This window comes from Haloferax mediterranei ATCC 33500, assembly GCF_000306765.2.
Taxonomy (GTDB): Archaea; Halobacteriota; Halobacteria; order Halobacteriales; family Haloferacaceae; genus Haloferax; species Haloferax mediterranei.
Window position 1 is genome coordinate 2752398 of the sequence record NC_017941.2, and the last position, 115343, is coordinate 2867740.

The 115343-nt window shown below is 60.7% G+C and carries 101 protein-coding genes, 3 tRNA genes, 3 rRNA genes, 1 other RNA gene and 1 pseudogene (1 of these 109 only partly in view); 56 read left to right on the forward strand and 53 right to left on the reverse strand.

Annotated elements, in window-relative coordinates; genetic code table 11:
* The first annotated feature begins 34 nt into the window (after positions 1–34).
* Positions 35–346 carry a hypothetical protein gene (locus tag HFX_RS13950; RefSeq protein ID WP_004059247.1) on the forward strand — a complete coding sequence of 104 codons (312 nt, stop codon included), beginning with the start codon at positions 35–37 and terminating at the stop codon, positions 344–346.
* A 75-nt stretch (positions 347–421) separates the two neighbouring features.
* On the opposite strand, the gene HFX_RS13955 is transcribed toward HFX_RS13950, so the two are convergent.
* The 4 genes from HFX_RS13955 to rnpB all read right to left on the reverse strand — a co-directional run bounded on the left by HFX_RS13955 (position 422) and on the right by rnpB (position 3953).
* A complete protein-coding gene (locus HFX_RS13955; RefSeq protein ID WP_004059246.1) occupies positions 422–1654 on the reverse strand; it encodes a digeranylgeranylglycerophospholipid reductase in 1233 nt (410 codons plus the stop codon).
* Positions 1655–1918: 264 nt separating this feature from the next.
* Positions 1919–2230 carry a hypothetical protein gene (locus HFX_RS13960; protein WP_004059245.1) on the reverse strand — a complete coding sequence of 104 codons (312 nt, stop codon included), beginning with the start codon at positions 2228–2230 and terminating at the stop codon, positions 1919–1921.
* A gap of 64 nt (positions 2231–2294) precedes the next feature.
* A complete protein-coding gene (locus HFX_RS13965) occupies positions 2295–3410 on the reverse strand; it encodes a hypothetical protein (RefSeq protein WP_004059244.1) in 1116 nt (371 codons plus the stop codon).
* A gap of 112 nt (positions 3411–3522) precedes the next feature.
* Positions 3523–3953, reverse strand: an RNA gene (gene rnpB, locus HFX_RS14885) — RNase P RNA component.
* 150 nt (positions 3954–4103) lie between these two features.
* Between rnpB and HFX_RS13970 the strand changes: the two genes are divergently transcribed.
* The gene (locus HFX_RS13970; protein WP_004059243.1) at positions 4104–4706 is read left to right on the forward strand and encodes a TIGR00296 family protein; all 603 of its coding nucleotides are present in this window, start codon (positions 4104–4106) and stop codon (positions 4704–4706) included.
* Between the two features lie 210 nt (positions 4707–4916).
* Here HFX_RS13970 and HFX_RS13975 read toward each other — a convergent pair whose 3' ends face one another.
* The 4 genes from HFX_RS13975 to HFX_RS13990 form a co-directional block, all read right to left on the reverse strand.
* Complete coding sequence (locus HFX_RS13975) at positions 4917–6068, reverse strand: nicotinate phosphoribosyltransferase (protein ID WP_004059242.1); 1152 nt, start codon at positions 6066–6068, stop codon at positions 4917–4919.
* A gap of 91 nt (positions 6069–6159) precedes the next feature.
* Positions 6160–6477 (reverse strand): hypothetical protein, encoded by a 318-nt coding sequence (locus HFX_RS13980; protein ID WP_004059241.1) that lies wholly within the window; start codon positions 6475–6477, stop codon positions 6160–6162.
* A gap of 36 nt (positions 6478–6513) precedes the next feature.
* A complete protein-coding gene (locus HFX_RS13985) occupies positions 6514–7908 on the reverse strand; it encodes an Hvo_1808 family surface protein (RefSeq protein WP_004059240.1) in 1395 nt (464 codons plus the stop codon).
* A 51-nt stretch (positions 7909–7959) separates the two neighbouring features.
* On the reverse strand, positions 7960–9417 hold the full coding sequence (locus tag HFX_RS13990; protein ID WP_004059239.1) for an Hvo_1808 family surface protein: 1458 nt from the start codon (positions 9415–9417) through the stop codon (positions 7960–7962).
* 130 nt (positions 9418–9547) lie between these two features.
* On the opposite strand from HFX_RS13990, the gene HFX_RS13995 reads away from it, so the two are divergent.
* Entirely contained in the window at positions 9548–10120 is a 573-nt protein-coding gene (locus tag HFX_RS13995) for a cysteine hydrolase family protein (protein ID WP_004059238.1), read from the forward strand.
* Positions 10121–10150: 30 nt separating this feature from the next.
* Here the strand turns inward: HFX_RS13995 and HFX_RS14000 are convergent, their stop codons facing one another.
* Positions 10151–10636, reverse strand: a complete 486-nt coding sequence (locus HFX_RS14000; RefSeq protein ID WP_179955347.1) for a PaaI family thioesterase — start codon at positions 10634–10636, stop codon at positions 10151–10153.
* 115 nt (positions 10637–10751) lie between these two features.
* Here HFX_RS14000 and HFX_RS14005 point away from each other — a divergent pair, with 115 nt between their 5' ends.
* Both HFX_RS14005 and HFX_RS14010 read left to right on the forward strand, forming a co-directional pair.
* Positions 10752–13340 (forward strand): sensor histidine kinase, encoded by a 2589-nt coding sequence (locus HFX_RS14005; RefSeq protein WP_004059236.1) that lies wholly within the window; start codon positions 10752–10754, stop codon positions 13338–13340.
* A 60-nt stretch (positions 13341–13400) separates the two neighbouring features.
* Positions 13401–14528: a hypothetical protein gene (locus HFX_RS14010; protein ID WP_004059235.1), complete on the forward strand. Its 1128-nt coding sequence runs from the start codon at positions 13401–13403 to the stop codon at positions 14526–14528.
* Positions 14529–14704: 176 nt separating this feature from the next.
* Here HFX_RS14010 and HFX_RS14015 read toward each other — a convergent pair whose 3' ends face one another.
* Together HFX_RS14015 and HFX_RS14020 are read right to left on the reverse strand one after the other, a co-directional pair.
* Positions 14705–15391, reverse strand: a complete 687-nt coding sequence (locus HFX_RS14015; protein ID WP_004059234.1) for a helix-turn-helix domain-containing protein — start codon at positions 15389–15391, stop codon at positions 14705–14707.
* Between the two features lie 233 nt (positions 15392–15624).
* A complete protein-coding gene (locus HFX_RS14020) occupies positions 15625–16533 on the reverse strand; it encodes a hypothetical protein (RefSeq protein ID WP_014732380.1) in 909 nt (302 codons plus the stop codon).
* Between the two features lie 54 nt (positions 16534–16587).
* Between HFX_RS14020 and HFX_RS14025 the strand changes: the two genes are divergently transcribed.
* The 3 genes from HFX_RS14025 to HFX_RS14035 all read left to right on the forward strand — a co-directional run bounded on the left by HFX_RS14025 (position 16588) and on the right by HFX_RS14035 (position 19214).
* Positions 16588–17274, forward strand: coding sequence for a lipoate--protein ligase family protein (locus HFX_RS14025; protein ID WP_004059233.1), 687 nt, complete (start codon positions 16588–16590; stop codon positions 17272–17274).
* Positions 17275–17346: 72 nt separating this feature from the next.
* Complete coding sequence (locus tag HFX_RS14030) at positions 17347–18636, forward strand: dihydroorotase (RefSeq protein ID WP_004059232.1); 1290 nt, start codon at positions 17347–17349, stop codon at positions 18634–18636.
* A gap of 56 nt (positions 18637–18692) precedes the next feature.
* The gene (locus HFX_RS14035) at positions 18693–19214 is read left to right on the forward strand and encodes a DUF7529 family protein (protein WP_004059231.1); all 522 of its coding nucleotides are present in this window, start codon (positions 18693–18695) and stop codon (positions 19212–19214) included.
* 29 nt (positions 19215–19243) lie between these two features.
* Here HFX_RS14035 and HFX_RS14040 read toward each other — a convergent pair whose 3' ends face one another.
* Complete coding sequence (locus tag HFX_RS14040) at positions 19244–20113, reverse strand: DUF5806 family protein (protein ID WP_004059229.1); 870 nt, start codon at positions 20111–20113, stop codon at positions 19244–19246.
* Between the two features lie 122 nt (positions 20114–20235).
* Between HFX_RS14040 and HFX_RS14045 the strand changes: the two genes are divergently transcribed.
* Both HFX_RS14045 and HFX_RS14050 read left to right on the forward strand, forming a co-directional pair.
* Entirely contained in the window at positions 20236–20604 is a 369-nt protein-coding gene (locus HFX_RS14045) for a universal stress protein (protein WP_004059226.1), read from the forward strand.
* Positions 20601–21149 carry a GNAT family N-acetyltransferase gene (locus HFX_RS14050; protein ID WP_004059224.1) on the forward strand — a complete coding sequence of 183 codons (549 nt, stop codon included), beginning with the start codon at positions 20601–20603 and terminating at the stop codon, positions 21147–21149. Before HFX_RS14045 ends, HFX_RS14050 begins: the two co-directional genes overlap by 4 nt.
* An 8-nt stretch (positions 21150–21157) precedes the next feature.
* Here the strand turns inward: HFX_RS14050 and HFX_RS14055 are convergent, their stop codons facing one another.
* Positions 21158–21613 (reverse strand): universal stress protein, encoded by a 456-nt coding sequence (locus HFX_RS14055; RefSeq protein WP_004059223.1) that lies wholly within the window; start codon positions 21611–21613, stop codon positions 21158–21160.
* Between the two features lie 101 nt (positions 21614–21714).
* On the opposite strand from HFX_RS14055, the gene HFX_RS14060 reads away from it, so the two are divergent.
* Together HFX_RS14060 and HFX_RS14065 are read left to right on the forward strand one after the other, a co-directional pair.
* On the forward strand, positions 21715–22176 hold the full coding sequence (locus HFX_RS14060) for a universal stress protein (RefSeq protein WP_179955348.1): 462 nt from the start codon (positions 21715–21717) through the stop codon (positions 22174–22176).
* Between the two features lie 61 nt (positions 22177–22237).
* The gene (locus HFX_RS14065) at positions 22238–23506 is read left to right on the forward strand and encodes a DHH family phosphoesterase (RefSeq protein WP_004059221.1); all 1269 of its coding nucleotides are present in this window, start codon (positions 22238–22240) and stop codon (positions 23504–23506) included.
* A gap of 27 nt (positions 23507–23533) precedes the next feature.
* On the opposite strand, the gene HFX_RS14070 is transcribed toward HFX_RS14065, so the two are convergent.
* The 3 genes from HFX_RS14070 to HFX_RS14080 all read right to left on the reverse strand — a co-directional run bounded on the left by HFX_RS14070 (position 23534) and on the right by HFX_RS14080 (position 24901).
* The gene (locus tag HFX_RS14070; protein ID WP_004059220.1) at positions 23534–23959 is read right to left on the reverse strand and encodes a DUF5807 family protein; all 426 of its coding nucleotides are present in this window, start codon (positions 23957–23959) and stop codon (positions 23534–23536) included.
* Between the two features lie 78 nt (positions 23960–24037).
* Positions 24038–24475 (reverse strand): DUF7112 family protein, encoded by a 438-nt coding sequence (locus HFX_RS14075; protein WP_004059219.1) that lies wholly within the window; start codon positions 24473–24475, stop codon positions 24038–24040.
* 24 nt (positions 24476–24499) lie between these two features.
* Positions 24500–24901, reverse strand: coding sequence for a 30S ribosomal protein S6e (locus tag HFX_RS14080; RefSeq protein ID WP_004059217.1), 402 nt, complete (start codon positions 24899–24901; stop codon positions 24500–24502).
* 154 nt (positions 24902–25055) lie between these two features.
* Here HFX_RS14080 and HFX_RS14085 point away from each other — a divergent pair, with 154 nt between their 5' ends.
* Complete coding sequence (locus tag HFX_RS14085) at positions 25056–25406, forward strand: rubrerythrin-like domain-containing protein (protein WP_004059215.1); 351 nt, start codon at positions 25056–25058, stop codon at positions 25404–25406.
* A gap of 1 nt (position 25407) precedes the next feature.
* On the opposite strand, the gene HFX_RS14090 is transcribed toward HFX_RS14085, so the two are convergent.
* Complete coding sequence (locus tag HFX_RS14090) at positions 25408–25977, reverse strand: high-potential iron-sulfur protein (protein WP_004059213.1); 570 nt, start codon at positions 25975–25977, stop codon at positions 25408–25410.
* A 115-nt stretch (positions 25978–26092) separates the two neighbouring features.
* Positions 26093–27193 (reverse strand): aminopeptidase, encoded by a 1101-nt coding sequence (locus HFX_RS14095; protein ID WP_004059211.1) that lies wholly within the window; start codon positions 27191–27193, stop codon positions 26093–26095.
* A gap of 119 nt (positions 27194–27312) precedes the next feature.
* Between HFX_RS14095 and gnd the strand changes: the two genes are divergently transcribed.
* From gnd to HFX_RS14125, 6 genes are all read left to right on the forward strand, one after another.
* Positions 27313–28212 (forward strand): phosphogluconate dehydrogenase (NAD(+)-dependent, decarboxylating), encoded by a 900-nt coding sequence (gene gnd, locus HFX_RS14100; protein ID WP_004059209.1) that lies wholly within the window; start codon positions 27313–27315, stop codon positions 28210–28212.
* Positions 28213–28393: 181 nt separating this feature from the next.
* The gene (locus tag HFX_RS14105; protein WP_004059207.1) at positions 28394–28978 is read left to right on the forward strand and encodes a 2Fe-2S iron-sulfur cluster-binding protein; all 585 of its coding nucleotides are present in this window, start codon (positions 28394–28396) and stop codon (positions 28976–28978) included.
* 209 nt (positions 28979–29187) lie between these two features.
* Positions 29188–30654, forward strand: a complete 1467-nt coding sequence (locus HFX_RS14110) for an MATE family efflux transporter (protein ID WP_320051492.1) — start codon at positions 29188–29190, stop codon at positions 30652–30654.
* 61 nt (positions 30655–30715) lie between these two features.
* Positions 30716–30788, forward strand: a tRNA-Arg gene (locus HFX_RS14115).
* A gap of 391 nt (positions 30789–31179) precedes the next feature.
* Complete coding sequence (locus tag HFX_RS14120) at positions 31180–31794, forward strand: DUF7437 domain-containing protein (protein ID WP_004059203.1); 615 nt, start codon at positions 31180–31182, stop codon at positions 31792–31794.
* Complete coding sequence (locus tag HFX_RS14125; protein WP_004059202.1) at positions 31784–32305, forward strand: hypothetical protein; 522 nt, start codon at positions 31784–31786, stop codon at positions 32303–32305. The genes HFX_RS14120 and HFX_RS14125 overlap by 11 nt, the downstream gene beginning before the upstream one ends.
* Before the next feature lie 238 nt (positions 32306–32543).
* Here the strand turns inward: HFX_RS14125 and HFX_RS14130 are convergent, their stop codons facing one another.
* Positions 32544–33878: a hypothetical protein gene (locus tag HFX_RS14130; RefSeq protein ID WP_004059201.1), complete on the reverse strand. Its 1335-nt coding sequence runs from the start codon at positions 33876–33878 to the stop codon at positions 32544–32546.
* Between the two features lie 49 nt (positions 33879–33927).
* On the reverse strand, positions 33928–35067 hold the full coding sequence (locus HFX_RS14135) for a Fic family protein (RefSeq protein ID WP_004059198.1): 1140 nt from the start codon (positions 35065–35067) through the stop codon (positions 33928–33930).
* Between the two features lie 531 nt (positions 35068–35598).
* Here HFX_RS14135 and HFX_RS14140 point away from each other — a divergent pair.
* The 3 genes from HFX_RS14140 (at position 35599) to HFX_RS14150 (ending at position 37591) form a co-directional block, all read left to right on the forward strand.
* Entirely contained in the window at positions 35599–36288 is a 690-nt protein-coding gene (locus HFX_RS14140) for a nucleotidyltransferase domain-containing protein (RefSeq protein ID WP_004059196.1), read from the forward strand.
* Positions 36281–36766, forward strand: coding sequence for a hypothetical protein (locus tag HFX_RS14145; RefSeq protein WP_049917476.1), 486 nt, complete (start codon positions 36281–36283; stop codon positions 36764–36766). Before HFX_RS14140 ends, HFX_RS14145 begins: the two co-directional genes overlap by 8 nt.
* A gap of 372 nt (positions 36767–37138) precedes the next feature.
* Positions 37139–37591 (forward strand): hypothetical protein, encoded by a 453-nt coding sequence (locus tag HFX_RS14150; RefSeq protein ID WP_137685651.1) that lies wholly within the window; start codon positions 37139–37141, stop codon positions 37589–37591.
* A 451-nt stretch (positions 37592–38042) separates the two neighbouring features.
* Here the strand turns inward: HFX_RS14150 and katG are convergent, their stop codons facing one another.
* Positions 38043–40187, reverse strand: a complete 2145-nt coding sequence (gene katG / locus HFX_RS14155) for a catalase/peroxidase HPI (RefSeq protein ID WP_004059193.1) — start codon at positions 40185–40187, stop codon at positions 38043–38045.
* 550 nt (positions 40188–40737) lie between these two features.
* On the opposite strand from katG, the gene HFX_RS14165 reads away from it, so the two are divergent.
* From HFX_RS14165 to HFX_RS14215, 11 genes are all read left to right on the forward strand, one after another.
* Positions 40738–41436 (forward strand): DUF4013 domain-containing protein, encoded by a 699-nt coding sequence (locus HFX_RS14165; protein WP_179955349.1) that lies wholly within the window; start codon positions 40738–40740, stop codon positions 41434–41436.
* A gap of 154 nt (positions 41437–41590) precedes the next feature.
* Positions 41591–41830, forward strand: coding sequence for a hypothetical protein (locus HFX_RS14170; RefSeq protein WP_004059190.1), 240 nt, complete (start codon positions 41591–41593; stop codon positions 41828–41830).
* A gap of 194 nt (positions 41831–42024) precedes the next feature.
* Positions 42025–42678 carry a helix-turn-helix domain-containing protein gene (locus tag HFX_RS14175; RefSeq protein WP_004059187.1) on the forward strand — a complete coding sequence of 218 codons (654 nt, stop codon included), beginning with the start codon at positions 42025–42027 and terminating at the stop codon, positions 42676–42678.
* 130 nt (positions 42679–42808) lie between these two features.
* Positions 42809–44755 (forward strand): ABC transporter substrate-binding protein, encoded by a 1947-nt coding sequence (locus HFX_RS14180; RefSeq protein WP_004059185.1) that lies wholly within the window; start codon positions 42809–42811, stop codon positions 44753–44755.
* Positions 44756–44769: 14 nt separating this feature from the next.
* Entirely contained in the window at positions 44770–45987 is a 1218-nt protein-coding gene (locus HFX_RS14185) for a CaiB/BaiF CoA transferase family protein (RefSeq protein WP_004059183.1), read from the forward strand.
* The gene (locus tag HFX_RS14190; protein ID WP_004059181.1) at positions 45980–46837 is read left to right on the forward strand and encodes an HpcH/HpaI aldolase/citrate lyase family protein; all 858 of its coding nucleotides are present in this window, start codon (positions 45980–45982) and stop codon (positions 46835–46837) included. Before HFX_RS14185 ends, HFX_RS14190 begins: the two co-directional genes overlap by 8 nt.
* On the forward strand, positions 46834–47829 hold the full coding sequence (locus HFX_RS14195; protein ID WP_004059179.1) for an ABC transporter permease: 996 nt from the start codon (positions 46834–46836) through the stop codon (positions 47827–47829). Before HFX_RS14190 ends, HFX_RS14195 begins: the two co-directional genes overlap by 4 nt.
* An 11-nt stretch (positions 47830–47840) precedes the next feature.
* Positions 47841–48746 carry an ABC transporter permease gene (locus tag HFX_RS14200; RefSeq protein WP_394295039.1) on the forward strand — a complete coding sequence of 302 codons (906 nt, stop codon included), beginning with the start codon at positions 47841–47843 and terminating at the stop codon, positions 48744–48746.
* Positions 48743–50824 (forward strand): dipeptide ABC transporter ATP-binding protein, encoded by a 2082-nt coding sequence (locus HFX_RS14205; RefSeq protein WP_004059175.1) that lies wholly within the window; start codon positions 48743–48745, stop codon positions 50822–50824. The genes HFX_RS14200 and HFX_RS14205 overlap by 4 nt, the downstream gene beginning before the upstream one ends.
* A 4-nt stretch (positions 50825–50828) precedes the next feature.
* Positions 50829–52193 (forward strand): hemolysin family protein, encoded by a 1365-nt coding sequence (locus HFX_RS14210; protein ID WP_014732374.1) that lies wholly within the window; start codon positions 50829–50831, stop codon positions 52191–52193.
* A 32-nt stretch (positions 52194–52225) separates the two neighbouring features.
* Positions 52226–52672 (forward strand): universal stress protein, encoded by a 447-nt coding sequence (locus HFX_RS14215; protein ID WP_004059171.1) that lies wholly within the window; start codon positions 52226–52228, stop codon positions 52670–52672.
* A 212-nt stretch (positions 52673–52884) separates the two neighbouring features.
* Here HFX_RS14215 and HFX_RS14220 read toward each other — a convergent pair whose 3' ends face one another.
* A complete protein-coding gene (locus tag HFX_RS14220; RefSeq protein ID WP_004059169.1) occupies positions 52885–53559 on the reverse strand; it encodes a hypothetical protein in 675 nt (224 codons plus the stop codon).
* A 205-nt stretch (positions 53560–53764) separates the two neighbouring features.
* On the opposite strand from HFX_RS14220, the gene HFX_RS14225 reads away from it, so the two are divergent.
* From HFX_RS14225 to HFX_RS14240, 4 genes are all read left to right on the forward strand, one after another.
* Positions 53765–54538, forward strand: a complete 774-nt coding sequence (locus tag HFX_RS14225) for a CPBP family intramembrane glutamic endopeptidase (protein ID WP_004059167.1) — start codon at positions 53765–53767, stop codon at positions 54536–54538.
* 175 nt (positions 54539–54713) lie between these two features.
* Entirely contained in the window at positions 54714–56138 is a 1425-nt protein-coding gene (locus HFX_RS14230) for a YjiH family protein (RefSeq protein ID WP_004059165.1), read from the forward strand.
* A 187-nt stretch (positions 56139–56325) separates the two neighbouring features.
* Complete coding sequence (locus HFX_RS14235; RefSeq protein WP_004059156.1) at positions 56326–57576, forward strand: ABC transporter substrate-binding protein; 1251 nt, start codon at positions 56326–56328, stop codon at positions 57574–57576.
* A 65-nt stretch (positions 57577–57641) separates the two neighbouring features.
* Positions 57642–58562 (forward strand): DUF7551 domain-containing protein, encoded by a 921-nt coding sequence (locus HFX_RS14240; RefSeq protein ID WP_004059154.1) that lies wholly within the window; start codon positions 57642–57644, stop codon positions 58560–58562.
* A 36-nt stretch (positions 58563–58598) separates the two neighbouring features.
* On the opposite strand, the gene HFX_RS14245 is transcribed toward HFX_RS14240, so the two are convergent.
* Positions 58599–59600, reverse strand: coding sequence for a lysylphosphatidylglycerol synthase transmembrane domain-containing protein (locus HFX_RS14245; RefSeq protein WP_004059152.1), 1002 nt, complete (start codon positions 59598–59600; stop codon positions 58599–58601).
* Positions 59601–59734: 134 nt separating this feature from the next.
* On the opposite strand from HFX_RS14245, the gene fer reads away from it, so the two are divergent.
* The 3 genes from fer (at position 59735) to HFX_RS14260 (ending at position 61275) form a co-directional block, all read left to right on the forward strand.
* Positions 59735–60454 carry a ferredoxin Fer gene (fer, locus tag HFX_RS14250; protein WP_004059150.1) on the forward strand — a complete coding sequence of 240 codons (720 nt, stop codon included), beginning with the start codon at positions 59735–59737 and terminating at the stop codon, positions 60452–60454.
* Between the two features lie 89 nt (positions 60455–60543).
* A complete protein-coding gene (locus HFX_RS14255) occupies positions 60544–60693 on the forward strand; it encodes a hypothetical protein (protein WP_004059148.1) in 150 nt (49 codons plus the stop codon).
* Positions 60694–60801: 108 nt separating this feature from the next.
* Entirely contained in the window at positions 60802–61275 is a 474-nt protein-coding gene (locus HFX_RS14260) for an FKBP-type peptidyl-prolyl cis-trans isomerase (protein WP_049917475.1), read from the forward strand.
* A gap of 30 nt (positions 61276–61305) precedes the next feature.
* Here the strand turns inward: HFX_RS14260 and HFX_RS14265 are convergent, their stop codons facing one another.
* The 4 genes from HFX_RS14265 to HFX_RS19745 form a co-directional block, all read right to left on the reverse strand.
* On the reverse strand, positions 61306–62130 hold the full coding sequence (locus tag HFX_RS14265) for an ABC transporter ATP-binding protein (protein WP_238547490.1): 825 nt from the start codon (positions 62128–62130) through the stop codon (positions 61306–61308).
* A gap of 59 nt (positions 62131–62189) precedes the next feature.
* A complete protein-coding gene (locus tag HFX_RS14270; protein ID WP_004059134.1) occupies positions 62190–63242 on the reverse strand; it encodes a FecCD family ABC transporter permease in 1053 nt (350 codons plus the stop codon).
* Positions 63243–63310: 68 nt separating this feature from the next.
* Positions 63311–64288, reverse strand: coding sequence for an NAD(P)/FAD-dependent oxidoreductase (locus HFX_RS14275; protein WP_004059132.1), 978 nt, complete (start codon positions 64286–64288; stop codon positions 63311–63313).
* On the reverse strand, positions 64289–64429 hold the full coding sequence (locus HFX_RS19745) for a hypothetical protein (RefSeq protein WP_155844692.1): 141 nt from the start codon (positions 64427–64429) through the stop codon (positions 64289–64291).
* A gap of 175 nt (positions 64430–64604) precedes the next feature.
* Here HFX_RS19745 and HFX_RS14280 point away from each other — a divergent pair, with 175 nt between their 5' ends.
* A complete protein-coding gene (locus HFX_RS14280) occupies positions 64605–65216 on the forward strand; it encodes a GNAT family N-acetyltransferase (RefSeq protein WP_004059131.1) in 612 nt (203 codons plus the stop codon).
* Between the two features lie 45 nt (positions 65217–65261).
* Here the strand turns inward: HFX_RS14280 and HFX_RS14285 are convergent, their stop codons facing one another.
* The 8 genes from HFX_RS14285 to HFX_RS14320 all read right to left on the reverse strand — a co-directional run bounded on the left by HFX_RS14285 (position 65262) and on the right by HFX_RS14320 (position 73620).
* Entirely contained in the window at positions 65262–65621 is a 360-nt protein-coding gene (locus HFX_RS14285; protein WP_049917474.1) for a hypothetical protein, read from the reverse strand.
* A gap of 342 nt (positions 65622–65963) precedes the next feature.
* The gene (locus HFX_RS14290) at positions 65964–66875 is read right to left on the reverse strand and encodes an alpha/beta hydrolase (RefSeq protein ID WP_049917469.1); all 912 of its coding nucleotides are present in this window, start codon (positions 66873–66875) and stop codon (positions 65964–65966) included.
* A 95-nt stretch (positions 66876–66970) separates the two neighbouring features.
* The gene (locus tag HFX_RS14295; protein WP_004059125.1) at positions 66971–68602 is read right to left on the reverse strand and encodes a long-chain-fatty-acid--CoA ligase; all 1632 of its coding nucleotides are present in this window, start codon (positions 68600–68602) and stop codon (positions 66971–66973) included.
* Between the two features lie 146 nt (positions 68603–68748).
* Complete coding sequence (locus tag HFX_RS14300) at positions 68749–69474, reverse strand: ABC transporter ATP-binding protein (protein WP_004059123.1); 726 nt, start codon at positions 69472–69474, stop codon at positions 68749–68751.
* Complete coding sequence (locus HFX_RS14305; RefSeq protein ID WP_004059120.1) at positions 69471–70220, reverse strand: ABC transporter ATP-binding protein; 750 nt, start codon at positions 70218–70220, stop codon at positions 69471–69473. Before HFX_RS14305 ends, HFX_RS14300 begins: the two co-directional genes overlap by 4 nt.
* Position 70221: 1 nt before the next feature.
* Positions 70222–71385 (reverse strand): branched-chain amino acid ABC transporter permease, encoded by a 1164-nt coding sequence (locus HFX_RS14310; protein WP_231512859.1) that lies wholly within the window; start codon positions 71383–71385, stop codon positions 70222–70224.
* On the reverse strand, positions 71382–72320 hold the full coding sequence (locus HFX_RS14315; protein WP_004059118.1) for a branched-chain amino acid ABC transporter permease: 939 nt from the start codon (positions 72318–72320) through the stop codon (positions 71382–71384). The genes HFX_RS14310 and HFX_RS14315 overlap by 4 nt, the downstream gene beginning before the upstream one ends.
* 19 nt (positions 72321–72339) lie before the next feature.
* Positions 72340–73620: an ABC transporter substrate-binding protein gene (locus tag HFX_RS14320; RefSeq protein ID WP_004059117.1), complete on the reverse strand. Its 1281-nt coding sequence runs from the start codon at positions 73618–73620 to the stop codon at positions 72340–72342.
* Positions 73621–73832: 212 nt separating this feature from the next.
* Between HFX_RS14320 and HFX_RS14325 the strand changes: the two genes are divergently transcribed.
* Positions 73833–74543 (forward strand): helix-turn-helix domain-containing protein, encoded by a 711-nt coding sequence (locus tag HFX_RS14325; RefSeq protein ID WP_004059116.1) that lies wholly within the window; start codon positions 73833–73835, stop codon positions 74541–74543.
* Positions 74544–74947: 404 nt separating this feature from the next.
* On the opposite strand, the gene HFX_RS14330 is transcribed toward HFX_RS14325, so the two are convergent.
* The gene (locus tag HFX_RS14330) at positions 74948–75145 is read right to left on the reverse strand and encodes a heavy-metal-associated domain-containing protein (RefSeq protein WP_004059115.1); all 198 of its coding nucleotides are present in this window, start codon (positions 75143–75145) and stop codon (positions 74948–74950) included.
* Between the two features lie 131 nt (positions 75146–75276).
* Between HFX_RS14330 and HFX_RS14335 the strand changes: the two genes are divergently transcribed.
* The 3 genes from HFX_RS14335 (at position 75277) to HFX_RS14345 (ending at position 79051) form a co-directional block, all read left to right on the forward strand.
* Positions 75277–75882, forward strand: a complete 606-nt coding sequence (locus tag HFX_RS14335; RefSeq protein WP_004059113.1) for an AsnC family transcriptional regulator — start codon at positions 75277–75279, stop codon at positions 75880–75882.
* 132 nt (positions 75883–76014) lie between these two features.
* Positions 76015–78606, forward strand: a complete 2592-nt coding sequence (locus tag HFX_RS14340) for a heavy metal translocating P-type ATPase (protein WP_004059111.1) — start codon at positions 76015–76017, stop codon at positions 78604–78606.
* A 223-nt stretch (positions 78607–78829) separates the two neighbouring features.
* Positions 78830–79051 (forward strand): hypothetical protein, encoded by a 222-nt coding sequence (locus tag HFX_RS14345; protein ID WP_049917473.1) that lies wholly within the window; start codon positions 78830–78832, stop codon positions 79049–79051.
* A gap of 13 nt (positions 79052–79064) precedes the next feature.
* On the opposite strand, the gene HFX_RS14350 is transcribed toward HFX_RS14345, so the two are convergent.
* Positions 79065–79922 carry a hypothetical protein gene (locus HFX_RS14350; RefSeq protein ID WP_004059107.1) on the reverse strand — a complete coding sequence of 286 codons (858 nt, stop codon included), beginning with the start codon at positions 79920–79922 and terminating at the stop codon, positions 79065–79067.
* 215 nt (positions 79923–80137) lie between these two features.
* Here HFX_RS14350 and HFX_RS14355 point away from each other — a divergent pair, with 215 nt between their 5' ends.
* Positions 80138–83767, forward strand: a complete 3630-nt coding sequence (locus tag HFX_RS14355; RefSeq protein WP_004059105.1) for a tetratricopeptide repeat protein — start codon at positions 80138–80140, stop codon at positions 83765–83767.
* Between the two features lie 190 nt (positions 83768–83957).
* On the opposite strand, the gene HFX_RS14360 is transcribed toward HFX_RS14355, so the two are convergent.
* The 6 genes from HFX_RS14360 to HFX_RS14385 form a co-directional block, all read right to left on the reverse strand.
* Positions 83958–84033: transfer RNA gene (locus HFX_RS14360), tRNA-Cys, on the reverse strand.
* Between the two features lie 182 nt (positions 84034–84215).
* A 5S ribosomal RNA gene (gene rrf, locus HFX_RS14365) occupies positions 84216–84337 on the reverse strand.
* Positions 84338–84454: 117 nt separating this feature from the next.
* A 23S ribosomal RNA gene (locus HFX_RS14370) occupies positions 84455–87368 on the reverse strand.
* Between the two features lie 216 nt (positions 87369–87584).
* Positions 87585–87656, reverse strand: a tRNA-Ala gene (locus HFX_RS14375).
* Between the two features lie 97 nt (positions 87657–87753).
* Positions 87754–89226 (reverse strand): 16S ribosomal RNA (locus HFX_RS14380).
* Together the 16S, 23S and 5S rRNA genes with 2 tRNA genes alongside form the textbook arrangement of a ribosomal RNA operon.
* A gap of 726 nt (positions 89227–89952) precedes the next feature.
* On the reverse strand, positions 89953–90267 hold the full coding sequence (locus tag HFX_RS14385) for a non-histone chromosomal MC1 family protein (protein WP_004059058.1): 315 nt from the start codon (positions 90265–90267) through the stop codon (positions 89953–89955).
* 235 nt (positions 90268–90502) lie between these two features.
* On the opposite strand from HFX_RS14385, the gene HFX_RS14390 reads away from it, so the two are divergent.
* From HFX_RS14390 to HFX_RS14400, 3 genes and pseudogenes are all read left to right on the forward strand, one after another.
* Positions 90503–90700 carry a hypothetical protein gene (locus HFX_RS14390; RefSeq protein WP_004059056.1) on the forward strand — a complete coding sequence of 66 codons (198 nt, stop codon included), beginning with the start codon at positions 90503–90505 and terminating at the stop codon, positions 90698–90700.
* A gap of 62 nt (positions 90701–90762) precedes the next feature.
* A complete protein-coding gene (locus tag HFX_RS14395) occupies positions 90763–91818 on the forward strand; it encodes a quinone-dependent dihydroorotate dehydrogenase (protein WP_004059052.1) in 1056 nt (351 codons plus the stop codon).
* Between the two features lie 170 nt (positions 91819–91988).
* Positions 91989–92198: pseudogene (locus tag HFX_RS14400) on the forward strand (hypothetical protein); the annotation flags it as partial.
* 47 nt (positions 92199–92245) lie between these two features.
* Here HFX_RS14400 and HFX_RS14405 read toward each other — a convergent pair.
* The 4 genes from HFX_RS14405 to pheS all read right to left on the reverse strand — a co-directional run bounded on the left by HFX_RS14405 (position 92246) and on the right by pheS (position 99691).
* Positions 92246–94858, reverse strand: a complete 2613-nt coding sequence (locus HFX_RS14405) for a valine--tRNA ligase (RefSeq protein WP_004059047.1) — start codon at positions 94856–94858, stop codon at positions 92246–92248.
* A 149-nt stretch (positions 94859–95007) separates the two neighbouring features.
* Positions 95008–96213 (reverse strand): trans-sulfuration enzyme family protein, encoded by a 1206-nt coding sequence (locus tag HFX_RS14410; protein WP_004059045.1) that lies wholly within the window; start codon positions 96211–96213, stop codon positions 95008–95010.
* A gap of 266 nt (positions 96214–96479) precedes the next feature.
* Positions 96480–98192 (reverse strand): phenylalanine--tRNA ligase subunit beta, encoded by a 1713-nt coding sequence (gene pheT / locus HFX_RS14415; protein ID WP_004059043.1) that lies wholly within the window; start codon positions 98190–98192, stop codon positions 96480–96482.
* Entirely contained in the window at positions 98192–99691 is a 1500-nt protein-coding gene (gene pheS / locus HFX_RS14420; RefSeq protein ID WP_004059041.1) for a phenylalanine--tRNA ligase subunit alpha, read from the reverse strand. Before pheS ends, pheT begins: the two co-directional genes overlap by 1 nt.
* Positions 99692–100152: 461 nt before the next feature.
* Between pheS and HFX_RS14425 the strand changes: the two genes are divergently transcribed.
* Positions 100153–100419, forward strand: coding sequence for a hypothetical protein (locus HFX_RS14425; protein WP_004059039.1), 267 nt, complete (start codon positions 100153–100155; stop codon positions 100417–100419).
* Positions 100420–100432: 13 nt separating this feature from the next.
* Here HFX_RS14425 and HFX_RS14430 read toward each other — a convergent pair whose 3' ends face one another.
* On the reverse strand, positions 100433–101614 hold the full coding sequence (locus tag HFX_RS14430) for an NAD(P)/FAD-dependent oxidoreductase (RefSeq protein WP_004059037.1): 1182 nt from the start codon (positions 101612–101614) through the stop codon (positions 100433–100435).
* A gap of 93 nt (positions 101615–101707) precedes the next feature.
* On the opposite strand from HFX_RS14430, the gene HFX_RS14435 reads away from it, so the two are divergent.
* A complete protein-coding gene (locus HFX_RS14435) occupies positions 101708–102715 on the forward strand; it encodes an ornithine cyclodeaminase family protein (RefSeq protein WP_004059035.1) in 1008 nt (335 codons plus the stop codon).
* Positions 102716–102747: 32 nt separating this feature from the next.
* Here the strand turns inward: HFX_RS14435 and HFX_RS14440 are convergent, their stop codons facing one another.
* From HFX_RS14440 to HFX_RS14450, 3 genes are all read right to left on the reverse strand, one after another.
* Positions 102748–104337, reverse strand: a complete 1590-nt coding sequence (locus HFX_RS14440; protein ID WP_004059033.1) for a tryptophan--tRNA ligase — start codon at positions 104335–104337, stop codon at positions 102748–102750.
* The gene (gene endA / locus HFX_RS14445) at positions 104334–105353 is read right to left on the reverse strand and encodes a tRNA-intron lyase (RefSeq protein ID WP_004059031.1); all 1020 of its coding nucleotides are present in this window, start codon (positions 105351–105353) and stop codon (positions 104334–104336) included. Before endA ends, HFX_RS14440 begins: the two co-directional genes overlap by 4 nt.
* 110 nt (positions 105354–105463) lie before the next feature.
* Positions 105464–106195: an Sjogren's syndrome/scleroderma autoantigen 1 family protein gene (locus HFX_RS14450; RefSeq protein ID WP_004059028.1), complete on the reverse strand. Its 732-nt coding sequence runs from the start codon at positions 106193–106195 to the stop codon at positions 105464–105466.
* 102 nt (positions 106196–106297) lie between these two features.
* Between HFX_RS14450 and HFX_RS14455 the strand changes: the two genes are divergently transcribed.
* Positions 106298–106948, forward strand: coding sequence for an HAD family hydrolase (locus tag HFX_RS14455; protein ID WP_004059026.1), 651 nt, complete (start codon positions 106298–106300; stop codon positions 106946–106948).
* Between the two features lie 36 nt (positions 106949–106984).
* On the opposite strand, the gene HFX_RS14460 is transcribed toward HFX_RS14455, so the two are convergent.
* A complete protein-coding gene (locus HFX_RS14460; protein WP_014732581.1) occupies positions 106985–107551 on the reverse strand; it encodes a putative phosphothreonine lyase domain-containing protein in 567 nt (188 codons plus the stop codon).
* A 154-nt stretch (positions 107552–107705) separates the two neighbouring features.
* A complete protein-coding gene (locus HFX_RS14465; protein WP_004059021.1) occupies positions 107706–110045 on the reverse strand; it encodes a DEAD/DEAH box helicase in 2340 nt (779 codons plus the stop codon).
* Between the two features lie 601 nt (positions 110046–110646).
* Between HFX_RS14465 and lipA the strand changes: the two genes are divergently transcribed.
* The 4 genes from lipA to HFX_RS14485 form a co-directional block, all read left to right on the forward strand.
* Complete coding sequence (gene lipA, locus HFX_RS14470) at positions 110647–111549, forward strand: lipoyl synthase (RefSeq protein ID WP_014732583.1); 903 nt, start codon at positions 110647–110649, stop codon at positions 111547–111549.
* Between the two features lie 356 nt (positions 111550–111905).
* The gene (gene pdhA, locus HFX_RS14475) at positions 111906–113012 is read left to right on the forward strand and encodes a pyruvate dehydrogenase (acetyl-transferring) E1 component subunit alpha (RefSeq protein ID WP_004059015.1); all 1107 of its coding nucleotides are present in this window, start codon (positions 111906–111908) and stop codon (positions 113010–113012) included.
* A complete protein-coding gene (locus HFX_RS14480) occupies positions 113009–113992 on the forward strand; it encodes an alpha-ketoacid dehydrogenase subunit beta (protein WP_004059013.1) in 984 nt (327 codons plus the stop codon). The genes pdhA and HFX_RS14480 overlap by 4 nt, the downstream gene beginning before the upstream one ends.
* A 4-nt stretch (positions 113993–113996) precedes the next feature.
* Positions 113997–115343, forward strand: the 5' portion of a protein-coding gene (locus HFX_RS14485) for a dihydrolipoamide acetyltransferase family protein (protein ID WP_004059011.1). The gene runs 156 nt beyond the window's last position; only the first 1347 of its 1503 coding nucleotides appear in the window; its start codon is at positions 113997–113999; its stop codon lies off the right edge, out of view.

The following is a 115343-nucleotide window of genomic DNA, read 5'->3' on the forward strand; positions in this document are numbered from 1 at the left end:
GACGTTTTTCCCCGCGGATGCCCTCGCGTAACGTATGCCGGATGCGACCCTCGACCAACTCGTCTCGACGCTCCACGAGTACCTCGCCGCGACAGCGACTCGTCCCGTCCGCGAAGATGTAAGCAGATGGCTCGGGGAAGCGGAGGCGGTCACGGCCGACCTCGCCATCGGCCCGCTCCCGGACGACGACGTAGTCCGAACTCGTCTTGGTCACGTCGAACACCTCCTCTCCAACGTGGATTCGACCGAAGACGACGAGGCGGATACGCACGTCGCTGCAGCACGCGAAACACTGGTGGAGGCACTCGCAACGCTCGACGAACGGGCGACAGAAGGCGGTCGCTGAACAGTCGACGGACGTTTCGGGTGGGACGGTTGCGGACGGCAACCGAGAACGAGTGAGCGACCGAATACAGACGGTTTAGTTCGAGAACCAGTCTTTCGCCGTCGAGGCGAGGATAGAGAGGTCTTCGAACTTCAGCATCTGGAACATCGCGAGGGGGTTCCCGTCGTTCACGGCGTTCAACCGCTTCTGGGGAACCCGGTGGAGGTCCTCTAACAGCGTATCGTAGCGCTCGTTGGACGCGCGATAGAGCATCTCCGTCATGAACAACCGGTTTTTGCCCTTGGGCGCGACGCGCTCGTGCCAGAGTTGGTCGTAGATAGCGAGTTCGGACGCGGAGGTGTCGCGCTCGCTGTGGGTGAGAACCCGGTCTGCGGTCGCGGCGGCCACGCGGCCGGAGCGCATGCACTTGTCGATGCCCTCGCCCCAAAGTGGGTCCACGGTCGGGACCGTGTCACCGATGGCCATGAAGTTGTCCGTGCTCATCCGTTTGGGAAGTTGGACGTGTGCGGAACCGCGGTGCTGTTTGCCCTCGATGCGCGATGCGTTCTCGAATCGGGGGTCAGTGTCAACCCAGTACTGGAGGTAATCGTCGACGGTGTACCCTGATTGGGCGTTCTGTCGATGTGCCTCGTTTTGGAGGTAACAGACGCCGACTTTCGCAGTGTCTTCGCCGGTGTGGAAAATCCACGAGTAACCGCCCGGGGCGATGTTGTGGTCGAGACGGAGCATCATCGTGTCCGTGAGGTCGGCGTACCCCGCGGGGTCCAAGTCGAGGCCTTCGAACTCGTACTCGATACCGATGGCCTGTTTTTCCCGTTCGAGGACACAAACGTCGAGTGCCTTCGCAAGCGGGGCGCTCGGGCCGGTGGCGTCGATGATGATGTCGCCGTAAACCTCCTCGTCGCCGTTGTAGCGGACGCCGACGATTTCGCCGTCTTCCATCACGGGTTTGGAGACGCGAGCGTCAAAACGGTACTCCGCACCGTCGGCCCGGGATTCGTCGACCAGCCAGTTCTTGAAGTCGGCGAACTCGAGGACGGCACCGGGTTGGTGTCGCTCGAAGTGGTGGTTCGGAGACTCCAAGACGACATCGTCGGTGAAGTTCATCACGACTTCGTCCGGAATATTGAACGAAGCCATCGTCGACGGGAACGTCCCGGCGGTCGATTTGTTACTCCGAGAGGGGAACTCTTCTTCGGATTCGGTTTCGAGGACGCAAACGTCGTAGCCGCGAGCCGCGAGGTCTCGTGCTGCTTGACCACCTGCGGGGCCCGCACCAGCGATAATCACGTCGTATGTGTCAGTCATTGTAAATTAGGCATCACCGGTAGGTTTGTTCGTACACGCGTTACCCATCCTTTCTGAAACGAGCGTGTAATCTGCTTTGGTTTTGAACGGTCAAGAATCCCAGTCTACTCAACGAAATTAGTTTTCTCAAGAGCGACTAAATCCCGGGGAACGAGGCAAGCAAAGCCACTGATAGGTAGTAGGAGGCCGAACGCAGCGAAGAGAGACAGGAACGAAGGGATACCGAGGATTGTACGGGTCTGGGACTTCGGAATCCGCCGAGTGCTACGGTTCCGGGATACGCCGGACCTGAAACTCGCGGTAGCCACCGTAGGCGGCTTCGAGTGCGCCGAGCCACCAGTTCCAGCGCGTCGCAGGGCTCCCTTCGGGAGCGTCACGCATGTTTCGGATGATTTCGTCTCCGGAGAGCGGCGCGCCGCGGTCCCGCTCGGCTTGTTCCGAGTCGACGAGGTCGCGGGCTTGACGTGCAACGACCTGCCGCTCGGCGTCCGTACCACCGAACTCGGCAAGAGCGTCCCGAAACGACTCCTCATCGAACGAAGTATGAGAATTGTCGTTCCTGTCAGTGGGAATCACACGCTACCTACGAGGCCCGCCACAAAGAAGACTCGGCTGGGGGGTCACCCGCGACGAAAACACATTACGCCCACCACTCGCTCCGTTGCTCGCTGTACGTCGCATTTTGGAACGGGTCGGGCTTGTCCTCGTCGTCCTCGGCACCCAGATAGTGGGCCGTCCAGTAGCCAACGTGCCATCCTACAGCGTCGGTGTCGAGGTCGACGAGGACGACACGGAGCGTGTCGTACGTTTCTAGCGCTTTGTCTCCGTCGGGGTCGTACCCACTGGCGGCGGCACAGGAAGTCGCACCCGCGACACACGACGAGGTTTCGGTGAAAGAGATTTTGACATCCGCCGACTCGGGGTCGTCCACGTAGGTGAACGTGAGGTTATCGGGCATGCCGGGTGCGCCGTCAGCGTAGTAGTCGAAGGCGTGACGGACCTGGTCGCGGGCCGCGTTCGGGTCGGCCGCACCAGTGTCGTTCACGTAGACAGTGAAGTTCGGGTCGTCCCACGGGAACGCCTTCTCGGTGGCGTTAGTCCGCGGAAGCGTGTGAAGAATCCCCGTCGCATTCATGAGTTCGGCCGGTTCGTCACCGTGGGTGAGACCGAGTGTGTGCCCCAGTTCGTGTTCGATGATTTCGACTGTCGAGTCGTCGCCGAACCCGGTTCGGATGTAGGCAGTCGTCGGCCGGTCGATTTGACGTTCGTCCGTGATGTAGGGTGCACAGCCGACGGCGTCGACCTGCCCGCTACACTCCGGGATGTCGTCCGAAAAGCGGACGACGAGGTCCGGATTCCGCGCGTCCGCGTCGACCTCGTAGTCGATTTCGGAGCCGAGATAGCGCGCGTCGTTCGCCTCCCAGAACGTCGTCGCCTCGTTCACCATCGAGGTGTAGTTACGGCCGTCGTTGGGAGCTTCCACGGCGATAACAACCGGCTCGGACCCCCACGGGCCGAATCCCGATGCAGGCGTGGCTGTCGCAGTTGATTCGGGCGTTGGCTCTAGGGTCGAGGTCAGTCCCGCCTTTGGTGTCGTGGGCGTAGTCTCAGGCGTCACATTGTCGGGCGGAGTTTCAGTCACTGGTGTCGTGGGGCTCGAAGTCGTGACTGTCCCCCCGTCTTCGTTCGGGGTCACAGGCGCGGTGCACCCGGCGAGGACGACGAGGAAGACGACGAAAATCGGGAAGCCACGCATACCAAAGCAGGTGCGACGTATCGGTAAGAAAGTTTGTCCCGGTCGACAGCAGTCGGGAAGCTGACGTGAGAGCACGGCGAGACACGGTGCAGCGGCTCACGAGTGTGAAAGTGGCTGAGAGGAGTAAGCCCCCTTCTGTTCGTCCCAGCATTCGGCTTAGCGTCCGCGTCCTTCCCGGGGAACCCCGGGGGCACGACGGGCGAACCCGACGCGCCGTCCGAACTACCTTCGCGGCGCGGACTTGCACCGGTGAGGATTCGCCGTTCCATCCGTTCTCGACCGTCGGAAATGGCGATGCCATCTCGCGGCTCACGGGTGACCGTTCACCAACCGCGGTCACGATGTGACCGCGCTTCCCTCTGCGGGTTAACTCCCTCCCCTTACGGGTCGGTTCGCGCGCATCATCGGTCGGGTCGAGTGGTCTCGTTTCTGTTCCAGCGCCAGCCGTCTCCGACTCCGGGCTTGCGCCCGGTCACCTGTTCAGACGGTGGGGGGACTTTCCTCATGCCCGCAATCGGGCACGGGAACTGGGCTCTCTCTGCCGACGTACTCTAGTTCCGTCCGTCGGATAAGCGGTTCGATTAACCCAGTACTGAACTGATTTAGTAACCCGTTATATGGCGTTTTATTCACATAACAGCGGTGTAACACTCGAGGGAAGCGTTGAAGTCACCGTGGGCCTTGAATGGTAGTATGTCCGAGGCGCAGACCGTACACCTCACCTACGAGGATGGGGCGCGGGCGGTCGAACTAGCGCGGGAATCCGTCGAATCGTACGTTCTTCACGGGCAGAGAGAACAACCGGGCAGTATGCGGGACGCATTCTACGCACGAACCGGGGCGTTCGTGCGCATCAAGTCGACACGTGGGCGCGGTCGGCTTCGTGGATGTGCAGGGGCATACCGTGGCAAAGACCAACTTGGTCATGCCATCGTCGACGCGGCCATCAAGGCCGCATCCGGCGACTCGTGTCAAACCGAAATCGAAGCACCTGAACTGCCGAACCTGAATATCTCTGTTTGTATTGTCAACGAATACACCCTGACGAACGACCCCCTTTCTGACATCGAACTCGGAAAACACGGGGTCGCTATCGACGCCGACGGGTGCCATGGCTGGATGTACCCCACGCTTCCAATCGAACTCGGTTGGTCGAAAGAACAGTTCCTCACGAACGCTTGCCGAAAGGCCGGCCTGTCGCCGTTGGCGTGGCAGGACGACGACACCATGATTACGCTCTTTGAGGGGCAAGTCTTCCGCGAGCGCGAAGACGGTGGGAGCGTCGAGGCGCTGTAACTGGGGGTAGGGAAGAACACACTCCTTCCACGCTTACCGTCGCATCAGAGAGACATCGCTCTGCAGTTTGTATCAGGGGGACGTCGCTCTGCAATCTGCATCAGAGAGACGTCGCTCTGCAATCTGCATCAGAGAGACGTCGCTATTGCAGACTCCCAAACGAACCCGTCGCACACTGCAAAACTGACTGTCGCAGTCGGTTTCGGACCTCTATTCGTCGCCGAAACCGACGCGCTCGGCATCTTCGCGTGCTCTCGTCGCCGCCGCGTCGAGGTCGAAGTCGCGGACGAGTTCGCCGTCACGAATCAGCGGTTTGAGCAGTGACTCTGCGTCGGTCGGGGCGGGCGTCCCACGGAGACCGATGTGGTGTCCACCGTCGTCGGTGCGGTAGACTTCCTTCACGCCCGAGAGTTTGCCCCGCTTTGCTGCCGGTTCGCCGTCGACTTCGACGATATCGAGCGCAAAGTCGACCGGGTTGGCGTTCGAGATGTAGCCGCCGACGCCGAATCCTTCGACTACGTCGCGGAGGTTCCGGAGTTCTGTCGGACCGAGACCGCCGCTGACGAAGATGCCGACATCCTCGTAGCCGCGCGCGTCCAGTTCCCACCGAACCTCGCGGACGATGTGCCGGAAGTCTCCACGACGCGACGAGGTGGTGTCGAGTCGGACGCTGTCGAGGCGGTCCCCGAGCGTTTCGACCGCTCTGAGCACTTCCTCGACCTCGTCGCCGTAGGTGTCACAGAGCGCGACGCGAGGCACGCCCTCCGGGACTGACTCGTCGAATGCCTGGAACGCCTCGGCCTGGTTTCCGCGGCCGAACGCGATAAGAAGCGCGTGCGGCATCGTCCCCGACGCCTCCTTACCGAGAATGTCCCCGGCGGCGACGTGCGAGAATCCGTCGAGACCCGCGACGAGTGCGCTCCGTTCGACCATCGCAGCAATCGAAGGGTGGACGTGGCGCGCGCCGAACGAGAAGACCGTCGAGTCGGGAGCGGCCATTCGTGCTTCGAGCGACGCCGTGGCACAGCCAGAAGCGTGCGAGAGAAAGCCGAGTAGCGAGGTTTCGAGACGGGCGAATTCGAGGTAATCACCCTCGATTCGCATCACGGGACCGCCGTCGAACAGGAGGCCCTCGTGCATCGCGTCGACGTCGACGTCGTATCCGGAGAGGAGCACTGCGGCGTCTTTCACCCCGGCGAACACCTCGTAGTCCCCGTCGGGGAACTGGTCCGCCGTTACCTCGGCGACGACGCGAGGGTTCTTCCCCGCGTGCTGAAGGGTGTCCGCAGTCCGCTCGAAGTAGGCGTCGGTCGCGACGCCCTCGCGGATAGCCTCGGGACCGACGATGTCGAACTCGCTCATTGCCCGAGGTTCCGCGCGCCCGATGAAAAAGGTGTATAATCGTTCGCTAACGTCGAAGAAAGATGTTCTTCAACTCGAAGAGACGACCCGGTCAGCAAACGAGGACTCCCGTTGAATAAGTGGTATTGTCTTTTTCGACGTACCCAGTTCCAACACTCCACGGGCGGCCGTCGAATCCGACAGCTGACTCGGAAAGCGCGTCGTCGAACAGTGCTCGCTCCTCGGGAGAAAGCGAGTCGTACTGGACGACTTCAGCGTCCTCGGAGACATTGTCCACCGGTCTGACCTCCAAGGACTGGTTACAACTGTTCGACCACGGAACCAGCGTCCCAGTAGCAAAGAGAAAGGCAGCGACGGACAGAACGAGCAAGAGGGCGACGATAGCGAACAGCCCGATGCGGCGAGACATACACAGAAATGTCAGCCACAAGCTAAGTGCGTTCTCCTACTCCCGCGCGTGTACTTCGTCTAATTCCTCAACCGTCGGCGCGTTCACGATGGTGACCGTATCACCCTGCCGTGTCACCCGATAAGCGTCGGCGAACGTCCCGTCTTCGATGACGTAGGTGTTTTCGGCGACTTGTTTTGCGCCGAGTCGGAGTTTAAGCGTCCGCGTCAGATACGCCGACTCGAACTGTCGAGCGTCTGTGTTCGTGTCCCAGACCGTCTTCCAGACGTACCCGCGGGCGTGGGGGTTTGCGTCGGCTTCGGCGTCCGAAGCCGGTCTGTACGGAACGACGAGGTCACCGGCCCAGCCTGCGGCGGGACCAGCGGTGTAGTTGTATGTCGAGTACGCTCCGGGGTCGTCTCGGAGCTTCTCGCGGTCGATGGCGGCGTGTTTCCAGAAGGTCGTGAAGATAGATGCTTCGCCAACCGTGTCACCGACTGGGTCGTGGTCGTAACGCGTCCACGCGGCCGACGACCGGTCTTCGATAGTCACCTCGACCGGCCGCTCGTCCGGGTAGGTGCTCGGGTGAAGCACCTGTTCTGTCGAGACCGGACGGTTCTCGTAGGCGGCGTTCACTGCTTCCCAGCCGCCGCGTTCGTGGAGGTCGGAGACGAACGTTGGTCCCTCGCTGTAGGGCGTGTAGATAGTGAGGAAAACCGGGTAGTCGAACGACCCACTTCCGGCCCCGCTCCCGTCCGGACGGGGAACGCACTCCCAGTCGGCCGCACAGCGTTCTTCGTACAGGCTGTCGACGTAGCGAGCGTCACCCTCGACGAGTCCGTTATTGGCGAGTTGTTTGTCCTGCGTGGGTGGTGCTGCGTCGAGTCCGAAGTGCTGGTCTTGCAGTGCGTGAAGGAGTTCGTGGGCGAGCGTCCGACGATTGATGGTCGGATTGCCGTCGTTGCTTATGAGGACGATTTGGTCCTCTTGGGGCGCATAGTAACCGAGAACCGAACCGCCGTAGAGTTCGTCGAACACCTGTTGGATAGTCCGGTTCTCACCGACTAACAGGAGTGCCTCCCACACCTGGTCGTTCCAGTCGGCGTGGACCAGATTCGACTGGTTTCGAGACTCGTTTCGGTACTCGGCGCGCGAGATGACTTCGACCGGAACCGGTTCGGTGAATTCCAATTCCCGAATGACTTCCACGCGAGCCATCGTCCGAGCGACGAACGCCTCGCGCTCGGTCGCATTCAGGCCGTCAGATTGGTCCACAGCGATGGACTCGTTGTGCCAGTAGCCACCCTCCCAGCCGAGCCTGTCACTCGGCGGGTCTGCGGGCCACGCCCCGCTGTCGGCCGTGTCTTCGGGCGGATTCACTACGGGGGCGCTACACCCGGCAACCACGAGGAGAAGTGCAGAGAGAAGCGCGGCGAGTGGCAGACGGTTCATACAGAGACACACGAGCGGGATGTGAAAAAGCGTCTCGGAGAGCGTGGCCGCCTATGACGTGAGACTCGGCCGAATCTCGTCCACGTCCTCGGGCGTCGGCCCGTTGACGATGACGACGCGGTCACCCGTTCGGACGACCCGGAAAGCGTCGTTGAACTTGCCCTCCTCGATGACGTAGATACCGCTTGCCTGCTTCTTGGCACCGTTGGCGTCGAGGATGTTCAGGTACGCGTCTTGGAACTCGCGGGCGTCGCCCTCGGAATCCCACTCAGTCACCCAGACGTAGCCGTACTCGGTTTCCGAACCGGCTTCGTTGCGGTATGGGAACAGGCGGTCGTTCGCCCATCCGTTCGACGGGCCAGCATCGTAGTTGTAGGTGTCGTACGTCGAATCGGTGTTCGCGACGGACCGGACAGGGACAGTCCGCGCTCCATTCATCCGAGCCTGATACCAGAACATCGAGTAGATAGACACCTCGCCAACGGTGTCAGAGCCGTCGACGCCCTGATTGGGGAAGGTCGACCAGCCGTCTGTCCCCTCGTCTTCGAACGCGATTGGCCGAGGCGTCTCGTCGGTCATGTGAATGACCTGTTCGGTGGAGACCGGCGGGTTTCTGAGCGCGTCGTTGACCGCCTCCCAGCCACCCTGCTGGTACAGGTTGTTCACGTAGACCGGCCCGTCGGAGTACGGCTGGAAGATGGTCAGGAGGATGCCGAAGTTCGGTCCGCCGCCGCTTCCGGACCCACCAGACCCGCCCGCGGAGGGCGTGACGACACAGTCCCACGCGCCGGAGCGACACTGCTCGGCGTACCGGAGTTCGACGAGTTTCGCGTCGCCTTCGACCACGCCGTCGGTAGCGAGGTCACCGTCTTGTGTCTGACCACGGTAGCGCGGGTCTGCAAGGTCGAAATGCTGGTCCTGAAGTGCGTGGTGAAGTTCGTGAATCAGCGTCGCATTATCGATTGTGGGTGCGCCGGTCGAATCGGTGACAATCTTGATTTCGTCGTCTGACGGCGAGTAGAAGCCGAGAACAGAGCTTCCGGTCGTTCGGGAGATAGCGTTTGTACTCCCTTCGGATTCACCAGTGATGAAAAGCGCTTCCCACACCTGGTCGTTCCAGCGGGTGTACGTGGAAGCGGACGGCCCCGACCGGTTAGCGTTGCCGCGCTGGTACTCGTCACGCGAGATAACGTCCACGGGGACAGCCTCTTTGAATTCGAGGTGTCGCAACTGTTCGACCCGGGCCATCCCGCGGGCGACGTAGGCTTCGAGTTCGGAATCGTTCAGACCGTCGGACTGGTCGACTGCGATGGGTTCGTCGTACCAGTAGCCGTTTTCCCACCCGAGTACGTCGCTGTCGGGATCGGTGAATCCATCTCTATTCGGGTCGGGCGTCACGGGCGGTGCCGTGTCACTGTCGCCCGCTCCGGGAATCGCCGTTGGAGCGGCGCACCCGGCCAGAAGCAGAAGAACAGCAACAAAAACGGCACGGAGACCAGACGTTCGCATACGGTACCCTTAGACTCCGGGGTGAAGTACCTTGTCCGGTTCGGTTGTCGAAACCGCTGTCTAATTCGACCGTCGAAACTGGCAGGTGGCGCGCCGACTGCTTTTGGTCGTCCCGACGCAATCATCAGCTATGCCATTCGATTCGACACAGACTGCGGTCGTCGTCGTAGATATGCAAAACGGCTTTTGCCACCCCGAAGGCAGCCTCTTCGCACCGGGGAGTGAAGCCGCCATCGACCCCGTTTCGGACCTCGTCTCGACGGCCCGCGACGCGGGCGCACACATCGTTTACACGCGAGACGTTCACCCGTCGGAACAGTTCGACGACACCCACTACTACGACGAGTTTCAGCGGTGGGGAGAACACGTCGTGGAGGGGACGTGGGACGCCGAGTTACTCGACGACCTCGATGTCCGCGAAGAAGACCTCGTCGTCGAGAAGCACACCTACGATGCGTTCTATCAGACGCAACTTGAGGGGTGGCTCAACGCCCACGGCGTCGACGACCTGCTCATCTGCGGGACGCTGGCGAACGTCTGTGTCCTCCACACTGCCGGAAGCGCCGGCCTGCGCGACTACCGTCCGGTGCTCGTCACTGACGCCCTCGGCTACATCGAGGAGGCACACAAAGAGTACGCGGTCGACCACGCCGACTGGTTGTTCGGCGAGACGACGGCCCTCGCCGACGTCGAGTTCGAGTAACGCCACCCCCGGCGACCGGGGTCGATAGAATCACTCGCGGAAGAGTCGGTACGCCCCTTGGCCGGTGGCGACAGCGTCGTCCCAGTCGGTCGACGGGGACTGCCGTCCGGCCACGTCCGAGTCGTCTTCGGGGTCGGTGCTGACGACAGTAATCGTGCTCACGCCGACCGACCCGCCCGCGCGGACGACCTCGGCGACGGCAGTCAAATCACCCGACGCCCGGCGAAGGTAGTTCACGTTGAGGTTGATGGTGGCCACACCGCCCGAAAGCGGGTCGTCGAGCATAGTCCGAAGGGCGATACCGCCCGCCGTGTCGATAAGCGTCGCGGCGATACCGCCGTGGATGGTCGGCGGTGACACTGTGTTGGTGAGCTTTTCGTCGTACGGAATGGTCATCACGAGTCGTCCGCGCTCGATGGCGTCGATGCGGGTGTTAAGCCACGAGAGGTAGCCGTGTTCGTCCTCGATGTGCCGCTGGACGATAGCCGCAGCCTCGGCGGGGAAATCGTCGGTCATACCACGAACGAGTGTGTCAGACAGCATGTAACCGACGGTCCGCGACACAGTCGCCGGGAACTAGCTCGGTGATTTGGGGCGTGAGATATATACTGCACCCGAAAATCATACTGGTATGAGCGATTTCCGCGTCCTCTTCGTCGACGAGGGCACCTCGAACCTCACAGAGGCTATCGAGCGACGCGGATTCACTGTCGAGGTACTCTCGACGTGTGACTCGATTTTCGACACACTGGACGAAAACATCGACGGGATTGTCGTAAACGGCGGCACCGACATCGAACTCGTCTCCCAGATTCGCGACCGTCTCGGCGTCGTTCCGGTCTTCTTCCTCGTCGACGACGAAACGGCTGTCGAGCCGTCGTCGAGCGAAAAAGGAGCTATCAGCGTCGAGCGCCCGGAGTCGTCGGGGGCCGTCAACGCGCTTGCGACCCGTATCGAACGGGCCGTCGAGTTCTCACAGTGGGCGTCGACCGCTCGGGACAGCGACTCGTTGTACCGGACGGTCGTCGAACAGAGTCACGACGCCATCTTCATCGCCCAAGACGGTGGCTTTCGCTTCTGGAATCGGCGGATGACCGAACTCACCGGTCTCAGCGACGACGAACTCGCAGAGATTCCGCTTTTGGACATCATCCACCCGGATGACAGAGACAAAGTCACCGAGATTTCCGAACAACGACGGCAGGGCGGCGACGCGCCCGTGAGTTACGATGTCCGCCTCGTCGACGCCGACGGAGAGATTCACGAGTGTTCGGCAAACGTCAAAGATATCGAGTATCACGGGTCCTACGGCGTGCTCGTCACGATGCGCGATGTGACGGAACGACGTGCCACCGAGGCGCAGTTTCGCGCCCTCGTCGAACTCGCACGCGACATCGTGACGCTCGTCGGGTCTGACGGTCGAATTAAGTACGAAAGTCCGTCTGTCGAGGACGTACTCGGCTTCGACCAAGACGAGTTGGTCGGCGCGCACATCAGCGACTACACCCATCCAGAAGACTGGGAGCGCGTCGAAGAAGCGATGCAAAGGTCGCTCCAGAGTGGCGAAGATAAGAAAGAGCCGATTCGGTACCGACACCAAGATGCGGACGGAAATTGGCGCTGGCTAGAGTCTGTTGGAACCAACCAGACAGACACGTCAGTCGGTGGGTTCGTTATCACTACCCGGGATGTAACCGAACAGCGGACCTACGAAGAGCGGTTACAGCGACACGAGAGTATCGTCGAAAGTATCCGCCAGGGTGCCTACGTGGTTGACCGCGAGGCCATCATCCAGTACGTTAACGAAGCGGCAGTAGCGCGGATATCGATTCCCCGCGAGAAGTTCATCGGACAGCACATCTCGGTTGCACGCGAAGTAGACCTCCTCAACGATGACCAGTACGAGCGGGTCAAGTCGGTCCTCGATGATGTCCTACGCGGCGAGAGCAATGGAGAGCGGTTTGAAATCGAGCTTTCTCGCCCCAACGGTGACTACGTCATCGAGTTCGCCATCTCACCGATTGTCGACGAGGATGGCTCAATTACTGGTGCGGTCGGCATCTCGACCGACATCACGGAGCGAAAACGCTACGAGGAACAACTCAACGCGCTCCACGTCTCGACGCGAGAGCTAACAGCCGCAACCAGCCGAGAGCAGGTTGCCGAGGTCGTCTGCGACGCCGCCAATGGTGTTCTCAACTACAACATCAGCGGGGTGCTGCTGTACGACGAGTCGACAGACACGCTCGTCCCGACGGCGTTCACCGAAGAGGCACAGGAGATGTTCGGCGACATCCCCCCGCTCCCGCGCGGAACAGGCTTCTCGTGGGAGGTCTTCGAGAGCGGAGAACCCCACCTGTACGACGACTTCGAATCGAGTCCGCACCGGTTCAACCCCGTCGCCGAAATCAAAGAGGAGTTGGTCGTTCCGATTCCCGACCACGGCGTGTTCTTCGTGGGGTCGGTCGATGAGGGAACCTTGGCCGACCAGCGCCTCACACTGGCGAAAGTATTGGCGTCGAACACGCGCGCCGCACTGGACCGAGTCGAACGCGAACAACTCCTTCGCCAGCGCGAGCGCGAACTCGCCCGACAAAACGAGCAACTCGAATCGTTCGCGTCGGCCGTCTCGCACGACCTCCAGAACCCGCTCAACGTAGCCATGGGCTATCTCGAACTCGCCCAAGAACAGTTCGACAGCGACGAACTCGCCCGAGTGCAAGTCGCGCACGAACGGATGGAGACCATCATTCAAGACGTGCTGGCGTTGGCACGGAGCGGGCAGACCGTCGACGAGGTGGAGCCGCTACCGCTCAAACGAGTCGTCGCCGAAGCGTGGAACACCGTCGCGACCTCCTCGCCGGAAGCGACGCTCAAAATCGACGGTATCGCCGAGGTGGACGCCCATCACGGTCGGCTCCGACAACTCTTCGAAAACCTCCTGTCGAACGCGATTCGCCACGGTGGCGACGACGTGACAATCCGGGTCGGACCGCTCGAAGCCCGACCGGGGTTCTACGTCGAAGACGACGGTCCCGGAATCCCACCGGACGAGCGTTCTCGTGTCTTCGAGTCGGGCTACACGACGAGTCCGGAGGGAACCGGATTCGGTCTCAGCGTCGTCATAAGCGTCGTCAACGCACACGGATGGGATATCGACGTATCCGAAGGCGACGGCGGCGGAGCGCGATTCGAAATCACGACCGAAACCGGACGCTGACGGTGTCGAACACCGTTGATGGCAGAAACCCCTAATTCCGGGTCGTCCGAACGTCGAGGTATGAACAGCCCAGACAAAGCGACGACGCGAGCAGTCGAGTCGTGTCGCAACGCGCTCCCGCCGACAGTCGACGGCGGGCGCGTGGTGTTCGGGTTCGACGGCTACATCGACCGGGTCAGAGAGTTCGTTTCCGAACGCCAGTCCGCGGAGTCGTACGACCGTGTTCCGACGTTAGACGCCTTCGCGGACCGTGTGAACGCGTCGGTCGAAGCCAACAGTTCGCTCACCTTCGAGTGGATTCAAGCCGGCGTTCGAACCGGCGGACACGTAAGCCACCTCGCCCGCGCCTTCGGGACGATGGGCTTCGACCCAGCCCTCATCGGCTGTTTCGGCGACCCGCCGGAGGACCCGTTCATCGAAGAGTTCGGTGACTTCACGCTAGAAACGCTCGGAGCACCGGGCTACACCGACGCCGTCGAGTTCGACGACGGGAAACTGATGCTTACCGAAGTCGGCGCGCTGACGGCGCTCGATTGGGTCGACATCGAGTCCCGCGTCGGTCTCGACCGGCTCTCGGAACTCGTCGACGGGACCGAACTATTCGGGATGGGGTACTGGTCGGAAATGCCTGCTCTCCCGGACGTGACCCGTGGGGTTCGAGAAGACCTCTGGCCGACGCTCTCGAATCCGCCGGAGACGCTCCTTCTCGACCCCGGAGACCTCCGGAAGCGGGAACCGGACGTGGTCGCCAAGGGAGTCGAACAAGTATCAAAGCTGGACGACTCGGTCGACGTGGTCGTCTCGGCGAATCGGTACGAGACGCGGTATCTCGCCCAACTCGCCGGTGTCGAAGCAGACGACTTCGAACGCGAGACGCGAGCAGCGTTCGACTACCTAGGTGTTACCCGATTCGTCGGCCACGGAATCGAAGCGGCCCACCTCGTCGACGACGACGGTGCTGCACATGTTCGCGTCCCTCGAATTGACGACCCGGAACTCACGACGAGTTCCGGCGACCACTTCAACGCCGGCCTCGCCCTCGCACACGTCCTCGGACTCGGGCGGGCCGAGTCACTGGTTGTCGGAAACGCCGTTGCTGGACATTTCGTTCGAAACGGAACCCCGCCAACGTACGACGAAATTAAGACATTCGTCACGTCGTACATCGATTATTTCAACGAGACATAAATATAGGTTGACCGAACAAGGGTCAGATATATTACTAGACTAGCCTATTGTCCGTTCGTCAGTGGCACCCCACCATGGGCACGATATCGTTATTGGCGAATGCTGGTCGCCTTCGATGCGGTATCGCGGCTGCTTCATGGTCCCCCGTAACCGGCCACGACACCCACTACACACCATTATTTCGGACTTAGCGAGTCATCTTCGAGGTCCTCGACTGCCGAGCCGACGAGGTGGCGAAGCCCTCGACGAAGTCGCTGTGACAGCGCCTGTTCGGAGATTTCGAGATTGGCTGCGATGTCGCTGAGCGTTGTCTCTTTGGGCGTCTCGAAATACCCCCGTGTAAAAGCGAGTTTGAGCGCGGCCAGTTGTTTCTCCGAGAGGTTACTGTTCGGGTAGCGCCGTTCGTCGAGCCGAGACGACTCAACTCGGCGAACGTCGATATCGATATCCCGTTCGAGGCATGTGTCGTGAAATCGAGTGGTCTGCTCGTTCGTCGGGAAATACACGGAGAGCGTCCACCCGTGCTTCGTTCCGACAATCTCCCGGACGATGCCACGACACTCTTGAATCGTCGAGATGAGACCGTCGTCTCGGAGCATCCACTCACAGCGGTACAGTCGCCCCTCGGGACTGTCTGAGACCACTTCGAAGTCCTTGACGCCAGCGTGCGTTTCGAGTAGGTCGGCGACTGCATCGGACCCGGCACCACGAGCGAAGAAGTACGGAACAGGCTCGCCAGAGACGGGAACACAGCCCATGAACGTGATTTCGAGTTCGGAGTCATCGAACGCGGGGCTAAGACACGAATCGTCAAGGGAGTGTCCCAGTTCGACTTCGTACCCGTAGGTGTGGTCATCAGTCATCGTTTCGTGGTTGTGGTAGCTTTGAAAGAAATCAGAGCATCGTCACATAACTGTGTATCACGTCTCACAAACGGTGTAAAACACGAACGAACAGAGGATATTATTTGTGGAGGTGACACCTTTCACCGTAAAGTCATTTAAATACTATCAGTCGTGGCCTGCTGGAGCTTTCGACTAATGTCACCTATATTTTATGTTTGTCAAAAGCTACGAAACGAAATGTCGAGTTATCATCAGAGCCGAATCGGATTGTTGCTCGGTCGAATCGTCACCGTAATCTCGTCCCCAATCTCGAACTCGTGGTTGGGGCAGACGACTTTCGTTCCGAACGCTGTTTGCGAAGCGAAAAGCGACAGCCCCGTAACGCGGTCACCGTTGGCAAACACGTCGAAATCGGTCCACGAAACGTCGCGACCGACGGTCTGTCCGACTTGTGCACCCAGAAGCGACAGCGACGTGTCGTCCGGAGCGGAAGAAAGCGTCCCACCGGCGGCGTAGTGAGCAAGCCCACCATCGAGAACGACGCCTTCGTCGCTGGCGAGGCCGACATACTCGCCGGAATCAACAGCACCCTCCTTTCGAGTCGGACGGTCGAGAACGACGAACGTCTCGCCCACATCGACGACCGTTCCATGGCCATCCCAATCGAGCGGTGAGACGGTTACGTCAGCCGTAAGCGGCAGCGACCCGCGAGCGCGATGGTGGTTCGCCGACGCCGGTCGAAACCCGAGATGGATGTGGTTCGAAACCCACGGGGCGAAAAAGCCGGAGCGGACGAGTCGGCCGAGCGAATCGCCGACCTGTACCTCGTCACCCGCTGCGACGTCGGGGTCGACGTGGAGAATTCGCGCCACAAGACCGGTACGTGGGTCGCTGTCGGAGTCACCGCTCCAGTCCAGACCGGTTGCTTCGGCGTCCACGTCGAGGAGAATGAGATATTCGTCTTCGTGAGCGTAGGGTTTGTCCGGTGCTCGGACAGTTCGCGCCTCGCGGACGACACCTGCAACGGGGGAGCGAGCGACCGGGTCGTCAGCAGCTACGTAGAGGTCGATAGCGCAGCCACTGTCGTGGGCGGGATACGGCGAGTTGTAGAGCGAAAAACGCTCGAAGCGAGAGCAGACCGACCGCGGCAGACGCAACATGGTCGTCGGGACGGGACGGATGTTCTTAGGTACGTCGAGGTATTTCGGATAGCTATGCGCGTCATCCGCGGCCGAGGACCCGACAGGGACGCCGACCGGAGGGTCACCGCGGCCATGCTCCGCGACGCGGGCGAAACGGGCGAACCGGCCTTCCGCGCGTGGACGCCGCACCGACAGATTGCTTTCGGCAGGCGAGACACCCGCGCCGAGCGATACGACGAGGCCGCTGCTGCTGCCGACGCACGCGGGTTCCCTCCCGTCGAGCGCTCCGTCGGCGGGAGAGCAGTCGCCTACACCGGCACGACCGTCGCCTTCGCCCACGCGGTCCCACTCGATGACGCACGAACCGGCCTCGACGAGCGATACGAAGCTGGCACTTCCGCCGTCGTTCGCGCCCTGCGGACCCTCGGCGTCCCCGCCCGACGAGGCGAACCGCCGAAGTCGTACTGTCCCGGCGACCACTCGGTCCAAGCGGGCGGAAAGCTCTGCGGCATCGCCCAGCGTGTCCGGAAGTCGGCCGCGCTCGTCTCGGGCGTCGTCGTCGTCGCCGACCGCGACGAAATCGCCGACATACTCGTCCCAATCTACGACGCGCTCGACGTTCCGTTCGACCCCGACTCGGTCGGGAGCGTCGCAACCGCGGGCGGTCCAGCGAGTTCGGACGACGTGTGTCAGGCACTCGAATCAGTCTTCGTCGGCGACGCGGAGACGCGAGTCGAAGACGCCGACGACGTGGTGTGAACTCGCGGTCGATAGTATTCTCTCACCGACCGAACCGCCGGACTTAGAACCCGGCGTGTCGCACCCTCATCTATGCGAATCGAGAACGCGACGCTGGCCGACGGGCGCGTGGTCGATGTCCGCGTCGAGGACGGCGCTATCGACGCGGTAGGCGACCTCGACCCCGTCGACGGCGAGGAGGTACTCGACGCCGACGAGAATCTGTTGCTGCCGGGCGCTATCGACGTTCACGTCCACTTCCGCGAACCCGGATTCGAACACAAAGAGACGTGGGAAACCGGCTCTCGGAGCGCCGCCGCGGGCGGCGTGACGACCGTCGCCGACCAGCCGAATACGGACCCGACGACGACGACCGGCGACGGATTCGACGCGAAGGCCGACCGGGCCGCAAACTCCTGTATCGATTACGGCATCAACGGCGGCGTCACGCCCGACTGGGACCCCGAAAACCTCTTCGAACGCCCGCTTTTCGCCCTCGGCGAAGTGTTCCTCGCCGATTCGACCGGCGACATGGGTATCGACGCCGACCTCTTCGCTGCGGCCGCCGAGCGCGCCGGCGAGGCTGGCGTTCCCGTAACTGTCCACGCCGAAGACGCCGAGCTCTTTGACGAGTCCGCTATCGAAGGCGACCTCGGCGGTCCCGGCCGCGACGCCGATTCCAACGCGTGGAGCGCCTACCGCCGTGCCGAGGCCGAAGAAGCCGCCGTGGAACGCGCCGTCCGCGTCGGTGGCGAGACAGGCGCACAGATTCACATCGCCCATACGAGCACGCCCGAAGGCGTCGATGCCGCCCGCGACGGTGGCGCGACCTGCGAGGTGACGCCGCACCATCTCTTCTTGTCCCGCGACGACTGCGACGAGCTCGGAACCTACGGTCGGATGAACCCGCCGCTTCGCTCGGAAGCGCGCCGCGAAGCCATGTTCGAGCGCCTTGCCGACGGCCGCATCGACGTGGTTGCGACCGACCACGCGCCGCACACGCGAGAAGAGAAAGACCAGTCGCTCCTCGACGCGCCGAGCGGTGTCCCCGGCGTCGAGACGATGGTGCCGCTACTTCTCGGTGCCGCCGTGGACGGCGACCTGTCGCTAGAGCGCGTCCGCGACGTAGTTGCGACGAACCCCGCGGACATCTTCGACCTGCCGCAGAAGGGCCGCATCGAGGCGGGCGCAGATGCTGACCTCGTGCTCTACGACCTCGACGACGCCCGCGAGATTCGCGGCGACGACCTCCACTCGAAGTGCGGATGGACGCCGTTCGAAGGCTTCACGGGCGTCTTCCCCGAGTGGACGATGCTCCGCGGCGAGTTGGTCTGGGACGGCGACGAGTTCGGCGACGCATCGGGTGAAAACGTCCGCGTCTAGGCGACACTTCACGCAGGCGAACTTTTTCCCGTCTGACCGCCCGAGACACGGCACACATGAGCGAAGAGCAGACGCCGCCGCGAAGTCGTGGGCCAAACGCAGACGAGCAGCACGTACTGACGGGGATGCTTTCGTTCTGGGAGACAGTCATCGAGGACGCCGAGGCGACCGCGGCTGAATACGCCGAAGAAGGCTGGGAGACGCTCGTCCTCCATCCCGGCGACGTGACGGTCCTTCCGCCGTCGAACCTACCGGATGCCACCGACCGCGTCGGTTTCGACGTGCTCGTTCCGGGAAGCGAGTTCGAGGCGCTTTCCGAGTGGGTCGCAGACGCCTCGTTCGATAGATACGATGTCTACCGCGCCCGCGAGGGAGGAACCATGTTCGTCGTCTCGGTCGTACAAGCAGCACAGGCGGAGAACGCGGTCGTCGTACCCCTCTATTACGGACTCGACAAAGTGGACGTGCTGAAAACCCGTGCGAAAGAACAGGGTGCGCTTCGTCTGTACGTCCGGCCCGTCGAGGCCGACCAGCGCGTCGAATTAGTCCAGTCCAATCCGGCTCCGCTGTTCCCGTGACGCGTTGATTACGGCGAAGCAGTCGCGCCTCAGTCGTCGTTCGACAGTTCCTCTTGCCGGAGTTCCGTGCTCGCCTCGCGGACTTCGCGCATGACGCTAGAGATACGTTCTTCGGCTTCGAGTTCCTCTTCGACAGAGAGGTCGACGCCCTCGACTTCGAGAAGGAACTTGGCGATTTCCGTGACCTCGTACATCATCTCGTCGAGTTCTTCGGCCGTGAAGAAGCCCGACATCGCCCCGTAGAGGAACGTCGCCCCCGACTTTCGGACCTTGTCTCGGAAGGCTGAACGGGCCTGATTGACCGCCTGCGGCGTGTACGTGTCGGTCATGAACGGAACGAGTTCGGGAAGGTTCTCGCCGATTTTCGTCATCTCGACGCCCGTCTCGGTGCGGAAGTCGGCACAGAGACGGGCGATAGCCCACTCGCGCGCCGTCACGTAGGTTCGCTCGCGGAGGAAGTCGTTGACGCGGTCGTACTGCGCGCCGTCGACTTTCTTGAATCGGGCGTACTTCTGTACGTCCTCGGGAACGTCGGCGGCGGCAGTTGATGCTGCACCGGTATCCGTCGTCGTCTCGCTATCATCTCCGGCGGCTTCGTCGTCGTCAACCGTCTCGCTATCGTCAGCTGCCTCTTCAACACCGGACTCGCCGGTAGTCGCGGCCCGCGCTGCATCTCCGTCCGGGTCGGCTTCGGGGCTGGATTCGGTGTCGTCACCGGCGTGGTCACGGCCTTCGTCGCTGGTGCGACTGCGGTCCTCGTCACCGGTGCGATTGCGGTCCTCGTCACCGGTGTGGGAGCGTCCCTCGTCGCTGGCGTGGTCGCGGTCGCCACCTCGCTCGTGTTCGTCGGCCTCGGTGTCGGCCGCCCCTGCCTCGAAGTCGTCGGACTCGTCTGTCATACCGCGGGCTACCGCGTCATCGCCGAAAAGGGTTCCGCGACGTGCGGTCCCGCGATGACAGCCCCGCGTTCGGAAGGGGTTCCGGGCAAGGGTTTTCTACCACCACCGCGAGATTGGGAATCATGAAGGTACTGCTCGGAATCGGTGGCAGCGACGATTCCATCCGAGCGCTGGAGAAAACGGTCGAACGGGCGGCCAACGCTGGCGACGACCTCACCGTCGCTATCGTCGACAATCCGGCCGTCGAGCGCTCGCACGAGGATATCGAATCGAAGGTGGAGGAAGTACTCGACGAACGCGGCGTGGATGCGGCCGTTCGGCATCTCGACGGAGACCCCGGAAGCGCACTCGTGGACCTCGCCGAGAACGAAGGGTTCGAACAACTCGTCCTCGGCGGCGGTGAGACGAGTCCGATGGGCAAGATTCAGATTGGGAACATCGCGGAGTTCGTCCTCCTCAACTCCCACGTGACTGTGACCCTAGTACGATGAGCCCTCGAACGTACTCCAACGCCGTCGCCGACCCGTACGAGGCACCACCACTGTCGTTTGCCGACAAGGAAGACCGAATCATCGAGATTCGGGCCTACGACGGCACGGACGAGGAGTTAGAAGCGCTCGTCGAGATGTACGACGCGTTCGACCCCTCGGACCGAGCACAGGGAATCCCGCCGGGACGCGAGGACCGCATCCGCGACTGGTTGGACAACATCCTCGACGACGACTGTCTGAACGTCATCGCGTGGAACGGCGACGAAGTTGCCGGCCACGCGACGCTCGTTCCCGACGGCGACGCCTACGAACTCGCAATCTTCGTCCACCAGACGTACCAGCGCGCCGGTATCGGCACGCGACTCATCAAGGCGCTTCTGGGCCACGGCCGCGAGTCCGACGTCGAAAAGGTGTGGCTCACCGTCGAACGATGGAACCGTGCCGCGGTGGGTCTCTACAAGACTGTCGGGTTCGAGACGAGCGACACCGAGAGCTTCGAGTTAGAGATGACCATCCGTCTCACCGAACCGGGCGAAGACGCGTAACGAGTGACTTAGACCGAGAGAACGGGCTGGCTGGCGTAGAGAAGGACGTACTCGGCGGCCTTCGCGAGCACTTCGCCGGGGTCGCCGGAGACGGGTTCCCGCGGGACGACCACGAAGTCGGCGTCGAGTTCTTCGGCGGTATCGAGGACGACGCTTCCCGGATGTCGGAGTTTGCTCGTCGGCGAGAAGCCGTAGGCGACCGAAGTGGTGATAGAGACATCGGCATCGCGGGCGATATTCGAAACTGTATCAGTGACGACCTTACTGTCCTCGGCGACGGCATCTTGGTCGACGACGCCCTGCTCTATGGCACGGACAACGTCCTCGCCGAGGACGTGGACGGCGTGGACCGCGGCGTCGTATTCCGCCGCGATGGCGGTGGCGTACTCCGCCGCACGCGTCGCCTCCTCGCTTTGGTCAACCGGCACGAGAACGAGGTCAACAGAGAGCGGGCGCGGTGACATGTCCCCACCTCCGTTGGGGGACGACAAAAAAGTCACCCCACCATCCCGGTCTGTGGCCGGCCCAGATTGGTTTTATGACGCCGCACCGTGAACCCGTGGACATGTTCGACACCATCGTCATCGCCACCGACGGTTCGGCAAGCGTTCGCCGGGCGGTCCGCGTCGCCGTCGACCTCGCCGAGCGCTTCGACGCATCGGTTCACGCGCTGTACGTCGTCGACGCCGGAGACGTCGAGACGTCTCCGGAGCGACTCCGCGATGAGATGCGCGAGGCACTCCGCGAGCGCGGGGAGGAAGCAATAGCGGAAGTCCGGGCCGAGACTGACCGCGACGTAACCGTCGCCGTCCGTGAAGGTCGCCCTGCCGGCGAGATTTCGAACTACGCACGCGAGGTCGATGCCGACGTGGTCGCCATGGGAACCCGTGGGCGGCACGGCGAAAACCGCTTTCTCATCGGGAGCGTCGCGGAGCGAGTCGTCCGGACCTGTCCCGTACCGGTGCTGACGGTGCGACAACTCGAAGCGGGAACGACGGACTCACTGCTCGACGAAGAGACAGTCTGAGTCGCAAGGTGGGCAGGACGGAATCGGGAGGAGTTTTCCCCGTCGCGTCCGACTCACCTGTATGGACGACGAGCTTATCGACAGTTCTCAGCTTTCTCTCCCCCGAAAATCCGTTCTCCCGGGTGCCGGATTCTTCTACCCCGACTCGTTCGACGAAGAACGTGCCGAAGAACGCGCGAAAGAAAAACTCGAAGACGCCGCAGTTGCGGTCGTCACCGACACCGACGCCGACGGACTCGGCTGTGTCGCACTCGCTCGCGAGCGATACGACGCCGCCCTCGACGTAGAAGACTTCGAAGAACGAATCGAGGAGCGTCTGAGCGAAGACGAGGAAGCGGAGGACGAAGAAGCAGCCGAAGCCGACGACGAGGAAGAAGAACGCCCGAAATCGTCGGTCGCACTCGTCGGGTCGAGTCCGTATTCACTGGAAGACGACCTCCAGCGCGTTGCCGACTACGCGCCAGAGGGCATCGAAGTGTTCGTCTGTGACCTCTGTCCGGATAAATACGAGTACGTCGAAGAAGAACTCGAAGCCCTCGCCGAGATGGCGGGCGAGATTCACTGGTACGACCACCACCAGTGGAAGCCCGAGGTCGCCGAACAGGTCCGCGAGGCCGGTGTCGACCTCGTCGTCGGCGAATCCGACGAGGAGTGTTCGACCGACGTGACGCTTCGCGAACTCGACTACGACTTCGACGAGCGATTCGTCGAACTCGCAGCAGTCACCCGCGACCACGACCTCTGGCTGAACGAAGACCCGCGAAGTCAGGACCTCGCGGACTACGCCTACTGGACCTCGAAAGAGGAGTACGTCGCCATCGTTGGTGCGTACGGCGCAGACCTCCCGCCGGTCGTCGAGGAGTACATCGCCCACCGCCGCGTCGAAAAGGAGAATCTCATCGAGGCCGCCGTCGACCGGGCGGACACGAAGTCAGTCGGTGACTGGACGGTCGGCATCACCTACGGCCGCTGTTCACAGAACGAAGTCGCGGACGCGCTCCGCGAAGAAGGTGCTGACGCGGCGGTCATCGTCAAGCCCGCCGGAAGCGCGAGCATCCGCGGGTCTGAGGACTTCGAGCGGTGCCACGAAGTCGCCGACCTCGTCAACGGCGGTGGCCACCCGAAGGCCGCAGGGTGCAAGCCCGACATCTACGACGACATGCTCGACTACGCCCACCACTGGACGACGCAGGGAGCGACGACGAAGCGCGTCATTCTCAACGCCTTCGAGCGCGTCGCCGAGATGGCCGAGGCGGAAGCCGCCGAAGACGAAGCCGCCGATAGCGGCCAAGAGACCGACGGCAGCGACGACAGCGAAACGGAAGAATAGCGACGCGCTGCGGAAAATTCCGGTGCGTTATTCGTCGACGACCCAGCGGTCGGAGTACGTCGTCCCGCAGTTACACTTGGCGTAGGCGTGGATAACGTCGCCCTCCTCGTAGATTCCGCCGACGTCTTCGTTTTGTGCCTCGGCGAACGAGAAGATGAATTTCGCCTGGTGATTTTCGTCGGTGGCTGTGTCGGGACAGGTACCACCGCTCAGGTCGGCGGCGATATCGCCGTCGTTCCCCATGGCGGTCTGGGCGAACTCCATGGCATCCATGCCGGTTCCGGCCGCGAAGGCGCGTCGGCCGTCGTCACCGGGGACGACGAGAATGTAGCCGTTTTCGACTTCGACGCCCATGTTCGGGAGTTTACCCTGGCTGTCGAGGTACTCGTGGGTGAGAAAGAGCGCCACGTCGTCGAGGCGCTCGCCTGCGAGATACTCCGTTACCTTGCTCATACCCCGCCTAGGGGTGTCACGCCCTAAAAGCGGCGTGTATCCGCGTCGGGAGCGGCGTGCAAAATCGGCGGCCACCTGCTACTCGTCCGAGAGACCGAACTTTTCCGCGATGCTCGAAAGCGAGTCGTTCGGGCGCTCCGTGATTCGGTAGACGGTTCGGACGCCCGGCACGCGCAGGCCGTACTGATAACCGTCGTCGAGTTCGTCGAGTTCGACAGCGTCGCCGTCGCTGCGGTCGTTCTCGTGGCACCACTCGACGAGTCGGTTCTCGCCGTCGTTGGGAGTGCGCGCGAGTCGTTTGTTGTCGTACGCGCCGCGAATCACGAGGCCCGAGGCGTCGGCGGAGAGACGAGCGTGGTACGCGGTTCCATCGAGATGGAGGCGAACGAAGTCGCCGTCTTCGGCGATGACGTCATCGGGGACGCGCAGACAGGGACGACGAGTGCCGCCGCTGCGCGCGATGTTCGCGCGGAACGTCTGGACCGACGAATGGTCGGAGGGCAGTTGCTCTGGCACGGGAAAGAGAGAAGTGAGACGGCGTTATTCGTCCGCTTCTTCGTCGTCGCCTTCGCCGAAGGCGGCGGCGACGTCGCCCTCACCGGAGGCGACCTTCGCGTTGATCTGGACCGTTTCCTCGGAGATTTCGCGGCCACGGACGGTGACGCGCTTGCGCTCGCCGTCGCGGGCGGGCTTGTAGCCGATTCCGTCCTCGGCGAGGATTTCCTTGAGGTTACCGCCGGGGACGTCGGGGTGCATCGGGCGACCGGCCTTGTCGGAGCCACCCGTCAGTTCGAGCGTGAAGCCGTCGATACCGACAGCGGCGCCGTCGACCTCGTCACCGAGGTCGCGACCGAGGAATCGGTTTGCATCCTGTCCTTCGACGTCGACTTGGTAGGTCTCGCCGGAGTCGGGGTCGGCGACGACGACCATGAATTCTGCCATGCGCGGATGAAAACGGTCGCGGATAAAAAGTACGTCGAAAGCGCGTCTCGGGACCAGACCTGTCGAATCGGGGCGAAGCCGGCGAATTGGAGGCTATTTCGGCACAGTATGTGTTGTGATAAAGGTTAACTTTCGACACAGTATACTTGGAGATATGAGCGAGGACATCGACAAGCGAGAGCCGACAGACCTCGTCGAAGCGGAGTCGAGGGAGTTAGTCGGACCCGAGCCAACCGAGTTAGTCGAACGTCCACCCGAGGAGTTAGTCGGACCCAAGCCGACCGAACTGGTCGAGCGTCCGCCTGCGGAGTTGGTCGAGCGGCGTACTGAAGCATTAGTCGAGCGACGGACGGAGGCGTTAGTAAAGTCTGAACCGACGACGCTGGTCGAACGCTCGTGGTTCGAGTGTATCTCGTGCGGGTACCGCTCCGGGAAAGGAATTCACGAGCAGGTCTGTCCTCGATGCGGCGGGAACCTGAAACACATCGACGTGCCGGAGGGGTAACTCACATCGAATACGCATCTCCACCTTCCTCCTCGGTTTCTTCTCCTCCTTCGCCCGCGGTTTCAGTTTCAGTTTCCGTCTCCGTCTCTGTCTCCGTCGCCGTTTCCTCCTCCGGGATTGGCTCCCAGAGAGAACACCAGTCGTCGGCACCGATGTAGCCTTCGACCCTCGCACAGGCACCGAAGCCATCGCCGTTCTTGTCACGGATGAACTGCGCGCAGTTTCCACAGTTCTGGCCCTCCTGTGCCAGTTCTGCTTCGACGGCGTCGCTCGCCTCTTGGAATTTAACGTCTTCCTTAGGAAATAGTTCGTCGGTAACTCGCTCTTCGTCGGCCTGCGAAAGTGCAGTTCGGTACTCTTCGGGAACCGGTCCGTGCTCGAACTCCTCTTCTGAGACACCTTCCGGAAGCTCTTCTTCGTGCTCTTCTTCCTCTTCTGTCGTCGTGGTCGTCTCTGTTTCCGTCTCCGTCTCTTGTTCCCCATCACCACCAAGACAACCAGCAAAGCCGACTACCGTGCCACTCCCCGCTAGTTGGAGGAATCGTCGTCTCGTCCGGCCGAATCGTGTCATCCCATAGAAGGAGGTGACCGAGACACTTCAGTAAGTGCATAGCTACCAAGGGACAAATGTCAATCGAAAATGAGTGTCTCAAAATGTGGCGGATAACCAAGCGCCCACAGTCGTATCAGTCGTCGAATTCGTCCTCCCAGCGGAACGTCCCGTTTCGTTGGACGACTTCACCGTCGACTTCGATAAACGACTCTTCGCTCATGTCGGTAATCATGTCCACGTGAACGGCGGACTGGTTTCCGTCCTCACCTTCGGGAAGGCAGGACCCGTAGGCGCGGCCCACGGCGAGGTGGATGGTGTCTCCCATCTTCTCATCGAAGAGGATACTGTCGGTAAAGCGGTCGATGCCGCGGTTCATCCCGATACCGAGCTCGCCGAGTCGACGAGCGCCTTCATCGGTGTCGAGGATACCAGCGAGCGCGTCCTCGCCCGCGCCCGCGGAGAAGTCGATGACTTCGCCGTCCTCGAACGTGAGGTGAACGTTTTCGACGCGCTGACCCTCCAGCGTCATCGGCACGTCGAAGTACACCTCGCCCTCGACCGCGTCTTCGACGGGGGCGGTGAACACTTCGCCGGACGGGAGATTGTGCGAGTCGTAGACGACGGACGCGGCGGAGTTGACCGCGGTGCGACCCTCAATAGACATCGTGAGGTCGGTGTCCTCCTTGACGATACGGACTTCCGACCCGGCATCGAGAATTTCCTTCATGTTCGCCATCTCGTCGGCGAGTTCCTCCCAATCGCGGAGAATCGCGTCGTAGACGAAGTCGGCGTACTCTTCGAAGGACATGCCGGCCTGCTGTGCCAGCGCACGGGTTGGGTGAACCGTCGACACCCAGTCGGTGTCCATGCGAGCCTCACGAACCTCGTTCGTGGCGCGGCCGTAGGCCTGTCGCGTCTCGGTGGGAACGTCGGCGGTCGCAGCCGTGTTGCGCGTCCCGCTGAGGAAGAGCACCGAATCGGCGGCCTCGTAGAGGACCAGCTCGTGTTCGGGGAGTTCGAAGTCACCCTCGTGCGCGCGGAGATACGCCCGCTGTACTTCCTCGGAGTTGTAGGTCGTGACGACGTTCGCACCGCGTTCACCGAGTGCTTCCGCGACGGCCACCGCGAGGTCGTGTGCACCTTCTCCGACCGAGACGACGACATCGTCTCCGGCCTCGATTTGTGCGCTCCAATCGACGAGCACCGCGGCGTGTTCGTGAATACGTTCGTCCATACGCGATACTCGTACGGTTCGATAAAAACGTCGGCGTCTGTCGTCGCCGACAGAAACACTGTCCGCGGACAACGCGCCAAACCACAACCACTACCTCCCCCCGCAGACGACTCCGACCCATGCAACTAGGCGTCATCGGCCTCGGCCGGATGGGACGCATCGTAGTCGACCGAGTGCTCGATGCCGGGCACGAGGTCGTCGCGTTCGACCTCTCCGAAGAGGCAGTCGCAGCAGCAGCCGACGCGGGTGCCGAACCCGCAGACAGCGTCGCCGACCTCGCCGACCGACTCGGCGACGACAAGCGAATCTGGCTCATGGTCCCCGCGGGTGACGCGGTGGACGCAACTCTCGACGACCTCGACCCCCACCTCGACGGGGACGACGTTGTCGTCGACGGCGGTAACTCCCACTTCGAGAAGTCGGTCCGTCGCGCCGAGGCGTGTTCCGCTGCGTATCTCGACTGTGGAACCTCGGGCGGTCCCGCCGGGGCCGAACTCGGCTTCTCGCTCATGATTGGCGGCCCGCAGTGGGCGTACGACGAGATGACGCCCGTCTTCGACGCGGTCGCAACCGGTCCCGCCGGTCACGACCGAATGGGCGAGGCAGGCTCCGGCCATTACGTGAAGATGGTTCACAACGGCGTCGAGTACGCGCTGATGCAGGCCTACGGCGAAGGCTTCGAACTGCTCGCCGAGGGTCGCTACGACCTCGACCTCGAAGCGGTCGCCCGTACGTGGAACAACGGCGCGGTCATCCGCTCGTGGCTCCTCGAACTCTGCGAAGAGGCGTTCCGCGAGGAAGGGACCGACCTCGGCGACGTTGACGACCACATCGCCGGTGGCTCGACGGGTACGTGGACGGTTCAGGAAGCACTCGAACAGGAAGTTCCCGTTCCGCTCATCTACCAGTCGCTCGCCGAGCGCTTCGGCTCCCGCGCCGACGACCGGTTCTCGCGACGACTCGCGAACCGACTTCGCTACGGTTTCGGCCGCCACGAAGTCGCCCGGAAAGACGAATAACCGGCGAGTCGCTCACGACGGTGACGTTCGGCAGTTCGAGCCGCTCACCCGGACACAAACGAAAAACACCCCTCGATATTTTGGGAATCTCTCGAACATACCGTCTGCACCGTGAAATCAGCCGCCCGAGGCCGCCGCCATAATCACAATTTCCTTAACCCCTCCCTCCATATCCGCCCTTATGGCAGTCATCAGTCTGGTGGGTGTCGGGGCCGGATTGGTCCTGGTACTCCTCGCCGTCGCCCTGCACTTCTCGAAGGGCACCGGCTGGGAGCCGACCGCCGACATCACGCAGGAGGTCCTCGAGCGCCGTGCGGCGACCGTCGCAGAGACCGACTTCCCCGAGCCGATGAACCGCTCTATCGGTGGCGGTGCCGTCGCTGGCGCAGTCGCCGGTGGCGAAGAAGGTGCCGAACTCGAAGGCGAGGAAGCGGCGGAAGAAGAACAGAGTCCCGCCGACATGCCCGAAGACGAAGTCGAGTACTTCGAAGTCGAATTCGTCAAGCAGGGCGAGACTATCGAACTGGCGAGCAACGAGACGGTGCTCGACCAGGGTGAAGACGCCGGGATGGACCTCCCGTATGCGTGCCGTCAGGGTCAGTGTGTCTCCTGTGCAGGGAAGATTACCGACGGTCCCGCAGACGAGTACGTGACTCACTTCAAACAGGAAACCCTCTCCGGTGAGGAGATGGACAAAGGGTACACCCTGACGTGTGTGGCCTACCCGAAGGCCGATTTCGCCATCGAGACCGGCGAAGCACCGTAACGACGCGAACCCACCATACTTTTCTCGCGACTTCTGCCGAGCCGTGACTCGGGGCGATAACGTGAATGCGGCACGCTATCGTAGCGTTTGCAAGTCAGTGCACACTCGGTCAACCGCTGTCGTGCGATTGGATGTGTCACCAGTTGCAAACGCTACTATAGGACACCTATCGACGCTTTGAAACGCATGCCACGTGTCTCACATGTTCAGTGTCTGTCCCCGAAGGAGGTTCACTAACCGAAGGTGACCTCAAACGTCCGATGTTCGAACTCGCGTGGCCGATTATCGTCACCGAACTCCTCCAGGTGGCGTACAACCTCGCCGACACCGTCTGGCTCGGTCGCCTCTCGACCGACGCAGTGGCCGCGATTAGCCTCGCGTTTCCCCTGATATTTCTCCTCATCTCCGTCGGCGGTGGGTTCACCGTCGCCGGAAGCACTCTCGTTGCGCAGTGCACCGGCGCGAAAAGCGAAGGTTCCGCCGGAACTGTCGCCGGACAAACGCTCACGTTCATCACCATCATCGCCATCGTCGTCGGACTCATCGGCTTCTTTGCCACCGACGCGATGCTCGGCATCCTCCCGAGTTCACCGGCTACCGCTGGGCAGGTCATCCCACTCGCCAGCGCCTACATGCGTGTGTTCTTCCTCGGATTGCCGTTCCTCTTCGGCTTTTTCGTCTTCTCCGCGCTCATGCGCGGCTACGGCAACACCCGCGCCCCGATGGTCGTGATGTTCATTAGCGTCCTCATCAACGTCATTATCGACCCGATTTTCATCTTCGGCTTCGAATCGAACCCGCTTTTCGGCATGCTCGGGCTGGAAGGACTCGAAGCCAGTCTCTTTGCCGCGACCAGCTTTCTTGGCTACGATGTCGCCGGTGCCGCCTACGCAACAGTCCTCTCGCGGGCGGTCGCGACCGTCATCGGCATCTACGTCATTTTCGGGACGAGCGCCGGTCCCGACGTGCAGCTCTCGGACTTCTGGCCGCAGTTTCGGTACATCAAGCAAATCGTCTCCATCGGCGTTCCGAGCGCCGCCGAACAGTCGGCGACCGCTCTCGGGTTTATCACGCTCACCGCGATGGTGGTTACCTTCAAGCCGGAAGTCGTCGCTGCGTTCGGTCTCGGAAACCGCCTTACGTCGCTCGTTTTTCTCCCAGCGCTCGGTCTCGGTCGAGCGACCAACACCATCGTCGGGCAGAACCTCGGCGCGCAAAAACCGGAACGGGCCGAGAGTGCCGTCTGGCTCGCCGCCAAGGTCGGCGCGAGCGTCATGGTCGTTACCGGCGTCCTCGCTTATCTGTTGGCCGAACCCGTCGTCTCGTTCTTCCTCCCGACAGGGACGGAATCGGCCACACAGACCATCGACCTCGGCGTCCAATACGTCCGCATTCGGGCGTTCGAGTTCGGGTTTATCGGTGTCTTGCAGGTCGTCCTCGGGGCTTACCGCGGTGCGGGTAACACGAAGACCGCACTCGGGTTTTCGCTGTTCGCGCTCTGGTTGGGCCGCGTCCCCATCGTCTACCTGCTGTCGTTCCAATTCGGGTTCGCCGAAACGGGTATCTGGCTCGGGATGGCAGTTGGGCAGATTCTCGGCGCGATTGCTGCGACAGCGTGGTTCACACGTGGTACGTGGAAACAGAGTGTAATCAGCGCGGAGCCGAGCGTAACGTAATCGACCGCCATCGGCGCTTCCACAACGGTTTTACGTCGGTATCGTGTACCTCTCTTCGCTGGGGCCCGTAGCTCAGTGGACAGAGTGCTTGGTTCCGGACCAAGATGTCGCGGGTTCAAATCCCGTCGGGTCCGCTTTTGTGACGAACATTCTCGCGAGCACCGCGTAGCGTGTGCTCGGCCCACTGTGAGGAACAAGCGGCCCCCGGGATTTGAACACGAACAGTCGCATGCCCGCACAGCGACCGAAGGGAGCGAGCAGGAACGTCTGTGAATGGGTTCAAATCCCGTCGGGTCCGTTCGCTTCGCTCACTCTCCCGACGACTTCCCACTCGCTTCCGCTCGCGTGAGTCCCGTCGGGTCCGTATAGTTCTGGAACGCTTTAGAACCAAAGAGCGAGCGCTGTAGCTCTCGAATCGCGCATTTCCTCGCCGACAGAGTCCGTCACGTAGCGTGACGAACTCGCACTCCAGAGGACTAGTACCAGCAGCACAAATCTAAAATACATAGATTTCGTACTTTGAGTATGCCCACCCTCTCTGACCGTGGAGACGCCCCACTACTCGACGACGACGCACCACAGTCGTTCGACGATCTCGACGGGCTACTCGCAGCCACGACGTTGCTACAGCACCCACGCCTCGCCCGCGAGTACGTCTACCTCTGCTACTACGGGCCTGCAACCATCCAGGACCTCATCGACGAACTGGACCTCGCTCGTGCAACGGCCTACGACGATGTCGAACGACTCGAACAACTCGGCGTCGTCGACCGCGACGAGAGTACGCGACCACATCATCTCACCGCGGAACCGTTCGCGTTCGTCGATGGCCGCGAAGTCGCAATCACCCCGACGCTGCTCCACGCAGTCGCTCTCACAGAGTTCGACGACGACGCCGAGTACTTCCACAACCGGTACGGCGTTGGACGACTCGTGAGAGCGGTCCGAGCAGCAGCAGAATACTACGCCGGGAAGCTCACCCAACGGGTGGCGGCCAACGAGATGGACGTCAAGCCAGTCGAAGGGATGGCCATCATCTATGCAGTCCAACCCGTCTTGGAGGCTGGCCGAGAACACGACCCATACTTTAGGCAGCTAATCTCACCTGACCCTGACGAACTGGAGTTCGATGGGGAGTAGTGACCTCGACTCGGACGACTTCGTCCTCGCAGATACGAACCTCTTCGTCGCCGTGGGTGGCCCAGAGAATTCGAAGTTCCAGAAACTTCGGAAGTTCGCCGCACGGCATCAGATAACCTTGCAGGTTCCCCAGCGTGTTGTCGAGGAACTGAGCACGATGCACGTCGCTGACCGGGTAGAAACAGCCATCGAGGAAGGGTGGGCTACCAAAATCAACCCACCATCGCCGAACGATTCCGATGCAGTCGCAGCGATGGACTACGTTCGAAGAGAGATTGCCCTAAAGTCCGGGAAGGATGAGCACCAAGTCGAGAAAGCAGATACCGTATTCGCCGGGTTAGCAATCGAGTTTCTTCGAAGCGGTCATCCACGAATCGTCGTTCTCACTGACGACAAGATTGCAGCGGCAGCGATAGAGGGTGCGGTCGAACAGCAGGGGTACGGCGAATCGATTCTCGTGCTTCGTCGTAGTGACATCATGGACGACGGTGGCGACGTCCGAGTGATTTGAGGGCGGAGTGAACCAAATCGCCAGACTGCGCGCCGATTAACACAATTCCGTCACAGCCGATGACGCATTCCCGTCGGGTCCGTTCGCTTCTAATCGACAGACTGTGACGACTTGGGGTGTCCGTATGACGAACTCGCGTAGATTTCGTTCGTCGAGAAGGAACGATACCTATCGAACCGGACCACATCAAGATACTCTACCCCGACTCTTCGAAGACGAACGGGCCTGTGCGCCCGGGTTATTCACCCATCTTCCATTCACAGACCTTGTTCGCACGTTCCGTTACAGGCCATTTCACTCGACAAGCTATCTCGTCAACACTCGTGTTCTTCGGAACGTCGAAGTAGAGGACACCATTCGTCGTTTCTCCGGGGGTGAGCTCACGCGAGCCACGGAAGTATGGCATCTCGACCGGTTCACGCAGTCCACGTGCGAACCCACGGTTCGAATTTGAATCGACAAACCCGTTCCCTTCGACTTCGAACCAGTCCTTGTCAGGTTCTGAGATAGTCGAATCCGTCGGGTTCCACGCGGTTATCTCGAAGACAGCGAACGAACGCCTGTCGATAGAGTGGTTCTCAAAGCCACCTCCGTTTTCGTCGACCCAAACCGTATCACTGACGGTCGGTTTGCTTACCCGAAGTTTGACACCATTCGGTAGCTCGTGAGAGCTTCCAAACTGTGCCTTCGTGGGAACGACGTGAGTCGTTTTCTCGAACGCAGGAGGCACTGCAATCGTCACGTCTTGAACCCCTTTTGCTGGGACCGTTTTTTCGATTGTTACCGTCTCACCAGGCTCGACTGTAGTATCGAGTACGCCGCCCAGTGCATTCGGCTCGGTGCTCCGTACGACAGAGAACCGTTGGTTGAACAATCCAGCACTCCCACCTGTGTTCGTCACCGACACCGAGAACTCTATGGGGTCACCGTTGACGTGTTCTTCCGGGACGTCGAGAGACGTGATTTTCATGTCTGGAAGCGAACTCGGGTCAACCGTTCCATCCCAATACGCTTCCAAAGTCGACGACTGTGAATCGGAGAGCGAAATACGGAAATCCGTCGAGTCAGCCGGGACCTCGAAGAAAACCCAGCCCAGTGCGGTGACGTTAGGATGGGCGTCTTCGACTGTGTCATAAAGTGTCCCACCGAGCGGGAACGACAGCGTTGGTTCCCCACCCGGTTTCCCCTTCGGCTTGAGAGGTTTGTACTGGCTCCCACCGGTGATGAGTGCCAGAGAGTCACGGGAAGGGAGGTCGACGACCGATTTACCTGTATTCGCTGACCGGACGTCAGTTAAGATCAAAGCGTTACCCGGATCTGGGCTAATTGTGGTTCCGTCGACCAACCGCGCTGTTCCGGTGAACCGAGCGGATGCAACCACAATGGTGGCACCATCGGACCGTAAGTACGACTCTCCGACCGGGCGTTGTACTGGTCCACTCGTCTCAGTCGTCGTCTCGGAGGGACGAGATGTGTCCTCCCCAGACGATGCAACGGCCGAATCAGACTTCGTCGTCGTACAACCAGCAGTCGATGCGAGTGCGAGCGAGGTGAGGAACGTTCGGCGGTTCATAAACCGGGATGGTCCCGGTTTATGACTTAAACCTTCGCGCCGAAGCGACCTACTCGAACACGTCGAACACTTCGACCGCCTTGTACTCTTGACCCCACTCAGCCCCGGTGACTTCCTCGATGAGTCCAGCGTCTTCGAGGTTCTCGATGACGTTGTAGGCTGTCCCGCGGGATACGTCGAGTTCCCGGACGATGTCGTTCGCTGTGAAGTACGGAACTTCGAGTAATTTGCGGGCAAACCTGTCTGTGGACGTACTCCCGGCGTAGTCAGTCACGTACTTCGTCTGCAACTCCTTGAGCGCCCACGTACGGTCGTACGACTCGGCGGCCTGCGACCGGAGTGCTTCGAGGAAGAAGTCGATCCACTCCAACCACTCGCCCTGTTCACTCACGGCACGCATCTTCTCGACGTACTCGACCTTGTGCCGGTTGAAGTAAGCACTCGGGTAGATGTACGAGCTCTCGATGTATCCTTGGTCGATCAGGTAGAGAATGATGATGAGTCGGCCGAGACGACCGTTCCCGTCTGAAAACGGGTGAACCGTCTCGAAGAAGTAGTGGATAATCGCGGCGTCGACGAGTGGGTGGTACTCGCCATCCATCGCGACGTACTCGACGAGCGACGACATGAGACGGTCGAGCGACGACGCTGACGGAGGAATGAACGGGTCTTTGGCTGGGTTCGGGCTATTGAGCCGGACCATATGGTCGCGGAACTCCCCGACGACGTCGCCCTCGTTACGGACACCGTCGAGGAGCATCTCGTGGAGATGTTTGAGCAGGTCGAGTGTGAGTTCGCCACCGTCTTCGACGTGCTCGATACCATACAGGAGCGCGTCCTCGTAGTTCAGGGCCTCCCGCAAGTCCTTGCTTTGCGGCTCGGCGCTGTCTTCGTGTTTCGTGTGGAACGCGGCGACATCCTGATAATTGACCTCTGCACCCTCGATTCGAGCAGATTCGACCGCCTCGATTCGGATGAGTGTCGTGTACAGGACGGCAGCAAAATCCACTGTCGAACTGATGCCATCGACGCGACCAATCTGGTATGCTGCGTCGGCGACGAGCTGGTGGGTCTGGTTGGGGATTTCGATTTTCGGCTCCGGAGGAAGCGAATCTGGTGAGTAATACGGACGCGGATGGTAGTCGACGTACTTCCCTGGGGCCTCCTTCGGGAGCTTTTTCCTCCGCATTTCTAAGCAGTACAGGGCACCATCATGTATAACTACTCATATACCAATTGAACAAGATAGAAAGTGAAACGCAGCATATACAGAACAATCCGTGATATTTGGAATAGCAGTCATTGGGACCACAGCTTGTGAATTTGCTATTTAAATTGTTGAACAAGTGTTAGTGTACGAGTCACCCTTGTCTAATAGCAAGGAGACGATTTAACAACGAACCGTCCCAGCCGAGTGAACGTCAAATGCCGACGTTCAGATTTCGAACGAAATGAATCGAAAAAGACAGTCTACTGACCATGTTGAAAATGAGCTATACAGGCCCTCAGTCACCTAAAATCACGACCCCGTTCGACACCCGAACGAAAGCCCGTCGGGCCCGTCGGGCCCGTCGACCTTCTAACCGCATGACTGCGGTGACTTGAGCTATCCGTATGACGAACTGCCGTAGATTTCGTTCGACTACGTATTCGCATTCGCCACCAGAGGGTACAGCAAACGGGCCAACGCTTATTATATCTCGTTTCACAGGGTCAGATAGTGTCCGACGAAGCGAAACAACATATAAAGGTTTGCCTTCCCGTCACCCCCGGTGACGACTCAAAGATATTCAGGCTCCACGCGGCCGACGACGTGCTTCGACTGCTCGTCGACGCTCACCAGTCGGAGTTCACACTGAAAGAACTATCCGAGATAACCGACCGGAGTCGGTCGACAGTTTGGCGGGCAGTCGAGTTCCTTGACGGACTCGGTGTCGTACGGGTACGAGAGACGACACAGCGAAAGTACGTCTCTATCGACCCCGCACACCTCCAGAAAGACGACCCGATACTCGGCATCGAACAGACCGAGTACCACGCTCCAGTTCGTGCGTTTGTAGAGAACGTCGAGACGGCGGTCGAGAACTCGGACGAAGTCGACCAGCTACTCGGTATTCTCGTATTCGGGAGCGTCGCTCGCGGTGAGGCCGACCGGAAGAGCGACGTCGACGTGTTCGTCCTCGTCGACGGCGACCGAACGACCGCCCGCCGCGTGGTCTCGAACGTAGCCGGAGAACTCGGTGAAGAACGATTCGACGGCGACCGGTACACGTTCGAACCGTTCGTCGAGAGCGAGGAGAGTGCGCTCCGAGCAGGCGAAAAGCTACGAGAGATATTCCGAGAGGGAGTCACCGTCTACGGCGGCGACGAGTTCCAACGAATCCGGACGGAGGTGATGAGTGGTGAGTAGCACCCGAATCGAGACGTTGGTCGATGAGGTGCGAGCCGCCTTCGACTATCGGCCCGACGAAATCGAAGAAGGTCTAGAGACGAAAGAGGCGGACGTCCTCCAGCTCCGAAAGTCATGTCGACTACTCGCGGGCGCAGAGACGCTGCTGGAACAAGGGTTCTACACGTTGGTCATCGAGGCGTCGTTCGTCGCCATCGAGCGCGTCGTCGAGTTCAAACTCCTCGAAGGTGGCGTCGAACCGCGAGATCTTCCCGGAACGCACCCCGGCGTGTACACGGAAGCGGCGAGACGTGGAATTCTGTCGGGGCACGTCGCCGACAGCCTCCAAGACCTCTGGCGGAATCATCGTGCCAAGACGTACTATCAAGATGGACTCGCGGCGAGAGAGCGCGCAGAGAAGCTGTACGAACTCGCGTCGGAGACCCACGAGTACGTCATCAATCAGTCGGCGAAGAAACACGAGTGCATCTGCGAATGAAGTCGTGCAGTAGGTGAATGGACTGTTCCAATCTTGAATAGTATCGATTACCCACTAATCGGCAGACAGCGCTCCGATTAAAACAACTCTGTCACGGTACGAAGAACCGTTTAGTTTTACTCGCAGAAACGCCTGATTCCGGGGAAAAGTCCGGGGGACCCGTTCACTTTCACTCCCCGTACGAGCAAGCGTATTATCACACATCGGGTGGTCGCCCAACTAAGAGGTGTTTTGGTTTTCGCTCGGTAAGCTATCTACCCCTCACAGAAGTCATTCAGTCAATAACTTCATATACTTAAAATATCACGGGATGATATGGGACTGATAAATAAGATTCTCACGAAATATTTTGTACGTGGATTAGTACTGTCGGTGATTGGGGCCCTTCTCGCCGTCTTCGGATTAGTGTTCGGATTCCATGTCGGTGATATGGCTCTGGAGATGGTCAGTACAAGCGAAGCAACCATTGAGAGAATCCCCGAATCGACTGTACAGTCCGGGACACGACAACTTATAGGCCTTATGATAGCATCGGTCATCTTTATATTATTGAACTCAGTTCTTAGTCAGATTCCCATCGTGGGTTCATTCACCGGGTTCAATAGCTCAATTTCTGAGGCGCTATTCGAGACCGCGAAGTCAGTAGTACTCGTCGCCATTCCGCTAACAATCGTTTTAATTGTTTCTACAATCACCATTTGTGATCTGATGTATAAGGGTGGAGAAATCTCCCGCAAGATGCGGAATACAACCATATTCAGTACTATGACAATTTTCCCGATGGTGATGTTCTACCAAGTCGGTGTGGAGAGACTTACTATGTGAACTTGGCACTCAGACGAAGCTAACCGGAGAGATACACGGTACATGGAACCTCTGAGGGAGCTCAAGTTCTGTCCCTCTAAGTCAATCGATAGCTATAATCTACCGCTCAGTGCTGAATATGCGCCCTGCATTCAGTACGGCTTCGACAAACTGTCACCGTCTGAGGGTTTCAACAGGGGCCATCCGTTTTTATCCAGGCGTTCCCGAGGATGCGTCAAGCAAATATATCCACCTTCTGTCCGTCCCACACTCGACACAATCGTAATTGTGGATGCCTTCCCACCTACTCGTTCGTTCCCATCGCTTCGACTCTGTTGAAAAGATCAGCGGAAAACGTCACACACCACTACGTTCGGCACCGCTTCACGACTCGTTTACGAGACCGGACTGGAAACCGTGGCCCCACTCAATCGAGCGGTCGCACACGAGCACCAGTCCAGATACGCGCAGCTTATTCGAGGTCGAAGCGGTCGAGGGTCATCACTTTGTGCCACGTCTCTACGAAGTCGTGCACAAATTTCTCCTCGCCGTCAGCAGCTCCGTAGACTTCCGCGACGGTACGAAGTCGGGCGTTCGACCCGAAGATGAGGTCGAACCTGGACCCTTTCCACTGGACTTCGCCCGTCTCACGGTCGCGTAGCTCGAACATGTCCTCGGAGTCCGAGACCGGTTCCCACTCGTAGTCCATGTCGAGCAGGTTCACGAAGAAGTCGTTAGTCAGCGTCTCCGGCTCGTCGGTGAAGACGCCGAGATCGGAGCCCTGGTAGTTCGCGTCCAGCGCCCGCATCCCGCCGACAAGGACCGTCATCTCTTCGACCGTCAGGTTCAGCAGTTCCGCCTTGTCCACCAGCAGTTCTTCGGGCTTCTCGTCGACACCGCTCTCGATGTAGTTCCGGAACCCGTCGGCTTTCGGCTTGAGTGCCTCGAACGACTCGACGTCGGTCTGTTCCTGCGTGGCGTCCGTCCGTCCGGGCTCGAACGGAATTTCCACGTCGTACCCGGCGTCTGCCGCCGCCTTCTCGACGGCCGCGTTACCGCCCAGCACGATCAGGTCGGCGAGCGAGACTCTGGTCTCATCAGACTGCGAACTGTTGAACTCGTCCTGAATACCTTCGAGCGTCTCCAATACCGTCTCAAGCTCTTCCGGCTCGTTCACTTCCCAGCTCCGCTGCGGTTCGAGACGGATGCGCGCGCCGTTTGCGCCGCCGCGCTTGTCGCTGTCGCGGTACGTCGATGCCGACGCCCACGCGGTCTTGACCAGTTGAGAGACGGAGAGGTCCGAACCGAGAATCTCTTCCTTGAGTTCGGCGGCCGCTTCGTCGTCGATGAGGTCGTAGTCTGCGTCCGGCAGGGGGTCCTGCCACAGCATTACTTCGTCCGGGACTTCGGGGCCGAGGAACCGCTCCGGCGGGCCCATGTCGCGGTGAATAAGCTTGTACCAGGCCTTTGCGAAGCACTCCTGGAACTCGTCGGGGTTCTCCTGGAAGCGCTCGAGAACCTCCCGGAAGTCCGGGTCTCGCTTCAGGGCGATGTCCGTCGTTAACATCATCACGTCTTCCTTCTCCGACGGGTCCTCGACACCGGGTGCAGCGTCGTCTAACTCGCCGCCCTGTGTGGTCCACTGCCAGGCACCGCCGGGACCCTGCTCAGGCCACCATTTGTACTCGAGCAAGTTGTCGATGTAACCCATGTCCCACTGAGTCGGTGTGGTGTTCCACGGGCCCTCGATCCCGCTGGTAATCGTGTCGGGACCTTTGCCGGAGCCGTACTCGTTCTCCCAACCGAGACCCTGCAGGTCGATCGGAGCTGCTTCGGGCTCGGGTCCGAGGTTGTCGCCGGAGTCAGCACCGTGGACCTTCCCGAAGGTGTGGCCACCAGCGATGAGGGCGACAGTCTCCTCGTCGTTCATCGCCATTCGGCTGAACGCCTGTCGGATGTTCTTCGCGGAGCCCTCGACGTCCGGCTCGCCGTTCGGACCTTCCGGATTCACGTAGATGAGGCCCATCACGGTGTTGCCGAGCGGTTCCTTGAGGTCGCCCTCCTCGTCGAAGCGGTCGGAGGAAGTCTTCTCCCACTCGTCCTCCGGACCCCAATCGACTGCCTTATCGGGCACGTAGTCGTCTTCGCGGCCGCCGGCGAAGCCGAACGTCTCGAAGCCCATCGACTCCAGCGCGACGTTTCCGGCCAAGACAATCAGGTCACCCCACGAGAGCTTGCGGCCGTACTTCTGCTTGACCGACCAGAGCAGGCGACGAGCCTTGTCGAGGTTCACGTTGTCCGGCCAACTGCTGATCGGTGGGAGGCGCTGTCGACCACCGGCCGCACCGCCGCGGCCGTCAACGGTGCGGTACGTGCCCGCGCTGTGCCACGCCATCCGAATGAAGAGCGGCCCGTAGTGACCGTAGTCGGCCGGCCACCAGTCTTGCGAGGTCGTCATTACCTCTTCGATATCCGCCTTCACGGCTTCGAAGTCGAGTGTTTCGAACTCCTCGGCGTAGTCGAACTCCTCGCCCATCGGATCGGTCTGACGAGCGTTCTGGTCGAGAATCTCCAATTTCAACTGATTCGGCCACCAGTCTTGGTCGGACCAATTCATGCTCGAGTGATTGTCGCTTTTTCCTGATAAAATTGTCTAATCCGAAATGAACACTTCACCGTAGACCAAGCAATCTTTTGAATTCGGGAACTTTTGTCAGTGTAGATTCGCACCCGTCAGCACGACCTCAGAAAACTGTCACCGTCCAAATACTTCAACAGGATTACCTCTCCCTGTTCAATCGTGAGTTTCAGAAGTCGTCTCTGAAACAACCTACCCAGAATCTCTGTTGGAATCTGCGTCACGAGTTTCGTAGCCTTGTGGTTGGTCTCGGTCGATTCTGGGAGGTAATACTGGAAATGAACGGGCCCCAAGTTCGGGATGGTCGTCGTCACGGTGTCATCCGGAATTGAACCTTCGGAAGTGACACACATCACTCTGTACTCAAACCGGTTCATGACGGACAGCCGATGGTGTTAACGCTGTTTTTTGCTATAACACATCAATAGGTAGTTAGAATATGAAAAACATGATAGAATTGTTTTTCAGATAATATTGAATTATAATATACCGAATACTTAACTGGTGTGAAAATAGAAACCAGGGACGTATGCTTGAAGACGGTATTTCTTACCCCTTAGAAGGGGATAACGCGCTTGGTCGTATCGTAATTGGCTCTCTCCTAGTGCTCGGGAGTTTCCTCATCATCCCGATGTTCCTCTTATTCGGCTATCTTGTCCGTGTTCTCGGAGCGACTGCCAGTGGTGACCCAGAGCCACCAGCATTCGACGACTGGGGTGGGATGGCTGTAGACGGCGTGAAAGGCTTTGTCGTCACACTCGTATACGGATTCGTTCCGTTCGCCCTCATCGCAGTCAGTTTCGGAATCGGAATGGGGGGTGCAGGGACCGGTAACGACGCCGCTGCAGGAATTCTCGGCGGTATCGGTGCGCTTGGGATGCTCGTGAGCTTCGTCGCACTGTTCGTCCTCTACTACCTCGTCCCGGCCGCACTCACAAACATGGCTGTCGAAGGGGACTTCGGCGCTGCATTCGACTTCAGCCGTCTCAAAGACATTCTGCTGAGTGTCGATTACCTCGTCGCATGGCTCATTCCATTCCTCATTGCATTCGTCGCTCAGGCCGTGACCAGCCTCCTTGTAACCGTCACGTTCGGGCTCGGATTCATCCTCGTCCCCACGATTCAGTTCTACACGAACGTTGCCGTGTTCTACATGTTCGGACGAGCCTTCGGGAAAGTCACCGGTGTCGGCGCGCCTCAACAGTCGGCTACGACTGGGGTCGCGTAATCAGTTCACCTTCGAAGAATCACTCACAGCGGATTATTTTACGACAAGTCTGAGGTCGGACAGCGTGTTACTGGCGGGTGTGTCTGGAAGGGTGAAAAAGACTCACAATCCTAGACGTACAGGCAGTTATCCGAGTGCAGACCCAACTACGAGTATGAGAGAATATGAGGCGGTCTTCGAGATAGATTCAAAGGGTGATTCGTATGCTGTCCGACGTGTCTTAGAGCAAGTGTACGACACGATTCGAGAAGAGTCACGAAGCGTCCGAGAGGGGTCAGACGATGCAAGTGCGCTTCTCGAAGAGTTCAAAACACTTCGAGATGCAGCGAGGGACCCAGCGGAAGGAAAACTGACGATTACCTACAAACAGTACGACGACGAAGTCGACGACTGAAGTCAAAATACTGAGGGAGTTCTCTGAGAGGGAGTAAGTGGAAGATATAGTGAAGCATCAAATATCTGAATTATACTGTGGCTCGGAGGAAAATGAGGTGAGCGTGAAGCCTATATACGCAAGGTCCAGTTCTCCCAAGCAAGGGGGAAACTGATATTCTTCGTGTAGAATTCAAAACAATTCCGACGGGGGTGATGGAGAAAATCGATGCACGGATAGACGACGTGCGGAGCATCGAGCTTGACAATGCCTTCTACGTGGAAGACGGAACATGGATTGAATCACTTACCGTGTCGTCGGGGACGGATTTCGACCCGGCCACACTTATCGAGGACATTTCGGGAGTTTCGCTCTTCTACACACAGGAAATCCCAACTGGGCCGACAAACCTCACTATCCGCCGGCTTACCATTCTCGCAAACGAGTCGTATCCATTCATACTTGGGCTGGTTCTTCGGAACGAAGCGATTCCGAACCGGATTCTCCTCCAACGCGATACGTTCCAGGTCGTCATTACGGTTCGAAACTGGGACCGGTTCCGTGACCTGGCCGATAATATTCAAGAGACGCTCGGTGCATTCGAACTATTAAGTGTCAACCAAATTGACGAACCGGGAGAACCACTGGATAGTGGACGACTAACCGAAGTTCTGGTGACGAAACTCCCCGAGGAACAACTCGCAATTCTCGAAACGGCCTACAACAGGGGATACTTCGAAGTTCCGCGTGAAGCAAGTGCAACGGATATCGCCGAGGAGTTCGACATCGCCCAATCGACGATGAGCGAACGATTGCGAACTGCGGAACGAAACCTGCTCGAGATTATCTACGGACCACGCGAATCATAATCGGGCGCAACCCGAGCGATTCTCCGAAGTTACGAGCGAAATATATCTGACCCTATATAAAGAATGAAGCCTATCATTCGCCATCGGGGGTATCCTGAATGTATAATGGTTAAATTGGGTATGCTGTAGCATGGCATCAAGCAACCATGACGAACGAACGGATGCAAGCGAGCAGGAGTTCTCCCGACGACGATACCTTGTAGGGGCTGCAAGCGTCGTTGGCGCGGCTACGCTCGCGGGGTGTAGTGGCACTGGGGATGGCTCAGGCGACGATTCAACACCGGGTACCAGTGTCGAAGAACAGGAACCGCAGGTCCCCGAGGGAACGCCGGAGGTCGTCGAAACTCAGTACTGGCACGACTGGGAGACCATCGATGCGGCCAACCCACCGCTCGACTACAGTGCGGCGGCGGCGGCGGGCTTAGACCCTCTCCCCGTCGAGTTTTCCAGCGAAGACGACCCGTGGATGCGCGAGCACGCGCTGATGGTAAAGCGGGCTGCCAACAGTCTGGGCCTCGCTGTCGAACTCAACGACCGCCCACTCAACCAGCTGTACGCCCAAAGTTGGGAGACTCCCGGCCTGGAGGCAATCGTCTCGATGAGCACCCACGGGCCGGACCCCCAGCGGGGCCTCGACCCGAATCCCTTGTTGATGCGGCGTCACAAGGACAGCCTCTCCAACTACGACAATTACTTCCATCCAAAACTCAACGACCTCCTCGACCGACAGCGGAAGGTCACGGGTGACAACGAAAAGCGCCAAGAACTCGTAAGTCAGGCACAACAGCTCTTCGCCGAGGACGTCGGTGGACTCATCACCCTCTTTCCGGACGTCATCACGGCAGTCAATACGAACAAGTGGAGCGGCTACGTCAAGACGCCGGGTAACGGTCCGACGGGGGATTCCTTCCGGTGGACGGAAGTCAACCTCCAGCCCGAAACCGACCAGACGACGTACGTCAAGGGCGTCACGACGTCGATGAACTCACTGAACCTGCCGTGGGCGGCAGGTGGCGCTGAAGAAAAGCGCCTGACGTTCGTCTACGACGGACTCTTCGATGCAACACCCGACTTAGAAGTCGTTCCTGCGCTCGCGACGGATGCGAAGTTCACCGACGACACGACCGTAGAGATGAGCCTCCGCGAGGGCGTCACGTGGCACGACGGAGAGCCGTTTACCGCAGAAGACGTCAAGTTCACTGTCGAACTCTACAAAGAACAGTCCTCGACGAGTCAGGTGCCGTTTTACGAACCCGTCGAAAGCGTCGAGGTACTCGGCGAGCACTCGGTCCGATTCAACCTCTCGACGCCCGACGCGGCGTTCATGACGCAGCGAGTCGTCCGCAGCGTCATCCTCCCCAAACACAAGTGGGAGAACGTCGACAACCCATCTCAGCACAACCCGCAGACGCCGGTTGGGACGGGTCCTTTCAAGGTGGAAAAATGGGAGCAAGGAACGCGATTCGAGGTGTCGCGGAACGACGACCACTGGCTGTTCGACGACGACGTGCGCGGCGAATACCTCGGCGACCAGACTGCGACTGGTCCCGGCATCGAGCGGATTATCTGGATCAACGTCGGCAACGTCGACTCCCTCATCGGCGCGCTTCAACAGGGGAAAGTCGACGCCATCGGAACGACGCTCTCGAACACGCAGGCGAACCGCGCTTCGTCCACGAGCGGTATCGAGAAGTCCGTCACGGAGAACTTCGCGCCGCTCGATACGAAACTGAATTTCTCCTGTCCGCTCATCCGCGACAAGGAGTTCCGCGTTGCCTTCGCCAAAGCAGTCGACGAGGAGAGCTTCGTTGAATCCGTTCTCGAGGGAAGAGCAACAGTTCCGAACGGCGAGAACCCGATTTCGCCGATTACGCAGTGGCACGAACCGGATACGAAGAAGTACGAAAACGACGTCGAGGGAGCGAAAGCCATCCTCCGCAAGGCCGGGTACACCTGGGACTCAAACGACAACATCCGGTTCCCCAACGGGGAAGCATGGGCTGCGTTCGTCGAGCGAGTTCAAAACGGAAATACCCATAAACGCCGGTCTGAGCTCGGTCAGCCAGACTTCTCGTGAGCGACGACAGCACAATGATTCCAGACAAACCCCTAGACGGAATTACCGTCGTCGACGCGGCAAGCCTCTATGCTGGGCCACTGACAGCCATGATGCTCGGTGATTTCGGTGCCGAAGTCATCAAGGTCGAACACCCCGAGTACGGAGACTCGCTCCGCGAGTTCGGTGACTACCCCGAAGAGCTCTCGTGGAAGTGGGTCAACCGGAATAAAAAGAGCGTCCCCCTCGACCTCCACGAAGAGGACGGCCAAGAGATCTTCAAAGATCTCGTCGCGGACGCTGATGTCCTCGTCGAGAACTTCAGGCCGGGAACGCTGGAAGACTGGGGAATCGGGTGGGAGACGCTCTCTGCACTCAACGAGACCCTCGTGATGGTTCGCGTGACCGGATTCGGACAGACGGGCCCGTACAAGGACCGCCCTGGCTTCGGCACGCTCGTCGAGGCGATGAGCGGCTATGCGTACTCGACGGGACAGGCTGACGGTCCACCCACCCTCCCACCGACCGCGATGGCCGATTCCATCTGCGCACTCCACTCCACGTACGCCGCGGTGATGGCGCTCTACTGGCGCGATGTCCACGACGGAAGCGGCCAGTACATCGATTCGTCGATTCTGGAGGCGATGTTCGGGATGCTCGGCGACCACGTCATCGAGTACGGACAGAAAGAAATCGACCACGAGCGGTCGGGCAATCGAAGCAGTCGGACCGCACCGCGGAACACCTACCGGACGAAGGACGACCGCTGGGTCGCCATCTCGGGGAGTTCACAGAGCATCGCCGAGCGTATTCTCCGCATCGTCGGTGGAGAGGAACTGGCAACGGACCCCCGGTTTCGGACGATGAAAGACCGCCTAGAGCACGTCGAAGAACTCGACGCTATCATCGCGGAATGGATGAGTGAACACACTCGCACGGAGGTTATCGAAATCTTCGAGGAGCACGAGGCGGCCATCGGGCCGGTCAACAACATGGCCGATATCTTCCGTGACCAGCACTTCGCCGAGCGCGACGCGGTTATCTATATCGACGGCGAGGACGAGGAATCCATCCCAATGCGGGGTGTCTTCCCGAAACTCTCCGCGACACCCGGGGGAGTGGACCACCCCGGGCCGTCACTCGGGTCACACGCGCTGTCGACAATCACCGAACGAACCGACCGGTCCGAAGCGGACGTGCGGCGACTGGCGGCCGAGGGCGTCACGACACTCGGAGGTGAGACGCGTGACTGACCGCCTCCGCCGGACCTTCCTCTACACTCCAGCCGACGACTCCGGAATGATGGAGAAAGCACTCGGTTTGGACGCTGCTGACGCAGTCATCTTCGACCTCGAAGATGCGGTCCCGGCCGAGGTGCTGCCCCAAGCCCGGACAAACCTTCAGACGGTACTCGGAGAGAGTTCTAGTCGAGGGATAGAGCGGTGCGTCCGTATTAACGGTCTCCAGACGCCGCACTGGGAAGCCGATATTGAGGCCGCCGTAACCGCCGGTGCCGACACAATCGTCCTACCGATGATTGAACAACCCGAGCAGACAGCCCGTGCTGTTACTGCGGCAGCGAACGCCGACGGCGACGTGCCGGAATTCATCGTGACGGTCGAGACGCCCCGAGGGATGTTCGCCGCCGAGAAACTGGCCACACACGCCAGCCAACTCGATGCTGTGACCGGATTTTCGTACGGAATCGGGGATTACGCACGGGCCGTCGGTGCGACCGGCACACCCGCACAACTCCACGAGTACGTCCGAAACGTGGTCGTCAGTGCCGCCGCAGTCGGTGGGCTGGACCCCATCAGCACGGTGTATCAGGACTTCTCAGACGTAGAAGGGCTCCGCGAGCACGCTGCACAGGCACACGAAATCGGATATATCGGACAGAAGGCCATCCACCCTCGACAGCTACCAGTAATCAACGACATGTTCACACCAACAGCCGAGGAAGCCGAGGAAGCAGCGCGCTTCGTCGATGCGTTCGACGCTGCCGACCGCGACTCGATTGTCGTAGACGGTGTCTTCCTCGACACGGCAATCGTCGAACAGTACCGGACAGTCCTCACCCGCCACGAGGAGGTGACAGCATGAGCGACTTCCGGAGATTCCTCCTCAAACGGCTGGCCATCTCGATGGCTCTCACGCTCGTTGCGGTGTCGATTATCTTCGTCGTTCTCCGACTCCTTCCGGGGAGTCCGTTTGAGGCGCTCATCACCGCCGGAAACCTCAACCAAGAACAAATTGAGGAGATACGGAGCCTCTACGGACTAAACAAACCGCTCTTACAACAGTACCTCGCGTACCTCCAGAGCATCCTCTCGTTCCAGTTCGGTTACTCCATCCTGCGGAGTCAACCGGTCTGGGAGATTCTGCGCCCCAAGCTGTTCAACACGCTCGTCCTGCTCGTTCCGGCGCTCGTCACGACGGCCGTGGTTAGCTCGCTGGCGGGAATGTACGCCGGGTGGAACCGCGGGAGCTACTTCGAGAAAGTAAGCATCATCACGACGACGTTCCTGCGGTCGACGCCGGTGTTCATCACGGCGATTATCTTCGTCATCGTGTTCTCGTACACGCTCGGACTCGTACCGGCGTTCGGGATGCGCGAAATCACCGCCTCCCCCGACGGGCTACTGGAGACCTACCTCTCGGTGGACTTCCTCTACCACTACATCCTCCCGTTTACCGTCGCCGTGCTGTACTACAGTGGCGACTTCCTGTTGCTGGCCAGAAACGGGGTTATCGAGAAGAAGGGCTCGGAGTTCCTCAAACTCCATCGCGCAAAGGGACTGACGGAGATGGAGCAACTCGCCCGTGCGGGGCGGAACTCGATGCTCCCTATCCTGACGTACTTCGCGCTCCGTCTCGGGATGATCTTTCAGGGGCTCATCCTGCTCGAGGTCGTCTTCGCGTGGCCGGGTATCGGCCGCGAACTCGTCCTCGCCATCCAACAGCAGGACTACCCGCTCGTGCAGGCGGCCGTCTTCATCATGGCCCTCGCGGTCATCCTCGCCAACCTGGCTGCTGACGTGCTGTACGCGTACTTCGACCCGACGGTCTCGGCAAGCGGAGGTGAGTCGCTATGAGCACTGACGCAATGAACGGGGCGGTCGTATTCGAGCGCCTCGACCACTGGAAGCACGTCCTCGTAGACCAGCTTAGGTTCCTCCGCCGGGACAGACTCGCATTCGTCGGGGTCGTTATCGTCGCGGGGTTCCTCTTCCTGGGACTCTTCGGGCCGATGCTCGCACCCCACGACCCCATCGAACACGACATGGTGAACGCTGACGGGGCCATCATGCGCCTCGCGTCACCCAGCGCTGACGCACCGTTCGGAACGACCGCGTTCGGGAAGGACGTGTTCAGTCAGTTCCTCGCTGGTGCCAGACCGACGCTCATCGTCGGGCTGTTTGGCGGCCTCGGGACGGGGATTATCGGCTTCCTCGTCGGCCTCGTGAGTGGCTACTACGGTGGCTGGGTCGACGAGGTGCTGATGCGCATGACGGACTTGACGTTCTCGCTTCCGTTCATGCCGATGGCGCTGCTGTTGTTGACGTTCGTCACACCCAGCATCTGGCTTATCACCCTCATCATCGCGGGCTTCCTCTGGAAGATGCCGGCACGCGTCGTTCGGTCAGAGGTGCTTTCGGTGCGTGAACGGACCTTTGTCAAGTCAGCCCGGGCCAGCGGGGCGAGCGACCTGCGGACGATGTTGTTGCACGTCGGTCCGAACGTCCTCCCCATCGGGTTCCTCTACACGGCATACGGTGTCGCGTGGGCCATCGCGGCACAGGCGAGTCTCGCGTTCCTCGGCTTCGGTGATCCGACGATGACCAGTTGGGGACGAATGCTCCGCCAGGTGTTCGAGTCGGGGAACATGCGCATCGCCTGGTGGTGGGTGTTCCCGCCAGCAATCGGTATCGCGGCGATTACCACCTCGGTGTTCCTCATCGGCCGCGCCTATGAGGAAGTCATCAACCCGGAGATTCAGACCGAACAATGACATTACTCGATATAACAGACCTCAAGGTCACGTACAGTACGAAAAACGGGAAGGTACACGCAGTGAACGACGTGTCCTTTTCCATCGGTGAAGGCGTCAACTATGGACTCGCCGGCGAATCCGGGTCCGGAAAGTCGACGATAGCCGAGGCCTTGCTCGGGTTGCTCCCGGACAACGGCCAGATCGAGAGCGGTGAAGTCCTGTTTAAGGGACAGGACCTGACGACGCTCAGTCCCTCGGAACGTCGTGATATCCTCTGGGAGGATATCGCGTATATCCCCCAGAGTGCGATGGACGCGTTGGACCCCGTGATGTCCACGGGGGCACAGATCCGCCAGGCAATCCAGAAGCATCGGAACGTCTCGAAGGCGAAGGCCCGCGAACGCGTGAGGGAGTTGTACGATATCGTCGGGTTAGACCCGAACCGTATCGACGACTATCCACACGAGTTCTCCGGCGGGATGCGTCAGCGCGTCACCATCGCGATGGCACTCGCACTCGAACCAGACCTCATCATCGCCGACGAACCCACCACGGGGTTGGACGTTATCGTCCAGGACAAGATTGTCGACAAAATCCTCGAGATTCAAGAGCGGATGGATAGCTCGCTCTTGCTCATCACTCACGAGATCGGCGTCATCGCGGAGACGTGTGACGACCTCTCTATCCTCTACGGTGGGAAGGTGATGGAACAGGGGAGCGTTGACAACGTCCTCATCAATCCGACGAACCCCTACACGATGGGACTCAAGAACTCCTTCCCGGAAATCGAAGACGGCGGTGACCCTGTCTCGATTCCGGGCTCACCGCCAAATCTCAGCCAAGAACCATCGGCCTGCGTGTTCAAGGACCGCTGTCCGTTCTCCACGGCGGAGTGTGAACAGTCCCATCCCGACCTTGTTGATCTCCCCAACCGGAATCACCAATCAGCCTGCCACCACGTGAAAAAGGCGGCTCAGATGCGGCGTGACGCCAAGGAGCCCGAAACGTGGGGCATTGCTGACGAAGACGACGGCGACAGCGGGACTGGCGAAGTCGTCCTCGAGACGCACGACCTCGAAAAGTGGTACGAACAGAGCCAGTCGCTGGTGAGTAAGTTCCGTGGCGAGAACCCCAACTACGTCCGAGCAGTCGATGGCGTGTCGTTATCTGTTCGCCGGTCGGAAATCCTCGGCGTCGCTGGCGAGAGTGGCTGCGGGAAGTCGACGCTGGGAGAGACCATCGCGCTGCTGAAGCAACCAACTGGCGGGAAGATTACCTTCGACGAGAAGTCTCACGAGTACTACCAAGACGGGAACATGAAGGAGTTCCGTCGAAAGCTCCAGATTATCTTCCAGGACCCGTTCGACTCGCTGAACCCACGTCAAACTGTCCGCCAACTTGTCGGTGAACCGCTCACCATCCACGATTACCGGACAGACGAACGGGAGGTGGCAATTAAAGAAACGCTCGAAAAAGTCGGGCTGACACCAGCCACGAAGTTCCTCGACCAGTACCCACACGAGCTATCGGGTGGACAGCGCCAGCGGGTTGCCATCGCCAGAGCGCTCGTCGTCGACCCGGACTTCCTCATCTGCGACGAGCCAGCATCGATGCTCGACGTTTCGCTCAAGGTCAACCTCCTGAACCTGCTTCGGCAACTCGCCGACACCGAAGACATCGGCATCGTCTACATCTCCCACGACCTGGCGAGCCTGGTGCAGGTGTCCGACCGCCTGGCCATCATGTACCTTGGCCGCGTCGTCGAGACGGGTGACGTCGACCGCATCGCGAGACAGCCGAAACATCCTTACACGAACTCGTTGCTGTCGGCCGCACCGGAGAAAGACCCCTCCGTTGGGCGGACGCGCGTACTGCTGGAGGGTGAACCGCCGGACCCGGTGAACCTCCCGTCCGGGTGTACGTTCGCTCCCCGGTGTCCGAAAGCCTCGGACGAGTGCTGGCGTGCGGAGCCCGCCCTCACCGAGGCGGGCGATGCGGAACACATGGCGGCGTGTTACTTTCCGGAAGATGAGGTTGACCAACCAACCGTCGTCGACGAAGCCCGGACGCCCAGCAGTGAGAGCATGAGCGACTGACCGGATGACTCCCTTCGACATGATGACACTCGAACTGGTCCCTCCGTCGACCTTGACTTCCCTCGTGGACGGAGAGCTACTCACGCTGGGTGGAATCACGGTACTCGCGATACTGATGGTACTCTCGGCGTTCTTTTCGTCGTCCGAGATTGCGATGTTCTCTCTCGCGCAGCACCGCATCGACAGGCTTGTTGCCGAGGGAACACCCGGTGCCGAGACGCTTCAATCACTGAAGTCCGACCCGCACCGGTTACTCATCACCATCCTCGTCGGAAACAACCTCGTGAACATCGCGATGTCGTCGATTGCAACGGGGCTCTTCGCGCTGTATCTCACCCAGGGGCAGGCTATCTTCGCCGCGACATTCGGCGTCACGGCGTTGGTGTTGCTGTTCGGCGAGAGTGCACCGAAATCGTACGCCATCGAGAACGCCGAGCAGTGGGCGCTGTCAGTTGCTGGTCTACTGCGGCTATCTGAGTACCTGCTGTATCCCCTCGTGGTCACGTTCGACCGGCTAACTCGGGTAGTCAACCGGCTCACGGGGAGCAAAATGAGCGTCGAAACGTCGTACGTCACCCGAGACGACATCCAGGAGATGATCTTGACCGGAGAGAACGAAGGCGTCATCGACGCTGACGAGCGGGCGATGCTCGAGCGAATCTTCCGGTTTACCGATACCATCGCCAAAGAGGTGATGACACCCAGACTGGACATCACAGCAGTCCAGCGCAGTGCCGACGTGGAAGAGGCAATCGTCGCCTGCCTCCAGAGCGGTCACCATCGGATGCCAGTGTACGACGGATATCTGGACAACGTCGTCGGCATCGTCGAGTTAGGGACCCTCGTCCGTGAGTTCCGGTACGGCGAGAGTGACCCTGCGGACCTCGACCGTGTCATCGAACCGACGTTGCACGTCCCAGAGAGCAAAAACGTCGATGACCTCCTCGCGGAAATGCGGCGTGAGCGGGTCGGGATGGCCCTCGTTATCGACGAGTTCGGCACGACGGAAGGTCTCATCACGAAAGAGGACCTCGTCGAGGAAATCGTCGGCGAGATTCTCAGAGACGAAGAGGACGAGCCTATCGAGACCATCGACGAGTCGACGCTGCTGGTACGGGGAGACGTGAATATCGAGGTCGTAAACACCGCCCTCGGTATCGACCTTCCCGAAGGACAGGAATTCGAGACGATTGCCGGTCTCGTGTTCAATCGAGCAGGGCGACTCGTCGAGAAAGGAGAGACCTTCACCCACGAGACGACCGAACTCCGGATTGAGCGCGTCGACAACACGCGTGTGAAACGAGTCCGAATCAGCAAACAGTGGGAACACTCGACCACCGACGAACAGACCACACCGGCCCAGAGTTGAATCGCCCGAGAAATACCCAATCAAAAACACCCATGACAATACTCGCAGCAATCGGAGAGGAACAGCATTCACAGCACGTCGTTTCGGTCGCGTACGACCTGGCAGAGACGTACGGAGAGACGCTCGTCGCGTTGCACGTGGTTCCGAAAGAGGAGTTCAATGAACACAAAGAGGCAATCAGAGCCACCCCTGGGTACGCCCACTTCAGCCTCGACCAAGAAGAGAGCAGCGGGGCCGAGTTCGCACAACGGGTCGTCGAAGAATCCCTCGACGACTTCGACCGGGACACAGTCGAGCCGCGGGGACGGGTCGGCACACCAGCGGACAAGATACTGGCCGAAGCCGAGTACATCGACGCGCGGTTCGTCGTCATCGGGGCGAAACACCGTTCCCCAGTCGGAAAGGCGCTCTTCGGCAGCACGGCCCAGAAGGTTCTCTTGAATTCGGACTACCCGACTGTTACGACAGCGGACAACTGACTAGACTGTCGGTATCGAATTCGACGGTTAAAGAACTTCTTGGTCCGAAGCCCTACGTCCAGCGAATTGAGGGATGTGAACCGCCTCAGAGTCGAGTCAAGGGGAATCGAAAAATTCCTGTATCCAGCAAATCGCAGAGCGATTTTCGAGACCCCGAGGCACTCGCCTTGCCCATCTGTAGAAGCTCACACTCACCACCCTTCACCACCAACTCAAAACTGGTCCCAGAACGCCCGAAACGCCGCGGACGGGTCAGTCGCGACCCACCGGAGCGCCGGAAGCACGTCGTACTTGACGGCTCGAACGCCAACGATTGCGAGTCCGCTAAACAGGATTCCCGCTCCGACGATACCGGGAATGCTCCCGTACCCGTTAGTAAAATCAGGTGCGACGACAGCGAGTAAACTCACGAACACCAAGAGTGCCACCCCGATTTTCAGAAGCGTGTCTGAAAGTCGCTTCCACCGACTGGGTCGGTACTCGTCGGCGAGTTCGGTTTCAATCGTTCGACGCCAGTCGTCACACGTTCGGAGTTGTACATTCTCCAGAGACTCCGTTTTCTCGTCCGTTGCCGACCGCTGTCGTTCCTGTGCAGTCTCAATCATCGCATCGCGGTCGATGTCGGTGAGAACGCGAATCCGCTCGATTGTGAGATATGCGTCCGCCAAATCGGACCGCAGTTCTTGGTTCGCCCGGTCTTCAAACGCTAACTCGAACTGCCGGTCCGGATACGTGACTAACAGGTCGAAATCGGAGACTCCGGCGGCGATTCGAGTCCGGATTTTTCGCTCGTCTCGTCGCCGCTTCGCCGGTTCTACATCCTCGAACGCAGACTGCACGCGCTCGCGTTGCGTCCGGGTGAGAAGAGAGGAGACGGAGTCTGACATGAGCGTGGGTTTGTCGAACAGAATATATCAACCTATTGTTGAATGGATTTCACCGACGGCGCAAGTCGGTCAAACCGGGTCAGAACAGCGGGTGTACGACCATACACCCACCACGAATATCCGCCTATACGCCCGTATACGGGCGGAAACTGGCTAAAAACGTCTTTGGGGTCTATAGCCGACCACACGGTACCGACAGGCGTCAATGTCACAAATCAGTGACTGGTTTTCGAATGTGCGTGGACGCATCGAACCACCGAAACGGTTGCAGGCGCTACTCGGGGCGGTCGGAATAGCCGTCGGCGGTGCGCTGTCGTCGTTTGTCGTCTTCATGCTGTTTCGACCGGCGGTGTCGGGGGTGCTACAGCCATCGTTTCCGGCACTCAGTACGCTCTTGATAACGAAGGGTGCCCAAGTTGGGTTCGCCTTGTTCGTGGTCTCGTATCTGGGGCTCACGCGTCAGTGGGACGAATACGTGCACTTGCGCCGACCGACTGTCCACGACGCGGTCTGGGTCGTCATCGGCAGCATCGGACTCGACATCATGGTAGCAGTCTCGAAACTGGTGTTGCCGGTTTTCGGACTCTCACTCGGCGTACTCAGTGGTGCTGGTGCAGATGGGATGGACGTCGGCCTCGCTACGTGGCCGGTCATCTGGCCCGTCATCTTCGGTGGACTCTACCTGTTTCCCGCACTCCTCGAAGAACAGTTCTTCCGCGGACTCGTTCAGGGACGGCTCCGCGACAGTTTTCACCCAGTCTCGGCGGTCGTCTTGGGGGCGGGGCTTTTCGCGCTCGTCCACGGATTGTACGGCATCGCTGGCGGACCCGAGTTCCTCGCGACGTACCTCATCCACCTCTTCGGCCAAGGACTGGTGTTCTGTCTGGTCTACGAGCGGACGGATAACCTTCTAATCGTCGCACTGGTCCACGCGATTTCGTGGACTAACAGCGGGTTCCCGTTTTTCGGACTTCTCTGACGGTGAATCTGTAATTCCGCGTCGAGTCCGCTCGTTGGGTGTCGGCATTCGGTCGAGTCTCGAAGAAACACGCTGCGGTTCAGATGTGAACCAGAACCAATCTTCCATTATTATTTAAACTATACTCCGTAGGGAGATTGCAATTCTATGCGATACATTATCAAACATACCCACAATGGCAACAGAGCAAGAACAGACTTGGACGGTCGAAACAGAACAGCGCACAAAGAGCATCGAAGAGTTGGACCTCCACGAGATACGCGGCCAGCCCGTTTTCAAGTTCGTCACTGCGTTCCTGATTGGTGCAGTGTTCTTCCTCGTTCCCGTACCGTATCAAGGCGAGTTGACGGTTCCGTTCGACATCGTAGTGAGTACAATCACGGAGACGTTCCCCACAGCGGTTGGCGTGTACGCGCTTGCGGTAATCGTCGCCGGTGGGGTGTTGACCACTGGAGCGAAGATTGGTGACGGGACCGTTTCCGGATACGACCTCTCGTACTTCGAGACGTCGACCGCATTCTGGATACTTCGTCTCGCGGGCGTCCTCGTTGCACCGCTCATGTTCTTCAAACTCGGACCGGCGTGGCTCCACACCCCCGGAACTGGGGGCCTCATGTGGGGGACGCTGGTGTACAGCGTCGGCGTCATTATCCCAATCGGTGCGGTGTTCATCACCATCTTCGTCGAGTTAGGTGGACTGGAGTTCGTCGGGACACTCGCTCGCCCGGTGATGCACCCATTGTTCAAAATCCCCGGACGGGCGGCGCTGGACAGCCTCGCCTCCTGGGTTGGTTCGTACAGTGTCGGTCTGTACGTCACCCGCAACGTGTTCGAGCAGGGAGGCTACAACAAACGGGACGTCTTCACCATCGCGACGTGTTTCTCGACGGTGAGTATCGGGTTCGTCGGCGTCGTTGCAGCGACGCTCGATATCCTACACCTCTTTCCGGTGGTCTTCGGGGCGTACTTCGTGTGTGTCATCGTGACCGCGGCAATCTTGGTTCGCATCCCCCCGATTTCGCGTGTTCCCGAGGAGTACATCACCGAACCCGACCCGGAAACGGCATTCTCCGGCTCACTCAACGAGTACATTCGGCTAGCGCTCTCCCAGGCAGTCGAGAAAGCGGATCAGGGAGAGACGTTCCTGGAAGCGGCCAAGCGTGGGTTCGTCGACGGGCTGAAACTCACGACGCTCATCCTCGGGACTATCCTGACTGTTGGGCTTGCGGCGACGCTGCTGTCGGCAAATACGCCTCTCTTCGATATCCTCGGCCAGCCACTGACGCCACTGATTGCGGCGCTCGGGATTCCGAATGCGGAGACGGTCGCACCGGCAACAATCGTCGGTATCACCGAGATGTACGTGCCCGTCCTCCTGGTCACTGGAGCGGCACTCAAAGCCAAGTTCTTCATCGCCGTGCTGGCCGTCTCTCAGCTCATCTTCTTTTCGAGCGTCGGCCCGATGACGATGGATATGTTCAGCGACGTTCCGATTCGCTTCCGCGACCTCGTCGTCTTGTTCGTCATGCGGACCATCGTCCTCGTCCCGATGATTGCGGGCATGACGCACCTCGCTGCGGCTGTCGGCCTTCTCGGCTGAGAGACGACACCGCCGCGTTTCGGTCCCCGTTTGCTCTGTTCCGTTTCCAAACCGTCTCAGTGCCGACGCTTCGCGTTCAGAGCAATTCCAGAAACGCGGCTACGAGTTTCTGCTCAGTACGTCGAAGGTAGTTTAGGCTATCCTAAAAACCGAAAAGGTCAAACCGATTTAGGTTAGCCTAAACAACATGCAGGGTGATGCGATGAACGAGACGGAACCGACGCGCCGCGCGTACCTGAAGTACGCAGGGGCGGTCGCCGCCGGAGGCCTACTTGCTGGCTGTACAGCAGATGGGAGTACCGAGGCCCAGGAAACGACGACCGGCGGGACGGCATCCCCGGAAACAACCGAGTCCGAGACTGAACAGACGACCGTCAAACCGGAGGAATCCTACTCGGTGTCGATGGCTCCCGTGGGAACTGTCGAGTTCGACGCACCCCCGGAGCATGCAATGGTCGTGTTCTCCCACTACGCCGACATGGCCGTCGCGCTGGGACAAAGTGAAACGGTCGAGTCGCTCTACGCACCCGAATTCGCCGGGAAATCGCTGGAGACGTTCTATGCTCGCCTCGACGGGGTCTCGCTCGAATGGGACGGCCTTCCCGACCCGCTTTCCGACGGCGTCGACAAGGAGATGCTGTACGAACTCGACAGCGACGTTCACTTCGTCGACCCCTCCTACGTCGTCGAAACGCAGGACGGGTGGGACACCGACGATATCGAGGAAATCGCCGACAACGTCGCCCCGTGGTTCGGGAACTACCACAGCGGCCTGACCGACAAGCCCGCAGCAGCGTACGTCGACAACTACCGCTATTACACCCTCTGGGAACTGTTCGAGAACGTCGCCGCAGTGTATCAGGAGCGACAACGCTACGAGGCGCTTCGGGCGGTGTACGACGACGTGGTGAGCGAAATCGAATCATCGCTTCCCCCCGAACCGGAACGTCCGACTGCGGCCCGCGTCACGCTCATCGACGATACCTTCTACGCGTACAAGTTGAACGCCCCCGGATTTTGGCACGCGGACACACGACCACTCGGCGCGACTGACGCGTTCGCCGATATCGACTGGGACGGAACGTGGGGTATGTTCGACTACGAGACGATGTTAGAGACCGACCCCGACGTTATCTTGCATCTCTGGGGAATGTCGCCGGGGTACTACATCGACGACATCCGCAAGCGAGTCGCGAACCACCCGGTCGGGAGTCAACTATCCGCGGTGCAGAACGACCGCTTTTTCGCCGGTGGTGTCCGCTTCCAGGGACCGATTACGAACCTGTTCCAACTCGAACTGACGGCAAAGCAACTCTATCCCGAGGTGTTCGGCCAGTGGCCGGGATACGTCCCCGGAGAGCCGTACCCGGAGATTCCCGAAGACGAGCAGTTATTCGACCGGAAACGGGTCGCCGACATCGTCGCTGGAGAACCGTAGCAAACAGCAAAGGGACGAAGCAACTGAACAGCACAGCACACAGCAGACCACGATACAAAATCGAAATGGTCGGAACGACACTCATTCAGATTCGAAACCACATCGAAACGCTCGCCGCCGACGAGGGTGATTTCACCATCGTCTGTGGACGAACAGGAGAACGGCCGGTACCAACCGCAGGACTCACGTTCGGGGACCGTGCGACCGCCGAAAACGCCGTCCGGGCGGCGACGCAGTATCGCTCCGCACTTCGACGGTACGACCCGCAACTCCCGTACTACGACCTCATCGTGACGCAGGACGGCAAAGAGCGGCCGACACCCGCTCGCAGTTGGGGCAGTGCTCTCGACGAAGGGCACATCGGCGCGGCAGCGGTCGGAAATCCAAAGGAGGAGGGTGATCGACCCGAACGCATCGAGTTCTGTCACAGTGTCGCCGCTGCGGTGTTCGAAGCACTCAGTAATACCGGACACAGGACTGTCGAGACAGCAGTCATGGACGCGTACTTCGACCTCGCGGAGACGATATCGAGTCCGGACGAACTCTGTTTGCGTCTCCTCGAGAGCATGGCAACAGAACTTCACGCGCACCTTGAGTCGGCCGAGCAGGCAGACGTGCTTGCACGCGCTGCATCCCGCCTTCCGACACCGCCCGAATCGGCGGACTCGCTGGAGGCGACGCTCGGCGAGATGGAACGACTCGGACTAGTCGGTTCCTACTCGTGTTCTTCGTGGACGACGAACCCCGACGACGGAACAAAATCGGCTGACATCACCCTCAAGGAGTATGCACTCTCAGCGCGGAATGGTCGTCTACCGGCGTTACCGGTCGTCCTCGACCTCTATCGTCGACGAGGACCGTGGAAGCCGATTTCGCTTCACGTCACTCGTGCCGACGGTGAATGGCGTGGAAGGGTCGCGGTGTCGACAGAATCGGAAGGGGTCGGTCTCGCGAGCGTCCCGATACACCCCGGCGTCCCCGAATGAGTCACAGTCGGCCCCGACTTCGATAGCCGCGACTACTCACGGACGGAACCCGCGAAGGAACCCCGTTGCGAGTCCGCCGCCGCCGAGCGAAACGCCGAGTTCGAACGTCCGCACGACGAATACAGCAGCAGCAGCGCCCGCCGCCGGTGCACCCGTGGTGAGGACGAGCGCACCGGCCAACAGGACATCGTACGTCCCGACGCTCCCCGGAACGGGGACGATACTCACCGCCTGTGGAAACGGAATCATCGCGATGATTGGAATCAGGCTGGCTGTCGTCCCAGTGCCTGCGAGCGCAACCCAAATCGCAACCGCAATCGTCAGTTGTTCGATGATTCCCCCGAGCGCGATGAGTCCGAGCAGTACCGGTGCGTTCCGAAAGTACACCACTCGTTCCCAGAACTTGTCGACGGCTTCAGCAACGGCGGCTCGGCCGTAGGGCGTCTCGTGATAGAGACCGGACACCGCGCGGACAATCGGGGTGAGTACGATGACAAGGACCGCAGAGAGAAGCGCCCGACCCCAGACGAGTACGGCACCGACGACGCTCAAGACAGCAATCGCACTGGCCAGCGTCAGAAGCACGAACGTCGGCGTCAAACCACCGAGTAGGAGAATCCCGGAGAGAACAGCCGAAAACAGGAGTTGCGCCACTGACCTGATGTACTTCGCGACGCCGCGAACCCCCAACGCCTCGCTGTAACTCGTCCCGGTCTCGACCCCGAAAAAGTGCGCCATAATCGGCTCGGAACTCACCGGCCCGGCGGGGCTGAGCACGTCGAAAAAGTCGCCCGCGAAGGCGAACTGCACGCTCTGCCGTGGAGAGAGACCGTCGCCGAGCGGGCGAACAGATGCCCAGACGGCGATTCCATCGACAGTAGCTTCGGCGATAGTCAACGCGAGGACGACCCAGACGGCCCACGGCGCAACCCCTGCCACACGCGCAACAACCGCTTCGGGACCGACGTACCAGAGGTACGCCGCTAGCGCGCCGATTCCGAGGGACCCACCCGCGACGAACCGAACCCCGCGTCTCACACCTGAACGCAGGTGTTGACAGTGTAAAAGCCCGCCGTGGGAGAATGAGATAGAGAGATTCGTTCGAGTACTAAACCACGCGGAGACGGCCGATGGCCGTGGATTTATGCTCACGAATTACTACTAGCCCCGATGTGGACACCCCGTTCGAAATTCTCCGACTCGACCCGGACGCAGACGAGGACGAACTCGTCGATGCGTATCGCAGGCGGGTGAAAGAAGCACACCCGGACCACGGCGGCTCGGCCGACGAGTTTCAGTTGGTTCGAGCGGCGTACGAGGCGATTCGAGCGGGATACGAACCCGGAGATGGAGCGGTCGAACTCGTCGATAAAGGCGGCCGTGGTGTGAATATCGACCGCGAGACAGACGCCGCCAGAGAAGCGAATACCGAGCAGGATGCAGCCGAAGATACCGAACCGGACCGACCGGGTACACGAGTCGAGTATCTCGACTACGACGTGCTCGACGAACACGGCTGGTCGCTCACCGACGAGGACCTCTTCGAGAAAGCGGCCGCCGAGGGGCTGAGCACGGACGTATACGGCGAGGTGTTCGTCGAACCGCGGACCTGCCTGCTCAAGGCCGCCGAAAACGACGGGCACAGTTGGCCCTACGCCTGCCGCGGCGGCGCGTGTGCGAACTGTGCAGTCGCCGTCGTCGAAGGCGACATGGAGATGCCCGCGGACCACATTCTCTCGGAGGAGATGATGGACCACGGCATCAGACTCTCCTGTATCAGCCTCCCGACGACTGACGAGGTCAAAGTCGTCTACAACATCGAACACCTCCCCGGACTAGACGAACTTCGACTGCCGCCGCAACACGTCCGAAAAGTCCGCCCGAACGACTGAGTCGCGGGCTATACACGCGGGAACCCGGTTGTGCACGTTCCGCGCCCTGCCGCGGCCGAATTAAGCTTCGAACGCGTCCGTACTCTGTAGTGACACGCTGGTTCGCCCGTCACACGACCTCAATCAACCGATTGACCGGCGCGGTCATGCTGGTCGTCAGCGTCTACTACCTCCTCATCGTCTTCGACGTACTCGGCGTGGCGAGTCAACTCGAAGGCACCTACATTACAGTTCGCTGACGGAAAACGTGCCGGATACCGCCGCATTGGGGGTGATTAATAGCGTACGGTTCTCGCGATTCTGCGTCGATGACGACCTTTATGCACGTCCTCGAACGACGCCCCGATATGGCAATCGAGTCGGGAGACCGCGTCGCTATCGCATACGTCGGGCGTTTCGAGGACGGGACCGTCTTCAACACGTCTCGCTACGAGGTTGCAGTCGAACACGGCCTGTTCGAAGCCCAAGAGCGGGACCGAGACGACTACGCCCCACGGTCGTTCGTCGTCGGTGCCGGCGAGATAATTCCCGGTCTCGACGAGGCGGTCGTCGGAATGAGCGTCGGCGAAGAAGCAACTGTAACCGTCCCACCGGAAGACGGCTACGGCGAGTTCGACCCCGACCGGGTTCGGACGTACGCCCCCGAGACGTTCGAAGGGATGGTCGGAGAAAAAGCGGAAGTCGGCTTGCACGTCCACGCCGAAAACGGACTCCACGGCGACGTCGTCGCCGTCCGAGAGGACGCCGTCGAAGTTGACTTCAACCACGAACTCGCCGGGAAAACGCTCGAATTCGACATCGAAATCGTCGCGGCCGAGTGAGCGGTGAAAAAGAAGACTGACGTCAGTCGCTTACAGCGAGTGTTTCGGGATGATTTCCGGGTCTGGCGTGTAGTTGACGGCGGCCTCGACGCGGAACACGTCGGCGAGGAGTTCTTCGGTGACGACCTCCCGCGGCGGGCCCCAGTCGTATAGTTCGCCGTCCTGCATGGCGACGAGGTAGTCGGCAAAGCGCGCCGCCTGTGCGATGTCGTGGAGAACGACCGCGACGGTGACGCCGCGTTCTTCGTTGAGTTCTCGAACCGTCTCCAGCACGCGGAGTTGGTGGTGTAAGTCGAGGTACGTCGTCGGTTCGTCCAACAGAAGCACGTCGGTGTCCTGTGCGAGCACCATCGCAATCCACGCGAGTTGGCGCTGACCGCCGCTGAGGTTGCCGACCTGTTTGTCGCGGATGTGCTCGACACCAGCGAGGTCGATTGCGCGTTCGACCGCGGCGCGGTCTTCCTCGCTGGTCTGTTCGAAGAAGCCGCGGTGGGGGTACCGGCCGTGATAGACGAGGTCTTCGACGGAGAGGGACGTCGGCGAGTCGTGTTGCTGCGAGAGCAGTCCGAGTTCCCGCGCGAACGCCTTGTCGTCGTACTCGTCGATAGCGGTTCCGTCGAGGTAGACGCGTCCCGCGTCGGGCTCAAGTTGCTTTGCGAGCGACTTCAGGAGCGTACTCTTTCCCGACCCGTTCGGCCCGACGAGCGCCGTAATCTCACCGCTCGGCACGTCGATACGGTCGCACTCAACGACCGGTTCCTCGCTCGTCGGGTACGACAGTTCGAGGGTCGAACCGGTGAGCGCGCTCTCGGGGCGCTCGCTTTCGGTAGCGTGTTCGCTCGTCTCGTCGGTCATGATAGTCTCGACCGAGTGCTCGTCCGCTTCGTCGCGTTCGTCAGATTTCAACTTTGACATCACACTTCACCCAGGTTCTGCTGTTTCCGCATGAGATAGAGGAAGTACGGGCCGCCGATGAGTCCGGTAACGATACCGACCGGCAACTGAGTCGGACTGAGCGCGAGGCGCGCGCCCACGTCAGCGGCGACCATCAACGCCGGGCCAGCAAAGACACACCCGACGACGAGGCGTTTGTAATCACTTCCGACCACGTTCCGGACCACGTGCGGGACGACCAGACCGACGAACCCAACGATACCTGCAACCGCAATACTCGCGGCGGCAGCAACGACGGCAACGCCCGAAAGAAGGAATCGGACCTTCTCGATAGACATTCCGAGCGAACGGGCGGTTTGCTCGCCGAGGAGCAGCACGTTCAACTGTCGGGAACTGATGAGCGCAATCGCCACGGAGGCAATCGACCACGGAAGCGCCATGCGAACTTGCTCCCAATCAGTTCCCGTGAGCGAACCGGTCGTCCACGCGATGGCGGACTGGACGACGCCGATGTCGTCGATGAAGACGAACAGGCCCGTCTGGAGGCTCTGGAAGATGGTTCCGACGATGACGCCAGCGAGAACTAATCGAACCGGCGACGTGCCGTTTTTCCACGCGATAAGGTAGACGAGCAAGAACGCAATCATCCCGCCGAGCGCCGCCAGAATCGGGAGGAAAAACGATAGCCCGGAGAAGACGACGAGCGTGAGGAGGATGAGTAGTCCGGCACCCGAGGAGACGCCGAGGACGAACGGACTCGCCAGTTCGTTCCGGGTGACCGCCTGGAAGATGGCACCGGAGACCGAAAGGTTCGCGCCGACGAGTATCGCCACGAGGACGCGCGGGAGTCGGATGTTCCAGACGATGAGCGTCCGCTTTCCGAGCTCCGGAAGCTCACCGCCGAAGAGGAACACCTGCCAGACCTGCGGGTCGAAAATAACCGCGGGATCGAAGACGGCACGCCACGCCTCTTCGATACTCATCGAGAACGCGCCGAAGCTAACCTGTACGAGTCCGCCGAGCACGACGATGATGAGACTCCCGACACAAAGCGAGACGAGCGAAGCGTCCATCCAACCGAACAACCGACTCGGTATCGACTGCTCCGATTGCCCCGCCTGCCCCGTGCTGCCTGCTCCGCTCACGACTCAGCACCTCCGAGTTCGTGCTCACGGTGATAGGAATGGAGTGTCTCGTCCGGAATTGCATCGAGGACTCGCTCGGTCCCAATCGTCTCGACGAGTCGCCGGAGACCGCGCGATTCCGCTTCTTCGACTTCCGCGTCGGTCCGGCGCGTCTCGAAGGCGCGGTCGATGTAGGATTCGCGGAGGTCGGTGACGGTGTCGTCTGCGATGTCTGTGTCATTCGGAATCTGGTTGTCGAACCACTCGTGCCAGCGGTCGCGGTCGCTCCATTCACCTTGGAACTCGCTGTCTGGGCGAAGCCAATCGTAGTGTGCAGCGAGGTCGCCGGGGAATCCTTGTTCACTCCGGTGGTCTTCGAGCAGACACCGGGCGACGTGCGCGCCGTGACCGGCGGCAATTCCTACCTGCGCATTGCGGGCACCTGATGGGGCGGCGACGTATAGTCCATCGACCGGCGTCCGCCCGTTATCGTCGGCGTACGACGAGTCGAAGTGCTCGTGTTCCTCGCCGTGGTGGTCGTGGAGTTCGAACATCGCGTCGTCGCCATCGAGTCCGCGAAGATACTCCCCGTCGTACCACGCGGCCGCGACGACCTGGTCGGTTTCGACGCGGCGACCATCTTGCGTCTCGACGATAAAGCGGGGTTCGCCGTCGGCGTAGTCCACGGATTCCACCATGTCCTGCACGTAGTCGGCTCCGGCCTCGGCGACGTGTTCGTGCATCAACTGGGAGAACGTATCCACGCCGATGCCAGCGGGGAATCCGAGATAGTTCTCGAGGTAGGCACACCGCCGGAAGGCTGACTTCCCGCGGTCGAAGACGACGGTGTCGAGACCGTATCGGGCCGTAAAGACGGCGGCGGCGCATCCTGACGGGCCACCGCCGACGATGACCACGTCGACAGTGTCAGTTAGTTCAGAAGTGTCACCCGTGTCGTCCACGGCGGTCACTTCGCCCGGGTCAGTGCTCGTCATTTAGAACTCACCAGAGACGATGTTGGCGGCGCAGTCGGCGTCGTAGAGTTGTTCGTCAGCGTCGGATAGTGTTTCTACAGTCCGCTGGGTGAACACCGACCGACGTGTCGAGTTCCCCGAGTCGTCTCCATCTGTGTTCATAGGTTTTAGGCTAACCTAAGTGGATAAACAATTTTCGGATTTTAGGGAGTCCTAAAAACGTGATAGACCAGTCCGATGACCACCGCAAAACGAAGGCAGCAGGTCGTTGTAGACGAATCCCATAGAATGAGAATGTGACACATTATCAAATGGGTGAGTGACGTATTTTTCTACTATGGCCAGTACCACCGGAGAGGGCAGTGAACCCGCCTTTTGGGACCCGAGCCACTGTACTGGTACGCCCTACTGTCCGCCACGCTGCCCACGCTTCATCGACGCGCAGGGAACAGGACTCGTCATCAGGCCGTACGAGCCAACCGACTGGGAGGCACTCAACGAGATGTACTGCGACTACGCCAGAGAACACCGGTCGATGGGGCTTCCGCCAGTCGACGACGCGCGGGTCGCCGAATGGCTCGAAGGACTAACCGAGCGCGGCCGCAATCTCGTCGCCATCGGTGACGAGAGCGTCGTCGGCCACGTCACATACGTGCCGCAAGACGACCCCGAGCCAGAAATCGCGGTGTTCGTCCATCAGGAGAGTCACAACCGAGGTATTGGAACCGAACTCTGTCGACACATCGTCGCCGAGGCCGTAGTCGAAGGCCTCGAAGCGCTTGTACTCCACGTCGCCCCGGAGAACCGACGGGCTATTCACGTCTATCTCGGACTTGGCTTCGAGGTCGTCCCCTCGGAGAGTACGGATACGAAGATGCGACTCTCGGTCGAGCACGCGAATGTCGTGACTAACCCGACGGCAGCAGACGTTGGCGTCGGCGGGGACTGACCCCGAGACGCGGAACGACTCGTTCCCGAACCGGAGCGAGTCGGATTATTCGGGTGCGATGATTGACTGCTCGTCGTCTGCATGACTGAGTGCTACATCGTGTCGCGTGTGACGGGCATGTGTTCGCGCCCAGCGCCGAGCGGGCGTCTCGGAGAGGAACTGCTCACCGTCCGGACACTGGCGACAACTGACGACCCACGGGGTGACACCGTCCGGAAAATGTCCGGTGTGGCGGTGGTGGTCCAGTGCAAACTGTTCGACCGACTGATTGCCGAGTTGTAATTCGTCCAACTCGTACGAGAGGTCCCATTCCTCGTTACACCGTGAACAGAAGACAGTCGGCGTGTCATCTATCGGGTCGGTTGGAACCGGTCTTTGGAAGTCGTCGTCGCTCGGTCGAGACATAGTCAGGCTTTGGTGTCGAACCTCTTGTACGTGTACCCTGGATGTGAGACACACCCAACCAAGGGTCGTGGTGTGGTGACAATCACCGTCAGCGACACTCAACCACCGTGTCACCGCTGCCACACGCGGCGAAGACACCTCGGCCGCAGAGAGGTGCATCGCGCCGACCGAGACGGTCTCGCACACGAAATCCGCACTGACAATCTGGAGATTGAGCGCGTCGATAAACAGGACGCCGACCTCGAACCCGGCCGGATGTTCGAGCACACTCAGTCCGTCTCGGGGGGTGCTCGAAAGGAGGTCCCAGTTGTGGATGGATTGCTACAGATTCGCTGTCGGGCTTCAGATGCGCTGTTGGAAGTCGTAGACCGAGTCGTACAACGCCTGTCTGTGCGGACCGTGCATCATAAAGTGGGTGCCACCGCCGATTTCGAGATACTGAGTCTCGTCGCCGCCGAGTTCGTCGTACAGCGTGAGCGCGTCGTCCCGGCGTGCGACTGGGTCGGCGCTGCCGCGGACGACGAGCGTCGGAACCTCGATAACCCCCGCGTCGTACACCGGGTTTCCGTTACACCCGGCTCGAACGTCGGCCAGTGCCCCCGTCTGCGCGATGTACGCGTCTTCTCCCTCGACGCCCTGATTCGAGGCGACCTGTGTTTCCCAGACTGCCTCGAACAGGGGTGTCGTCTCTTCCATCCCCTGTCGTTTCATCACCGTCGATTTCTCCTCTTTGTAGTACGCGTCGAGGTCGGGTTCGAGACCGAGTCCGGCAAGCCCCTCTTCGAAGTCGTACGGTGGAACGTACACGGGCGCACACAGGACGAGCGATTCGAGTTCGGGGGCCGACTCCGTAACGAACGTGCCGCCGGTCATCGTCCCCCACGAGATACCGACGAGGTGGACCGCGCCGAATCGTTCGCGGACGAACTCGTAGGCCGCTTCGACATCCATCGCCGCGTCGCTCGCTCGAACCGGCGGCCCGTGTTCCTCGGGAGGGACCCGCATTTCCGGTGGTCGCTCACTTTCGCCGTAGCCACGGATGTCGACCGCGAAAACGGCCTGTCCGTGCTCGGCCGCACGATGCAACCACGAGTACGAATCGTCGTCCGGGACGGGTGGCGCAAGAAGCGCCTGTGACGAGGTCATACCCCCGTGAAGGAACAGTACGGCTTCGTCCGCACCCTCTGGAGTACGCTCCCAGACTCGAAGTCGGGTCCCATCTGCTGATGGCACGGCGTGTGCTACCAAATTCATATGTTACTATTTGAACACTTATCAAATAAGAGATGGGGTCATATGTGAACCACAGCGTCGCATCTATCCACCAATCTTAGCCTTCATCGACCGACTCATCCCTCACCGACCATCCGGTCTTCGGCCTGCCATTCGCGCTTTCGGAGTTCGAACTTCTGGATTTTTCCAGTCGCCGTCGTGGGCAACGATTCGACGAACTCGACTTCTTTGACCACTTTGTAGCCGGCGAGCGACTCGCGCATGAACGACTCCAATTCGGTTTCGGTGACGCCGGGGTTCTGTGCATCGCCGGTGGTCGGAAGGACGAACGCCTTCGGTGACTCGCCCCACCTTTCGCTCGGTGTCGGGACGATTGCGACTTCCGAGACGGCCGGGTGGTCGTGCAGAACGTCTTCGAGTTCGAGACTGGAGATGTTCTCGCCGCCGGAGATGATGATGTCCTTCTTGCGGTCTTGAATCGTGAGGAAGCCCCGTTCGTCGACCGTTGCGAGGTCGCCCGTATGGAACCACCCCTTGATACGGTCGTTGAAGGCTTTCTCCGTCTCTTTGGGCTTGTCCCAATACGCTTCGAGAATCTGGTTGCCGCGAACGACAACCTCGCCGATGGACTCCCCATCGCGGGGCACCATCTCGCCGTCTTCGTCGACGACCGCGACTTCACACCCCATGAAACCGATTCCCGTCTTCTTCTTGATGGCGAACCGAGAGTCGCTGTCGTCGTCGTAGAAGCGACGGAAGTCGGACGACACGATGAGCGGTCCCGTCTCGGTGAGACCGTACATCTGCTTGAAGTGCCACCCGAACTCGTCTTCGAGCGTCCGTATCGTCGCCTCCGGCGGGGCGGCACCACCGGATGCGATACGTAGTGGGTTGTCGCCGAGCGTCTCCGGTTCGTGTTCTCGGTAGTAGTCGACGAGCATGTTCATCACCGTCGGCGCGGCACAGAGGTACGAAACGTCCGCTTCGACGATTGTCTCGAAGATATCGGCAGGGCCGACACCGCGGGTACAGACGTGAGTCGCACCCATTCCCGTAAGAGAGAAGATATGCCCCCACCCGTTCGCGTGGAACATCGGAAGCGTCCAGAGGTACACGTCGTCGTCGCGAATCTCCTGATGGGCGACGGAGGTGTAGGTGTGGATGGCCTCCGCCCGGTGTGACATCACCACGCCCTTCGGGTTCCCCGTCGTCCCTGAGGTGTAGTTGATGGCCGCGATATCGGCTTCGTCCATACTTGGTCGGTCGTACGTGTCCGGGTCGGTGTCGGCGACGACCGTGTCGAAATCCTCCCACGCGCCCGCCGTCGAAGCGCCTGCGACCGCGTCGGCGTCGGTGGTGACGAACACCTCGGTCGGAATCTCGTCGCGGATGGCGTCTATCTTCTCTGTGTACTCGTAGTCGGCGACGATGGCTTTTGCTCCGCAATCGTTGACAATGTAGTCGAGTTCGTTCGGCGTCAGTCGGTAGTTCAATGGGGTGTGAACCGCCCCGATTTGAAGCGTCGCATACGCCGATTCGAGGTGGTACCGCGTGTTGGGGTCGATGACCGCGACGCGGTCCCCCTTCTCGACACCACGGGTTTGCAACGCCGCAGCGAGTCGGTCGACTCGGTCACCGAGTTCGTCGTACGTTACTCGGTCTCCGGCAGTCGTCACCACGGCGTCCATCTCACCGTAGTACCTCCGTGCCCGGTCGAGGAACTCGGTTGCAAGTAGTTCTCTGTGCATAGGTATAGCATGACAATATCGGACGGAAAGTGACGTGGTTCATATATAAACAGACGGGGAAGACACGTGTTCGCCACGCTCGGCGTCACCAGCGCGTGCGTCACTGGGTTAGAAGGCACCGGCCTTCGGTGTCTCTCAGTCCGTGCCTACATCCCGCTTCCCTGCATTAATTTCTGAATCTCCGGCTCTTCGACGAGTTCGTTCGGGTCACCGCTGGCGACGATTTCGCCACGCTCGATGACGTAGATTCGGTCGACGACATCGGGGACGTGGGTCGCGTTCGACTCGGCAACCAAGACCGCGATGCCGAGGTCGTTGATGGCCGTAATATGTTGCTTGAGGTTCGAGACAACTACGGGTGCGAGTCCTTCCAGCGGTTCGTCGAGGAGCAACAGGTCGGGCTGGAGCGCGAGCGCTCTCCCGACCGCAGTCATCTTCGCTTGCCCGCCACTCAGGTTCTCGACGTTCGCTTCACGGCGCTCTTCGAGTTCCGGGAACACCTCGTAGACATCGTCTACGACGGCGTCTTCGTCCTCGATTCCTCGCTCGTCGCCGAGCGACCAGATGGGCAATCGAAGGTTCTCGTCGACGGTCATCCCCGTGAACAGTTTGCGGTCTTCGGGTTGGTAGCCGAGTCCGCGGCCGGGGATACGGTCGGCTGGCAAGTCGGTCAACTCCTCGTCACGGAAGCGAATCGAGCCACCGGTCACGTCTGCGAGACCCATGATGCTCCTGAATGTCGTCGTCTTCCCAGCGCCGTTGCGACCGACGAGACCGACGGCCTCGCCTTCGCCGACCGTGAGCGACACGTCGTGCGTGACATCGAACCCGGCGACTGAGGCGTCGACGCCGGTCAGTTCGAGGAGCGTCATGCTTCCACCCCCAAGAGTAAGCGACGGAGTTCGTCGTCCGTCTCAAGGATAGCTGGTGGTCCTTCGCCGTGGATACCGCCCTGATGGAGCGCGACGACTCGGTCGGCATACTCGGTGACGATATCCATGTCGTGTTCGATTGTGACCGTCGTGACGCCTTCTTCGCGGCTCACCTCGGCAATCGTGTCGATGACGTACTCCTTTTCTCGCGTCGAGACTCCCGCGGTGGGTTCGTCGAGAAGGAGATACTCCGGGTCGAGACCGAACGACATTGCAACGTCGAGGAGTTTACGCGTCCCGTGCGCGAGCTCTTCTGCGACCGTGTCGGCGTGTTCGGCGAGTCCGAAGTTGTCGATGAGTCCGTCGACAGTCGACTCGACCCCGTCGTGTTCGTCTTTGAGGCTGAACATGCTTCGCGTGAGCCGTTGCTTCGAGAGGACCGCCGTCCGCACGTTCTCGCGGACGGTCATCTCCTCGAAAAGTTTCACGACCTGAAAGCTCCGCACGAGTCCCGCGTGAACGCGCTCGTCTGGAGAGAGTTGTGTCACGTCCTCTTCGTCGAGAAGCACGCGCCCAGAATCCGGTTCGAGGTGTCCAGTCAGGAGGTTGATGAGTGTCGTCTTTCCGGCCCCGTTGGGACCGACGATAAACACCATCTCGCCCTCCGTCCTCCCGAACTCGACGGTTACATCGTCGGTGGCGCGGACGCTGCCGAACGACTTCTGGAGAGAATCCGCGCGGAGCATCTTACCGCACCCCCAGCGCGGACCGTACGTCGCTAATCCACTCCCGGACAGACCGGATGAGGCTAGCCAGCCCGTTCGAGACCCACACTGTGATAACTGTCGGGTCTTCTCGGAAATCTCGACCCGCACCGGACAACAGACCACCAGACCGAAGCGACCCGACGAGTCCACGCGGGAGTCCGAAGACGATGACGAGCAGCGCGAATCCAGTGAGTGCGTCGAAGTAGGCGGTCACGTCGCGTCCAACGTCCTGCAAGAACACGAGAATGACACCACCCACGAGCGGGCCCAGTAGGGTCTGGAAGCCGCCGAGAATAGCCATAAACAGGATGTCTCCCGAGCGCAGGAAGTACAACACCGGACCGGGTCTGACGTGCTGTTGGACCATCGCGTAGAGCGCGCCCGCGACGCCGCCGTAGATACCCGAGATGACGAACGCGGTCCAGACGTACCGACGGACAGGGATTCCGATAAATTGTGCGCGGGTTCGGTCCTGTCCGATGGCGTCGAGGGCGTTCCCGAACGGCGACTTCACCAGCCGCCACATCACGAGGAGCGACACCACGAGGATAACGATAGTCAGGTAGTACAGGACCACTGCGTACGCCTCCGGGTCGAGTGCGAGACCGAAGACGAGTGGTTGGCGCGCCTCGCCGGGGCGAACTGGAAGTCCGTCGCTCGACCCGAAGAAGGACTGTCCCTGAACGAGCGCGTACAGGAGTTGCCCGAACGCCAGCGTCAGAAGCGAGAAGTACAGTCCCGTGTGGCGAAGCGAGAGATACCCGATAATCCCCGCGACGAGCGTCGCTACGACGACCGCAGCGACCAGAAGAACCGTGAACGAACTGACGTCGTACTTCGCCGCGAGCACGGCCGTCGTGTACGCACCGGTGCCGAAGAACGCCGCGTGACCGAACGACACCAGTCGCGTGTGGCGAAGGAGGAGATTGAGTCCGACCGCGGCGAGACCAAACAGGAGTCCCTGGTGGACGACGGTCAGTTGTAGACTCGGCGTCATCAATGCGAGGTCGGGGATGGCAAATGCGAAGAGCAACCCTACGAGCACGAGTACGGCTTGCCGCTTCGTGAGTTCGAGACCCTTCATCACACGGATGCGTGTCTCTCCATTGTGAGAGACCAGCCCCGGGCGCGACCGTTCAGTCATGCCACCTCACCCCACGTGCCGAAGAGCCCCTCCGGACGGACGAGCAGGACGATTGCCATGATTGCGAACGGGGCTGCGAGTTCCGCCGGAGGGTACTGCCAGATGGCCCACCGACTCAGGACGCCGACGAGTAGTGCGGCGACGAAGGCACCGCGGAGGCTTCCAAGTCCCCCGATGACGATGACGACGAACGACAGCACGAGCGGGTTCGCCCCCATGTCGAGGCTAGCGAATCGCGGTGGGAGCGCAAGTGCACCGGCGAATCCTGCGAAGAACGCACCGAGTGCGAATACGAGTGTGAACGTTCGACTGGTGTTGACACCGATTGCGGTCGCCATCTCACGGTTGATGGCCGTCGCGCGGATGATTCGGCCAGTCTTAGTCCGGTTGAAGAACCAAAACAGGGCCGCGACGGTCACCAATCCAAGGAGGATGATGACCACGTTGTAGGTCGGATACGTGAGTCCGACGAGCGACATCAGGGGTATCGAGTTGATACCGCCGTAGGCGTCTTGCAGTCGGAGCGGCGATGGGCCCCAGATGAACTTGTTCACGTCCTTGATGATGAGGAGTAACGCGAAGGTGAGGACGATTTGATACACCTCGTCGCGCTCGTAAATCGGTCGGAAGAACGTCGTTTCGAGGAACACCCCAACTGGAACGAGCACCGCCGCAGTCGCGATTGCTCCGAGGAGCACGATGCCGAGGAACACGAGCTGTGTCGAAAGCGTCGTGGGCGGGGCGACGAGCCCAGTCAAATACCCGATGATGGAGAATCCGACGTAGGCACCGAGCGCGAACAACTCGCCGTGTGCGAGGTTTAACACGTCGAGGATGCCGAGGACGATGGTCAGGCCCGAGGCGATGAGGAACAAGACGAACCCGTACTGGATTCCGTGGAGCGTGTGCGTGACGAAGTTTTCGAGTCCTATCATAGTGTCAAAATCGGGTGCGTCACCAACTCGAAATCCAATCGGATGCCGTAACGCCCGGTGGCGGGGCGAGTTCGGGTGGACTGTTCATCGTGACGTTCTCGAGTGCGGGTGCGCCGAGGTCGTCGTCCCAGACCATATCGCCGTAGTAGGCGTTCGAGAGGCCCTGGTGGCCCATGCCCATGACGTGGTAGCCCGCGGGCGTGTAGAAGCCGTGGCCTTCGAGCGCCCGCGCAATCTGTTCTTGCGAGGGCCACCCACCGGCCAGTTCGACGGCCTTCTCGGCGGCGGTCGCCCAAGCGGTTACCGCTCCATAGCCACTCATGAAGTGTGCGCTCGGGACGATATCCCACTGGTCGCGTGCTGCTGTAAGGAGTTGCTTCCCGGGCTTCCACCGGGACGGCGTCGGTTCTCCCCAGTAGAAGTTTCTCGACCCGGAGACGGCGTTTGCCTGCTCGACGACGTCCTTGCTGAGGTCGTTGACGGCGCTGTAGAGAACGGAGCCGACGAGGCGGGTATTTTCGAACATGTTGTTCGCCGCACCCTGATTCAACAGCGTAGTGGCGTCGCCGCCCCAATTCGACGAGAACGTCACGTCCGGTTGGTTATTGTTGACTTCGGTGATGTGAGTCGACATGTCCTCTGCGAGGAGGTCGGGGTAGCCCTCGTAGACGACTTCCGCACCGGTCAGCTTCTGGATAGCTTGCTTGAACATGCCGAACTCGTCTTTCCCGAACGCGTAGTTCGGATTGATTCCCGCGATGGTGTCGATGTTGTCCGCTCCGAGTCGGGTAACGGCCGCTCGGGCGGCGGCGACGCACTCCATTACGTCGTGGTTCTGGAACCGGAACGAGTACGTCGGGTCCGGAACCGTCTCTTCGTACAACGTCGTCACTGTCCCGTCGGTTCCGACGTTCACCACGCCCTGGTTTTCGACTTCTGGGGCGAGCGCAGCGTGGCCGCCACTCGAGATGGGGCCGAACGTCACGTCTTTCCCCTCATCGACGAACTGTTTGTAGTTCTCGACGTGGGCGTCGGCCTCTTCGACGACCTCCAGCGTTATCTCTCGACCTGCGATACCACCAGCCTCGTTTATTCGTTGCACTGCCAGTTCCGCACCGTACTGTGTTTGTAACCCAAGAACGGCAGCAGCACCCTCCGTGAACGTTTGAAGGCCCGCCTGAATCGGCTTGTCGGGAACATCGGCCGATTCCCCGGATTGTGACGGCTCGTCGTCGCCGACGAGCGCCGAACACCCTGCGAGCGATGCTGCGAGGGCGGTTCCACCGATTGCTTTGAGCATGGTACGCCTATCGAATGGTGTGTGTGGTGATGACATTGGTATCCACTAGTGTCGACACGGGTCTTCGTGTGAATCCGAGACCATAGATAACAAATGACACAACGGGCGGATAAAGTGACAAGGGTTTATCTATAAACCCGAATCCGCGTTCTGAGGCCGAAACCACGGCCCATGAAAATGCTTATCTATAATGAATATTGACAACTCCTAGCATGGAATCGCTCATGTTGGATATGGTACAGTACGACTGTCCATACATCGACACCACGGTGGAACACGAGGTTTCGTTTACCGGTCTCCACTGGGATTTTAATACGGCCCGGCAACAGCTCGAGGCGCGCGTGTTAGTGAAAGCGGAGAGCGTCGAAACGCTCGACGCCAGCCTCGAAACACTCCGCGGGCATCACAATATGAAGGACTACCGCCTGCTCTCTCGACGGGGAGACCAGGCTATCATCAAGAACGCGGCGGACCAGACGAACGCGATGAAAGCGGTTCGGGAAAACGACGGGTATCTCACGGGTGCGTTCGAAGCCAGTAACGGAAGTGAACGCTGGCACATCGGGTTCGACCAGAACGACGTGGTCGGCGACGCGCTCTCGGAACTCGACCGTCACAACGATTTTACCGTCGAGTCGCGGGCGACGATTACGTTCGAGGACTACTTCGACCTCATCGAGCACGTGGGACCGGCAAAGTCGATGTTAGAGGCCTGTCGGTCCCTGTCGACGGTCGAACGTCAGACACTCGAAACCGCCCACAGAACCGGGTATTTCACTACCCCGCGTGAGGCGACCCTCGGAACACTCGCCGACGAGTTCGGCATCTCCAAGACCGCCGTCTCGAAGAACCTCCGTCGCGGACAGAGCAAATTACTCGGCGAAATCGTCGAGGCGATGGGCGACATCGATGACCACGACTGACGGCCATCAGGACCGGAGTTCACATACCAACCCAGCGATTGAATATTCAATTCTCCATACAATTACTCGGAACGTGGCAGTGCTGCGATTCCCTGCGATGCCGTATCTACTTCCCCACGCACACATGCCTCGTTCCAGATGTCCCGTACCTCGGCCGGGTCCCCTCCACCCATCCCGGTCTTTGACGACGACAGTCGCGTCGAAACGGTCGCCGAGACGGCGAAGACGAGAGACCGGCGAAGTACCGGTGTGCCTCTGCCAGCTATCGAATAACTACGTAAGCCGACGCATCGGGACACGAACTGACGAACCGAGAGGAATTCAAACAGCGCGATACGGCGCGCACTCAAGAACGCACAGCGCGTTTAGACGCTCGTAGGGCACTCAAGCACTCGTCGGCCGCTTCAGACGCTCGCCTCGTAGCCCGCGTCCTCGACGGCGGCGACGAGGTCAGCGGAGTCAACGTCCCCTTCGACCGTCGCGGCTTCAGCCTCGCGGTCGGCGGTCGCGGAAGCGACACCCGAAACCTCGGCGAGTGCCTCTGCGACGCGTTGCTCACAGTGTTCACAGGTCATACCCGTAACTGAGATTGTCGTACTCATCGATACAACGTACGCCCCTCTCAATTTAGTCGGTTTTCCTTTTGTTTTATTGGGTGTTCGCGGACGCCGACTTTGGAATCAAAAGCAAAATCCGAGAAACACCTATTTCCTCGTAGTGCCAACTGAGGTCCATGCGCAACCTCGACGAGACGGACCTCCGTATCCTCGAACTCCTCGCCGAAGACGCTCGGAGACCGTTCAGCGACATCTCGGCCGAAGTTGACCTCTCCGCACCAGCAGTCTCCGACCGAATCGACCGCCTCCGCGAAGAGGGAGTCATCCGGCGGTTCACCGTCGACCTCGACCAATCCACGCTCTCGGGTGGCACACCCGTCCTCGTCCGACTCGCCGTCCGTCCGGCATTTGTCGACGACGTACGCGACACGCTGCGGGATGCCGAACCCGTCGAACACCTGTTCGTCTCCGCCGACGGAGACGTGACGTTTCACGCCAGACTGGGCAGCGATTCGATTCGCGCCGAGTTGCACGAACTGCTGGACCTCTCGACCGTTCGCGACTACGAGGTTAGCCTCGTCGAGTCCGCAGAGTGGACGCCGACGGTCAACGGAACCGGATTTGCGCTGGAGTGTGCGGAGTGCGGTAACACCGTGACGAGCGAGGGTGAGCGCGCTCGTATCGGCGGCACGCTCTATCACTTCTGTTGTTCGTCCTGTCTGGGTCGCTTCGAAGACCGGTACGACCGACTCGAAGCGGGCGCACAGGCGAGTGAAAACTGAGACGGCCGCGGGGGTCGGATGGCCGATGGCATTCGGTTTCGTTAAGTTTGGAATCGAAAGTTCGGGTGCCCCTTCCCGCTGGGTTCCGAAGGCACAATCGAGGTAAGAGAGGGTCACGTATCTAGAACTAACATGAGTAGCCGAACGACACACCTGGATATCCGCGGCATGAGTTGCGCGAACTGCTCGCGCACCGTCGGGGAAGCGGTCGAGGCACTCGACGGAGTGTCCGAAGCCACGGTCAACTTCGCCACCGACGAAGGGACCGTGGAGTACGACCCAGAGGAGGTATCGCTCAGAGACATCTACGACGCCATCTCGGAAGCGGGCTACGAGGCAGTCTCGAAGACACGTACCGTCGGCATCTCCGGCATGAGTTGTGCGAACTGCGCGGACGCGAACCAGAAGTCGCTGGAATCGGTTCCGGGCGTCATCGACGCCGAGGTTAACTTCGCTACCGACGAGGCGCACGTGACGTACAACCCGACCGACGTGAGCCTCGACGACCTCTATCAGGCTGTCGAAGACGCCGGATACGCGCCCGTTCGCGAAGATGAGGGTGACGACGGCGAATCAGCCGAAGGCGCCCGCGACGCCGCTCGAAATGAGGAGATTCGTCGCCAAAAGCGCCTGACACTCTTCGGCGCAGTGCTCTCGTTGCCGCTTTTGGGGATGCTCGCAGTCGAGTTATTCACGACCGCGGGGCTTCCCGAGACGATTCCCGGAATCGGCATCCCGATTGGATGGCTCGGGTTCGCCCTCGCGACGCCAGTGCAGGTCGTTCTCGGTCGCGAGTTCTACGTGAACTCCTACAAGGCGGTCGTGAAGAACCGCACCGCCAACATGGACGTGCTCATCGCGATGGGGTCGTCGACGGCGTACTTCTACTCGGTCGCCGTGCTCGTCGGTCTCCTCGCCGGGAGCCTCTACTTCGACACCGCCGCACTCATCTTGGTGTTCATCACGCTCGGAAACTACCTCGAAGCGCGCTCGAAAGGACAGGCCTCGGAGGCACTTCGGACGCTTCTCGAACTCGAAGCCGACACGGCGACGCTCGTCGACGACGATGGAACCGAACGCGAGGTTCCCCTCGACGAGGTCGAAGTCGGCGACCGGATGAAAGTCCGCCCTGGCGAGAAGATTCCAACCGACGGGGTCGTCGTCGACGGTGATTCCGCGGTCGACGAATCGATGGTGACCGGGGAGTCCGTCCCCGTCTCGAAAGAGTCCGGCGACGAAGTCGTCGGTTCGACGGTGAACCAAAACGGCGTCCTCGTGGTCGAAGCGACGAAAGTCGGCTCCGAAACGGCCATCCAGCAAATCGTCTCGATGGTCAAGGAGGCACAGGGCCGCCAACCGGAGATTCAAAACCTCGCCGACCGCATCTCGGCGTACTTCGTTCCGGCGGTCATCGTCAACGCCCTCTTCTGGGGAACAGTCTGGTTCCTCTTTCCCGAGGCGCTGGCCGGATTCATCCAGTCGCTTCCCGTCTGGGGACTCATCGCTGGCGGTCCGGCCGCCGCTGGCGGAGCAATCTCTACGTTCGAGTTCGCCGTCGTCGTCTTCGCCTCGGCCGTACTTATCGCGTGCCCGTGCGCCCTCGGACTCGCGACCCCGGCCGCAACGATGGTCGGGACAGCCATCGGCGCACAGAACGGCGTCCTGTTCAAAGGCGGTGACATCCTCGAACGCGTCAAAGACGTGGAGACAGTCGTCTTCGACAAGACCGGCACGCTCACGAAAGGTGAGATGACGCTGACCGACGTGGTCGCTATCAGTCCCGCCGCCGACGGGTCGGGCGTCGTCACGACTGGCGAGGACGAGACCCTCGACGAGGACGCAGTCCTCCGGTACGCCGCGTCCGCAGAGCGAAACAGCGAGCACCCGCTCGCGCGCGCCATCGTCGATGGCGCGGAGAACCGAGGTATCGACCTCGTTGACCCGGACGACTTCGAGAACGTTCCCGGCCACGGCATCCGCGCCACCGTCGACGGAGTAACTGTGCTCGTCGGTAACCGCAAACTCCTCTCCGAAGACGGTATCAACCCGGAACCGGCGGAAGACACCCTCCGCGACCTCGAAGACGACGGGAAGACCGCGATGTTGGTCGCCGTCGATGGCGAACTCGCCGGTGTCGTCGCCGACGCCGACGAGGTCAAGGAATCTGCTGCCGAGGCAGTCACTGCGCTCCGCGAACGTGGCGTCTCTGTCCACATGATTACCGGCGACAACGAACGGACCGCCCGCGCCGTCGCCGAACGGGTCGGTATCTCCCCCGACAACGTCAGCGCGGGCGTCCTCCCCGAGGACAAAGCCGACGCCGTCGAGTCACTGCAAGCGGACGGCACCAAGGTTATGATGGTCGGCGACGGCGTCAACGACGCGCCCGCACTCGCCGCCGCATTCGTCGGTACTGCACTCGGGTCTGGGACCGACGTGGCCATCGAAGCGGCGGACGTGACGCTCATGCGCGACGACCCACAGGACGTGGTGAAGGCGATTCGTATCTCCGCAGGGACGCTCGCGAAGATTAAACAGAACCTGTTCTGGGCGCTCGGCTACAACACCGCGATGATTCCGCTCGCGTCGCTCGGTCTCCTGCAACCGGTGTTCGCCGCCGGCGCGATGGCGTTCTCGTCGGTCTCCGTGCTGGCAAACAGCCTCCTGTTCCGCACCTACACGCCGGACCACGACTACAAACTGCTCGACTTCCTCCGTCGGTAGGCCGGTCGAACCCCCCTATTTCACCTCGAACAACAATTCCACCGGCGAGTGTTTTCTTCGGCTCGAATGGAGGTCAACCGTCGTCTGTCGTTCTTTCGGGTACCTGCGGTCTCGCCGTTCGGTTGTCACTCACATCTGATTGTGTCTCGCTGTTCAGTTATCACTCACGTCCAGTCGCGTCTCGCGTCCATTTTTGTCCTCATACGGCGAACTAGCAATGGTTATGAGTAGTAGAATCGCGACCCGATGGAGCGCGTGGCTCGTCATCGCAGTCGGCGTCTTCGTCGTTCTCGTCGGAGTCGGAACGCTCGTCGGTGCGCCGTGGCGCTACGCAAGCGGTGGTGTGGCCATTGCTGCCCTCCAGATTTTCGGGGCAGTCTCGTCGGTCGCAGTCGGGGTGGGAATCGCGTGGCTCGGCGTAGGCAACACACGCGAAAAACGGTGAGACGGCGGCGCGTTCAGTACCGCGACGGGAGGAACGCCAGACCGATGAGGAACACGATAGCCGTGAACGAGACGATTGCGATGCCCCACAGACCGTTTTCGGTCTCGTGGAACTGCTCGATCTCGACCACTTGCCGCTCGTAGCTATCGTAGTTCGTGGTCAGGACCATCTCTTCGCCGCCCGCGGGGAAGTACGCGAGGTACTTCTGGCCGTCGAGCGTCACGTTCGCCTCGTTACCGACCTCGATTTTCTTTTCTTCGGAGGCGAACCATTCGAGTGTCACGCCGCTCGTCTCGACAGCGGCGACGGTGACCGAATGGTTGTCGTAGGTGAATGAGTCGCCCTCGGCGACGGTGCGCGTCTCGTTGGCCGGGAAGTACTCTCCGGCGGGGACGAGCGTCGAGCCGTTGACGACGACGTAGCGCTCACCGTTTCGGGTGACTGTCTGGTTGTCGGCGTTCGGGTCGTTCTGTAGGATTGCCGTGTCGTTTCGAATCTCGACCAGCGTCGCCTCGCTCGGGTTGGAGGCGTTCGGGACTTCGACACGGTAGTCCGTGCCGGCGAGCGTAATCGTGCTCGCGTTGTCCCACGTCTCGGTGAAACGGGCAGAGTCGTTTACGTAGGTGAGTTCACCTGAGCGGACGATTGTGGTGCCACCACCGTGGCCGCCAGATTCCTCTTCCTCGGTAATAGACGACACTGTGAACGTCTGGTCACTGTTGGGGACAGAGAATTCGTCTCCCTGTGCCAGCGAGTACTCGGGGTTCTCGAAACTGATCGACGGCGTCGATGCAGTCGCGATGAGTGAGTATGCACCGGCACCGATGACCAGGAAGAACACGACGGAGATAGCCGCGGCGCGTCGTTGCATGGTTTCGGGATGGGCCACGCGGCGTATAATGATTACTTTTCCTCGGAGCATGCCACCGTCTCTCGGAGCCACCGCGAGCCAACCACACCCAAAATACGGAGGGTGTCCCGCGGACGGTCACGAAACAGGCAGGGTTTTGAGACAATCAGGCGAAGAAACAGTAACATGAGCCCCGGGCCTGTCGTGTACTGGGTACAGGGTGGAGACAAACTGTGATGCTCAATGACGACCGCATGACAGACCAACTGGAACTCGTTTCCGACCGCTTCGACTTCCTCGACACGTTAGACGAGGGGACGCTCGACAAACGCGAACTAACCGAAGCGCTCCCGTACTCACGGTCGACTGTCGACCGGGCGATTCGCGACCTCATCACGTCCGGACTCGTTCTCGATGTACAGAACGGGTACACTACGTCACTAAAAGGACGCTACCTCGTCGCCCTGATTCGGTCGTTTTACACAGACGCACAGGATGTCCTCGAATTCGATTCGTTCGTCGCCGAGGAGACTGCTTCGTATCCGCTACCAGTCGACGTGCTTCTCGGGGCCGACGACTCGACCACTGCGACTCCAGCGTCCCACCCGCTCGACGCGCTTGGAAACAGGTTGTCGATGACGAACCATGGGACGTTCGTGTTCCCATACCTCCCGAGTCAGACGTTCATCGAACAGTTCACGCAGTGGCTTACCGATGGGCACTCGTGTCGGCTCATCGTGCCCGAGTCAGTTATCACCGCCATCTGGCGAGAGTTCCCAGAGCTTCTCGAAACGATACAGGCCGTGCCCGACTGCGAACCCCGCGTCGGGGACGTTCCCCCGTTCGCCATCACACAAACAGCGCTCGACGGTGTTCCACACGTGACTATCGTCGTCTACAGCGACGCCGCACAGATTCAGTGTGTGATACGGAACACGACAAAACGGGCCGTGACATGGACCCGTCAATACGTCCAATCGCTCTGGGAAGCAGCGACTCCGTTCGACCTGAGTGGCCGAGTTGATGGCGAGGTCAACGACGGACGGTCCGGCGAGTCAGCCAATCGAGAACCCACCGATAAAACGGACCAAGCACTCGCCGATAAAACGGACCAAGCACTCGCCGATAAAACGGACCAAGCACTCGCCGACAAAGCGAACCAAACACTCACTGGTGAGACGAACACGACGACCGTTGCGCCCGAAGTCGATACCACAGGGACGGGCATTCGAGGTGCGAAGCTCCCGACGACACTCCAATCACAGGGTCTCGTTCGGCTCTCTCCGGCGTACTTCGACCGGGTCGGTGTTTCGCCACCCCTGGCCTGTTGGCGTGCGGGATTCGACCTCGGTGAAGTTCGTGCCGGGTACGCATTCGACCGCGAGCAGCAAACCGAAGACGGGCGAAAGAACGTAACCGACGAGCTATTCGCTCGGCTTCGAGCGAGTAACGACCACGTCGTCATCGGACCGCCGGGTGCAGGAAAGAGTACGGTGTGTATGTCCGTCGCCTGCCGGTGGTACGAGCGAGAGCAAGGCCCTGTCCTCTACCGGAAAAGCGGCCAGCGGGAACCACTCACTGCGACTGCACATCTCGGGTCGTACCTCGCCGAAACGCCCGGACACGTCCTCGTCGTCGTCGAAGACGCGACTCGAAACGAGGCAAACGCGGTGTTCGAACTCGTTCGCGAGTTCGCCGACGATGACCAAGTGACCTTCCTCCTCGACAGTCGAGAAAACGAGTGGCGAGACGGTACGCTTCGGGGGTCTGCACGCCTCGAATCACACCGAACCCAATCGATTGACGTGCTGTCCGTTCCGGGCGTCGACGCTCGCGAGCGCGAACGCATCGTCGAACACTTCGAAACCACGGTCGGCAAACGTATCGACATCGACCCGGACGAACTTCACCCGAGCGACCAGGACGAACTCACCCCTGGAGAGATGTATCTCTTTTTCCACCGACTGGCTCGGTACGTCGAACCAAGCACTCATGGCGACGCTGCACCGACGAGCCTCCTCGACGACATCGACGAAGTCTACGAAAGTCTCGAACGTATCGATGACGAACTCGCAGTCGACGTTGGTGTGCTCGTGAACCTGCTGAACGCCTCGGGTGTCGGCGTCGACCTCCCTCTCGCGTATACACTGTCGTCTTCAAGGCAAGAGGAATCAGTCGTAGAAGACGCACTCGACGCACTCGAACGGTCAGTTCTCTACTCTGCCTTCGGAGACGACGAGGCCGAACGGGTCCGAGCAGTCCACGAAACGTGGTCCACTCGTTTCCTTCAACGACTGTTGGACCTCGAATCCGAGCGACGTGCACGACGGCGATTCGAGCGCTGTCTCAGTGCGCTCTTTTCGCTCGTCGACGACGAACGCGCGAGAGAGAACGTCCAGTCGGTGTTCGGCGGCACTGCCGACATCATTCGGACCATCGAATCCGACCCGACGACGTGGGGTAACCGGCTCGTTCGAAACGTCTTCGAACTCGGCGTCAACACGCCGACGCTCTCGGAACTCTACGCCGAGACGGACTATTCGGACGTTGCTGTCCCTCGTGCCTGCGATCCCGAACTTCAACTGGACGCCCGACGGTGGCGCGCCCGGATGTTCGTAAACAGTGGAGAGCTTGGCCGGGCAAAGCGTGAGTTCGAATCGCTCATCGAACTCGACGATAGCGTGTTCGACGAGGAGATGCTCATTCAAGCGCACGCGGACGGATTTGCTGGGATATCCGAAGTTTCGCGATATCGTGGAGAGTTCGAGTGTGCACGCGAAAGCACATACAAGGCGCTCGAACGGTTTGAGCAGATAGACGATGCTGTCGGGCGAAGCGACGTGTTAAATGCGCTTGGTAGTATCGAGGCGCAAACCGACAATCCAGAGTCCGCAAAAACACAGTATGAACAAGCACTTGCGCTTCGCCGGACTGTCGGTGACGACGCACGAGTTGCGAGTACACTCGCAAACCTCGGTCAGGTTGAAGTGACACTGGGGAGGTACGATAAGGCACGCGAGCACGCACAGACAAGTCTTCAGCTGCGAAGGGAGGCCCAGTATCTGTGGGGAGAAGCAATCAGCCTCGATCTCCTCAGTCGTATCGAACTCGAAGATGGAACGCTAGATGAAGCAGAACGATATCTGAAGCAGGCAACAGCGATTCGCCGGAAGATCGGCGATTCAATGGGTACAGCATTGGCATCGAATAACCTCGGCCGAATCGAGCTCGAACGTGGTACACTTGACGATGCACGTGCACGCTACGAAGAACTCGTCGAGACATTGGACGATAAACAACTCGAGTGGGTTCGCGGATGCGCCCATCACGGTCTCGCCGAAGTACTACTTGATATGGGCGAGGCCGACGCTTCACTTAAACACGTTGACATCGCGAGCGATATACTCGAACAAAACGAATCGAAGCTAATCGAGGTCGAAGCAATCCGCGCTCGTGCACACCTCCAGCGCGGGGAACGAGAACGGGCTCAAGCCCTCGCTGAGGAGGTACTCGACCGAGCGGAACACTCGGCTCAAGAACCGGAGGCTCGTGCAAATGCAGCGCTTGGGCTTGTTCTCGTTGCCACGGGAGAGACAACGAACGGACTTTCTCACCTCCGAAAAGCCGTCGAAGTGGCCCCCACGAAAGTCCTCGAGGGACGCTGTCTTCGTCAGTTAGCCGATGCACTCTGTACCGTTGGACAACCTTCGGATGCACTCGATACACTCGAACGTGCTGCGGAGTGTTTTTCGGCCGTCAAAGCCCGGGTTCGAGAACGGAAGACTGCACTCAAAGCACTAGAACTCGCCCACGAACTCGACGACCACAACTCGAAGACCGATTTCGAAGCACGGCTCTTGCAGTGAGGGCAATGGGGGAGACCCCACTGCTTCCGATACGTCTGTGTGTTTCTTCGCGTACTTCCTGTTATGTTATTGATGGCTGATAGATGTCTCTCTAGGCTGTGTCGATGCAGGAATTGAGAAAGAACAAAAACTGACAGCCGTGTGTCGAGAGCGACGCAGTGGCTCTCGGAACGATAACGTAACTGAAGAAAGCCAAGGGCCGGATTTGAACCGGCGGCGGGCGGCTCTGCAGGCCGCTGCGTTAGGCCGAACTCTGCCACCTTGGCGCAGTTAATCGTATCGCAGTCTTGTGCTTAAGCCTGACGGTGTGTGGCCTGTGTCGGGGGTTTTCACCACTTGAACAGGTACCGAGTGCTGCGGCTGGGGGGTGAGTAGTATGTGCGAGCAGTCTGACTGCTCGCTATAAATGAAAAAAGCCCACTGGACATTGTCCAGTGGGCTATATGAGTAGGGGCGGCGAACTGGATTTCCCAGAGGATCGCTCACTCCAGTACTGACCAGAACGCAGGCGAGCTTAACTTCCGTGTTCGGGATGGGTACGGGTGGAACCTCACCGCTCTGGCCGCCGTAATACCGACCAACGGAATCGAACCGTTGTCAATACACCAGTATCGGACGGGCCGTATATATCGTGTGTTCGTGCAATCCAGTTTGCGCCTGGACCCGTTCTCACGGGTTCAGTGCGTATGAATGTGGCTTGGTCTGTTAGTGCTCGCGGGCTTAATGTCTCGTTGCCTCGACACGTACACCCCGAGTCTATCGAACTCGTCTTCTACGAGTGACCTCAGTGGAACTTCTTTTCCGTGTAGGTTTCGAGCTTAGATGCTTTCAGCTCTTACCCTGCGGTGCGTAGCTGCCCGGCAACTGCCCTCTCGGACAACCGGTACACCAGTGGCACCCATTCGTAGTTCCTCTCGTACTATACGAACGTTCACGTCAAGTTCCTTAGCACCCCCAATAGATAGCAGCCGACCTGTCTCACGACGGTCTAAACCCAGCTCACGACCTCCTTTAATAGGCGAACAACCTCACCCTTGCCTGCTTCTGCACAGGCAGGATGGAGGGAACCGACATCGAGGTAGCAAGCCACCCGGTCGATATGTGCTCTTGCGGGTGACGACTCTGTTATCCCTAAGGTAGCTTTTCTGTCATCTACGGGTCCCATGAATGAACCTCGTAGGTTCGCTAGACCACGCTTTCGCGTCAGCGACACTCGTTGGGAATGTCACTGTCAGACTTCCGTTTGCTCTTGCGCTCTTCCACGAGTTCCCGACTCGCGTGAGGAAATCTTTGGGCGCGCTCGATATCTTTTCGAGCGCGTACCGCCCCAGTCAAACTGCCCGGCTACCGGTGTCCTCCGCCAGGAGTGAGAGTCGCAGTCACTAACGGGTAGTATTTCAATGCTGCCTCGGTGGCCCGCTGGCGCGGGTACCTGTGTAACGGCTCCTACCTATGCTGCACATTAGCGACCACGTCTCAGCGACAGCCTGCAGTAAAGCTCTATAGGGTCTTCGCTTCCCCTTGGGGGTCTCCAGACTCCGCACTGGAACGTACTGTTCACCGGGCCCAACGTTGGGACAGTGACGCTCTCGTTGATCCATTCATGCAAGCCGCTACTGAAGCGGCAAGGTACTACGCTACCTTAAGAGGGTCATAGTTACCCCCGCCGTTGACGGGTCCTTCGTCCCATTGTAATGGGTGTTCAGATACCCGCACTGGGCAGGATTCAGTGACCGTACGAGTCCTTGCGGATTTGCGGTCACCTATGTTGTTACTAGACAGTCGGAGCGTCCGAGTCACTGCGACCTGCTCTATCAAGAGCAGGTATCCCTTATCGCGAACTTACGGGACTAACTTGCCGAATTCCCTAACGTCGGTTGATCCCGACAGACCTTGGCTTACTCTGCCAGCGCACCTGTGTCGGATCTCGGTACGAGCTTCTTGCTTGTCTTTTCACGGGCTCTAGGTACCGCCGAGTTTCCCTATCTCACCATTCTTTCGCTTCGTGCCATTACGGCTTCCACGAAGTTCGGTGATTCGACGGGGCGAAGGCCCCGCTCGGTGTTTCCTAAAGCGTCGACTTTTATTGCAAGAAGGTACTGGAATATTAACCAGTTTCCCTTTCATCTATTTCGAATTACGGATAGACTTAGGATCGACTAACCCTCGGCTGATTGACAGTGCCGAGGAACCCTTGCGCGTAAGGTCGTCGGGGTTCACACCCGACTCTCGCTGCTACTGAGACCATGATTTTCGTTGCTGCACGGTCCATACGAGTTCTCACCCGTACTTCCGTCCATGCAGTATGCCAACCTACGGAATCGTGCTAAATAGCACGCCGCCAGGTCTCGGAGGTGGATTTGAGTCCCGATCATTTTCGACGCCTCGAACCTCGGCCGGTAAGCTGTTACGCTATTCTTAGAGGGTAGCTGCTTCTAAGCTCACCTCCCGGCTGTTTAGGGCTCGAGACAATCTTCGATCACACTTAATCCACACTTTGGGTCCTTAACCTGGCTCTGGGTTGTCTCCCTCACGGTGCACAAGCTTACCCCGCACACCGGACTCCCTGAGTCTACGATGTCCGTAAGTTTGGAGTTTGACAGGGAAGCGAACTCCTCTCGGAGGCCGGATTCCCAATCGGTCGCTCTACCTCACGGACTATCTCATCAGAGGTCATGCTTCGACATGTTTCGGTTGGAACCAGCTGTTGCCAAGTTCGATGGGCCTTTCACCCCTACACCAGAGTCACGAGAGGGTATTGTAGGACACCAACTCTAACGGGCCTCCACGCAGCTTTCGCCACGCTTCGCCCTGCTCCGGCGTAGATCACTTGGTTTCGGGTCGCATCCGGTTGGCTCCCCGCCCTTGAAGACGGTGGCCCTGGTCAAAGACTGCGGCCGTATCGGTTTCCCTATGCCTCCGGGGGTTCTCCCCTTAGACTCGCCAGTCAGATGCACTCCATGGTTCGTTTTTCAAAACGTACGATATAACATCGGCTTCGTCTGAGTCTTACTGTAGAATCGCTTCTAGGTCATTCGTCAGACGACCTTGTATGCTATATCGCTCTATCGCCAACTGATTTCAAGCCCTATTGCACCGCCCTTTTCGGGGTGCTTTTCAGCGTTCGCTCACGCTACTTGTTCGCTATCGGTCTCGAGGAGTGTTTAGTCTTCGCAGTTGATGCCTGCGTAATTCACGAGGGATATCCAACCCCCGCTATTCTGGAACAACCCCGGGATCTTTCCTTCACACTACGGGGTTTTCACCCTGTATCACGCTCCGTTCCAGGAGACTTCGTGTGAATTCCAGGTCCGTTATGGGTAGTCCGTACACCACATTGCCCGAAGGCTTCGGTTTGGACTGTATCGCGTTCACTCGCCGTTACTAACGACATCGCGGATTGCTTTCTTTTCCTGTTCCTACTAAGATGTTTCAATTCGGAACGTTCCCCATTGCGCTAGGCAATTGCTGTGGGGATTCCCATTCGGAGATCCTCAGTTCTTTCCCTCCATGCGGGTCCCTGAGGCTTATCGCAGCTTGGCACGTCCGTCATCGGCTCTCGAGCCGAGCTATCCACCAGCTGGCACAGTAGCCAGTTGATATAGTCACTGTGACCCGGAGAACGGGTCCAGTGGACGCCTGGATTGCACGTACACACGGTTTCATCAAACACCCTCGGAGATAGCCGAGGCGTGTTTTCGACCCTTCCCAACCACGCTTGCGCGGGATGGTGCATCTGTCGTCAGTATCCATTCTTCCGAACTGTCTTGCCCCACTTAAGGGGCACGATTGTTCGGGAGTGGAGTACTGCTTACTATGGACCCACAGGGATTCGAACCCTGGGCATCCTCCTTGCAAAGGAGGCACTCTACCACTGAGCTATGGGCCCGTGTTAGCCCTAGTAGTTCTAAGGTGTCCGAACGGGTGTCATTGTGTGAACTCGGAAATCAGCGTTGAGCCACCCCGTCGGGGTGGTCTCGGTCGTTAGGAGGTGATCCAGCCGCAGATTCCCCTACGGCTACCTTGTTACGACTTAAGCCCCCTTGCGAAGCCCAGATTCGACCACCGTGTGGTGGCCTCATCCGGACCTCACTCGGGTGCTTTGACGGGCGGTGTGTGCAAGGAGCAGGGACGTATTCACCGCACTCTTGTGAAATGCGATTACTACCGAATCCAGCTTCATGAGGACGAGTTTCAGTCCTCAATCCGAACTACGATCAAGTTTAGGAGATTAGCGTTCTCTTTCGAGATAGCAACCCATTGTCTTGACCATTGTAGCCCGCGTGTAGCCCAGCTCATTCGGGGCATACTGACCTACCGTTGCCCGTTCCTTCCTCCGCTTTAGCAGCGGCAGTCCTTCTAATGTACCCAACCAGTCGAAACTGTTGCTGGCAATTAGAAGTGCGGGTCTCGCTCGTTGCCTGACTTAACAGGACGCCTCACGGTACGAGCTGACGGCGGCCATGCACCTCCTCTCTACAGCGTCGTGGTAAGGTCATCAACCTGACCGTCATTACTGTAGTCGGAGCTGGTGAGATGTCCGGCGTTGAGTCCAATTAAACCGCAGGCTCCTCCGGTTGTAGTGCTCCCCCGCCAATTCCTTTAAGTTTCATCCTTGCGGACGTACTTCCCAGGCGGCTCGCTTCACGGCTTCCCTACGGCACAGCACAGGCTCGTAGCCTGTGCCACACCTAGCGAGCATCGTTTACAGCTAGGACTACCCGGGTATCTAATCCGGTTCGAGACCCTAGCTTTCGTCCCTCACCGTCGGATCCGTCTTCTCGAGGTGCTTTCGCCATCGGTGGTCCGTCCAGGATTACAGGATTTCACTCCTACCCCAGACGTACCCCTCGAGCCTTCCGGTCCCAAGCCACGTGGTTTTCACCGGACGCCCGCCAGTTGAGCTGGCGGATTTCCCGATGAACCTTCGTGGCCGGCTACGGACGCTTTAGGCCCAATAATATCGGTCATCACTTGAGCTGCCGGTATTACCGCGGCGGCTGGCACCGGTCTTGCCCAGCTCTTATTCCTCGACCGCCTTACAGTCGTGAAAAGCGAGGACTATATGCCCTCGCACTTGGGGTCCCCTTATCGCACTTGCGTGCAGTGTAAAGGTTTCGCGCCTGCTGCGCCCCGTAGGGCCCGGAATCTTGTCTCAGATTCCGTCTCCGGGTTCTTGCTCTCACAACCCGTACCGATTATTGGCACGGTGGGCCGTTACCCCACCGTCTACCTAATCGGCCGCAGCCACATCCTACAGCGCCGGAGCGTTTCGGGGAGTCGGCATTCAAGCATGACTCCCGTATGAACTATTAGCCTCAGTTTCCCGAGGTTATCGTTCTCTGTAGGGTAGTTTGGCCACGTGTTACTGAGCTTTTCGCCACGAGTGTGAACTCGTGCAACTAGCATGGCTAAATCGGACCCCAATAGCAATGACCTCCGGCAGGATCAACCGGAATGGGTCGCGACCATTTAAACCTGGTCGCGGGGTGTTGGCGGGTGAATGGCAGCGTATTGCTGTCAAATCACCGTTCAAAGGTCCGAGTTCGAATGACATCCGTTCGGATGTCACCGAACTACTAGGGCTAACATCAGATACCGTCTTGCGGCGTACCGCAGGGGCGGAATCCTCATGTCCTTCGGATTTGAACCGAGGCGATTGATGGGTTTAAACCCATCGAACCGAGTTCGGTCGCATCCGGTGAGGCGGGACGCGTTGAATCGCCCCGCAATCGCGGTGTGTCGTTCGCATTATTCCGAAATGCCTTGGACCACTTAAGGCCGTCGTATCGTTGGCAGCCCCGGGAAGGTGTATCATCCCGGTGGGCGCCAGACGACCGTTGGGTCGAAAGGGCGTTCGGACGAAGCCTTCGGGGGGAGTGCCCCCGTGCGCTTCTTCACATTACTTCCAATGCCACGGTTACATTTAAGGCCGTCGAACCGAGGGCGCTTCGTCATGCAGTTTCATGACGGGGTTGCGGAAAAAACGACGATATCTCTCAGCGGTCAATATCGCGCGACTGGAGGCCGGCCGTTCATCCCCCGCTTTGTACGTACGGTCTGACCGGGTGTTGGTCGCGCAGACGGAATTGACAGTGCCGTCGTGAAAGGCGTATCGACTGGCGAGTATATTTTGCCTCACGTGCGTACGCACGATAAGAAGTTGAACGTGAACGTCCGTTGGGCTACTCGTCGAGGTGTTCGATTCCTTTCTTGGAGACGTTCCCCTTGGTAATCTTCCCCTCCATCCAACCGGGTTTGTCTTCGGGTGCGTCGCTGTTCCACGCCCACGCGTCGAAGATGTGGACCTTGTCGGTTCCCTTCTCTCGGAGTCGAATCTCAGTCGCATTCGACTCAGCCTCGTCTTCGGAGCCATGAGGGTCGAGCCGACGTGCTGCTTTGAGCGCAGCCTGTCGTGGCATGCTTCCCGAGAAGACACTCGTCTCTGTACCGTCCTCCTTTCGGAGCACAAAGTTCCGCTTACCGTCCTCGCGTACCATGATTTTCCACCTCTATGCCAATGAACCACATAGCACGCCATAAATATATCGCCGTTTTCGACCGACGACGGTACTATACTTATATACTCGTGCGTACGAGACCGTCAAAAAAAGGTCAAGAAAGGTATAGGTGTCCGCGTGAGAGAGTAATAATAAGGCGAAAATAACCGCTCAGCGGGCAGACGGAGACAACACTTATGTATTCCCTGCGGCGAACCAACGGATAGACCCCCAGATGGTCCGGAAAAAGAAGCTCAGTCCGAGTGGCGCCAAAGACGAAAACGGCGAGTACCACAACGTCCACGTCAACCTCCACGAAGATGAACTCGCAGTCGCCGGGATGGAGATTGGCGACGAGGTATTCGTTCGTGTTCGAGACGGCAAAATCATCATCCAGAAGGCAGACCCAGAACAGGTCGAACACGACTTCTGACACGGGTGTACCGTGACGTCTCGAAACAATTCCACCGACAGCGGATGGCACACGATACTACAATGAACCCCTACGCTCTCGCCAAACCCCTTCTCTTCTCGCTCCCGCCGGAAACCGCACATGGGACTATCCATGGGCTTCTCACCACAGTCCGCGGTACCCCCATTGAATCACTTCTCGAGCGACGGTACCGCGTCGACGACCCACGACTCACGACGAGCGCGTTCGGACTTGAGTTCCCGAATCCGGTCGGTGTCGCTGCCGGATTCGACAAGAACGCCGAAGTGCCGACCGTCCTCGCGGCGCTCGGATTCGGCCACGTCGAAGTTGGCGGCGTGACGGCAAAGCCCCAGACGGGCAATCCGCGCCCGCGGATGTTCCGCCTGCCCGAAGACAACGGCCTCATCAATCGGATGGGTCTCAACAACGAGGGCGCGGACGCGGTCGGCGCGCGCCTGTCCGCGGGCCCGCACCCGGACATCCCTGTCGGCGTCAATCTCGCGCTTTCCGAAGTGACGCCAACCGAAGAAGCTCCAGAGGACTACCGCTACACCTACGAGCGTGTCGCCGACGGGGCCGATTACTTCGTCGTCAACGTCTCCTGTCCCAACAGCGAGGGCTTCCGCGACCTCCAGAACCGCGACTCACTGGAGGCGATTCTGGGGACGCTCGTCGACGCCGGTGCCGACCCGCTCCTCGTGAAACTCTCGCCCGACCTGCCGGACCCTGCGGTCGAAGACGCACTCGACGTCGTCGACGAACTCGACTTAGACGGTATCATCGCGAGCAACACGACCACGTCGCGTCCCGACTCGCTTCAGAATCCGAATCAAGCCGAACGCGGTGGACTCTCCGGAAAGCCCATCGAGTCAGAGGCGACAGAGATGGTCCGGTTCATCGCGGAACGAACCGACGTGCCAATCGTCGGCGTCGGCGGTGTCTCCGACACCGAAAGCGCCTACCGGAAGATTCGGGCCGGGGCCTCGATGGTCCAACTCTACACAGGCATGGTCTACGAGGGGCCGAGCATCGCCCGCGACATCAACCGCGGTCTGGTCGAACGACTCGAACAAGACGGATTCGACTCGGTTGAAGACGCTGTCGGCGCGGACCTGTAAGTCGGCCGCAACGGGTTCGCAGCCGCGAAAGCGAACCGAAGTCTGTTTTTCCTCCCATTCAGTTGACCGATTGTGCGACGTCCCTCCCCCTACGACTCCGGAGCGTTCGCGGTCCTCGTGTCTAACGCGGTCGCTCCGGTCGGTGTCCTGTTGCTCGGTTGGCCTCGTCGGTTTTCGGCACCGAAACGCTACAGTTCGACACGGACGTGGAGTCGACACCCGACGTACAACTCACGATGCCGGACCCCGAGGAAGTCGACGGCGACGATGCGAACGAGAACCACCCGCTGGAGATTCCCCACGTCGAGGACGCAGCGGTGGTGCTCGAAGCGTTCGGGGTCAATCAACAGTCGACGCAAGGTGCAGACGGAAACGACTGACGGCGCAATAGTGGAGCCGCAGACGGTTAAAAACGGAAGATGAGCGCTTAGTCGTCGTTCTTCACGATGACGAGCGCGCCCTCGGTCTCGACGAACTCGCCCTCACCGGAGTAGGTGCGCTCTTCGTTGACCTCGAACGCGTCGGGGCCGAGTTCGACGCCCGCGACGTGGAGTTCGTCGTCGACGAGTTCGTAGTCGTCCTGTGCGAGCGCGGCCTCGATATCCGGGACCTTACTGCCGAATTCGGGACCGACGATGGAGTAGTCGAGGTCGATACCGGAGATAACGGACTCGATAGGCGGTTCCTCGTCGGTCGAGGTGAGCGACTCAACGTGCATCACGCCGCTGATATCCGCTTCGAGACCGGAGACGTGCCCGTAGACTTCGACCTCGTCGAGCGGGGCGTTCATCGAGAGCTGCGCGTCGCTTTTGTACTTCCGGAGTGCGCCGACGACGGCCATCGCCGTCTCGCCCGCCTCGAAGTCGGCGTCGAGACCGAGCGGTTCGGGCCACGACTGGTCGTGGACGCTCGCTCCGTCGTACATGTCGCGCCAGAGTTCCTCGGTGACGTGGGCGAGGATGGGCGCGAAGCAGACGAGGAACCGTTGGTGGGCGGTCCGGAGCGTGTAGGCCGCAGATGGGTCGTCGCTCTCGCGGACTCGCTGTTTGGCGATTTCGAGGTAGTCGTCGCAGAACGTGTGCCAGAAGAAACTGCGCAGGCGGTCGCGCGCCTTCGAGAACTCGCGGTTCTCCAGTTTCTCGGTGACGAATTCGAGTTCGCGGTCGAGCGAGGCCAGAAGCCAGCGGTCAATCTCCTGTAGGTCGTCGTGGTCGAACTCCGCTGGTGCGTCCTCGGTGAGACTCTCGACGAGCTTTGACGCGTTCCAGAGCTTCCGCATCAGTTTCTCGCCCGCGACGAGACCTTTCTCCTGGTACGGCAGGTCGTCGCCGACGGCGCTCCCGGCGGCCCAGTAGCGGGCGGCGTCGACCGGGAACTTCTCCAGAACCTCGTCGGGCGAGACGACGTTGCCGACGGACTTGGACATCTTCTCGCGGTTTTCGTCGAGAACCATCCCGTTTATCATGACGCTGTCGAACGGAACCTCGCCAGTGTGCTCGTAGCACTTGACGACCGTGTGGAACAGCCAGAATGAGATGATGTCGTGGCCCTGCGGGCGCATGTCGAACGGGTAGAGTTCGGGCCGTTCGAGTTCCATCTCCTCGGTCTCGGGGTTCCAGTCCCAGCCACCGTTGATGAGGGGCGTAAGCGACGAGGTCGCCCACGTGTCGAACACGTCGTCTTCGGCGACGAACTCGTCGTTGCCACAGTCGGGACAGCTATCGACCGGCGGGTCGTCAGAAAGCGGGTCGACCGGCAGGTCCTCGCGGTCGGCGACGACGGCGTGCTCGCAGTCCTCGCAGTACCAGACTGGGAACGGAATCCCCGAGGAGCGCTGCCGCGAGATAGCCCAGTCCCACTGGAGTCCCTCGATCCAGTTTTTGTACCGCGTGAACATCTTTTCTGGGAACCAGTCCATCTGTTCGCCCGCTTCGAGGTACTCCTCGCGCTTGTCGAGCAGTTTGATGTACCACTGGTCCTTGACGAGGAACTCGACGCTTGTGTCACAGCGCTCGTGGACTTTGACCGCGTGCGTGATGGCACGTTTGTCGAGAAGTGCACCGGAATCTTCGAGGTCAGGGACGATTTTCTCGCGCGCTTCGTGCGCGGACAGGCCCGCATACTCGCCCGCTTCCTCGGTCATCGTGCCGGACTCGTCGATGGCGATACGAAGCGGCAGGTCGTGTGCCTGATACCACTCGATGTCCGTCTGGTCGCCGAAGGTACAGCACATGACGAGACCCGTTCCCGTCTCTAAGTCGACGCGCTCGTCTTCGAGGATTGGAACCTGCTGGCCGAACAGCGGGACCGTCGCCTCTTGGCCGACGAGATGCTCGTTCTCGTCGTCGTCGGGGTGAACGAAGACGGCGACACACGCGGGGAGGAGTTCGGGACGCGTTGTGGAGATGACGAACGATTCGTCCGAATCGGCGACGCCGAACTCGATATCGTGGAAGTGCGAGTGCTGCTCGTCGTCTTCGGTCTCGACCTGTGAGATAGCCGTCTCACACTCGGGACACCAGATAGCGGGGGCTCGCTGGCGGTATTGGCGGTCCTTCTCGTACAGGTCGATAAACGAGAGTTGTGAGACGCGCTGGACCTCCGGCGAGATGGTCTGGTAGGTCTGGTCCCAGTCGATGGAGATACCGAGGTTCTGCATCTTCTCGGTGAACTCCGACTCGTACTTCGAGGTGACTTCACGGCAGAGCTTCTGGAACTCGCGTCGCTCGTAGTCCTGGTGTTTGATATCGAGTTCGTCCTCGGTCAGGAGCTCCGACGCGATGCCGTTGTCGTCGTATCCGAACGGGAAGTACACCTCCTTGCCGCGCATCCGGTTGAACCGGGCGACGAAATCCTGGAGGGTGAAGCCGTAGACGTGGCCCCAGTGGAGACTCCCGGACACCGTCGGCGGCGGCGAGTCGATAGAGAATACAGTGTCGGGGTCTACCGCACGCTCTGGGTACGCGTACAGGTCTTCGTCGACCCACCTCTCTTGCCACTTCGCCTCGACGGTTTCCGGGTCGTATTCTCCGCTCGGCATTGCGTTGGCGTACCTACTGCCGGGCGGACTGTTAAACGCCTCGGTTAGATGCCCGATGCAACGGAATTCGAGCGGGCGAAGAGCGGAAACAGTGGCGTCTCCGTAAACGACCACGGGTCGGGTGACCCGTGGAACTCTCGCTTTTCTCTTTAGACCGTCGACAGCGCTTCGTCGAGGTCCGAAATCAGGTCATCGACGTGTTCGACGCCCACGGACAGTCGGAGGAAGGAATCCGAGATGCCGAGTCTGTCGCGTTCGGTCTGTGAGAGCGGCGAGTGCGTCATCGTCGCCGGGTGCTCGATGAGGCTCTCAACGCCGCCGAGGCTGACCGCGAGCGGGAACTCGTCGAGGTTCCCGAGGAACTCGGCCGTCCCGTCGAGGTCGGTGTCGAGTTCGAACGAGAGGACGCCGCCGAACCCGGACTGCTGGCGGGCGGCGAGGTCGTGTTGTGGGTGCGATTCGAGACCCGGGTAGAGAACGCGCGTGACAGCGTCGTGGGATTCGAGGTACTGCGCGATTTCCATCGCGTTCTCCTCGTGCTGGCGCATCCGCAGGGGAAGCGTCTTGATACCGCGAAGTGTCAGATAGGAGTCGAACGGCGAGAGCATCGACCCCATGCCGACACGCTGGAGGAACGCGAGTTCGTCCATGATGTCGTCGCGGTCGGTGACGACCGCACCACCGATAGAGTCGGAGTGACCGTTGAGGTACTTCGTGGTGCTGTGGACGACCACGTCGGCACCGAGCGACAGCGGATTCTGGAAGTACGGGCTGAGGAAGGTGTTATCCACGCCGAAGACGGCGTCCCACTCGTCGGCGATGGCCGCAATGGCCTCGACATCACAGAGGTGCATGAGCGGGTTCGACGGCGTCTCCATCCAGACGAGACGCGTGTTGTCGCGCATTGCGGCCTCGACGTTTTCGGTGTCCGTCGCGTCCACGAACGTCACGTCCACGTCGAGTCGCTCGGCGAACAGGCGGTTCAGCATCGTCTTCGTACCACCGTAGAGGTCTTCGAACGCAACGATGTGGTCGCCGGGGTGGACCACCGCCGTCATGGTCGCGGCAATGGCCGCCGTCCCGGAGACGAACGCGAGCGCGTGTTCGCCACCTTCGAGTGCCGCAAGCCGGTGTTCCAGCGCATTCCGCGTCGGGTTCGACAACCGCGAGTAGAGGTACTCGCCCGCGTCGGGGTCGAGCGTCTCCAGGTCCGCGTCTGGGTCCACGTCGGGAATCGAATACGTCGACGAGAGGTGGACCGGAACAGTAACATCCTCGACCCCCGGCGCGGGCAGCTGGCCGCGTTCACCATGGGTCACCGCGAGCGTTTCGCGGTGTAGTTCATAATCGTTCATACGAAAAGCGTGACGAGTTACATCCTAAAGGTTTCTATCGCATTCTGACCAAATGCACGAAAGGAATGGCGGAGAATTGTAAATTACTGCAAGTTATCCTATAGCGGTTGGACAGACCACCATGCGGCCCACACCAGTCAGAGAGCAAACAACTACGCTCACGAGCGGTAGTAAGCGAAGGATTAGGCTATTCACGCGCACACCTGTGTCCGCGACTCGCTCCGCTCGCCGCGCAAAGACCTAGACAAAAACGCCACCCGAAGCGCTTACTGCAGCGCCGACAGGTCGAATTCGAACGCCGCGACCGGCAGTTCGAGGTCATGTTCGACGATGACCTCCGGGTGGAGTTCGCCGACGATACCGACTTCTTCGCCGTCGATGACGACCGCGGCGGTCCGACCGGAGATGAACGACGGGTGTTCGGTCGGCGGCGTCTCCAGTTCAACGTCGAAGTCACCACACAGGGCCGCGAGTCGCCCCTTTGCATCCTCGTAGGTCGCGTCGTGGCGGGCGAGGACGGCGGCGACGTGTCGCGCCTCCGAAACACGGGTGTTTTCGTCGTCGTCGCGATGGGCTACGTGACCGATTTCCGCGAGGTCCTGCGGGTACGCGCGGTGGGTATTGTTCTCCAGCACCATCGAAAGCGACGGGAGGACCCACGAGCGGAGCATGGTGTAGTCCTCGCTGTACGGTTCGGTGATAGAGACGGGTTCACCGCCGCCCAATAGGTCGGTGCCGGGTTCGATACCCATGCGCTCGTAGTTCTCCCCTTCCGAAATCATGTGGAAGTTGAGCAGGTCCTCGAAGCCGAGACCGACGAGCGAGGTGCGGGCGGCATCTTCCAGTCGGGAGCGCTCGTGGCGCTGTCCGACCGTCCCCACGTCGGGGTACCGCGGTTCGAGTTCGTTGAATCCGTAGGCGCGACCCACGTCGTCGACGAGGTCGAGCGGGTGGAGTACGTCCACGCGGTACGGTGGAATAGAGACGTCGTACACCGTCTCTTCCCCGATTTCCGCGTCGGCATCGAGACCGGAGCGCTCGAACAGGTCGATAACCTCGTCCATTTCGAGATCGACGCCGAGGACCGTCTCGATGCGGTCGTGGCTGACGCGCTTCGTCTCGACTTCGAAGTCGGGCTTGGCGACGGTACCGCCCTCGTACTGGACTTCGATGTCCTCGATGGTCGCTCCGCGGGCGGCCAGCGCGTAGCAGATGATGTTGCACATCCGGTCGATGGTCCACTGGTCGGTCCCGGTGAGTTCGACGAAGAGGTCGCGCGACTCAGTCGAGACCTCGGTCCGGCGACCGTTGATGACCGGCGGGAACGAGAATAGACCAATCTCGTCGTAGATGGCCGGGTAGCGGTCGTACTCGCCGACGAGGTCGGCGTACTTCCGCCCCGTCTCGTGCTGTTCGAGCACTTCGGCCGGTGTGAGTTCGTCGTCGGAGTCGAGTGCGACGAAGGTGTCGCCGTCGGGTTCGATTCCGGTGTACGTGATGGAGTTGCCGGAGGCGTTCTCCGAGAGCACGTCACCCTTCAACATCGTCAGGTCGTGGATACCGATAGCGCCCTTGGCGCGCTTTCGACCCATCGTCGCGTGCAGTTTCTCCTGCAGTTGGATGAGCGAGTCGAGCGCGGCATCGTCTAAGTCCACGCCGCGGACGACGGCACCCGTGACGTACGGGCGCTCTTCGGGAACCGCCTCGTCGACGACGATGGTCCAATCCGGGTCGTTCGTCTTCGGGACGGCGACCCCGCTGGCATCGCCGTACTGGTAGCGAAGCGAGCGGGCGACGCCTTCGACCGAGAGGCGGTCGAGGCGGTCGGGACCGAACTCCAGTTGGAACGCCCCGTCTTCGGTCACGCCCTCGAATTCGAGACCGAGCGCGAACAGGTCGTCTTTGAACTCCTCGTCGGACTTCTCTTCGTGGCCGGTCAGGCGGCGCAGTTCGTCGGGTTGAACGTCAACTACGGGCATTATCGGAGCACCTCCGTCTCGCGGAGCAGGTCGAGGTCACACAGCGTTCCGTGAACGTCGCGGATGTCGTCGAAACCGTACATGAGCATCAGGAGACGCTCCAGCGCGAGGCCCCACGCCATCACGTCGCACTCGACGCCGAGCGGCGAGAGGACTTCCTCGCGGAACATCCCGGAGTTCCCGATTTCGATGAGTTCGCCCGTCTCGGGGTGTCGGCCGAACAGTTCGAACGACGGCTCCGTGTAGGGGTTGTAGTGCGGCTTGAACTGGATGTCCGTGATGCCGAAGTGGGAGTAGAACTCCTCGAAGGTGCCCATCAGGTCGCGCACCGAGAGGTCCTCGGCCATCACCCAGCCCTCGATTTGGTAGAATTCGAGCAGGTGCGTCGGGTCCAGCGTGTCGTTACGGTAGACCTTTTCGACGGAGAAGTACCGCTGCGGCGGTTCTAACTCGCCGACTTCGTGTCCCGAGAGGTAACGCATCGACAGGGACGTGGTGTGGCCGCGAAGCGCGATGGCGCGGGCGAAGTCCTCGGACCACGGCGAGTGGTAGCCGTCGCCGTCGTCGCCGACACCCTCCAGATGGGCCGAGCGAACGCGGTCGATGAGGTCTTCGGGGATGTCCTCCATCGGCGGCACGTCGAGGGCGAAACGGTCCCAGTGGGTGCGCGCCGGGTGGTCCTGCGGCATGAACAGACAGTCGTTAATCCAGAAGTCCGCGTCGGCGTGCGGGCCTTCCATCTCGGCGAAGCCCATGCCGACGAGCACGTCCTTCACGCGGTCTGCCGTCTGCCGGAGGATGTGTTTCTTACCACCGCGCACCTCGGGCGCGTCGGCCTCGACGTTGTACTCGGTGAACTCGACGTCTTCCCACTCGCCGGAGGTGAGCATCTCGGGCGTGAGTCGGTCGACCGTCTCGGCCGCCTCGATACCCTCCATCAGAGCCGTGACGCCCTCGTCGGAGAGGGTGACGGCACGGATGGTTCGCTCGTTGCGAACGACGAGGTTCCGCGATTCGAGTTGGTCGAGCACGTCGGCGTCGACGTCGTCGCCCGCAGCGAGGGCCGCGAGTGCGGCGGCTTCCTCGTCCGCGTCGGGGTCGGCGTCCGCGTCGGGCGCGAGTTCACCCGAGTCAATGCGGCCGTAACCCTTTCGCGCGAAGTTCGACAGGGCGATATCGACTTGCGGGCCGCCGAGCGAGGAGGCACCGATGACCTGTCCCATCTGGACCGAATCACCGTCGCCGACGTCGAGTGCGGCGCGGTAGAGTCGAACCTCGGGAAGGCCGTCTTCGGCGTACTCGACGCCCTCGTCGGTTAGTTCAACGTCTTCTTCGACAGTCTCTGTGACCGAGACGAGACCGTCGTCGCGCAGGTCGAAGACCGCACCCGTCACCGTCTCGGGTTTCAGGTCCGTCGCCTCCGCTAGCTGTGCTATCGTCCGTTCGTCTGTGGCGCTCGCGGCGTTCAACACCGCGACCTGTGATTCCGGAAGTCGCATCTGGTTCGTTGTCGCGTTAGCCGTCTGGTGGTCGGTTAGCAGTTTCGAAGCCTCGCCGAACTGGCGAGTCTGACCGAATGGGTCGGTTTCGTCCGCTGGGCGCGGTCGCGCCGAAGCGGAGTCCGCCGACCTCAAGCGGCCAGAAAGAAAAATCCGAACCCGTCGGTAGCCGGTTTGCGAGTGGCGCAGACACCATGACTGACAGGTTCGAGAGTCATATTTTCGAGGTGGCCGCGTTCCCTCAAAACGGTTCCGGAATTGTGGGAAGAGATGTCACGTCCGGCCCGGTGCGTCACGTTCAGCCCCGGAGTTACGTCTGACACTGACGTGACAGAGACAGGCGCAGGACGGGTTTCAGCGCAATTTCGTCCACTGGTCGTCGGCCATTCCTGTCAATTCTATTTCCGGTCCGAAAGCAGATACGTTCTTGTTGATTGACGACCCACGGGCGACGAAGACGAATGCGAGGCTTGGACACGACACTCTCTACGATTCGCCTCGGCGAAGAGGCGTCACTCATCGTCAAACCGCCGAACCGCCCGGACGACAGAGACGACGTCGACGCTATCCTCGTCCAGTCACGACCCACATACGAGTTCGACGATGGCGAGTTGACCTACCGCGTCGTCGAGGACGAAGACAGGTATCGCGTGCTCGCGTCGCGCGACGTCGGTGACCCGGTTCGCGTCCTCGGCGAACTCCGCGCCGTCGTCAACCTGAGCGCGTAATCCTCCCGTTCAACTACGCCACGTTCCGTTCCTGCAGCGTCTCTCCCGACTCGAATCGGTCGAGCGACAGCGTGGACACGTCCACTTCACAGGCGTCCTCGCCGAGACACAGGTCGGCGACGGCCTCCCCAGTTGCCGGTGCGTGCTGGAAGCCGTGACCCGAAAAGCCCGCGGCGACGACGAACCCAGATTCTACCTCGTCCACAATCGCGTGATGGTCGGGCGTCACCGCGTAGAGACCGGCCCACCCGTTTCGAATTCGCGTTTCAGGACCGAAGTACGCCGCACAGTCGTCGGCTCGCTCTGTCGCCTCTAGCGCCCACTCGACGTCCATCGACTCGTCGAACCGGTCGGGGTCGACGTCCGGGTCCGAATCGGCGAAGTGCCCGCCGACGATGGCGGTCCCCGCCCGTTCCGGGCGGAAATACGACCCCGTATCGAGGTCGATAGTAAGCGGCGCATCCTCGGGAAGGTCGCCGTCCGGTTCGACGACCGCAATCTGCCGACGGCGCGGAGCGATTGGCAGGTCGATACCCGCGAGGGCGGCGACCTGACCGGACCACGCACCCGCCGCGACGACTACGGCATCCACGTCGATGGTCTCGTCTCCGTTCGTGCCCTCGTCGCCCGACTCGTCTTCGCCTTCCACCGCGACTCGCCAGCCGTCGTCCCGGCGAGACAGGCCGGTAACGGCCGTTTTCGTTCGGATATCGCCGCCAGCGTCCCGGACTGCACCCGCGAAACCCTGTACCGCCGAGTGCGGGTCGGCGATGCCATCGGCGGTCGAGTAAGTCGCCGCGACGAACTCTCCGGCTCGGAGTTCGGGCAGGTACTCGCGGGCCTCCTCGGGGTCCAAGAGGCGACTCGGCGCACCCGCCTCGGTCTGCATGGCGACGTTCTCACGGAAGGCCGCTGCCGTCTCCTCGGTTCGTGCAAGAAAAAGATAGCCCGGTCGTCGATAGTCGATGTCGACGCCGAACTCGTCGGCAAACGATTCCCAGACGGGGATGCTCGCGAGCGAGAGGTCGACGTTCACGCGCGTGGAGAACTGCGTTCGAATCCCGCCGGCGGCCCGCCCCGTGCTGCCGCCGCCGAGTGTCCCCGCCTCGCAGACAGTGACCTCGGCACCGCGGTCGGCGAGGGCGTGGGCGCAAGCGAGTCCGACGACACCGCCGCCGACGATGAGGACGTGCATAGTCGTCTCTGATTCCGCCCACCGATATGAGTGTATGTGTGACACGGCAGCAATGCGCGAAACGTTCACCAGACATCCCCGAGTAGATGACATATGGTTCAGATTCTCTCAGCGGACGACGTTCGCGGACTTCTCTCGCTTCCAGAGCTCTTCCCAGTCGTCGAGGAAGCGTTCGTGAAACAGGGCCACGACGAAGTCGAGCGACCGTCAAGACCCCACTTCCCGGTCGGCATCGGCATCGACGGCGGAACGGGTGATGTCGACGCCGTCGAACACGACCACCGCCCGCCGCTCGGGACCGCCTTGACCATGCCGGCGTACATCCACGGCCACGAGGTGTACGCGACGAAACTCGCCGCCGTCCACGCGGCGAATGCCGCCCGCGGTCTCCAGACGGTGAACGCGCAGGTCGTCCTCAACGACGCGCGGACCGGTCTCTCGCTCGCATTCCTCGACGGAACGACTATCACCAACGCTCGAACGGGATGTGTCGGCGGGTTGGCCGCGACGTATCTATCGACCGGCCCCGTCCATCTCGGCGTCCTCGGCGCAGGAACGCAAGCGCGGTGGCAGACCCGCGCCATCGCCGCCGCGACCGACGTCGAATCCGTCCGTATCTACTCGCCGACCGTCTCGCGCGAGCGGTGCGCGGCCGACCTTCGAGACGACGGCATCGACGCGGAGGCAGTCAGTTCACCCAAAATTGCCGTCTCGGAGTCGACCGTCGTCGTCACCGCAACCACCAGTACGGAACCAGCCTTTGCTGCCGAGTGGCTCAACCCCGGAACGCTCGTCATCGCCATCGGAGCCTACACCGGCGAAATGCAGGAACTCGGCCCCGCGACGTTCGACCGGGCGAGTCGAGTCTTCGCGGACGTACCCGAGGAAGTCGCCGACATCGGCGACGTGCGCGAATCCGGTCTCACGGAATCCGACTTGATTCCGCTCTCGGGCGTGTTCGAAGGCGGTGTTGGCCGCGACTCGGACGACGAGATTCTAATCGTCGAAAGCGTCGGCTCAGCGGTTCTGGACGCCGCGACGGCGGAATATCTGTACGAGAAATCGATAGAGAACGGCGTCGGAGAAGACGTAGAGTTGTAGTCGGTCGGCGGTGTGTCGGAGTGTGGCCTCGCTTAGTGCTCCGCCGCCACACCCCGCCGCTCAGATTCGAGGTCGATATCGAGCGAGTCGAGGACTTCCTTTGCCTCTTCGCGCTTTTCGTGGTGGTCTTCGAGGAACTCGCGCATCAGCGTCGCGGCCTGCTCCTTGCACCCGCCGCAGAGTCGCTCGCCGCCGACACACTCGTCGTACACCCTCTTGGCGAACTCGTCGTCGTCGCCGGTGAGGAGGTAGGCGTAGAGTTCGTACACCGGGCACTTGTCGGCCTCGCCGCCGAGTCGGCGCTGTTCTTCGGCGGTGTCGCGACCGCCGGTCGTCGCGGACCTGACCTTGTCGTAGCCGTCTTCCGGGTCGTCGAGCAGCGAGATGTGACTCGCCGGAATGGACGAGGACATCTTGCCACCCGTCAAGCCGGTCATGAAGCGGTGGTAGATGGACGACGGCGGAATGAAGCCGTAGCCGCCGTGGTGGGCTTCGACCTCGCGGGCGAGGTCTTCGGCCGCCTCGATGTCAAGGTCGAAGGCGTCGATGTGCTGGTCGTACCGGCGCTTTTCGCCCTCGATTTCCTCGATGAGTGCCTCGAACGCCTCGTCGGTCGCCTGTCGAGCGAAGAACCGAATTCGCGGACGGAGCGGTTCCATCCCGGCGTTTTCGAGCTTTTCGACCGCCGACTCGCGGACTGACTCGTCTGCGAGGATGCCGAGTTCGGCGAGGTCGGCGTCGGCCAACCACTCGGCGGCCTCGCCACACCGCGGCATGTCAACGTCTTCGGCGAACTCCTCGCGGGCGTCGTAGGCCGCGGCGACGACCGGGCGCTCGGCGTCGTCGAGTTCGAAGGACGCGAACGCATCGGTCACCTTGAAGAAGCGCATCCGGGTCGAGAGGTCGCGAGCGAACCGGACGTGAGGGTCCTGGTCGGGGCCGACCGGGATAACCGTCGGTTGCGGGTCGTCCAACTGCGGATAGAGAATGTCGGCCATCTGCGTGACGACCGACTGCATGTGCGAAACGTTGGTCTCGCCGTCGAAGCCGTAGATGGACTGGAACTCGGAGAAGTTTGCCTTCCCGCCGAGTTCGAACGCGAGTTTCTGGAGCGTGTCGTTGTCGGACTGCCGGTAGAGTTCGCCCTCTTCGGGGTCGAACCCGAGTGCGATAAGCGACAGCAGGTAATCGCGGCTGTGTTCGTTGATTTCGTCCCACGCGATGCCGCGGGCGGAGTGCGCCTCCATGTCGGCGATGAGACCGTACGCATCGCCACCCTGCTGTTGGTGCCAGATGATTTCGTCGAAGACGAGTTTGTGGCCGATGTGGGGGTCACCGGTCGGCATGAAGCCCGAGAGGACGGCGAAGTCGTCGCCGTCGCGCATGGCTTCGAGGACGCGTCGGTAGTCGCGGTGGCCGAAGATGACACCCCGTCGCATCAGGTAGTGAGGGTTCGGCACCTCGTCGAGTACCTCGTCGAACTCCTCGATGCCGAACTCCTCGAACAACTTCCGGTAGTCGGCGATGGTTGACGAGCCCCACGGGTCGAGAGCAACGTCGTCTGCTCCCTGCGCTGTGCCTCCGTCGGTGCGGATTCGCTCCGCGGGTTCGTCTCGTGTCATGGCGTGAGCCGACTGACCGAAAGCCAGTCTATCTCTCCCTTGGCGCTGGTTAGCGCAAAAACCATTCGCTTGCGGACACCGCCGGCGAGGCGAACGTCAAGTGAGAGGTCCCGTGGAACAAACGTGTGTTCGGGCGCGACCACGCGCACGAGGAATTCGGAGTGCGAGAGGTCCGAAACCGTCTCGAAGTCGGTGTAGACACGGAAATCGGAGCCGAACTTGAACCCGCTTTTGGGGACCGTCTGCAGCTCCCGGAGCATCGCGTAAACCGCGAGTCTGCGGTCGAATCGGTCGCCCTCCACGTCGTGGCCGCGGGAGACCACGTCGGTCTCGTCGATGGCGAGCGAATCCTGCCGGGCGAGATACGCGGCTTCGAGGAGCGATAGTTGAAGCGGGCCGCTGTCGGCGTTGCGGCCGTAGAGGCGCTGCCCGAAGAAGCCGTTCTGGTAGAGGCGGTCCACGCCATCCCACACGAGTGCGCGGTCCGACAGGAGTTCGGCGTCGAGACCGGTCGGAAGGTCTTCTGTGGCCGTCCCCTCCGGGGAGAAGCCCTCAGTGTCGAAGTACGTCAGGTCGCCGTCCTCGTCGACGATAGCGAGTACCACGTCGCCGAGCGACGAGACCGGGATGGACTCGCGTTCGCCGACGACGCGCACCCGGTGTTCGACATCGCCATCCCACGGTCCCTTTCCGCGAGGGTAGACGAGGAAATCCGCGCCCCCGGTGTCGTCGACACCCGGCCATCCCTCGCGGGTGGGAGAGAGGTAGAACCCGCGGTCGCGGAGGTCTTTGTAGACGACGAAATCGAGCGTGGTGCCGGTGCGCGCGAGGAGTTCGCGCAGACCCATCCCGTCCACGCCGTCGATATCGCCGCGCGAGAGCAGGTGGGCGGCCTCGACGGGTGCGACTTCGAGGTCGTTGCCGCCGGTCGGTCTCCCGTACCCGCGCGAATCGTGGAAGCGCTGTCGGGCATCGCCCGGGAGATGGACGATGCCGTCTTCGAGGCGTCCTTGCATACTCGAATCGGGGCGGGCCGACGACAAAGGAACTGCGATGCTGGCAGCGGGGTTTGCAGGCCGGCCCTGTCGCCACCGCCGGGGCCACGGACGACGCGCTCTCTCCCGAGTCATGCGAACTCACACGTCGAGTCGAGACACCGCCGGCCGCGCTCCGTCTCGAACACCGGCAGGCCGCACTCGCAGTCGTCTACGACCACGCCCGCCGGGACCGAAAAGGCAGTCTCGCATTCAGGATACGCGTCACACCCGGCCAGCAGGCGACCACTTCGCCGAATGATTCGCATCGGCGAGTCGCAGTCGGGACAGGACCATTCCCCGTCGAATCGGTCTTTCACGCGGTCGTCCAGCGGGTCGCACTGACGGTCGATACAGACCTCGAACGTCGCTCCGCGCTCGGTGCGCATGAGGGGCAGGCCGCAGTCGTCGCACGTCTCGTCGAGGACGGTTGCACCGGCGGGGAGTCGGAACTCGGTTCCCGAGTCGAGGCCGACGACGGCCCCGTTTGTCCGGACTAACGGCTCACCGGTTTTGGGGTGCGAACCGACCGGGATGCCGGCCTCGCTCGCAGGGTACTCGGCACGACCGGTCACGTCGTTGGACTCGACGGTGAGAACCTGCTCGCCCGCGTGGGCGACGAGACCGAACGACCCCGGCCCGGATTCGACGGTCAGCGAGTCGGCACGGGTGAGCCACGCGACGGGTTGGTAACCGGATACGTCGTGGACGAGGACGGTTCGGTCGGGCTTGACGACGACGACGACCCGGCCGCGCTGGGTGCGGTCGCGGGAGCCTTCGAAGTGGACGGTACAGTCTCCGGCGAAGACGCGGATAGATTCCATGCGCGGGGATGGTCTCGGGTTCGCGCTTCAACCTTCGCGCGAAGGTTAAACAGGCATGCCGCGGCACGAAGGACTTTGGTCGGTCGCGCCACAGGGCGAGGCATGGACGCGAACGTCGTGCTGTTCGACATGGATGGTGTGTTGGTCGACTCCGAGCAGTACTGGCACGCCTTCGAGGACGACTGGGTGTTCGCCGAGGCCATCGAATCCGGCGACCCCGCCCACGAGGAAATCACGGGCATGAGCTTCCGCGAGATATACGAGTATCTCGACGAGCAGTACGGAGCAACCGTCTCGAAAGACGAGTTCATCGCGGCGTACCACGAGAATGCGGAGGACCTCTACGGCGAGAACGTCGTCCTGATGGACGGCGCAGAAGCACTCTTTTCGGACCTCCGCACGGCGGGCAAGAAGGCCGCCATCGTCTCGTCGGCCCCGCAAGCGTGGATTTCGACGGTCCGCGAACGTTTCGACCTCGGCCCGCTCGACCTCGTGCTCTCCGCCGACGACATCGACAAGCCCGGAAAGCCGGAGCCACACATCTACGAGCACGCCGCCGCGGAACTCGGCGTTGCGGCCGAAGACTGCATCGTGGTCGAAGACTCGGTCAACGGCATCGAGGCGGCCGCCCGGTCGGGAGCGTACACAATCGCCTACCGCGTCGACCACAACGCGGAGTTGGACCTATCGCTAGCGGATGAAATCGTAGACGGGCCGGAGGAGTTGCGGGCGGCGTTGCTCGGTGAAAACTAAACGGGGAGATGCCGACGAAACGGAGTTCCGACGGAGCTATTCGATATATCTAGCGGGTGCCGAAAGCCCGAATTCTGCTGCTGTGCTGGCAACGATACCCTTCGTGGTGTAGATATCTGGTTTGTAGTAGAGTTCGTGGGTGACGCCGTGTTCGTCTCGGAGGTGTTCTCTGACTCGATCAACGTCGTCTCGGTCGAAGTAGTTGGGCGTGTAGACGGTGAGAATGTAGTCGTCGTCCATCGGGAGTTCCTCGTAGCCGTACGCGGTCATCGCCTTCACTGCCCAGATGGTCCCCGCCTCCGCGTCAGCAACGAGTTCGGGCCACAACGCTTCGATTCGTTCTGCCGACCCTGTGACTTGCCACTTACCGATAGTTTTCTGGGCTTCGAGCGCTTCGCAGTCGAGTTCCCGAACAGCCTCGCTGTCCGTCGGTGGTAAGTCAGCGGGTTCGACGTTCTCTGGGCGGATAACATCGTGGTCAGAGAAGTAGCCGTCGCCGCCGATTTTCGGGGAGTCGCTTACGTCTCGACTCCGTAACCAGTACTGCTCTGTTTCGGAAATTTCGAGGGGGGGGGTTGCAACATAACGACAATTGACAGTCATGTGGATTGAACAACAACCCTCGCCATACGCGGAGTGAAAGTGAAGATTGGGCTCTGATTCGAACTGAAACGCTCCCTTGCAGCGGCGTCTTCGAGCGGGAGAATCACAGAAAACGAGAGTGACGTCGGCAGACCGGCAAGAAATGAAGCCGCTGTTATTCCACCCGAACCGTCCGCGACTCCCGAATCGGGAGCAGCGGCAGGTCGGGGAACGTGACTTCCACGACGAACTCCAGTTCGTCGTCCTTCGCGCCGAAGACGCCGACCGGGACGGTCACGTCGTCCGAAAGGTAGCACGTCTTCGCCGACATCTCGACGCCGTTGACGGTGACACGAACCCCGACAGAGCCGCCGCCACCGCTGTTTTTGACGCGAATATCGTGCATGTTACTCTCGCCGCGGGTGACCGAATCGGGGAACTGGCCCCAGTCGAGTTCGGGGGCTGGGAGGTTCTTCGCGCTCTTGACGACGCGTTCGGCGACACCCTGCGAGAGACCCGCGCGAGTCAGTTCTTTTTCGCCAGCGTCGACCACGTCGGCCGGGGACGAGAGACCTCCGGTTGCGAGTTTTCGGGCGCGGCCGGGGCCGATACCGTCGACAGCCGTGAGTGCCGCGGCGTCGCTACTGACGCCGTGTTCGACGCGTGCTTCGACACGCTTTGCGAGATTCGCCGTGCGGGCGTCCGCGAAGGTGTCGAGGAACTCGCGGAGCGCCGAGAGGAGTCGAAGCGCGTTCTGCTTGATGACCCACGCGTCGCTCCGGAGTTCGCTCGGCGTCGAGTTCGCCATGCTTGCGTGGAGGATGGCGAGCACCTTTCGCGGTCCGTCTTCGAGTTCGGTCGAGACGCCGGTCAGGACGGAATCGACGGCGTCGACTTCGGACTGTCGGGCCGAGACCTGCCGGAAGTCGGCCGCGCCGGCGACCGTTTCGAGGATGTCGTCCGCAGAGATTCGGTCGCGGTTGGCGAGCGTGGAGAACCGGGTCGCGGTCCCCAGTCGGAGGTAATATTTCGAAGTGAGTCGGCCGAGCGCCGTCGCGTCGATGGAGAGGTCGTCGTCCATCTCGACGAAGCCGCGGGAGACCAGTCGGTCGAGCACGTCGCGGACGCGCGAGCGGAGGTCTTCGAAGTCGTAGGCGGCCGGGTTCGACTGCGCCCGGCGGTAGTAGAAGGTCGTCTCCAACCACGACATAACGTCGTCGAGGTCGCGGATAGTCCCCATCGCGATTTCGGCGTTGAGGTGCGAATCGAGGTCTTCGGCGAGGCGCGACTCGATTTCCTTGCCCTCGCGGAGCAGGCGGCGGTACTTGTTCTGGTCGGCGTGGTCACAGACGACCCAGCCGTATCCTACGTCGTCGTAGCCGGGACGACCTGCGCGCCCGAGCATCTGGAGGATGTCGAGCGGCGAGATATCGACCTCACCTTCGAGCGGGTCGTGATGTTTCGTGTCGCGGATGACGACACAGCGGGCGGGGAGGTTCACGCCCCACGCGAGCGTGGACGTAGAGAAGAGAAGCTGAATCTTGCCTTCCTTGAACCACTCCTCGACGGCTTCGCGGTCGTCGCGGGCGAGTCCGGCGTGGTGGAAGCCGACGCCGTCGAGGACGCCCTTTCGCAGCGAGTCGTTGCTCAGTTCCTTCGCCTCGTTGTGGAAGTCGTAGTCGCCGCGAGCGCCGATAGGAACGTCACGCTTCGCGAGTTCGTCGCGGGCCTTGGCGGCAGCGCGAACCGCGTCCTGCCGCGAGGAGACGAAGACGAGCGACTGGCCGCCGTCGCGGATATGCGGTTCGGCGAGGTCGAACGCCCGGTAGAGTCGGCGGTACTTGTCGGCGAAGGAGTTCTCGCCGTGGGTGTAGGTTTTGACTCCCGCGTGGAGGTCCACGGGTCGGTAGTCGTCACCGAACTCGAAGGTCGTCTCGTCGGGCGCGTCCAACCACGCCGCCACGTCGTCGATGTTCGGCATGGTCGCCGAGAGCGCGACGATGCGCGGGTCGCAGATGCGTCGCATCCGCGAGACGGTCACTTCGAGGACGCCGCCGCGAGTCTCCGAATCGAGCAGGTGAACCTCGTCGATGACGACGCAGTCCACGTCTTCGATAAAGGAGTAGCGCGCGGAGTCGTGTTTGCGCGTGGCGGAGTCCGTCTTCTCCGGCGTCATGACGAGAATGTCCGCGCGGGCCGCTCGGCGAGGGTTCAGGTCGCGCTCGCCGGTGACGACGTAGACCGAGTAACCGAGTTCTTCGAAGCGTTCCCACTCGGATTCCTTCTCGGTGGTGAGTGCGCGCAGCGGTGCGATAAAGAGCGCCGTCCCTTCGTCGCGGAGCGTCCGGCAGATGGCGAGTTCGGCGAGCGCCGTCTTCCCGCTGGCGGTGGGCGCGGAGGCGACGACGTTGTGGTCGGTTTCGAGGATGGCGGGCAGCGCCTCCCGCTGCATCCGGTTGAACTCCTCGAACCCGAACGCATCGGCGAACTCGGGGACCGCCTCGGCGACTTTCACGAGGCGCACCTCCGGGTGCGTGTCGATATCGGGCGCGAGGCGAAGACGAGCGTCATACACCAAGCCGAGTCGTCCGGGGGGAAAGGCGTTTCTCCATCCGACGCCGTCGCTTTCCGGGCGAAAATTCAAAAGTCGGTTACGGGACAGGTTGGGGCCGAGAGCGGCTAATTAGTGCCTTACGCGGCGATAGCGAGAGCAGCGATGAACGACCAGTCCGTTCCCGCGGTGGCCTCTCGCTTCTTCGATTCGACCTTCGACAGATCGCGGCGGTGTTTCCAGTTCATACTCGGTGGAAATATTTACTCAAATATAAGTTTTTCAGTCTAATGATACATCTAGCACGGTCGTACATGCACGATGGTGGAAAGTTATGATGTATTCGAGTCAAACGTTTTCTTTTCCACACCTATCGTATCCGTTTGAACGGTTTCGAGTGAAGTGTACGAGTGGAGGTAATCGGGGTCGGTTTGGCGATTTCGCGTATCACCGTCGTCAGTGCTGTCACTAATCCGACTGACAACAGGGTAATCCTCACGTTTTTTCCCCGTCGCCTCGAAAGTAACTGACCATGCGCACGCGGCGGAAGCCAGACTGGTTGAAGATGCGACCGCCATCCGGCCGGCGTTTCACCGACATCAAATCCACGCTCCGGGACCGCAACCTCCACACCGTCTGTGAGGAGGCCAACTGTCCGAACCTCGGCGAGTGTTGGAGCGGGCAGGATGGACCGGGTACGGCGACGTTTATGCTCATGGGCGACCGGTGTTCGCGCGGTTGCAACTTCTGTGACGTGACGACGGGCGGGATGGAACCCCTCGACCCCGACGAACCGGCGAACGTCGCCGACGCGGTCGCCGAAATCGGACTCGACTACGTCGTGTTGACCTCCGTAGACCGCGACGACCTCCCCGACCAGGGGGCAGGCCACTTCGCGGAGACGATTCGCGAGATTAAACGCCGCGACCCCGGCATCCTCGTCGAGGTGTTGATTCCCGACTTCCAGGGTGAGCCAGAACACGTTCGGAAGATAATCGACGCCGGTCCCGACGTTATTGCCCACAACATCGAGACGGTCGAACGACTCCAGTGGCCGATTCGTGACCGCCGCGCCGGCTACGAGCAGTCCCTCTCTGTGCTCCAGCAGGTGACAGACGAGTCCGATATCCACACGAAAACCTCGATTATGCTCGGTCTCGGCGAGCACGCTCACGAAGTGTACCAGACCCTCTCGGACCTCCGCGAGGCCGACGTAGACATCGTGACCTTCGGCCAGTACCTCCAGCCGTCGCGGAGCCACCTCGACGTGTTCGAGTACGTCCACCCCGACACCTTCGACACGTGGCGACAGGTCGCCGAAGAGGAACTTGACTTCCTCTACTGTGCGTCCGGTCCGATGGTCCGGTCGTCGTACAAGGCCGGAGAGCTATTCGTCGACGCACTTCTCCGAGAGGGGTCGAGCGTCGAAGAGGCTCGGCAGACAGCGCGTGCAGCCGCCGGGCAGTAGCGGGCGACAGAACTGGGCGACAGAACTGGGCGACAGAACTGGGCGACAAAACCGGGCGACAAAACCGGACGCCACTGGTTCACGAATGACTCGGCTACGATTCCGAGGCGCTCGCTCGTCAACCCCGGATACGTTTTGCAACGTTGTCGATATTTCCGATTATCTCTCGGTGATGTGTGGGTTCACGCTAACGACCATCAGGAAGAATCGTTTAGGAGTGAAAATGTCCAATTTTGTCCCGTGTGAGTTTACATAGCACGGCAGGATGGGAGGTATTCCGAGTCAAAGTAAATTATATACGAAAACAATATAACGGCGGCGGGTGTCGATTTTGCCATGAACAGGAGGGTTCTCCCGTGAGCGTGCTTCAACGTGACCCACAGGACCAGGTACGAGTACTCGACGAGGACGGGGCCGTCGTCGGTGAGGTCCCCGACATCGACGACGAAACACTGGTCGAGATGTACCGAAACATGCGTCTCGCCCGGCACTTCGACACGCGGGCGGTAAGTCTCCAACGGCAGGGACGGATGGGGACGTATCCGCCGCTGTCGGGACAGGAAGGCGCACAGATTGGCAGTGCCATCGCACTCGAAGAAGACGACTGGATGGTTCCGAGTTACCGCGAACACGGTGCCGCGCTGATTCGAGGCCTCCCACTGAAACAGACGCTTCTCTACTGGATGGGCCACGAGAAGGGTAACAAGATGCCGGAGGATGCGAACATTCTCCCACCCGCCGTTCCCATCGCCTCGCAGATTCCCCACGCGACGGGTGCTGCGTGGGCGCTCAAACTCCAGGGTAAAACCGACAAGGGCGTCCTCTGTTACTTCGGTGACGGGGCGACCTCCGAAGGAGACTTCCACGAGGCGCTGAACTTCGCGGGCGTCTTCGACACCCCGAACATTTTCTTCTGTAACAACAACCAGTGGGCGATTTCCGTGCCGCGCGAACGACAGACGGCATCGGAAACCATCGCGCAGAAGGCGACGGCCTACGGCCTCGACGGTATTCAGGTCGACGGCATGGACCCACTTGCGGTCTACTCCGTGACGAAGGCGGCGCTGGACAAAGCGAAGAACCCCGACGAGGGCGAACTTCGGCCGACGCTTATCGAGGCAGTCCAGTACCGCTTCGGCGCACACACCACTGCTGACGACCCGACCGTCTACCGCGACGACGAGGAAGTCGAGCGGTGGAAAGCGAAAGACCCCATCCCGCGACTGGAGACGTTCCTCCGCGAGACTGGACGACTCGACGACGAGAAAATCGACGATATCGAGTCGGATATCGAGGCGACGGTTGCAGACGCTATCGAGGCCGCCGAGTCCGACCCGCGTCCGGACCCGAGCGAGATGTTCGAATACGCGTACGCCGAACAGACACCGGAGATTCGTGCACAGCGCGAGGAGTTCGAAGCACTCCGTGAGAAGGTTGGCGACGAAGGGTTCCTCAGAGAATGAGCGCGCAGAATCTTACTATCGTGCAGGCAGTACGGGACGGTCTCTACACCGAAATGAACCTCGACGATGAGGTGCTCGTCATGGGTGAGGACGTCGGCAAAAACGGCGGCGTCTTCCGCGCAACCGAGGGTCTCTGGGACGAGTTCGGTGACGACCGCGTCATCGACACGCCCCTCGCAGAGTCCGGTATCGTCGGCACGGCCGTCGGCATGGCCGCGATGGGCCTGAAGCCGGTTCCCGAGATTCAGTTCTCCGGCTTCATGTACCCCGGATACGACCAGATTATCAGTCACATGTCGCGGTACCGGACCCGAACCCGCGGGCGCTACACGCTCCCGATGGTGCTTCGCGCACCCTACGGTGGCGGCATCCGCGCGCCGGAGTCGCACTCCGAATCCAAGGAGATGTTCTACGCGCACGAGGCCGGACTGAAGGTCGTCATTCCCTCGACGCCCTACGACACGAAGGGGCTGCTTATCTCCGCGATTCGCGACCCCGACCCGGTCATCTTCATGGAACCCAAACTCATCTACCGCGCATTCCGCGGTGAGGTTCCCGAAGAAGACTACACCGTGCCAATCGGTGAGGCCGCCGTCCGACGCGAAGGGACGGACGTGTCGGTGTTCACCTACGGCGCGATGACGCGACCGACGCTCGAAGCGGTCGAGAACCTCGAAGAGGAGGGCATCGACGCCGAAGTCGTCGACATTCGCACCATCTCGCCGATGGACCGCGAGACCGTCGTCGAGTCGTTCAAGAAGACCGGTCGCGCGGTTGTCGTCCACGAGGCTCCGAAGAACGGCGGTCTCGGTGCCGAGATTACGGCGACGATTCAGGAAGAGGCGCTTCTCTACCAGGAAGCGCCCGTAAAGCGCGTCGCGGGCTACGACGTGCCGTACCCACTGTACGCACTGGAGGACTACTACCTCCCCTCGGTCGCCCGCGTCGAAGAAGGTATTCGTGAGGCGGTGAACTTCTGAAACAATGGCGCTCAAGGAATTCAAACTCCCCGACGTCGGTGAAGGCGTCGCAGAAGGCGAACTCGTAACGTGGCACGTCGCACCGGGCGACGAAGTAACTGAGGACCAGGTACTCGCAGAGGTCGAGACCGACAAGGCACTCGTCGACGTTCCCTCGCCGTTCAACGGGACGGTCAAAGAACTACTCGCAGAAGAGGGCGAAATGGTCCCCGTCGGCAACGTCATCATCACTATTCAGGTCGGTGGCGAAGAAGAGGCCGAAACAGCCGAACCCGAGGCTGAGGCAGAACCCGAAGCACCGGCCGCGGAGGAAAGCGGCGAAGCCGAATCCGGCGGGCGCGTGTTCGCCTCGCCGAGCGTCCGACGCCTCGCCCGGGAACTCGACGTCGACCTCGCGTCCGTCGACGGCAGCGGTCCGAGCGGTCGCGTGACCGAAGGCGACGTTCGTTCGGCCGCCGAGGCGGCCGAGGCTGCCGAGGAAGCGGAGAGTAGCCGTCCGCGCAACGTCGAGATAAACGGAGAGTCCGCGACCGAAAAGCGCGACGAGGGCACTGCGGCAGTAGCAGAGAGCGCTGACCGCCAGCAGACCCTCGCCGCGCCCGCAACCCGTGCACTGGCCGAAGAGAAGAGCGTCGACCTCAACGCCGTTCCCGCGACCGAAATGCGCGACGGCGAGGCGTTCGTCACGCCCGAGGCTGTCAGCGAGTACGCACAGGCCCAGCAACAGGCGCAGGCCGCGGACGCCGAAGCCGTCTCTGCGGAAGCCGAGGCAGGTACTGCGGCGACCGAGACCGCCGAAGCCGGTCCCGCCGCTGGCGAGCGCGTCCCCTACAAGGGCGTCCGCAAAGCTATCGGCAACCAGATGGAGCAGTCGAAGTACACTGCGCCGCACGTCACGCACCACGACGAAGTGGACGTGACCGAACTCGTCGAACTTCGCTCGCAGCTCAAGCCCGTCGCCGAGGAACAGGAGACGAAGCTCACCTACATGCCGTTCGTGATGAAGGCGGTCATCGCGGCGCTGAAGGACTTCCCGTACATGAACTCCCAACTCGACGAGGAGAACGAGGAAATCGTCCTCCGCGACGAGTACAACATCGGTGTCGCCGCCGCGACGGACGCCGGTCTCATGGTCCCGGTCGTCCACGACGCCGACCGCAAGGGCATGCTCCAACTCGCAGACGAGATGAACGAGAAGGTCCAGAAGGCCCGCGACCGCAAGATTTCGCCCGCAGAGATGCGCGGTGGTACCTTCACCATCACCAACATCGGCGGCATCGGCGGCGAGTACGCGACGCCCATCATCAACTACCCAGAAGTGGCGATTCTCGCGCTCGGAGCCATCAAAGAC

Bases quoted from the DNA above. Each gene is read 5' to 3' on its own strand.
- HFX_RS13950 (WP_004059247.1), top strand. From the start codon at position 35: ATGCCGGATGCGACCCTCGACCAACTCGTCTCGACGCTCCACGAGTAC.
- HFX_RS13955 (WP_004059246.1), bottom strand. From the start codon at position 1,654: ATGACTGACACATACGACGTGATTATCGCTGGTGCGGGCCCCGCAGGT.
- HFX_RS13965 (WP_004059244.1), bottom strand. From the start codon at position 3,410: ATGCGTGGCTTCCCGATTTTCGTCGTCTTCCTCGTCGTCCTCGCCGGG.
- HFX_RS13970 (WP_004059243.1), top strand. From the start codon at position 4,104: ATGTCCGAGGCGCAGACCGTACACCTCACCTACGAGGATGGGGCGCGG.
- HFX_RS13975 (WP_004059242.1), bottom strand. From the start codon at position 6,068: ATGAGCGAGTTCGACATCGTCGGTCCCGAGGCTATCCGCGAGGGCGTC.
- HFX_RS13980 (WP_004059241.1), bottom strand. From the start codon at position 6,477: ATGTCTCGCCGCATCGGGCTGTTCGCTATCGTCGCCCTCTTGCTCGTT.
- HFX_RS13985 (WP_004059240.1), bottom strand. From the start codon at position 7,908: ATGAACCGTCTGCCACTCGCCGCGCTTCTCTCTGCACTTCTCCTCGTG.
- HFX_RS13990 (WP_004059239.1), bottom strand. From the start codon at position 9,417: ATGCGAACGTCTGGTCTCCGTGCCGTTTTTGTTGCTGTTCTTCTGCTT.
- HFX_RS13995 (WP_004059238.1), top strand. From the start codon at position 9,548: ATGCCATTCGATTCGACACAGACTGCGGTCGTCGTCGTAGATATGCAA.
- HFX_RS14000 (WP_179955347.1), bottom strand. From the start codon at position 10,636: ATGACCGACGATTTCCCCGCCGAGGCTGCGGCTATCGTCCAGCGGCAC.
- HFX_RS14005 (WP_004059236.1), top strand. From the start codon at position 10,752: ATGAGCGATTTCCGCGTCCTCTTCGTCGACGAGGGCACCTCGAACCTC.
- HFX_RS14010 (WP_004059235.1), top strand. From the start codon at position 13,401: ATGAACAGCCCAGACAAAGCGACGACGCGAGCAGTCGAGTCGTGTCGC.
- HFX_RS14015 (WP_004059234.1), bottom strand. From the start codon at position 15,391: ATGACTGATGACCACACCTACGGGTACGAAGTCGAACTGGGACACTCC.
- HFX_RS14020 (WP_014732380.1), bottom strand. From the start codon at position 16,533: ATGTTGCGTCTGCCGCGGTCGGTCTGCTCTCGCTTCGAGCGTTTTTCG.
- HFX_RS14025 (WP_004059233.1), top strand. From the start codon at position 16,588: ATGCGCGTCATCCGCGGCCGAGGACCCGACAGGGACGCCGACCGGAGG.
- HFX_RS14030 (WP_004059232.1), top strand. From the start codon at position 17,347: ATGCGAATCGAGAACGCGACGCTGGCCGACGGGCGCGTGGTCGATGTC.
- HFX_RS14035 (WP_004059231.1), top strand. From the start codon at position 18,693: ATGAGCGAAGAGCAGACGCCGCCGCGAAGTCGTGGGCCAAACGCAGAC.
- HFX_RS14040 (WP_004059229.1), bottom strand. From the start codon at position 20,113: ATGACAGACGAGTCCGACGACTTCGAGGCAGGGGCGGCCGACACCGAG.
- HFX_RS14045 (WP_004059226.1), top strand. From the start codon at position 20,236: ATGAAGGTACTGCTCGGAATCGGTGGCAGCGACGATTCCATCCGAGCG.
- HFX_RS14050 (WP_004059224.1), top strand. From the start codon at position 20,601: ATGAGCCCTCGAACGTACTCCAACGCCGTCGCCGACCCGTACGAGGCA.
- HFX_RS14055 (WP_004059223.1), bottom strand. From the start codon at position 21,613: ATGTCACCGCGCCCGCTCTCTGTTGACCTCGTTCTCGTGCCGGTTGAC.
- HFX_RS14060 (WP_179955348.1), top strand. From the start codon at position 21,715: ATGTTCGACACCATCGTCATCGCCACCGACGGTTCGGCAAGCGTTCGC.
- HFX_RS14065 (WP_004059221.1), top strand. From the start codon at position 22,238: ATGGACGACGAGCTTATCGACAGTTCTCAGCTTTCTCTCCCCCGAAAA.
- HFX_RS14070 (WP_004059220.1), bottom strand. From the start codon at position 23,959: ATGAGCAAGGTAACGGAGTATCTCGCAGGCGAGCGCCTCGACGACGTG.
- HFX_RS14080 (WP_004059217.1), bottom strand. From the start codon at position 24,901: ATGGCAGAATTCATGGTCGTCGTCGCCGACCCCGACTCCGGCGAGACC.
- HFX_RS14085 (WP_004059215.1), top strand. From the start codon at position 25,056: ATGAGCGAGGACATCGACAAGCGAGAGCCGACAGACCTCGTCGAAGCG.
- HFX_RS14090 (WP_004059213.1), bottom strand. From the start codon at position 25,977: ATGACACGATTCGGCCGGACGAGACGACGATTCCTCCAACTAGCGGGG.
- HFX_RS14095 (WP_004059211.1), bottom strand. From the start codon at position 27,193: ATGGACGAACGTATTCACGAACACGCCGCGGTGCTCGTCGATTGGAGC.
- gnd (WP_004059209.1), top strand. From the start codon at position 27,313: ATGCAACTAGGCGTCATCGGCCTCGGCCGGATGGGACGCATCGTAGTC.
- HFX_RS14105 (WP_004059207.1), top strand. From the start codon at position 28,394: ATGGCAGTCATCAGTCTGGTGGGTGTCGGGGCCGGATTGGTCCTGGTA.
- HFX_RS14120 (WP_004059203.1), top strand. From the start codon at position 31,180: ATGCCCACCCTCTCTGACCGTGGAGACGCCCCACTACTCGACGACGAC.
- HFX_RS14125 (WP_004059202.1), top strand. From the start codon at position 31,784: ATGGGGAGTAGTGACCTCGACTCGGACGACTTCGTCCTCGCAGATACG.
- HFX_RS14130 (WP_004059201.1), bottom strand. From the start codon at position 33,878: ATGAACCGCCGAACGTTCCTCACCTCGCTCGCACTCGCATCGACTGCT.
- HFX_RS14135 (WP_004059198.1), bottom strand. From the start codon at position 35,067: ATGCGGAGGAAAAAGCTCCCGAAGGAGGCCCCAGGGAAGTACGTCGAC.
- katG (WP_004059193.1), bottom strand. From the start codon at position 40,187: ATGAATTGGTCCGACCAAGACTGGTGGCCGAATCAGTTGAAATTGGAG.
- HFX_RS14165 (WP_179955349.1), top strand. From the start codon at position 40,738: ATGCTTGAAGACGGTATTTCTTACCCCTTAGAAGGGGATAACGCGCTT.
- HFX_RS14170 (WP_004059190.1), top strand. From the start codon at position 41,591: ATGAGAGAATATGAGGCGGTCTTCGAGATAGATTCAAAGGGTGATTCG.
- HFX_RS14175 (WP_004059187.1), top strand. From the start codon at position 42,025: ATGGAGAAAATCGATGCACGGATAGACGACGTGCGGAGCATCGAGCTT.
- HFX_RS14180 (WP_004059185.1), top strand. From the start codon at position 42,809: ATGGCATCAAGCAACCATGACGAACGAACGGATGCAAGCGAGCAGGAG.
- HFX_RS14185 (WP_004059183.1), top strand. From the start codon at position 44,770: ATGATTCCAGACAAACCCCTAGACGGAATTACCGTCGTCGACGCGGCA.
- HFX_RS14195 (WP_004059179.1), top strand. From the start codon at position 46,834: ATGAGCGACTTCCGGAGATTCCTCCTCAAACGGCTGGCCATCTCGATG.
- HFX_RS14200 (WP_394295039.1), top strand. From the start codon at position 47,841: ATGAACGGGGCGGTCGTATTCGAGCGCCTCGACCACTGGAAGCACGTC.
- HFX_RS14205 (WP_004059175.1), top strand. From the start codon at position 48,743: ATGACATTACTCGATATAACAGACCTCAAGGTCACGTACAGTACGAAA.
- HFX_RS14210 (WP_014732374.1), top strand. From the start codon at position 50,829: ATGACTCCCTTCGACATGATGACACTCGAACTGGTCCCTCCGTCGACC.
- HFX_RS14215 (WP_004059171.1), top strand. From the start codon at position 52,226: ATGACAATACTCGCAGCAATCGGAGAGGAACAGCATTCACAGCACGTC.
- HFX_RS14220 (WP_004059169.1), bottom strand. From the start codon at position 53,559: ATGTCAGACTCCGTCTCCTCTCTTCTCACCCGGACGCAACGCGAGCGC.
- HFX_RS14225 (WP_004059167.1), top strand. From the start codon at position 53,765: ATGTCACAAATCAGTGACTGGTTTTCGAATGTGCGTGGACGCATCGAA.
- HFX_RS14230 (WP_004059165.1), top strand. From the start codon at position 54,714: ATGGCAACAGAGCAAGAACAGACTTGGACGGTCGAAACAGAACAGCGC.
- HFX_RS14235 (WP_004059156.1), top strand. From the start codon at position 56,326: ATGCAGGGTGATGCGATGAACGAGACGGAACCGACGCGCCGCGCGTAC.
- HFX_RS14240 (WP_004059154.1), top strand. From the start codon at position 57,642: ATGGTCGGAACGACACTCATTCAGATTCGAAACCACATCGAAACGCTC.
- HFX_RS14260 (WP_049917475.1), top strand. From the start codon at position 60,802: ATGGCAATCGAGTCGGGAGACCGCGTCGCTATCGCATACGTCGGGCGT.
- HFX_RS14265 (WP_238547490.1), bottom strand. From the start codon at position 62,130: ATGACCGACGAGACGAGCGAACACGCTACCGAAAGCGAGCGCCCCGAG.
- HFX_RS14270 (WP_004059134.1), bottom strand. From the start codon at position 63,242: ATGGACGCTTCGCTCGTCTCGCTTTGTGTCGGGAGTCTCATCATCGTC.
- HFX_RS14275 (WP_004059132.1), bottom strand. From the start codon at position 64,288: ATGACGAGCACTGACCCGGGCGAAGTGACCGCCGTGGACGACACGGGT.
- HFX_RS19745 (WP_155844692.1), bottom strand. From the start codon at position 64,429: ATGAACACAGATGGAGACGACTCGGGGAACTCGACACGTCGGTCGGTG.
- HFX_RS14280 (WP_004059131.1), top strand. From the start codon at position 64,605: ATGGCCAGTACCACCGGAGAGGGCAGTGAACCCGCCTTTTGGGACCCG.
- HFX_RS14285 (WP_049917474.1), bottom strand. From the start codon at position 65,621: ATGTCTCGACCGAGCGACGACGACTTCCAAAGACCGGTTCCAACCGAC.
- HFX_RS14290 (WP_049917469.1), bottom strand. From the start codon at position 66,875: ATGAATTTGGTAGCACACGCCGTGCCATCAGCAGATGGGACCCGACTT.
- HFX_RS14295 (WP_004059125.1), bottom strand. From the start codon at position 68,602: ATGCACAGAGAACTACTTGCAACCGAGTTCCTCGACCGGGCACGGAGG.
- HFX_RS14300 (WP_004059123.1), bottom strand. From the start codon at position 69,474: ATGACGCTCCTCGAACTGACCGGCGTCGACGCCTCAGTCGCCGGGTTC.
- HFX_RS14305 (WP_004059120.1), bottom strand. From the start codon at position 70,220: ATGCTCCGCGCGGATTCTCTCCAGAAGTCGTTCGGCAGCGTCCGCGCC.
- HFX_RS14310 (WP_231512859.1), bottom strand. From the start codon at position 71,385: ATGACTGAACGGTCGCGCCCGGGGCTGGTCTCTCACAATGGAGAGACA.
- HFX_RS14315 (WP_004059118.1), bottom strand. From the start codon at position 72,320: ATGATAGGACTCGAAAACTTCGTCACGCACACGCTCCACGGAATCCAG.
- HFX_RS14320 (WP_004059117.1), bottom strand. From the start codon at position 73,620: ATGCTCAAAGCAATCGGTGGAACCGCCCTCGCAGCATCGCTCGCAGGG.
- HFX_RS14325 (WP_004059116.1), top strand. From the start codon at position 73,833: ATGGAATCGCTCATGTTGGATATGGTACAGTACGACTGTCCATACATC.
- HFX_RS14330 (WP_004059115.1), bottom strand. From the start codon at position 75,145: ATGAGTACGACAATCTCAGTTACGGGTATGACCTGTGAACACTGTGAG.
- HFX_RS14335 (WP_004059113.1), top strand. From the start codon at position 75,277: ATGCGCAACCTCGACGAGACGGACCTCCGTATCCTCGAACTCCTCGCC.
- HFX_RS14340 (WP_004059111.1), top strand. From the start codon at position 76,015: ATGAGTAGCCGAACGACACACCTGGATATCCGCGGCATGAGTTGCGCG.
- HFX_RS14345 (WP_049917473.1), top strand. From the start codon at position 78,830: ATGAGTAGTAGAATCGCGACCCGATGGAGCGCGTGGCTCGTCATCGCA.
- HFX_RS14350 (WP_004059107.1), bottom strand. From the start codon at position 79,922: ATGCAACGACGCGCCGCGGCTATCTCCGTCGTGTTCTTCCTGGTCATC.
- HFX_RS14355 (WP_004059105.1), top strand. From the start codon at position 80,138: ATGCTCAATGACGACCGCATGACAGACCAACTGGAACTCGTTTCCGAC.
- HFX_RS14385 (WP_004059058.1), bottom strand. From the start codon at position 90,267: ATGGTACGCGAGGACGGTAAGCGGAACTTTGTGCTCCGAAAGGAGGAC.
- HFX_RS14390 (WP_004059056.1), top strand. From the start codon at position 90,503: ATGGTCCGGAAAAAGAAGCTCAGTCCGAGTGGCGCCAAAGACGAAAAC.
- HFX_RS14395 (WP_004059052.1), top strand. From the start codon at position 90,763: ATGAACCCCTACGCTCTCGCCAAACCCCTTCTCTTCTCGCTCCCGCCG.
- HFX_RS14405 (WP_004059047.1), bottom strand. From the start codon at position 94,858: ATGCCGAGCGGAGAATACGACCCGGAAACCGTCGAGGCGAAGTGGCAA.
- HFX_RS14410 (WP_004059045.1), bottom strand. From the start codon at position 96,213: ATGAACGATTATGAACTACACCGCGAAACGCTCGCGGTGACCCATGGT.
- pheT (WP_004059043.1), bottom strand. From the start codon at position 98,192: ATGCCCGTAGTTGACGTTCAACCCGACGAACTGCGCCGCCTGACCGGC.
- pheS (WP_004059041.1), bottom strand. From the start codon at position 99,691: ATGCGACTTCCGGAATCACAGGTCGCGGTGTTGAACGCCGCGAGCGCC.
- HFX_RS14425 (WP_004059039.1), top strand. From the start codon at position 100,153: ATGCGAGGCTTGGACACGACACTCTCTACGATTCGCCTCGGCGAAGAG.
- HFX_RS14430 (WP_004059037.1), bottom strand. From the start codon at position 101,614: ATGCACGTCCTCATCGTCGGCGGCGGTGTCGTCGGACTCGCTTGCGCC.
- HFX_RS14435 (WP_004059035.1), top strand. From the start codon at position 101,708: ATGGTTCAGATTCTCTCAGCGGACGACGTTCGCGGACTTCTCTCGCTT.
- HFX_RS14440 (WP_004059033.1), bottom strand. From the start codon at position 104,337: ATGACACGAGACGAACCCGCGGAGCGAATCCGCACCGACGGAGGCACA.
- endA (WP_004059031.1), bottom strand. From the start codon at position 105,353: ATGCAAGGACGCCTCGAAGACGGCATCGTCCATCTCCCGGGCGATGCC.
- HFX_RS14450 (WP_004059028.1), bottom strand. From the start codon at position 106,195: ATGGAATCTATCCGCGTCTTCGCCGGAGACTGTACCGTCCACTTCGAA.
- HFX_RS14455 (WP_004059026.1), top strand. From the start codon at position 106,298: ATGGACGCGAACGTCGTGCTGTTCGACATGGATGGTGTGTTGGTCGAC.
- HFX_RS14460 (WP_014732581.1), bottom strand. From the start codon at position 107,551: ATGACTGTCAATTGTCGTTATGTTGCAACCCCCCCCCTCGAAATTTCC.
- lipA (WP_014732583.1), top strand. From the start codon at position 110,647: ATGCGACCGCCATCCGGCCGGCGTTTCACCGACATCAAATCCACGCTC.
- HFX_RS14480 (WP_004059013.1), top strand. From the start codon at position 113,009: ATGAGCGCGCAGAATCTTACTATCGTGCAGGCAGTACGGGACGGTCTC.